Below are 115,343 nucleotides of genomic sequence, written 5' to 3' on the forward strand. Positions count from 1 at the left end.
CGGGTGCTGGCAAGGCCGTCAATGTCACAAACGTGGCGCTGAGTGGTGGCGATGCGGGTAACTATGTGCTGGGCAGCAATGCCGGCAATACGACGGCCGACATCACGGCACGCACCCTGAACGTGAGTTTTGGCGGTATCAACAAGACATATGACGGCACGACGGGCGCGCAAGTGGACTTTGGCGACGACCGCATCCAAGGCGACGCCCTGAGCGTGAGCGGCAGCGCCGCCTTTGGCAACAAGAATGCGGGTGCTGGCAAGGCCGTCAATGTCACGAACGTGGCGCTGAGTGGTGGCGACGCGGGCAACTATGTGCTTAACGGAAATGCAGGCAGTACCACGGCCGACATCACGGCACGCACCCTGAACGTGAGTTTTAGCGGTATCAACAAGACATATGACGGCACGACGGGCGCGCAAGTGAACTTTGGCGACGACCGCATCCAGGGCGATGCCCTGAGCGTGAGCGGCAATGCGGCGTTTGGCAACAAGAATGCGGGTGCTGGCAAGGCCGTCAATGTCACAAACGTGGCGTTGAGTGGTGGCGACGCGGGCAACTATGTGCTTAACGGAAATGCAGGCAGTACCACGGCCGATATCACGGCACGCACCTTGAACGTGAGTTTTAGCGGTATCAACAAGACATATGACGGCACGACGGGCGCGCAAGTGAACTTTGGCGACGACCGCATCCAGGGCGACGCCCTGAGCGTGAGCGGTAGCGCCGCCTTTGGCAACAAGAACGCCGGTGCCGGCAAGGCCGTCACGGTGACGAGCGTGGGCGTGAACGGTGCGGATGCTGGCAACTACGTGTTGAGCAGCAATGCAGGCAGCGCCACGGCCGATATCGGCGCGCGCGCGCTGAACCTGTCTGGCGTGGCCGGCAACAAGGTCTACGATGGCACGACGGGCGTGCAGCTGAGCCTGCTGGGCGATGATCGCCTCGCGGGCGACAGCTTGACGGCCTCGGTCATGGCCAGCTTTGCGGACAAAAACGTGGGCACGGCCAAGGCTGTGCAGCTGAGCGGCGCGATGCTGACGGGCGCCGATGCGGGCAATTACTTCATCGTCTTGCCGACAGGCTTGCTGGCCAGCATTACGCCCGCCAGCCTGACGCTGGCAGGCCTGAGCGCCGCCGGCAAAGTGTATGACGGCACCACTGGCGCGGCCGTCAGCGCGTCGGCAAATGGCGTGCTGGGCCAGGATGTGGTCAGCGTGGTAGGCGGCAGCGGCAGCTTTGCCGACAAGAATGCGGGTACGGGCAAGCTGGTGACGGCCAGCGGTTTCCGCCTGGCGGGCGCCGATGCGGGCAATTACACGCTGGAGACGACGGGCGGCACGGTACAGGCAACGATTGCGCAAAAACAATTGTCCACCTGGATCGGCAGTGGCAATGGCTTGTGGAGCGATGCCGCCAACTGGGACGGCGGCGTGGTGCCGGAAGGCGCAAACGTGCTGGCAGTGGATTTTTCGCACAGCAAGGGTATCGTCACCTACAGTGCGGCGGCCGGCAACACCGTCCTGAAAAACTTGAATTCGGCGACGGGCTTGCTGCTGACGGGCGGCAGCCTGACCCTCGGTGAAAGCGCGCTCGACGGCTCCGTGCTGGGCGGCCTGGCCGGCCTGGAAATCAACGGTGGCAGCTTGCTGCTGAACGGCAGCCTGTCGGCGGACCGCTATGCGCAAGGTGGCGGCGTGCTGAGCGGCAACGGCAACTTGCTTGTCGCCAACAGCTTCAGCCAGGCGGCCGGCGCCATCCGGCTGGCGGGCCAGCTGGCCATCACGCAAGCGGCTGGCGATTTGCGCTTCGCCAGCCTGGCGGCGAACGATGTGCGGCTGAGCGCACTGAATGGCGCCATCGGCCAGGACGGCGCGTTGCTCGCCAGCAGCCTGACGGTGCAGGCGAAAAATGGCATCGTGCTGGGCAACGCGGGCAACCAGGTGGGCAGTTTTACCGCCAGCAATAGCGCAGGGGGCGGCATTGTGCTGAACAATACTTCGGCGCCGGGCACCTTGAGCCTGGGAACGCTGACCACTGGCGCGGGCAATATCGCCATCGACAACACGGGTGGCGTCACGGCTGGCAATATCAATGCGAATGGTGGCAACGTCAGCGTGACGGCGCACAGCCCCGTCACCGTCAACGGCAAGATCGCGGGCAATGACATTGCCCTCAATGCCAGCACGGACGTGCTGCTGGGCGATGGCGCGCAGCTGACAGCTACGCGCGACATCAGCCTGGTGGCTGGCGGCGATATCCGTGTCGACGGCAATGCCAAAGTCCTCGGCGGCGGCAATTTCAGCGCCAGCGGGGGTGGCAATGTGCGCTTTGCGGACACGGCCAGCTTTACCTTGCCGGCGGCGGCCAGCATGAGCGTGCTGGCGAAAACGGGCAGCATCACGGGTGGAGCGGGCGTGCGCATCAACCGTCAGCGCGCCAACGTCAGCTTGCTGGCGCCGAACGGTGCGGTGGCCATGCCGGACCTCATCTTCCTGCCCGCCACGACCATCGACAAGCCAGTGATCGACTTCGCCACGAGCTCTATCATCAATGACGTCTTGCGCGTCATCAAGCAGGCCGACCGTGCCAACGCCCCGCTCGCTTCCATGTCGCCAGCCAAGAATGATGACAAGGTGAAGGACGATAAGGATGTTGCCGGTGCCACAGGTAAATCAACAGGATACAAAGACAATGACACTGCTAAAAAAACGTTCTGCAACTAAGGCCTTGTTGTGGCTGGCCCTGATGTGCCTGGGCGCGCATGCCTGGGCCGGACAGGTGGCGGGCACGGTGATGCAGTTGAGTGGTCCGCTGATGGCCAAGAAGGCGGATGGCAAGGTGAAAATCCTGGCCATCAAGTCCGAGGTCGAGCAGGGCGATACCTTGCTGACGGAAAAAGAGACCTATGCCTTGATCAGGCTGATCGACAATAGCGAAATCACCTTGAAACCGAATACCAGTTTCGTGATCGAGCAATTCAGCTACACGGCCGAGCAGCCCGATGGCGACCACGCCATCTTTAGCCTCATCAAGGGTGGTTTGCGTTCCGTCACGGGCTTGCTGGGCAAGCGCAACAAGGAGCGCTTCGAGATGAAGACGCCGGCTGCCACCATCGGCATTCGCGGCACGACGTTTGTTGCCGCCTATGTTGCTCCGTCGGCAGGGCAAGGGCGGGCTCCCGGCCTATATGTACAGGTGCTCGATGGCCTGATTCAGGTGACCAATCCTGCCGGGTCGCAAAATTTTGCCGCCGGTCAGTTCGGCTTCACGCCCAACGTCAAGCAGCCGCCCGTGTTGCTGCCCGCCAATCCCGGCATGCAGTTCACGCCGCCACCGGCTTTCGTGTCGACGTCGTCCGGCGCGGGTGCTGCCGCTGGCCCCGGCAAGCCTGCCGCCATCGATTGCGTGGTGCGCTAAGCTGTTTCCAGCAAGTCCGGCACACCTGACAAATAGGGCTTGACCTTCCCATCATGGGATAGCAGATCCTGATCCTATTCGTTAATCTTTCGTACAGGATCTGCCATGAACCAGAGTGCACTTGCTCCCGCCGCTTCCCCTCCCGCCGCCGCGCATGCGCAGGCGCTGGCCATCGAAGGCATGAGCTGCGCCTCGTGCGTGGGCCGGGTGGAAAAGGCGCTGGCCGCCGTGCCCGGCGTAACCCAGGCCAGCGTCAACCTGGCCACCGAAGTGGCCAAGGTCACGTCCAGCACGCCGATTTCCCTGGCCACCCTGCAGGCGGCCGTGGAAAAGGCTGGCTATACGGTAGCACAGCGCGAGATCGACCTGAACATCGCCGGCATGACCTGCGCCTCGTGTGTGGGCAGGGTGGAAAAAGCCTTGCTGAAGGTAGCGGGCGTGCTGGCCGCCAGCGTCAACCTGGCCACGGAAAGCGCGCGCATCAAGGTGACGGGCGGTCTGGAGGCGGGCACCCTGATCGCCGCCATCGACAAGGCCGGCTATGTCGCCACGGTACCCGCCGCCAGCCAGGCCAGCGCGCCTGCTGCGGTGCCCAACCGCGACGGCATGAAAGTGGCATTCGCGGCCGTGCTGGCCTTCCCCCTGATGCTGCCCATGCTGCTCGAGTGGGCCGGCATCCACCTGATGCTGCCCGGCTGGCTGCAGTTCGTCCTGGCCACGCCCGTGCAGTTTTACTTTGGCGCGCGTTTCTACAAGGCGGGCTGGAAGGCGGCGCGCGCCGGCAGCGGCAATATGGACTTGCTGGTGGCCTTGGGCACGAGCGCCGCATATGGCTTGTCCGTCTACCAGTGGCTCGATCAGTTGTCGACCCCGGGCGCGATGCTGCCGCACCTGTATTTCGAGGCCTCGGCCGTCGTCATTACCTTGGTGTTGCTGGGCAAATGGCTGGAAAGCCGCGCCAAGCGCCAGACGGCCTCGGCCATCCGCGCGCTGCAAGTCTTGCGTCCGGAATCGGCCCGCGTGCGACGCGACGGCGTCGAGATCGACTTGCCCGTAGAACAGGTGAAAGTGGGCGACCTGGTGGTCATCCGCCCTGGTGAACGGGTGGCCGTCGATGGCGTGGTGGTGGAAGGCGCCAGCCAGATCAACGAGTCCCTGATCACGGGCGAAAGCTTGCCCGTGGATAAGCATGTGGGCGACAAGGTCACGGGCGGCGCCATCAATGCCGATGGTTTATTACTGGTGCGCACGCAGGCCGTGGGCGGCGAGACGACCTTGTCGCGCATCATCCGCCTGGTGGAAGACGCGCAGGCGGCCAAGGCGCCCATCCAGCATCTGGTCGACAAGGTCAGCGCCATCTTCGTGCCCGTGGTGCTGGTGCTGGCGCTGCTGACGATGCTGGGCTGGTGGTTTGCCACCGGTGAGCTGGAAAATGCCATCATCAATGCCGTGGCCGTGCTGGTCATCGCTTGCCCATGCGCGCTGGGCCTGGCCACGCCGACGGCCATCATGGCCGGCACGGGCGTGGCCGCCCGCTACGGCATTCTGATCAAGGATGCGGAAGCGCTGGAAGTGGCGCACGCCGTCAATACCGTCGTGTTTGACAAGACGGGCACCTTGACCATCGGCAAACCGGCCCTGGCGGCCCTGCACGCGCACGGCATCGAGGACGCACGGCTGCTGCAACTGGCGGCCAGCATCCAGCGCGGCAGCGAGCACAGCCTGGCTACGGCCGTGCTGGATGCGGCCAGTGCGCGCCACATCGAACCCTTGCCAGCCACGGGCCTGTCGGCCTTGCCAGGCCGCGGCCTGGCGGCCCACGTCGATGGTCTGGAACTGAAATTGGGCAGCACGCGGCTGATGCAGGAGTTGCACGTGGACCTGGCACCGCTGGCCAGCCAGGCATTGTCGCTGGAAAACACGGGCAATACGATCTCGTGGCTGGCCTCGGGATCGGAACTGCTGGGCTTGTTCGCCTTCAGCGACCAGGTCAAGCCGAATGCGCAGGCGGCCATTGCCCATCTGCATAGCCTGGGCATCCGCACGGTGATGCTGACCGGGGACAACCAGGGTAGCGCCGATGCCGTCGGCAAGCTGCTGGGCATCGACACGGTGGCGGCGAAAATGCTGCCGGCCGATAAAACCGCTAAAATCACCGCACTGAAAGGCGCGGGCGCCAAGGTGGCCATGGTGGGCGACGGCATCAACGATGCGCCTGCGCTGGCCGCCGCCGACGTGGGTATCGCCATGTCGACGGGCACGGACGTGGCCATGCACGCGGCCGGCATTACCCTGATGCGCGGCGATCCTGCCCTGGTGGCGGACGCCATCGATATCTCGCGCCGCACCTACAGCAAGATACGGCAGAATCTGTTCTGGGCTTTTATCTACAATATGATCGGCATTCCGCTGGCCGCCTTCGGCTTGCTCAACCCTATGGTGGCGGGCGCGGCGATGGCCTTCAGTTCCGTCAGCGTGATCAGCAATGCCCTGTTGCTGCGCCGCTGGAAAGCGCGCAGCTCGCATACCAAGGAGTCATAGGATGAATATCGGCCAGGCAGCCAGTGAAACGGGCGTATCGGCAAAAATGATACGCTACTACGAAAGCATTGCCTTACTAAAACCCAGCGCGCGCAGCGACGCCGGTTACCGCATCTACACGCCGAACGACTTGCACGCCTTGCGTTTTATCAAGCGCGGGCGGGGGCTGGGTTTTTCGCTGGAGCAGATCCGCGAACTGCTGTCGCTGTGGCAAAACGACCAGCGTGCCAGCGCGGACGTGAAAGGCATCGCCCTGGCGCACGTCGCCGATCTGAACACACGCATCGCCGAACTGACGGAAATGCGCGATACCCTGGCCCACCTGGCGCAATCGTGCCACGGCGACGACAAGCCCGATTGCCCCATCTTGCAAAGCCTGGGGCTGGCCGGCGAAACGGAAGTGAAGGCTTGCTGCCATTGATGTAAATCAACGGAGGTGTGTATGGCGTATGACCTGTATTACTGGCCCACGATACAGGGTCGTGGCGAATTCATCCGCCTGGCCCTGGAAGAGGAGGGCGCCGACTACCGCGATATCGCCCGTTTGCCCGAGCGCAAGGGGCAGGGCATGCCGGCCATGCTGGCCTGTCTCGATGGCGACAGCACGCCACAGGCCGCCTACGCGCCGCCCGTGTTGCGCGATGGCGAGGTGCTGATCGGCCAGACCACGAATATCCTGCTGTACCTGGGCCGGCGCCTGGGCCTGGCGCCGCGCGCGGAAAGTGGCCGCCTGTGGCTGAACCAGCTGCAGCTGACGATGGCCGACTGGCTGACGGAAGTGCACGACACGCATCATCCGCTGTCGATGAATCAATATTACGAAGAGCAACAGCAGGCGGCCATGCTGCGCAGCGCGGACTTCCGCGCAACACGTTTGCCCAAATTCCTCGATTATTTCACCCAGGTCTTGCTGAGCAATCGCAGCCGTGGCCAGTACCTGGTAGGCGCAAAGCTCACTTATGGCGACCTGTCGCTGTTCCAGATGCTGGCTGGCCTGCGCTATGCGTTTCCGCAAGCCATGGCGCGCCTGGCACCCCGGTATCCCGCCCTGTTTGCGCTGCACGACGCCGTGGCGGCGCGGCCGCATATTGCCCGCTACCTGCAATCGAAACGCAGAATCGCGTTCAATGAGGAAGGTATCTTTCGCCACTACCCCGAACTGGACGGGTAAACAGAAACAGCCGGCGCGAGGGCCGGCTGTCTTGTTGATGCCGCTGCTGTTACTGCGCGCTGGTGACGGGGTAACCGGCCTCCACGATAGCCGCGCTGATGGCGCCCAGTTCGGCGGGCGATTCCACCGTGACGCGCTTGCTGGCCAGGTCGATCTGCACCTGTGCTTGCGGATCGATGCCTTGCACCGCTTTCGTGACCGAGCCGACGCAATGGCCGCAGCTCATGTTTTCAACTTGTAACTGATACATGGCAAGCACTCCTTGAATGATTAAGTGCACCCACTGTAAGCCTTCCCCCGATGGTAAGGTCAAGGGAAAAGCTGGCGTGCCGATCAATTCAGCAGAAAATCGACGGCTTGCATGGGCGGCGGCACATTCTCATCCTGCACGGATTCGCGCAAGCTGATTTCGATGGCGCGGCACATGGCCGACAGGGGCAGGTCGTTGGCATCTTCGCCGAACGGTTCCTCGATCTCGTCGCCCAGAGCATCGAGGCCAAAGAAGGTATAGGCGACGATGGCGACGACGAAGGGCGTCATGAAGCCCAGCGAGTCGACTAGGCCGAAGGGCAGCAGAAAACAGTACAGATAAGCCGTGCGGTGCAGCAGCAGCGAATACGAGAAGGGAATCGGCGTGCTGCGGATGCGTTCGCACGAGGCGCCCGCCGCTACCATGGCCGAGACAGTGTTATCGATCTGTGCGGTGAGGATGCTGTCGATACGGCCTTGCTGCACGCAGTCGGCCAGGTCGTGGCCCATCTGCAGCATCAGGTAGTCGGACGGGTTCGCGGCCTTGCATGCCGCTTCCCATTCGGCCGGGCGCAACAGCGGCTGCAAGTCGGCCGGTCCGCGTGTGTCGCGCAGCTGGTGGCGCAGGGCGTGGCAAAAGGCGATGGCGCGGTAAATCATGCGCACGCGCACATCGTCCAGGCCCAGCCTGGCGTGGGCTGGCGTATCGCTGCTTATCATGGTCTGGCACTGGCGCGAGAAATTACGGCTGCGCAACACCAGTTCGCCCCACAGCTTGCGCGCTTCCCAGTAACGGTCATAGGCGGCCGTGTTGCGAAAGCCAAGGAAGATGGCCAGCGGCAAGCCAATCAGGGTAAACGGGATGGTGGTGAGGATGACCTTGTGGTCGAACAGGGTGCCGTGGCACCAGGTGACGAGGGTGGCGATCAGGGTGTTGACGATGAGGGTGGTGCGGATGCGCGGCAGGACGGAGCCGCGCACCACCAGGAACAGCCGTAGCGCCGATGGACGCTCGCGCACGATCATGCTGTGCTCCCGGTTTGGGGCTGGTGATCGGTAAGGGGGGAAAGACAGAATGGCAAATGCCGGGAACAAAAAGCCCGCTGTGTGTGCGGGCTGAGCAGGGTGTGCATGGGAAACAATGTAGGGGAGACGGCTTGAGTATAGGCCGCAGACCCGTTTCCAGCCAATTCACAGTGGCGATAGGTGTTATTCATTTCATGAATGAATATTTCATTTGTAAGTATTTTTGTGAATTTCAGCGCTTCGTATCCTGTCGCGGCAGGATCTTCTTGCGGTGTTCTTCCTGCTGTCGTTTCAGTGCGGCACTGAGTCGAGCATACGATAGGTATCCCAAAAATCATAGCGGCAAGCTGGCGTGCATTGCGACGCGTGACAAAGGGAGAGATTTGCCGCAGGGGCGTCTGTTAGGCTCGCTGAGCTAAATGGAAATATTTCCTATGGTAATTCCATTATCCCGATAGCCGCCGCCAGGGGCATGGTCAGCTCGTGTATCCTTCCTATGAAAGTGATGTGCATGTTTAAAGTTTCCAGCATCTGCCTCGCCACCCTGATCCTGTTGCAAGCACCGTCCACCTGGGCCGACCAGCCCGCTCCACTGAGCCAGCAGCAGCAAGCGCTGGCCGCGCAGATCGATGCCAGCATCGCTCCCTATTACAAGGCCACGGAACCGGGCGCCGTCGTCATCGTCGTCAAGGATGGCCAGCCCCTGTTGCGCAAGGCGTACGGCCTTGCCAGTGTGCAGGATGGCCAGCCGCTGACGCCCGACATGTCGCTGCGCCTGGGCTCCATTTCCAAGCAATTCACGGCCGTCGCCATCCTGCTGCTGGCCGACCAGGGCAAGCTGGCCATCACCGATGACATCACGAAGTTCCTGCCCGACTATCCGACCCACGGCAAGAAAATCACGATCGAGCAGCTGCTCGCGCACACGTCCGGCATCCACGACTACACGGTCAAGCCTGAATTCGTGCCTAACAGCACGAAAGACCTGAACGTGGCGCAGATGATCGATTTCTTCAAGAACGATCCGCTCGATTTTGAACCGGGTACGCAATGGCGCTACAGCAGCTCCGGCTACTTTCTGCTGGGCGCCATCATCGAAAAAGCTGGGGGCCAGCCGTATGCCGCTTTCATGGAACAGCAGATCTTTGTGCCGCTGGGCATGAACGACACCGCATATGAAGGCCACGAGCGCCGGCCGGCCAAGCGCGCGGCCGGGCATATCCGTTCGGGCGAGGCCTATGTGCCGAACTTGCCCCTGAGCATGACGCAGCCGTATGCGGCCGGCGCGCTCGTCTCCACCGTGGACGACCTGGCGCGCTGGGATGCGGCCATTTCGGACGGCAAGCTGCTCAAGGCCGCCACCTGGCAGCAAGCGTTCACGCCGGTAAAACTGAACGATGGCAAGGCCACCCGCTACGGCTATGGCTGGATGCTGGGCACCTGGCAAAACACGCCCGTCATCCACCATGGCGGCGGCATCAATGGCTTTGCCACGTATGCGATGCGTTTGCCGAAGGAAAAAGTCTACGTGGCCGTGCTGGAAAACTCGGACACGGGCCTGGTCGATCCCGATGTGGTCGCCCGCAAGGCGGCCGCCATCGCGTGGGCCGGCCGTATCCCGAGATCAAGGTCATCACGCTCAAGCCCGCCATTCTCGATGCGTATGCTGGCGTGTACGCCATCAATGACAGGGCCGGCTATACGATCCGCAACTTCGAGGGCACCCTGCTGCTGCAGCGTACGGGGCGCCCGGCGCAGCGCCTGCTGGCCTACTCGCCGAATGGTTTTTTGATTGAGAATACCCTCACTACTGCCGAGTTCGAGCGAGGCCCCAAGGGTGAAGCGCAGTTGATCCTCAACGATGGCGGCGAGTCGAAGTCCGTGCATGAACGGGCCAGCGCCGTCAAGCCGGCCCGCGCCGTGGTCGCCTTGACGCACGCGCAATTCGATGGCTACGTGGGCCGTTACGCGCTGGCGCCCGAGGTGTACCTGGAAGTGACGCGCGAAGGCGATAAATTCTTCGCCCAGGTGACGGGTTTCCGCAAGCTGGCCATGCTGCCGATGAGCGATACGGCTTTCTTCTCGAATGAAGTCGATGCGGAAGTGCGTTTCAGCAAGGATGCCAGCGGCAAGACCGAGCAGCTGGTATTGCGCCAGGAAGGGCAGGACATGCCAGCGAAGCGGGTGAACTAAGCGTATTTTTCTGTCCAGCCTGCCGGCCAGTGCATGCTGACGGCAGGCATTGGTTTGGCGGTGGCAGTTATGCAGCCATTGCTTTCCAGCCATACCCGCCGAACGCCACGACCCACGCCAGCAAGATCGCCAGCCCCGGCAGCAATAGCCACTTCGCTACCGTCTCTTCCCACGCCACATAGGGCTTGCCGCCGCGCGCGATGGCCAGCAGCGCCTGTCCCCCGTTCAAGCCGGCAAACGGCAGCACGTTGAAGGCGCACAGTTTTAAGGTGATCAACGCGAATACCAGTGTAAGGCCGTGCGTGCGGGCAAACGTTTCGCCTTCACCCAGCAATTCCTGCGCCGCCGACAGCGGCGCCAGCGCGCCGTGGAAGATTTGCCCAAAGGCAGCGACAAAGTGCTCGCAGCCCGGCGCGCCCAGTATCACGAACGCCAGGGCCAGCAGCACAGCCACACCGCTCAGGGGCAGCAGCACCTGTTTCCACAGCGGCTGGAAGTTGTAGGCGTCGCGGCAGAGATCGTCGTCATACAGCGTTTCCTCGCGCGTATCTTTCAGGACCACATTGCCGGCCAGCGGCAGCAGCTTGACGTGGACTTTCCCCCAGGTCAGCAAGGTGGGGCCTACGCCGTAGCTGATGCTGCGCACGGTGATGCCAAAGGCAAGGGCGCACACGGCCATGACGGAAATGTGGATGAGCATGAAAAGGATAAGGCAGAGCAGCAACTGAAAGGCGGGATGCATAGTGCAAAGTGTCCAGGAGGAAAGAGAGCGGTATTAGAACATGTCGGAGCGAATAGTCGCGCACATGAAAAAGCCCCGTCTGCATCGCTGCAGACGGGGCTTTCTGTTGTGGAAGCGGCTTGCGCCGCCCGATACAACTTACAGTACTTCGCTGGCGTGATCGGCCAGGCGCGAACGCTCGCCGCGGGCCAGGGTGACGTGGCCGCTGTGGGTCCAGCCCTTGAAGCGGTCGACCACGTAGGTCAGGCCGCTCGAGCCTTCCGTCAGGTACGGCGTGTCGATCTGGGCGATGTTGCCCAGGCACAGGATCTTCGTGCCGGGACCGGCGCGCGTGACCAGGGTCTTGACTTGCTTCGGCGTCAAGTTTTGCGCTTCATCGATGATGAGGAACTTGTTTACAAACGTGCGGCCGCGCATGAAGTTGAGCGACTTGATCTTGATGCGCGAGCGGATCAGGTCTTGCGTTGCCGCACGACCCCATTCGCCGCCATCGGAGTCGGACTTGTTCAGCACTTCCAGGTTGTCGTCGAAGGCACCCATCCATGGCGACATTTTTTCTTCTTCCGTGCCTGGCAGGAAACCGATGTCTTCGCCGACGGGCACCGTCACGCGGGTGACGATGATTTCATTGTAGAGCTTGGTTTCCAGCACTTGCGCCAGGCCGGCGGCCAGGGCCAGCAGGGTCTTGCCGGTACCGGCCTGGCCCAGCAGGGTGACGAAGTCGCATTCCGGATTCATCAGCAAGTTCAGGGCAAAGTTCTGCTCGCGGTTGCGCGCCGTCACGCCCCACACATTGTTCTTGGTGTGGCTGAAGTCGCGCAAGGTTTGCAGCACGGCCGTCTTGCCGTTGATTTGTTTCACTTGGCCATAGAACGGCGTTTCGCCGTTTTTCGGTTCCAGATAGATGAACTGGTTGACCAGCAGCGATGGAATGAAGGGGCCCGTCACGCGGTAGAAGGTGGAGCTGTAGCCGTTCTTGCTTTCCTGCCACGATTCCATGTCCTTGCCATGCTTGTTCCAGAAGTCGTCCGGCAGCTGCACGATGCCCGAGTACAGCAAGTCCGTGTCTTCCAGCACATGGTCATTGAAGTAATCTTCGGCTGGCAAGCCCAGGGCGCGCGCCTTGATGCGCATGTTGATGTCCTTCGACACCAGCACGACGGGGCGGCCTTCCTGTTCCGATTCCAGCGAACGCACGACGGCCAGGATCTGGTTGTCGGCCTTGCCCACTGGCAAACCAGCCGGCAAGTCGGCGCTTTGCAAACGCGTCTGGAAGAACAAGCGGCCCTTGGCATCCTTGTTGCCCAGCTTGGACAGCAAGATACCGTGTTCGATGGCGTCGTCATCCGTATTGCTGATCAGGGCATCGAGGGTACGCGAGACCTGGCGTGCATTGCGCGCCACTTCCGTCATGCCCTTTTTATGGTTGTCCAGCTCTTCCAGCGTCATCATCGGCAGGTACACATCGTGTTCCTCGAAGCGGAACAGCGACGATGGATCGTGCATCAGCACGTTGGTGTCGAGCACGAACAGCTTGCTGATGCCGCGCTGGTCGGCGGCACGACTGGCGGACGATTTGAGCTGCACTTCGACCGCCTTGTGCTTGGCGGGATGCGGCTGCTCGACCTGTTTGACGGATTTGATCGGCGTGACTTTGCCTTTCGTCGCCGGCGCGGCTTTGGCCGGAGCCGCAGGCGCGGCAACGGCTGGCGCAGGCGCCGGCTTGGCGACCATCAGGGCCGCCACTTGCTTGATCTTCGTGGCCGCATTGCGGACCGGCTTGGCAACTTCGGCGATCGCCGCTTCAATAATGGGTGCAGCCACTTTCTTGGCTGCCGGGGTTTTGGTGGCCGGGCGCGCTGCGCCTGCGCTTGGGTAATCTTGGGTGGCCAGGATGGTGGCTGGCTTGCTCGGTAATTTTGGCAGTGGCATCAGGATCTCAATCAAAAAATTTCTGGAATGAATCGCCCATGGGCAGCCAGCTTCTGGCGGCACTTCTCATGGGGTGGATGCGGGGGAACAACAATGCTACAGGACGAGAAACTGCCGGAAGGCCGGCAGCATGGCCGGTCATGGACGCCATCGGCGGGTTGCAGGCCCGCCTGGCGGAGTGGGTGGAGGCGCTTCGTTGACTCAAAATGGCGATAGGTACCGTGAACTGAACTGCGGTTGAACTAAAGCTCGCTGGAAGCCGACAACGCGCATTGGATCAAAACCGATGATCACTTCAGACGCGCCACGAATTCCAGCACTTCTTCCACGTGAGTTGCGACCTTCACGCCTCTCCATTCTTTCACCAATCGGCCCTGGGCGTCAATCACAAACGTGCTGCGTTCGACGCCACGGACCGTCTTGCCATACATCTGTTTCATCTTCATGACGTTAAACAGCAGGCATACGGCTTCGTCCGGGTCGGAAATGAGCTCGAATGGCAGTTCCAGCTTGGCTTTGAAGCTTTCGTGCGAGCGCAGGGAATCGCGGCTGATGCCGTAGATTTCCACGCCGGCGGCGGTAAATTGCGGATACGCGTCACGGAAGGCGATGTTTTCAGTGGTGCAGCCGGGGGTGTTGTCCTTTGGATAGAAAAACAGCACCGTGGCCTTGGCCGGACGGCCCAGCAACTGAAAGGTCTTGCCGCTGGTCATGGCGGCGCTAAAGTCGGGTATGCTAACGAGGGATTGGCTATCAGCCACAGGTTCTCTCCTGAACGGTGATCATCAGCGCTGTTTTTTTAATCTGGCAACGCATCCAGATGCAACGATACAGCATTCAGGCCGCTTTGCCCTGCACAATCAGGCGTCCCGAACGCCCGGGCAACTCATCCCAGGTGATGGGGCAAACGGGCAAATCGGACTCTTTTATCTTTTCATAATAATCGCCCATCGCTGCAAACTGGTAGCCCTGGGCTTTCCAGCCAGCCAGCAGTTGTTCGAAAATGGGGGCGAGTTTCTGTCCTTCAAGTTCCGCATGCAAGGTATACACGTGATCGCGCGGATTGTCCGCCGTCAGCGACAATATATGTGCGGCAACATTGCCGGTCGTGATCAGTTTGCCGTCGATTTCGCAGCCCAGCAACTCATCCAGGGTGGGCAGTGTGGTGGGCAATTGCACGCATTGCAGGATGGTGTTGCCATTGCGCACGCGGTGCGGGCCATTCGTCGGATGCAGCATGGCGCCGCGCGCGTCGAGCATGACGCGTCCATCGGACGCAAAGCGGTAGCCGGCCATGTCGTGTTCGATAAAGGCGCTGACATTCATTTGCCATCCGGCCGCGCCATGCGTGTGCGGCGCTACGCCAAACACCTGTTCATAGCGGTTGGCCGCCTTGCGCATCATGTTGATGGTCCAGGCAGCGTTGCGCTTGGCCACGTTGTCTTGCCACAGGGTGTGATCCCAGGTGTGGATGCCGCACTCGAAACCGGCATCGCGTACGGCGCGCAATTGCGCCGCGCATTGCTTGCCGATATCGGGTCCAGGCAGCAAGGTACCGTACATCAATGTTTTCAAGCCGTAGTGCTCGACCACCGAAGTGCGTGATACCTTGCTGAAAAAGCCCGGCCGCAAGGCGCGCCGCAGGGCCCAGCCCGTGTGGTCGGGGCCCAGCGAGAACAGAAAGGTTGCCTTGGCCTGGTGCGCACTCAGCATGCGCACCAGATTGCCCATACCTACACGGGTGCCGCGATAGGTATCGACGTCGATCTTCAGGGTCAGGAACGGCTTGCTCAACATTAATCCATCAAGGCTTTGGCTTGGGCTACCTGGCTGCGGTAAGCATCGAAAATATTGCGCAGGGAATCGGCCATGGTGGTGCTTGGCGCCCAGCCCAGTTCTTCGCAGGTATTCGTGATTTTCGGCACGCGGTTTTGCACGTCCTGGTAGCCGGCACCGTAGTAGGCGCCCGAAGTGGTTTCCACGATTTTCACGTGTTTCGCGCCTTCGGCGTATTCCGGGTACTCGGCAGCCAGGGTCAGCATCATGCCGGCCAGGTCGCGGATCGAATAATTGTTGACGGGATTGCCAATGTTGTAGATCTTGCCGCTGGCGATGCCATTCTTGTTGGCGATGATGCGCATCAGCGCATCGATGCCGTCATCGATGTAGGTGAATGCGCGTTTTTGCGCGCCGCCATCGACCAGCGAGATGTTCTCGCCGCGCACGATGTGGCCGAAGAATTGCGTCACCACGCGCGAGGAACCTTCTTTCGGCGTGTGGATCGAATCGAGGCCGGCGCCGATCCAGTTGAAGGGACGGAACAGGGTGAAGTTCAAGCCTTCCATGCCGTAGCCCCAGATCACGCGGTCCATCAGCTGCTTGGCGTTCGAATAGATCCAGCGCGGCTTGTTGATGGGGCCGCAGATCAGTTCCGAGTTTTCCGGATCGAATTCATCGTCATGGCACATGCCATACACTTCCGAGGTCGACGGGAAGACCAGGTGCTTGCCGTACTTGGCGGCCGAACGCACGATAGGCAGATTCGCTTCGAAGTCCAGTTCGAAGACGCGCAGCGGCTGCTTGACATAGGTCGACGGCGTGGCGATGGCCACCAGCGGCAGGATCACGTCGCATTTCTTGACGTGGTACTCGACCCATTCCTTGTTGATCGTGATGTCGCCTTCGAAGAAGTGCATGCGCGACTTGTAGTTGTCATCTTCCAGCAATTCCGTGATGCGATCCGTGTTCATGTCCATGCCGTAGACATGCCAGTCGGTGGTTTCCAGGATGCGCTTGGACAGGTGGTGGCCGATGAAGCCGTTGACGCCTAAGATGAGGACTTTTTTCATGTGAGATTCTCTTGAGTGATATCAGTGTGTGCTGACGCGGGCGGTCAGACTTGCTTGCAATTGCTGAGCCGAAATCGGCTCCCCGGCAGCCCTCAGGGCGGAAATGGTCAGCATGCGACCGTCTCCGCAGACGCCAAAGATGCAATTATCCACTACCGCCAAGCCCGATGGCAAACTTCCTGCGGAACGCTTGCTCAAACGGGCTTTTTCGATGATGTAAATGACATTATTTACTTCGGTGAAGGCGCCCGGATAGGGCGGCGCGACGGCCCGATGCAGGTTGTATACTTGTTGCGCAGATAACTTCCAGTCGATGCGGCCGTCTTCCGGCTTGCGCCCGCCAAAATAGCCGCCCTGGCGCAAATCGTTGAACTGGCGTGGCGCCGTACCGTCCAGCAAGGCTGGCAGCACGCCCCACAGCGTTTGTTCCGCCGCCACGGTGACCTTGCCGAACACCTCGAAGGCCGTGTCGTCGGGCAGGATGGGCACGCCCGTTTGCGCCACGATGGCGCCGGCGTCGGGTTTGACCGTCATTTCATGCAGGGTGGCGCCCGTCTCCGTGGCGCCATGCAGCACGGCCCAGTTGACGGGTGCGCGGCCACGGAACTGCGGCAGCAGCGAGCCGTGCATATTGTAGGCGGGCGCGACTTCCAAGATGCTAGCGGGCAACATGTGGCGGTAGTAAAAGCTGAACAGCATGTCCGGTTTTGCCGCCTGCACCTGCGCCAGCAGTTCCGGTGCGCGCGCGTCGCCGGGCGTGATGCAGGGGATGCCTTCTTCCCGGCACAGGCTGGCGACCGATTCGAACCACAGGTTTTCCGTGGGGCTGTCCTCATGCGTGACGACCAGGGCGATATCGACGCCGCCGGCCAGCAGCACCTTGATGCAGCGCACGCCCACATTGTGGTAGCCGAAGACGACGGCGCGCGGGGCGCCCATCAGCGGCCCACCTTGCGCTTTTCCAGGCGCACATACGATGGCGCCTCGGCTTCCGCCTGGGTCATGCCGTCCTGCAAGATGGTTTGCACCACATAGCGGGGACGGGCACGCACTTGCTGGAAGATGCGTCCCACGTATTCGCCCACCAGTCCGATGCCGAACAGGATCACGCCCATGAAGAAGAAGGCGATGGCAAACAGGGTAAATACGCCTTCGGCCTCCGCGCCCAGCAGGAAGCGGCGCACCAGCAGGAAGATTACCAGCAATGCCGAGCCCAGCGACATCGCCATGCCCAGCATGGAAAAGATTTGCAGGGGAATCAGCGAAAAGCCCGTGACCAGGTCGAAATTGAGGCGGATCAGGCTGTACAGCGAGTATTTCGATTCGCCGGCAGCCCGTTCTTCATGCTCGACGGTAATTTCCGTGGGCTTGCGGGCAAAGGTGTAGGCCAGGGCGGGTACGAAGGTGTTGACTTCGGCGCACTGGTTGACCAGGTCGATCACATTGCGGCCATACGCGCGCAGCATGTTACCCTGGTCGCTGATCTTGATATTCGTGATCTTTTCACGCAGGCGGTTCATCATTTTCGACGCCAGCGTGCGCCAGACGGAATCTTGCCGCTTGCGCCGGATCGAGCCCACGTAATCGTAGCCTTCGCGCATCTTTGCCACCAGGTTGCCGATTTCTTCAGGCGGGTTCTGCAGGTCGGCGTCGAGCGTGATCATGATCTGCCCGCGCGAGGCTTCAAAACCGGCCAGGATGGCCATGTGCTGGCCATAATTGCCATTGAACAAGATCACGCGCGTGACGTCGGGACGCTGGCGGAACTGTTCCGCCAGGATGGCCACCGAATTGTCACGGCTGCCATCGTTGACGAAAATGATTTCGTAGCTCGTTTGCAAGGCATCGAGGGCCGGATACAGGCGGGCGAACAGGCTGGCCAGGCCATCCTGCTCGTTGTAGATTGGAATGATAATGGACAGTTCAGGTTTCATCGGCGCGCTGCTCACTTGATGAGAATGGATTTGACGGTGGCGACGGCCCGCTCCACGTCCTGTGTCGTCATGGCGTAGAACATCGGCAAGGTCACGGTCAGGCGGCCGATCTTTTCCGAAACGGGGAACATGCCCTCGGTAAAGCCGCGTTCGCGGTACATGGTAAACAAGTGGATGGGTGCGTAATGATAGCCCGTCCCCACGTTTTGCTGCGCCATGGCCTGCATGAACGCGGCGCGCGTGCCGGGGCCGTTGTCGGGCAGGATGATCTGGAACAAATGCCAGTTGCTGTTCTCAAAATCCGGCACGGGCAGCTGGGCGCCGCTCGCCGCTTCGAAGTCGCTGCCGAATTGCGCGAAGTAGTGGCGTGCCAGCGCGCGGCGGTGGGCCGTGATGGCCTCAATATTGGCGAACTGGCCCAGGCCGATGGCGGCCATGATGTCGCTCATATTGTATTTGCCACCCAGCACATCGACGTCGATGCCGTCGACGCCGCTGCGCGTGACGCCTTGCAGCCGGTATTTCTCGGCCAGGCGCGCTTCTTCCAGGTTGTTGAGGACGAGGCAGCCGCCTTCGCCCGTGGTGATATTCTTGTTGGCCTGGAAGCTGAACGAGACGAAGTCGCCAAACGCGCCGATGCGCTTGCCCTTCCAGGTGGAGCCGAACGCCTGCGCCGCGTCTTCCACGACTCTTAAATTGTACTTTTCAGCAATCGCGTACAGGCGGTCCATGTCGACAGGCAGGCCCGACAGGTAGACGGGGATGATGGCTTTCGTGCGGGGCGTGATGGCCGCTTCCAGCTTGTCGAGGTCGATATTGCGTGTGACGGGGTCGATGTCGGCAAATACGGGCGTGGCGCCCACTTCGATGATGACGTTGGCCGTCGCTACCCACGACACGGGCGTGGTGATGACTTCGTCGCCAGGGCCAATGCCGGCGATGCGCAGCGCAATTTCCATGGTGCAAGTACCCGAATTGAAGGTACGCACGGGGCGCCCGCCGAAATATTCGGACAGCTGGGCTTCGAAGGCTTGCACTTTCGGGCCGCTGGTGATCCAGCCCGAGCGCAGCACCTCGCCGACGGCGGCGATGGTTGCTTCATCGATGGTGGGTTTGGAGAAAGGCAAAAAGGGCAGAGTAGAGGTCATGGGGCGCAGTTCTTGGATCTGTATTTTTCAGGGTATCGGTGTCGCCGAGGCTGCCAATGCGGTCAACGTCCGCAGGCAGGCATGGCTATTTTATATCGGCAGTATGGCGCCGCAGCCCCTTCAGCGGTGAAAAATCCTGCTGATGGGGGGCGGGGCAAGCTGGCCGGGGGCGATCCGTGCCGCCTCGCGCCCCTTTAAATATTTATTTGTTGGCAATGACCATGCGGCGCGCATCCTTGGCAATGACACGCATGGGTACGCCACGTTGTTGCAAGTCCTTGTAGCGGTCCAGGCTGATAATGGCCATGTCGCGCACGCCAGCGTTGGCATCGTTCGTCCACTGTGCGATGAAAGGCTCGATGGTCGGGATGGACAGTTCAGGCTGCTGTTTCAGGCCAAACGTAAACTCATCCCAGTAATCGACGAGGATCACGGGCCGCTGCAGATAATATGTCAGCGACTGTTCATAAATGCCGACCGAATAGAGCTTGGTATCGGCCGTCAGTTCGGCCTGGATCTGCGGCAGCATGTCGGTGCCTGCGCGGTTCTGGCCATACAGTTCGGAGCCGGCCAGGATGCAGTGCGTGGCCAGGAAGCCGGCGCCGGCGATCGTCAGCACGGTCATGTCGCGGCGCAGCTGGCGCGCATGCAGCAAGGCCAGGGCGCCGCCGGCCAGGACGAAGAAGCCGGCCGCCATCAGCCATGGCTGGTAGCCCTTGAGTGCGGTCAGGGCGAGCGGGTCGCGTGCGCTGGCCTTGCCGAACGCGATCGGTCCGCCGATCAGGATGGCCGCGCCCAGCACGCACAGCAGGCCGGCGGCCAGCATGCGCTGGCGGCGCGACGCCGATTCCAGGTACAACCCCACCAGCAATGCCAGCGCCGGGAAGATGGGCACGATATAGCCAGGCAGCTTTGACGTCGAATAGCTGAAGAAGAAGAAAATGAAGATGGCCCAGACCAGCAGCATCAAGCGGGGCTGGAAGGCGCCCTCCTGGCGCTTGAAGGCGGCGACCAGGCTTTGCGGCAGCACGCCTATCCATGGCAGGATGCCGGGAATGAGCAGGACCAGGAAGTAGTACCAGGCGCCTTCGCGCTTGTGACCCTTCATCAGGAAACGCTGGAAATGCTCGTGGATGAAGAAGAAATGCGGCTGCTCCGGATTGCGCAGGGCGACCAGTACGAACCAGGGCGTGGCGATGGCAAAGAACACCAGCAAGCCCTTGACCAGGTGCAAGCGCGTCCAGATGCGCCAGTCGCGCGCGCACAGCGAATACAGCACCAGCACGGCGCCCGGCAAGACGATGCCGATCAAGCCCTTGGCCAGCACGGCCAGCGCCATGCTTGCCCAGCATGCCAGCATCCAGTTGCGGCGCTCACGCGCCGTGGCGTCGTCGCGCTGGGCAATCAGAAGGCTGGTCAGGGTCAGGGTCATCATGCCCGACAGGCCCATGTCCAGCGAATTGATCTGGCCGGAAGCGAGCCAGAACAGGCTCGACGCCAGCACCAGGCCCGCATACAAACCCACGCGCGGACCAAACACTTTCTTGCCTGCATACGCCGTCATGCACACGCCGATGATGCCGCACAGGCCAGTCCACAGGCGTGCCTGCCATTCGCCCAGGCCGAAGGCGGCGAAGGTCAGCGCATTCATCCACGTTTGCAGCGGCGGTTTTTCAAAGTATTTGATGCCGTTCAGGCGCGTGGTGACCCAGTCGCCCGTGACGAACATTTCGCGCGCCATCTCGGCATAGCGGCCCTCGTCGGGCGGGACCAGGGTGCGTACGCCCAGTGCATACAGGGTAACGACGATGAAGATGCCCAGCAGGGACCACATCAGCAGCCGGGAGGAGTGCAGTTCGTTGACATTGATTTTCATGCGGCGCTGCCTGCGCCAGGAGCCAGGATCAGGGCCAGGGTGACTTTGCGGCCTTCGCCCATCAGGATGTTATAGGTGCGGCAGGCTGCCTGGCTATCCATGCATTCGACGCCGATGCGGCGCATGGTCAGCGCGGCCGTCAGCTTCGGGTGTACGAAGCGCTGGCGCTCGCCCGTGCCGAGGATGACCACGTCGGGCGCATCGGCCATAATTTGCGCGAAATGCGCTTCGCTCAGCTGTTCGAAACTGGCCACTTCCCACGCCCGTGGCGGCATTTCCGGCATGACGATCAGGCTGTAGTTGTACGGCTGGGCATTGATCTCGACGCCGTTTTCGTCATAGCCGGTGACAGTCTGGTATTGTTGGGTGCTGCTGGCATGGAGTTTCATGGCGATATCGGGGGGCTGGTCGTGTCGGTTGATCGGTGCGCGCGCGGCCAAACTGCGTGCCGCCGCCAAGGGCGTAAGCATGCCATAAATGACAGAAAAGAGCGACTGAAAAGCAATATCATTTCCAAATTGCAATGTTCTGCGCCACAGTGGCGGTGCATGCTTGCGCCATGGTAATGGTGCAAGATTAAGGGAAGATGAAGATGGCGGCTGCCGGATTGTCGTCCGGATGGTCTGGCGTGGCAGAATCGGCGTCAAATGCTGGGGTTCGCCATGTTTAATTTGATAAAATGGCCTGTTTTCGGCGAGAATGGTTGTTTTCGCCTTGCAGTCCTTCGCATTGGAGTTTCACGGGTTCACAGTTCTGGCGCGGCTTTCATGCTGCAAGCGTAGGCCGGCCGCGCCGCATCACGACAGGGATTTATTTTGCGACCGATTCAGAAATCGAATAAATTGGCGGACGTCTGCTATGACATCCGCGGCCCGGTCCTGGAAAAATCCAGGCAAATGGAAGAAGAAGGCCACAAGATCACCAAGCTCAATATCGGCAATCTGGCCGTATTCGGCTTCGATCCGCCCGATGAAATCGTGCGCGATATGATGCTCAATCTGCAGAATGCTGCCGGCTACACGGATTCGAAAGGCATGTTCGCGCCGCGCAAGGCCGTTATGCACTACACGCAAGGCAAGAATATCGCCGGCGTGACCATCGATGATATTTACCTGGGCAATGGCGCTTCCGAACTGATCGTCATGTCGATGAACGCCCTGCTCAACAGCGGCGACGAAGTGCTGGTGCCGGCGCCCGACTATCCGCTGTGGACGGCCGCCGTCAGCCTGTCGGGCGGCAATCCCGTGCATTATGTGTGCGATGAGCAGAACGAATGGTATCCCGATATCGAGGACATGCGCCGCAAGATCACGCCGCAAACGAAAGCCATCGTCGTCATCAACCCGAACAATCCCACGGGCGCGCTGTACCCGGTTTCCGTGCTGCAGCAGATCGTCGAACTGGCGCGCCAGCATCAGCTGATCATTTTCGCCGACGAGATTTACGACAAGGTGCTGTACGACGAAGCTGAGCACGTGTCCATCGCCTCGCTGGCCGACGACGTGCTGTTTATCACCATGAACGGCTTGTCGAAGAATTATCGCTCCTGCGGCTACCGCTCCGGCTGGATGGTGGTCTCGGGCGAAAAGCGCCACGCAAAAGATTACATCGAGGGCCTCAACATGCTGGCGTCGATGCGGCTATGCGCCAACGCGCCTGGGCAATTTGCCATCCAGACGGCGCTAGGCGGCTACCAGAGCATACAAGACCTGGTGGGGCCAGGCGGGCGCCTGTTGAAACAGCGCGACCTGGCGCACAAGCTGCTGACCGATATCCCGGGCGTCACCTGTGTCAAGCCGAAGGCCGCGCTGTACATGTTCCCGCGCCTGGACCCGGAGATCTATCCGATCGCCGACGACCAGCAGTTTGCCTATGAATTACTGGCCGAAGCCAAGGTCCTGATTGTGCAGGGTACGGGCTTCAACTGGATCGCGCCCGACCATTTTCGTGTCGTTTTCCTGCCCAATTCCGATGACCTGACCGATGCCATGGGTCGCATTGCGCGTTTCCTCGAAGGCTACCGCAAGCGTCACGGCCGGGGCTGAACCAGTCAGCAGCAATCTCGATCAACCATACCGATCAACCTGGCGCCGCCCAAGGGGGCGCCACTTATGAGCAGTCAAGTACAACTATGAAATCCATCAAGATCGGCCTGCTGGGCCTGGGCAATGTCGGTTACGGCACGTTCAGCGTCCTGAAACGCAACCAGGAAGAAATCAAGCGCCGCGCGGGCCGCGGCATTGACGTCGTCGCCGTCGCCGTGCGCGACGTGGCGCGCGCCGAAGCGCTGGTCGCCGGCGCCTGCAAGGTCGTCAATGACCCCTACCTGATCGTCAACGATCCCGAAATCGACATCGTCGTCGAACTGATCGGCGGCTACGACCTGTCAAAAACCCTGGTAATGCAGGCCATTGCCAACGGCAAGCACGTGGTGACGGCCAACAAGGCCCTGCTGGCCGTGCACGGCAACGAAATCTTCGCCGCCGCCCAGGACAAGGGCGTGATGGTGGCTTTCGAAGCGGCTGTCGCAGGCGGCATCCCCATCATCAAGGCGCTGCGCGAAGGCTTGACGGCGAACCGCATCGAATGGATCGCCGGCATCATCAACGGCACCACCAATTTCATCCTGTCTGAAATGCGCGACAAGGGCCTCGATTTCGCCACCGTGCTGAAACAGGCGCAGGAACTGGGCTACGCGGAAGCCGATCCCACCTTCGACATCGAAGGCGTCGATGCCGCGCACAAGGCCACCATCATGTCGGCCATCGCTTTCGGCATCCCGGTGCAGTTCGACAAGGCCTACGTGGAAGGCATCAGCAACCTCAATGCCGTCGACATCCGGTATGCCGAGCAACTGGGCTACCGCATCAAGCTGCTGGGCATTACCAAGCGCGCCACCGTGAATGGCGTGGAAGGCATCGAGCTGCGCGTGCATCCGACCCTGATCCCGGCCAAGCGCCTGATCGCCAATGTGGAAGGCGCCATGAATGCGGTGCTGGTGCACGGCGACGCCGTCGGCGCCAGCCTGTACTCGGGCCGTGGCGCGGGCGCCGAACCGACCGCCTCGTCGGTGATCGCCGACCTGGTCGACATCACGCGCCTGGCCACGGCCGACCCGGAACACCGCGTGCCGCACCTGGCGTTCCAGCCGAATGCGATGACTGATATCGCGATTTTGCCGATGTCGGAAATCACCACCAGCTACTACCTGCGCATGCACGTGGCCGACCGGCCGGGCGTGCTGGCCGACCTGACGCGCATCCTGGCCGAACGCGGCATCTCGATCGACGCCATGCTGCAAAAGGAGCCGGCCGAAGGCGAGACGCATACGGACATCATCATGCTGACGCACCAGACGCAGGAAAAGAACGTCACGGCCGCCATCGAAAAGATGGAAGCGTTGAGCAGCGTGGTGGGCACGGTCACCAAGATCCGCCTGGAAAACCTGAGCTGATTTTCACAAGGCTGCATGCAAAACGGCGCCCGCGGGCGCCGTTTTTTCATGGGCAGACTGTCTTACAGCTGCGGCACGTCGGACGCGCCGACGGGACCGACATCCATGCCGTCATAGCTGGCCAGCTGGTTTTCCTGGGCAAACACCATCAGTTCGCCGTTGCGCGCATGCAGGCTGTCGACGCCATGCACTTCCGCTTTTTCCACGTGCAGCACCCACACGGGAGCGGCGGCCGGGTCGTCCAGTTCCGGCTGGTACAGTTCCACGGGGCGGTAGCCCTGCAGCGCCAGCATGGTGGCGGCCTGCTCCAGCGGCTCGGACGTGGGGTTGGTGAAGTAATAGCCCCACAGCAGCGGCTGGGACAGATCCCACGGCGCGTTTTCTGCGATATTGGCAAACAGTTCGGTCACATCTTCTTTGGTCATCATGGCAGTGGGCCTTCATTAAAATCTCAGGGCGCGATCTTAGCATCGACTGGCGCCGGGCGCGAAATACACGCCGATCTTCAATCCATGTCCATTCGCCGCTGTCGCCAGCTCCAGGCGCGCGCCGTGCAGGGCGGCGATGTCACGCACGATGGCCAGGCCCAGTCCCGCGCCGCCAGGGTTGCTCTCGAGCGCCGCACCAACCCGGTAGAACGGCGTAAATACCCGTTCGCGTTCCGCGGGCGGGATGCCGGCACCGCTGTCCTCCACCTCCAGCACCGCGCCGTGCCCCGCTTGTGCAGCGCGCACGCGCAGGGTCACGCTGCCGCCCTGCGGTGTGTAGCGCAGGGCATTGTCGACCAGATTGGCCAGCAGTTCGTGCAGCAGCAAGGCCTGGCCATGCACGGGCGCGTCGTCGGGCGCTTCCAGCGACAGGTCGATATGCTTGCCGACGGCAGCCATGGCCATTTCCAGCCCTACCTGCTGCGCCACGTCGCGCAGCGAGACTGTATCCATGGCCAGGCTGTCACCGCCATGCTCGATGCGCGCCAGGGTCAGCAGGCGGTTGGCCAGCAGCACGGTCGAATCGGTGGTGGCGGCGATCGAGCGCACGATGTCGCGTAGGGCGGCCATGTCGGACGGCGTGCCGGCCTGGCGGTCGCATTCGCGCATGGCCAGTTCGGCCTGGGTTTTCAGCACCGTCAACGGCGTGCGCAGCTGGTGCGAGGCGTCGGCGATGAAACGGCGCTGGCTGGCGATCAGTTGCTGCAGGCGCGACATGGAGCCGTTCATGGCGCTCACCAGCGGGCGCATTTCCTTGTGCACCAGCTTGGGGTCGACGTCGGACAGGTCCGACAGGGTGCGCGTCTCGACTTCCGTTTTCAAGCGCATCAGCGGCCGCAGCACCAGGCGCACGGCAAACCACACGAGGGCGCCCATCACCAGTATCATCGCCGCCTGCCAGCTCAGGGTATCGAACAGGATCTGGTTCGACAGGCCGCGCCGCGCATCGAGCGTTTCAGCCACCTGTATCAGGGCGATGCCGCGCATCGAGTCGTCATACACGGGTTGCAGCAGGGCGGCGATGCGGATCGGTTTGCCGTGGTAGTCGGCGTGGTAGAAGCGCACCAGGGCTGGATAATTCTGCGAGCGGGGCACGTTTTTCGGCACGGGCGGCAAGTCGCCATAGCCCGAGACCAGTTCGCCGTTGATGCCCGTGACCTTGTAGTAGATGCGGCCCAGGGTGTCGGTTTCGAAGCTGTCGAGCGCCACGTAGGGCACTTCGGCCACCACTTTGCCGCCGACGATGGAGACGCGCTCGGCCAGCGCCCGCGTCGACGCCAGCAAGGAGCGGTCGTAGGCCATGTCGGCCGCGTCGAGCGCGTTGCGGTAAACAAAAAAAGCGTCGAGCAGCACCAGCATCACCAGCGGGATGAGCAGCCAGCGCAGCAGCTGGCTGCGCAGGCTGCCCAGCGGCCGGCCTTGCGCCCAGCGCCGGCGCAGGCGCTCGAACAGGGGCAGTCGTTGGTGTTGCGTGGCGATGCTCATTTTTGCCCGGCCGGCGCCATCGCGCTGCGCGGCTGCAGCAGGTAGCCGATGCCGCGCAGGGTGGTGATGACGGCACCGTCGGGCGCGCCGCTTTCCACGCCGCTTTCCAGCTTCTTGCGCACGCGGTGGATATACAGTTCGATGGCGTCCAGGTTGACGTCGTCGGCCAGCGCGAAGACTTCATCAAACAACTTTTCCTTCGATACGGCGCGCCCTGAGCGCGTGATCAGCGCTTCAAGCACCGCGTGTTCGCGTGGCGTCAGGGGAAAAGGGGCGCCGGCATAGCTGAACATGCGCGTGACGGTGTCAAAACTGAGTGCGCCGCAGGTGTGCACGAGCGCTTCGTTGCCCTGACTGCGGCGCAGCAGGGCTTTCACGCGCGCTTCCAGTTCGGCCAGTTCGAACGGCTTGGCCATGTAGTCGTCGGCGCCCAGGTTCAGGCCCTGCACTTTTTCATCCAGGCCGCCGCGCGCCGTGAGTATCATGACGGGAGTCTTGCCGCGCGTGCCGCCGCGCGCGCGCAGGCGGCGCAGCACGTCCAGGCCGTCCATTTTCGGCAGTGTCAGGTCGAGCAGCACCAGTGAGTATTCCTGCGTGTGCAGCAGGGCGTCGGCATCGGCGCCGTTGTGGGCGGTCTCCACCGTCAGGTGCGCGTCGCGCAGGGCCTTTGCCAGCCAGTGCGACAGTTCCAGATGGTCTTCCACTAATAATATGCGCATGGTCTCCGCCATTCGTTGAAATGATGCAGTGTAAGCCTGGCGGCAGGGGCGGCGATGAATATGTTGATGTTCATTGTGGCTGGCCGGCGACACCTGTCATGCTGAAAGCGAATTGAAAGGATGGCGCTCATATAGTGTGATCCTGATTCATGAAATGGATCAGGCATATCACCAATAACTATATCTAAGGGAGACACTTTACATGAAGAAAACTGCATTCTCGCTGGCCGCCATGGCGATGCTCGCCGCCGCCGCTGGCGCTGCCCAGGCACAGTCGAACGTCACTGTCTACGGCTTGCTCGACGTCGGCGTCGACAATACCAGCAATGCATCTGCATCGAAAGGTTCGGTCAGCCATGTCAGTTCCGGCGGCATGAACACTTCGCGCTGGGGCATCCGCGGCAACGAAGATCTGGGCGGTGGCCTGAAAGCCGTTTTCAACCTGGAAGGCGGCATCCTGATGGATACAGGCGCTTCCGATGGCGCGCTGTTCAAGCGCCAGGCTTACGTGGGCCTGGAAGGCAGCTATGGCCGACTGGTGCTGGGCCGCTCGTTCACCACCGTGTATGACTTCGTGCTGCCGTTCGATCCGATGGGCTATGCGCCTTACTATTCGTGGGCCACCTCGGCCAACGCCAGCGGCCCTAGCAAGTACGGCATGACGACCGCGTTCGACAACCTGGTCAAGTACTCGGGTACGGCCGGCGACTTCAAGTTCGGTGCCTCTTACGGCTTCGGCGAGCAAGCGACAGGTGCCCAGGATAGCGCCAAATTCTCTTCCGGTGTGACCTACACGGCCGGTCCCGTGAGCCTGTTGGCCACCTATGAGCGTGTCAACGGCAATTCAATTGTCGGCGGCGCGCGCGACAAGACCACCTCCTATCACCTGGGCGCGATGTACAACGAAGGCCCATGGAAGGTGCAGGCCGTGGCGCGCGACTACAAGCTCGATCCCGCCGCCGCCGGCAAACCTGACGTGCGCGGCACCCTGTACTGGGGCGGCGTCAGCTACCTGACCACGCCGCAAGTCACGCTGACGGGAGTCATCTACTACCAGGACGTGAAGAACGTGGCAGCCAACACGGATGCCGATCCGATCATGTACGTGGCGCGCGTGCGCTATGCCCTGTCCAAGCGCACCGACTTGTACGTGGCTGGCGCCTACGCCAAGGCCAAGCATAACCAACTGGTCAGCCTGTCGCGCGACGATGCCGGTTTCGACAACACGCAGCGTGGCGTGATCGCCGGCATCCAGCATCGCTTCTAAGCCATGACCATGCTGCGCTCCCTTCTGTTGCTGCCATGCCTGCTGCCCGTTTTTGCCGGGGCACAGGTGGCTACGCCAGCGCCGGTCGAGTGCGTGGTGCCGTCCAAACCGGGCGGCGCCATGGATTTGACGTGCAAGCTGGCGAAAAAAGGCCTGACGCAGGAGGGCGCAGCGGGTGTGGCCGCGCCGATGCGCATCAGTTATCTGCCCGGCGGCATCGGCGCCGTGGCCTGGCATTCGATGGCATCACAACGCCGCCGCGCGGAGCCGAACACCCTGGTGGCGTTTTCGGGCGGTTCGCTGCTCAACCTGGCGCAGGGCAAGTTTGGCAATGCGAAGGCGGGTGACGTGCGCTGGGTGGCGGCGCTGGGCGCCGACTACGGCATGATCGCCGTGCGCAGCGATTCGCCCTACAAGACCCTGGCCGACCTGATCGCCGCACTACGCCAGCATCCGGACAAGGTGCTGATCGGCGTCTCCGGCACCATCGGCAGCCAGGACTGGCTGAAGATGGCGCTGCTGGCACGCCATGCCGGCATCGACCCGAAAGTGCTGCGCTTCGTCGCGCTCGAAGGCGGCGGCGAAGTGTTTACGGCGATGCAGGCCGATTACGTTCAGGTGGTTTCGGGCGACACGTCGGAGGCCACCCTGAACGCCAGCGCCAACCATGCGCGCGTGCTGGCGGTGCTGTCGGAAAAACGCCTGCCCGGTGTGCTGGCCGGCGTACCGACGGCGCGCGAGCAGGGCTTCGACGTGGTCTGGCCGATCATCCGTGGCGTGTGGATGGGACCCCAGGTGCCCGAGGCGGACTACCAGCGCTGGGTGGTCACCTTTGACCGCGTCATGGCCACGCCGCAGTTCGCCGAGTGGCGCGCGCAAGCTGGCTTGTACCCATTCGCCCTGACAGGGCCGAAGCTGACCGCGTATGTCAAGAAGGCGGTCGATGAGTATGCCAGGCAGGCGAATGAGCTTGGCCTGATGCGCTGAACGACATCCTATTAAAAAAACCTATTCATAGACGGAGACAACCCCATGCAAACCAAGACCCTGCTTCAAGCCGCCCTTGCCACCGTGTTTGCCAGTCTGGCTGGCGTCGCTTTCGCGCAAGTGCCGGCCGGCTATCCGGCCGACTACCAGAAGATCATCGACGCGGCCAAGAAGGAAGGCAAGGTGGTGATCTACAGCGCCACCGACAGCAAGGCCGCCGCCCCGCTGATCAAGGATTTCAGCGCCCTGTATCCGGGCATCTCGGTCGAATACAACGACATGAATTCCACCGAAGTGTATAACCGCTTCATTTCCGAAGTGGCCGCTGGCGGCAACACGGCCGACGTGATGTGGTCGTCGGCGATGGACTTGCAGATGCGTCTGGCCTCCGATGGCTATGCGCTCAAGTACAAATCCGTCGAAGCGGCGAAGATTCCCGGCTGGGCCATGTGGGATGACCAGGCTTACGGCACCACGTTCGAGCCGGCCGCCATCGTCTACAACAAGCGCCTGCTCGATGCTAAGGAAGTGCCGAAGAATCACGATGACTTCGTCAAGCTGATCGCCACGCCGAAATTCAAGGATAAGGTCACCACCTACGACATCGAAAAATCGGGCGTGGGCTTCATGTTCATGGCGCAGGATGCCAAGGAATACCCGCAATTCCTGGCGCTGCAAAACGCGTTTGGTACGGCCAAGGTGCGCGTGCAGTCGTCGACGGGTACCATGATGGAGCGCATTTCGTCGGGTGAAAACCTGATCGGCTACAACGTGCTGGGTTCTTATGCCCTGGTGCGCGCCAAGACCGATCCGTCGATCGGCGTGGTGCTGCCCAAGGATTACACCTTGATCCTGTCGCGCGTGCAGTTCATCAACAAGAATGCGAAGAACGTCAACGCCAGCAAGCTGTGGCTCGATTACATTTTGTCGCACCGCGGCCAGACCATCATCGCCAACGGCGCCAAGCTGTTCGCGATTCGCGCCGACGTCACGGGCGAAACCACGTCGGCTGAACTGATCAAGCAAATCGGTGCGTCCAACGTCAAGCCGATTCCCGTGCACCCGATCATCCTGCAATTTTTGGGACCTGCCAAGCGCATGGCCTTCCTGAAACAATGGAAAGAGACAGCCGGCAAGAAGTAGGAATAGCCAACGCCGTCTTGGCCGCCCGCGAGTCTGGCTTGCGGGCGCACGCAGCACCCTTCATTCATTGGATTCATCATGCAAACTGCCATCTTGCCGCTGCCTGCACGGTCGCGCTCTCCCTTGTCGCGCCTGAACTGGTCGCGCGGCGTGGTCGTGACGATCACGCTGATCGCCATTTTCCTGCCGCTGTTCCTGATTTTTTATCAGAGCTTTTTGAACGCGCCGTTTTTCATGCCTGTGCGCGAATTCGGCTTTGACTCCTACCGTTTCATCTTCGATGATCCCGATTTCTCCATGGCCTTCAAGAATGGCCTGATGCTGGCATTCGGCCTGACCGTCATTGCCGTGCCGCTGGGCGGCATGCTGGCCTTTCTGATGGTGCGCACCGATTTGCCGGGACGCGGCTGGGTGGCGCCCATGTTGCTGGTGCCGATCTTTGTCTCGCCGATGGTGATGGGCTTTGGCTACGTCGTCTCGATGGGGCCCGTGGGCTTTTACTCGATCTGGGCCAAGGAGCTGCTCGGCTTCGTGCCCTGGAATATTTATTCCTTCACCAGCATCGTCATCATCGCCGGCCTGACGCACGTGCCGCACGTCTATCTGTATGCCTCGTCGGCACTGAAAAGCCTGGGCTCGGACGTGGAGGAAGCGGCCCGCGTGGCGGGCGCCTCGCCGATCCAGGTGATGCTCAATGTGTCGCTGCCGATGATCATGCCGGCGCTGGCGTATGCGGGCGTGCTGGTATTCTTCCTCGGCTTCGAAGTATTCGGCCTGGTGCTGGTGCTCGGTGATCCGGAAGGCCATCTGGTGCTGCCGACCTATCTGTACAAGCTGACGAACAAGCTGGGCACGCCGTCGTATCACCTGATGGCCGCCGTCGCCGTTTGCCTGGTGATGGTGACCATGCCGCTGGTGATGATACAGCGCTGGCTGCTCAAGTCGGCCAACAAGTATGTGTCGATCAAGGGCAAGGGCGCACGCAGCAAGGCCATGCCGCTGGGCCGCTGGAAGTGGCTGGCCTTTGCTTTGCTGGCGGGCTGGCTGATCTTCACCATCATCCTGCCGTTGACGGGCATCGTGCTGCGCTCCTTCGTGCAGTACTGGGGCGAAGGCGTGCACCTGGCCGACGTACTGACCCTGCAGCATTTCCGCGACATTTTCGACCAGCCTTCGCTGGTGCGCGGCATCGTCAACACCATCCTGATCGGCGTCGTCGGCGGCGCGCTGGCCGTCGGCTGCTACAGCTTCATCGCGCTGGCCATGCACCGCAAGCAGGATGGCATCACGCGCCTGCTCGACTACAGCGTGCTGGTGCCACGCGCCGTGCCGGGTCTGCTGGCCGGCCTGTCGTTCCTGTGGGTGTTCCTGTTCGTGCCGGCCTGGCTCGACGGCATGCTCAAGGGCATGGACAACGGCGTGGCGCTGTGGCTGAGCGGCCATGTGATCCCCGTGCTGCGCGAAGTGCGCTCGACCATTTTCGCCCTGTGGCTGGCGTATTCGGTGGTGTGGATGGCCTACGGCATGCGCCTGATTTCCACCGCGCTGCTGCAGGTGGGCCCGGAACTGGAAGAGGCGGCGCGCGCCGTCGGCGCCAGCCGTGGCCAGGTGACGCGCGACGTGACCCTGCCGCTGATCAAATACGGCTTGCTGGGCGCCTGGTTGATGGTCTTCCTGATCTTCGAGCGCGAATATTCGACGGGCGTGTACCTGCTCTCGCCGGGCACGGAAGTGATCGGCGCCATGCTGGTATCGCTGTGGGCCGGCGGCTCGACTGACCTGGTGGCGGCGCTGTCCTTCATCAACATCACCCTGGTGGCCATCGGCCTGGGCATCGCCTTGCGCTTTGGCGTGAAGTTACATAACTAAGAATAGACTGAGACCACATCATGAATGAACTGACCGTCAATGAGCTGTACCTGGACTATGGCACCGGCGCTGCCGCCAACCAGATCCTGAAGGGTGTCTCGATGCACCTGCAAAAAGGCGAAGTGGTCGCCTTGCTGGGGCCTTCGGGCAGCGGCAAGACCACCTTGCTGCGCGCTGTCGCCGGGCTGGAAAGCCCGAAGGCGGGCACCATCCAGATCGGCGAGCGCAATGTCTACGATGGCGCAAAACACTTCGAGATGCCGGCCGAGCATCGCAACCTGGGACTGGTGTTCCAGTCGTACGCGCTGTGGCCGCACAAGACCGTGTTCGACAACGTCGCTTACGGCCTCAAATTGCGCAAGATGGGCAGTACGGAGATTGCCGCGCGCATCAAGGAAGTACTGACGCAGCTGGGCCTGGGTCACCTGGGCGAACGCTATCCGCATCAGCTGTCCGGCGGCCAGCAGCAGCGCGTGGCGATCGCCCGCGCGCTGGTGTACAACCCGCCCGTGATCCTGCTCGACGAACCGCTGTCGAACCTGGACGCCAAGCTGCGCGAGGAAGCGCGCGCCTTCCTGCGCGAACTGATCGTGCGCCTGGGCCTGTCGGCCCTGATGGTGACGCATGACCAGGGCGAGGCGATGGCCATTTCCGACCGCATCTTGCTGCTCAATAACGGCAAGATCGAGCAGCAGGGCACGCCGCAAAGCATGTATGAAACGCCGGACACCCTGTTTACGGCCGAATTCATGGGCAGTAACAACCGCCTGCCCGGCAAAGTGGTGCAGCGCGATGGCAACCAGGTGCGCCTGCTGGTCGATGGCGCCGCCATGCAGGGCGTGGCGCGCGGCGCCAACGTGGGCACGGACGTGACCACCATGATCCGCGTCGAGGAAGTGAAGATCAGCGCCACACAGGTCGACAACGCCATCGAGCTGCCGCTGCTGACCTGCATGTACCTGGGTGACCGCTGGGAGTGCCTGTTCGAGCGCGCTGGCGCCGAGAACATCAGCCTGCGCGCGTATTCGCGCCACAAGCTCGAAGCGGGCAAGTACTGGCTGCATATGCCAGCCGACAAACTCTGGGTGTTTTAACAGTGCCGTGGTGGCCACGCTGGCGCGCAGTCTGTGCCGCGCTGGCCGCCGGTTTGGCGGGCGCCGCCATCTGCCTGTGGCTGCACACGCCGCTGCCGTGGATGATCGGCCCCCTGTTCGCCACAGCCGGGCTGCGCCTGGCGGGGCGCGAACTGGCTTGCCCCGTGCGCGTGCGCGAAGCGGGCCAGTGGGCCATCGGCACTGCGCTGGGTCTGTATTTCACGGCGCCCGTGCTGGCCGTGCTCACTGTCTATACGCCGTGGATCGCGGGCGCCGTGCTGTTCGCGCTGGCGCTGGGAGCATCTGGCGCCCTGCTGCTGCAACGCCTCTCTGGCGTCGACCATGCCACCGCCTTCTTTGCCATGGCGGTGGGCGGCGCGTCCGAGATGGCGGTGCAGAGCGAGCGCCATGGCGCCGATGTGGGCAAGGTCGCCGCCGCGCACAGCCTGCGCATGATGCTGGTAGTGGCGAGCATCCCGTTCAGCGTGCGCTACTGGGGCAGCCATGGCCTGGAAGCGGGACATGAAAGCTTCGTGCCCGGCGCCGCGCTGGTCGATATCGGCGGACTGGCGCTGCTGGTCTGCATCACGGTGCTGGCGGCCCTCGCATTCAAACGGGGCCGCTTGCCCAACGCCTGGGTCATCGGCCCGCTGCTGGCGGCGCTGCTGCTGACGGCCTGCGGCATCCATTTGTCGCGCCTGCCGGAATGGATGATACGCGCGGGCCAGCTGTTCATCGGCATCGCGCTGGGCACGCGCTTCAGCCCTGCCTTTCTGCATGCGGCGCCCCGCTACATGGCCGGCGTTGCCCTCTGCACCACGCTCATGCTATTGCTGGCGGCCGCCTTCGGGCTGGGCTTGTCCCACTGTATGGGCATTCACCCCGGTACGGCCATCCTCGCCACCTCGCCCGGCGGTATCGCGGAAATGTCGCTGACGGCCAAGACCTTGCATCTGGGCGTGCCCATCGTCACGGCCTTTCACGTGGCGCGCATGGTGGTGCTGGTATTGCTGATTGGTCCGCTATTTCGCCTGTTGCAGCGTCCTTAATTGCCACGCACGACGATTTCCTGCGCCTTCGGTTCGCGCTGGCGCACGAAGCGCACGATGGAGTCGACGGTGACGACGTCGATCTGGCGCGTCATGCGGCGCTCGAACGGGTGATCGTCGAAAGCGATATTGGCACGGAACATGCGCGCGCCCAGGCGCGTGGCGGCGGGGATGCTGAGTGTTTGCGGCGCGTAGCTGGCGCTACGCAGCCAGCCTTGCGCTTCGGCGCGCGTTTCGATCTTGCCAGGCTCGTTGCTGGCCGCGGCCAGGGTTTCCAGCACCCACTGGTTCGAGTTCTGGTACTTGGTGGAAAACGGGTAGGCCAGCATATTGTAGTGCGGCTCATGCAGACGCTTGGGCGTGTTGCTGGTCAGCAGGCGCACCAGTTGCTGCTGCGTATCCTGGCCAGGAATCAGGATCAGGGTTTCATACATGAACACGTCGTCCATGAAGAAATTGCCCAAGCCTTCGTTGTACAGCGACGATTCCGCCGTGCCGCATTCATTGAGTTCATGCACCACCAGCCAGCGCCCTTTCGGGTGGTCGCGCCAGGCCAGCGCCATGTGCGAATAGCGCAAATTGTACTTCGACAGGTCCTGGCCGGCGCGCGCCACCAGCGCCACTTGCGCGCCCGAGGCATCGAGTGCCTGCAAGGTCTTTTGCGCCAGGTCCATCGATTTGACGAGCGTGGTGGCATCCGTTTGCTTTTCCTCGCACGAGCGCCCCGCATGGGCGGCACCGGCCAGGGCCAGGCTGATGATAATGGCAGTCAGGCGTTTCATGGGTTCAGGCTTTCGAATGGTGGAGGATGGCATTGCCAGCCGCGTTCGGCACATAGGCGATGGCCTTGCCCGACAGGACCAGCATGTGGCCGGTCGAGACGGCGACGACGTTGACCACCGTGCCGGCTGCTAGCGACAGGCCTTGCATGGCTTTCTGGCTCAGCTGGACGGAGGCCGTGGCGGCGGAGGACGCGCCTTTGGCTGTGCTTTTGAGCACGAGGATGCTGCCGTCGGCCACGTCTTCCACCTTGTCGATGACGATTTCACCGGCGGCGGCCAGCACCGACATGGAACCGACCAGCACGATGGCCGAGGCCATGCTGGCGTTGTCGGACGCGTTGGTGGTGTCGGAGTTGGCGGCCTGGGCCGTCAGGCTGGCGGCGCACAGCAGGGTCATGGCGAGTACGTGTTTCATGGAGTTCCTGTTCTTCTTGATGGTGGCATTACACTTTGGAGTGGTGCAGCAGCGCCTTGCCCAGTTCGTTCGGGATGAAGGCGATGGCCTTGCCGGACATGACCAGCATGTGACCGGTGGACAGTGCCACCACATTGACCACGGTGCCGGCCGCCAGCGACAGCCCCTTGGCCGCTTGCGCGCTCATCTGGATGGACGCGCCGCCCGCCTCGGAAGCGCCTTTCAGCACGATGACGATGCCTTCGCCCACCGTTTCCACGCTGGCGACGACCACCTGGCCGGAAGCGACCAGCATCGACATGGAGCCGGCGACGACCACGGCGGAACCCTGGCTGAGGTTTTGCGAGCCTTTCGACAGGTTCTCCGAGGCAGCGGCGTGGACCAAGCCGGGAGCGCCCGCGGAGAGCGTCAACAGCGACAGGGACAGGCAGAGGGGCAGCAAGCGTTTCATGTGTTTCTCCTTCAAGTGTGCCAAGTGGCAACGCCATCATTGTAGACTGTGGGCAATTGGTCAATGAAAACGCTACTCGTAGCGGGCAGGCATACCGCAGGTAGCGTATTACGCTACTTTTTTGCCGCCGGAACCGATGCTATTTTTATAAAGGAAGTGCATGCCGCAAACCCACGCCTTGATCGAAGCCTTGAAGCGCCTGTTGAAAGCGCGCGCCGTCACGTATGCCGAGCTGGCCCAGCGCATCGGCGTGTCCGAAGCCAGCGTCAAGCGGATGTTTTCGCAGAAGCAATTTACCCTGCAGCGGCTGGACCAGATACTGGTGGCCGTGGGCAGCGATTTCCAGCAACTGGCGATGGCCGTGCAGGCGGCGCATGCCGCACCGACCCTGATCACGGGGCTGACGTATGCGCAGGAAAAGGAAATCATCGAAGACACCCGGCTGTTCGTGGTGGCCGTGTCCGCCCTGAACTTGCTGCCGCTGGAACAGATCGTCGCCATCTACGACATCAGCGAGGCGCAAGCCGTGAAATACCTGCTGCGCCTCGACAAGATCGGTTTTCTGGAACTGTTGCCGAATAACCGGGTCAAACTGCTGGTGGCGCGCACATTTGCGTGGATACCGAACGGTCCCATCCATACGTATTTCAAAAAGGAAGCCTATGGTGACTATTTGAATTCGCAGTTCGATGGCGAGACCGAATTGTTGCGCCTGGTGAACGTGATGTTGTCGAAGAAATCCACGGCAGCCTTACTGGAACGCTTGAAGCAAGTGGCGGTGGAGTTTTCGCAGCAGCACCAGGAAGACGCGCGTCTGCCTGGTGTCGAGCGCCTGGCCATCAGCTTCATGCTGGCGGCGCGGCCGTGGATGCCGCAGACGTTCAAGGCGTTGCTGCGGCAATAAGCCAACAAGCCAAGGCATGGTGGCAAGCCAGGAAGGCCCGCAGCGAGATCCGTTGCTGGTCGTTAGTCGCGCTGCTTGCCGTTGCCTGTTTGCTTCTGGTCCGTTTGCTCCTGTTTCATCTGCGCCAGCAAGCGCCAGGCAAAAAAGCCCAGCACGGCCACGCCCAGCAGCAGTGCTGCCCACAGCGCGGCCAGGCGCCATGGTGCGCCATCGCTGGCGATGATGGGCGCGGGGGCCGCGCCCCCGTTGGCCTGGAGCGGGCCGGTGCTGGCCGTCTTGAGCGCCAGCAATTCGTCGGCCTTGAAACCGGGCGCCACCTGCGACAGCGGCTGCACCACGGACGCCGCATCGCTCCTGCCGAATGCCAGCCGATAGGGCGGTTTGCCGCTGGCCAGCAAGACGACGGTGGCCGGTGTCCAGCCCAGGCGCAAGGTGGGTGCATTGCCGGCGGAGAGCGCTTGCTCTGGCGACGTCTGCATCACCCATTGTGCCGTCTGCGTCACGGGCATGGCCAGCTCGCCCGAGATCCTTTCCTTGCCATCGAGGTCGATGCGGTAAAACGTGGTGCTCAGCAAAGGATCAAAATACGCGTCTTGCGCGGGACGCGCCTGCTGGCGCAGGTGCAGCCGGTGCCGGGGAACATAGCTGTTCTGGCGATACACGCCCAGGGTCACGGGCAGAACCACATTGCTTTGCGTAAATTGCAGGGCGATGCTGTCGGCGGGAATGGCGATGGGCGTGGCATAGCGCCATTCATGGTCTTGCTTGCCGGGCAAGCCTTGCAGCACGACGGAGGCGCGCGGCGGGGCAACTTCCGTTTCGCTGACGGCTTGCGCCGTGATCGCAGAAAATGCCAGCGCTTCGCCCGCTTGCCAGCTCAGGCGCGCATAGCGGAAGGCGCGTGGCGCGAAGGCGATGCTGTCGTTGGCCAGGGTTTGCGTGTCGCTGTTGCTGAGCCAATTCAAGGTGGTGGTGCCGATGGCATCCCATTGTTTCAAGTCATCGCTCATTTCCAGCAGCACTTGTGCACTGTAATTGTCCGTGCTGGCTGGTGGCGTGAAGCGCAGGGCTGCGATGCGCCTGCCTTCCGTCTGCTTGCCCAGGTCAAGGATCAGCGCCTGCAGCGCGGCCGTGGTCGCTGCCGTGCCGGCGCGCGTGCTGACCGACAGCAGCCGGCCATCGTCCCCCGTGCGGATATCGATGCCTTGCAAGCCAATGCCTGGTGTGCCTGTCACGGGGAAAATGCGCGCAGGAATGTTTGTTCGCTGCGTGGCCGATTGCACGAGCTGCGCGACTATGGCATAGGCCAGGCGCTTGCCGTCGCCATCGAACAGCCGCACGTCGGCCAGGCTGGCCGAGCTGGCGTGCAGGTAGACCTCCCGGGGCAGGGAGAGCTGGACAATGCCTGCGCCGGCTGGCACCTGCACTGGCATGCTCCAGCCATAGTCCTGCGGCCGCTCCGGTGGCGCCGGGGTAGCGGCCAGCGCGCCGCCTGCGATCAGGGACGTGCAGAGGAGGAATGAGGCTTTCATGCGGCTCCTTGTTGCGGTTCGGCTGGCGCGGGCGCAGCAGCCTTGGGGAAGGGCGCCAGGTAGCCGATCAAGACCATCAGCAAGCCGACACCGACAAAGGAGATGATGCGTTCGATGCCGCCCACGTTCGACAAGTCGATCAGGAACAGTTTCAGCACGACCAGTCCCAGCAGCACTGCCCCCATACTCCATTGCTGGCGCCGCTGCTGGCGGGCCGCGTGGCGCATCAGCAGCAGGGCCGTGATGCTCCACACCAGCGACAGCATCGCTTGCACGAACTGCGAGGCCAGCATGTCGTCGAAGCGGTAGGGTACGCCCAGGTAATTCGATACCGTGCGCAGTAGCATCAGGTTGAACCAGACATACACGCAGGAGGCGGCCACAGCCGGCAAGCGCGCGTGCCACAGGGCGGGCAACGGTACTTGTTTCGCCGGCAGCAAACGGTAGCTGGCAATGGCCAGCAGGATGGCAAAGCCCGTGCTCAGGTCCAGCGGATTGAGCAGTGGTAAATAGGGCAGGGGCGCCATGGCGCCATCGTCGATAATATTCCAGGCAGCGATCAAGAGCAGCGACCATAGCGCACCCAGCGGTATCAGGGTGCGCTGGTACCACGCGGCAATCGGCGCCACCGGCCAGGCCTCTGAGCGGCAGCGGCGGATCAGCCAGGCCAGCGCCAGCATTATGCTCCAGGCCGGCAAGTAGCGGGCCCAGGCGGGGCTGACGCTGCCTTCATGGCCCGCCAGCCAGGCGTTGACATGCATGGCGCCCACGGGCCACAGCATCAGCCATGGCGCGGCCGTGCGCAGCGTATGCAAGAAACGCAGCGCCCGCACGTCGAGTTGCCAGCCCGCTTGTGGCCAGGCCAGCAGCAGGTATTCGCCGGCCGCCAGCGCGCTGGCCAGGGCCAGCCAGCTCAAGCCCGTCGGCAGGTAATCGTGCAGGTACAAGGCCAGCAGCAGGTTGGCGCTCCACACAAGCAGACCCAGCCAGGCAGCCACGCTGAACCAGCGTAACTGCGGCCATTCCAGGCGCCGCGCCAAGAGGGCGAACACGGGCGTCGTGACGGACACGGCAATCAGGTACAGCGCCAGCCAGTGCTCGCCCGCATGCGGTTGCATGCTCAGGTCGCCGTCGATCAGGCGCAGCAGCCAGCTGGTGAAGGGCACGAGGATGGCGGCAAACCACAGCAAGCCGCTCCAGACCAGCAGGGGCCGTGCGACCAGGGCCAGCAGCTCGTCGCCGCCGCGCGCGCGCAGCGCAAGGAAGCGGGCGCTGGCAAAGGCGGCGGCGCCCAGCAGCAGGGCGCTGAGGAAGGAACCGTCGAACAGGCTGGCCGGGTGCTGGTCCCAGACCCAGCTGGCGCGGCTGAGCAGCACCAGCCCTGCGAGGACTTGCACGGCCAGCAGCAGGGCGCGCGGCGCATGCCATTGTTCGCGCCGCGCCAGCGCCGCCAGCAGGGCGGCCACGCCCAGGGCGCTGACCGTCAGCAGGTTGAGTTGCGTGGCGGCATCTGTGCGCAGCAGGATTTCGCTCCAGAGGCCGCCCAGCAGCCAGGCCGTGGCGGCCGTCAGGAACAGCACGGACAGGCTGCTCATGAATTCCGGATACAAGTGGCTGCCGTGGCGGCGGAAATTGAAGGCCATCACCAGCGCGGCAGCGGCCAGCAGCACGCAGCCGAGCCAGATGTTGGCCTGCAGGGCTGCTGCCGTATTGAGTTCCTGCATGGCGATGAGGAAGGCAAGCCAGGCGGCCCCCTGCACCAGCAAGCCGAAGGCCCAGGCCAGGGTCTGGCGCTGGCGCAAGCCGACCCAGACGATGCCCGCGCCTTCCAGCGCCCAGGCGGCGGACGTCCAGCGGCCGTCGAGGGCGAACGGGATGGCCAGCGTGCCGAAGACGATGCCCAGCGCCAGGAAGGCTTCGGCCAGCAGGCGGAAGCCGTTCCTGCGCCACAGGGCCACGGCCAGTCCCGTGTAGCACAGGCCGGCAACCAGTGCGGAAAACGCCAGGCCGAAGTGAAAGTGCCGGACCAGGCCGTATTGCAAACCCATGGCTGCCAGCGGTGTGCCGAAGACGAGCGTGCCATCCACGTAATGCTTGAGGCGCGGCGCCTGGCGCGCGCAGTAAGCAATCGCGATGCCGATGTAGAACAGCACGAACAGGATCAAAAACAGCTGCGTCGACAGGTAGTTTTCTGGCGTGTAGCGCAGCAGGCCCCAGGTGGTGGCGACGACGAAGGTGAAGCCAAAGCTCAGCACATTCAGGATGCGCCAGGCACGCTTCAGGGCGATGGCGAAGACGCCCGCGTTGAGCAGCGCGTAATAGCTGAACAGGCCGATATGGTTGCCGCTGCCCGTCGACACGAGCAGGGGCACGGCAAAGCCGCCAACGATGCCGAAAACGGCCAGCCAGACGGCGTTTTGCAGCACGGCCAGCAGGCACGTAAACGCCGTCAGCACGAACAGCACGGCAAACGCCAGGCCCGCCGGGATCAGTTCATACAGGCGGAAGGCGCCAAACGTCACCAGCATCAATATCGCCAGCGCCGTGCCCTGCAGCGGCAAGCTGATGCCGGGGCGGCTGGTGCGGATGCGCCAGGCCCAGGCCAGCAGGGCAATATCGGCCAGCACGATGCCGGCCAGGCGCAGTTCGATGGGCACCGTGACCTGCGCCGACACATATTTGAGCAGGAAGCTGACGCCGAGGAACAGGATCAGCAAGCCCAGCTTGGCGACCAGGTTGCCGGTAAATAGCCAGTTCTTCGCCTTGGCAACGAGGCCGTCCGGGTGCGCGATCCAGGATGGGGTGTTGGGGGCGGCAGGTGCGGGCCTGGCTGGGGGAGGTGGCGCCGATGGCACGGGTGCGGATGTGGGGGCTGGAGCAGCTGGCGCGACTTTTGCCAGTTCGACCGGCTCGATCACGGCCGCTTGCGGCACCGCTGCAGGCGCGGAAATAGGCGCAGGCACAGGCACAGGCACCGGCACCGGCACCGGCACCGGCACCGGCACCGGCACCGGCACAGGCACAGGCACAGGAGTCTCCACTGCAGGCGCGGTAGCCAGCGTTTCGTCCTGGCCTTCCAGCGTTTGCAGGCGCTGGTGGATGCGATCGACTTCCTTGCGCAGGCGCCCTGTCAGCAACTCCAGATCGGCCACTTTTCTGCGGTACTGCAGCACCAGCACGAAGCCGGTAATCAGCAAGCCAAGGATGAACAGCGTGATCAATCCAAACATGGGGCAGTTTTCCTGGAAGAGCGGGGCGAAGGCGCCCACGGTATGCGCACATTACCTTATTATCAAGAAACAGGCGATTTTTGTCGTGCCAGGGCAAGTGTCGAGCCTTGTTCTGCTGCAAGACAAGCAGGGGGCTGCGGCGGGCTTTTCATATTGATGCCGAGCAAGATGACGACATTCAGATTGTCGTGCGCGAGATAGTGCTGTATTTTAGCAATTCCTTAATAGCCAGTCCCCCATGCCATGAGTCAAAGCAGCCAGTTTTCCTTATTGTCGCAGCGCCGTTTCGGGCCCTTCTTCTGGACCCAGTTCTTTGGCGCCTTCAACGACAATCTGTTCAAGACGGCCTTGATGGTGATCCTCGCCTACGATGCGCTGAGCTGGACCACGCTAGCCCCGTCCACCATCACCAACCTGATCCCCGGCCTGTTCATCCTGCCCTACGTCGTGTTTTCGGCCACGGCGGGCCAGCTGGCCGACAAATTCGAAAAGGCGGGCCTGGCCCGTTTCGTCAAATGGATGGAACTGGCCATCATGGCCGTGGCCGCCACCGGCTGGATGACGCATACTCTGTGGTTGCTGGTGGCCGCCGTGGTGGGCATGGGCGTGCATTCGACCCTGTTTGGCCCCGTCAAGTATGCGTATCTGCCGCAGCAGCTGAAACCCGAGGAATTGGTCGGCGGCAATGGCCTGATCGAGATGGGCACCTTTGTTGGCATTTTATTGGGCGAAATCCTGGGCGCCGTCTTGATCGTGCACAAGCCGCTAGGCGTGGAACTGGTGGCCGGCGCGACGATTGCCGTGGCCATTTTTGGCCTGATCGCCAGCTACCGTGTGCCGCGCACGCCCGCGCCCGAGCCGGAGTTGAAGGTGAGCCTGAACTTTGTCGCCGAATCGTTCCGCAACCTGAATTTCTCGCGCAAGAACCGTCCCGTCTTCCTGGCCATGCTGGGCAATTCCTGGTTCTGGTTTTACGGCGCCCTGATCCTGGCCCAGTTCCCCGTGTATTCGAAGGACTTCCTGCATGGCGACCACAGCGTGTTCGTGCTGCTGCTGACGGTGTTTTCCGTCGGCATCGGCACCGGTTCGCTGCTGTGCGAGCGCCTGTCCGGCCACAAGATCGAGATCGGCCTGGTGCCGTTCGGCTCCATCGGCTTGTCGCTGTTCGGCATCGACCTGTATTTCGCCAGCAATGCCTATGCGAATACGCAAGTGGTCGACGCGCTGGCGTTTGTCAGCCAGGCGGGCGTGCCGCGCATCTTGCTCGACATCGTCATGATCGGCGTGTTCGGCGGCTTCTTCATCGTGCCCCTGTTCGCCCTGATCCAGACGCGCTGCGACCCGAAACACATTTCGCGCACGATCGCCGGCATGAATATTTTGAATGCGCTGTTCATGGTGGCGGCGGCCGGCGTGGCCATCGTGCTGCTGGGCCAAGGCTTTACCATACCCCAGCTGTTCCTCGTCACGGCCATTTTGAATGCGCTGGTGGCGGCCTACATCTTCTCGCTGGTGCCGGAATTTCTCATGCGCTTCCTGGCGTGGATACTCATCCAGACCGTGCATCGCGTGAAGGTGGTCGATGGCGAGCGCATCCCCACGGAAGGCGCGGCGGTGCTGGTGTGCAACCACGTCAGCTATGTGGACGCCATCGTCATCATGGCGGCCAGCCCCCGTCCTATCCGTTTCGTCATGGATCACCGCATCTTCAAGATGCCGCTGATGGGCTGGATTTTCCGCACGGCCAAGGCGATTCCCATCGCGCCGGCCAAGGAAGATCCTTTCCTGATGGAAAAGGCTTTCATCGATATCGCGCAAGCGCTGCATGAAGGCGAGCTGGTGTGCATCTTCCCTGAAGGCAAGCTGACGCGCACGGGCCAGCTCGGCGAATTCAAGGGCGGCATCGCCAAAATCGTCGAGCGCAGCAAGGTGCCCGTGATTCCGCTGGCCCTGCGCGGCTTGTGGGGCCATCTGTTGAGCCACCGCAATGGCCATTTGTTCGAGCGTGCCTTCAAGGCGGGCTTGCGCTCGCGTTTGTCGCTGGCCGTGGGGATGCCCGTGGCGCCCGAGGCCGCCACGCCGGAATTGCTGCAGCAAAAGGTGCAGGAATTGCGCGGCAAGTGGAAATAAACGTCATTACGCTCGCGTAGCTGCCCCCGCCCGCTGCGCCAGGTGTGTGCGGAGCAGGGCGGCGATGGCGGCGAAATCCACCGGTTTCGTCAGGTGATGCGCAAAACCGGCTTGCTCCGCGCGTGAGCGCGCCTCGCCCTGGCCCCAGCCCGTCAGGGCGATCATCAGCACCTCACGTCCCTGCGCACGCTGGCGTATCTGGCGTGCCGCTTCATAGCCATCCATGTCCGGCATGCCCAAGTCCATCACGACCAGTTGTGGCCATGCCATATCAACGGCCGCCAGCGCCTGTTTGCCGCCATATGCGACGCTGGCGGCATAGCCCTCAAGCTGGAACAGGCTTTGCAAGGAATCGGCTGCGTCGCGGTTGTCGTCCACTACCAGCACTTGCACCGGCTGGTGCGCGCTGGCGGGCGACTCGCTCCCGGCGGCGGCCGGCGTGGCGGCCGGGAGGTCGCTGGCGCTGGCCGGCAGCGTGACGATGAAGCGGCTGCCACGGCCGGGGCCGTCGCTGTAGGCGTCGATGCTGCCACCGTGCATTTCGGCAAATTGGCGCGCGAGGCTGAGGCCGATGCCCAGCCCGCTGGTCATCTGGCCCGCCACCGTGCGTCCCTGTTCGAACATGGAAAAGATGCGCGCGATGGCGTCCGGCTCGATGCCGATGCCATTGTCTTCGACCGCCACCTGCAGCTGGTCCTGCGCCTGGCGTGCAGTAATGTGGATGTGGCCGCCGTCAGGCGTGAACTTCACGGCATTCGAGACGATATTGGCAAAGATCTGCACCACCCTGGCATAGTCGGCGTGCAGCGTGATGGCATGCGGCGGCATATCGAGGGCGATGCTGATGTGCCGGTTGCTGGCCGCAGGCTGGCACAACTCGGTCACATGGTCGAGCACTTGTTGTAAGTCAAACTCCTTTCGCTGCAGCAACACCTTGCCGCTGGTGATGCGCGCCACGTCGAGCAAGTCATCCACCAGCCGCGTCAGGTGGGTCACCTGGCGCTCGATCACGTCGCTCACCTTGCCGACCTGCTCGGATGCCGGGAACAGGTGTTTGAGCAGGGCCACGGACGACTTGATGGGCGCCAGCGGATTGCGCAGTTCATGCCCGAGGCTGGCAATGAATTCGTCCTTGCGCCGCTGCGTCTCGCGCACCAGGTACTGGCGCTGGCGCGCGCGCAGCATGGCGTGCACCGACGTGATCAGGGTCAATATGTGCACGGGGCGTTCCAGCAGGGTCAGATTGCCCAGGGTGGCAATGGCTTGCCGCAAAGACAGGGAATCGAGCCCCGCGTGCGTCAGCAGGATGATGGGGAAGTCAGACCAGTCCGGCTGCTGCCGGGCGTAAGCGTCGAGCACGGAGTAGACGCCTGCTTGCAGCGCTTCGTCCACCGTCAGCACGCCGCCAGCGCCCAGCGCCAGCTGCTCGGCCAGATCGCCGGGAGAGCGGCAGGCGTGGCAGGCGATGGCGCTGCTTGCGAGTACCGTGCCGGCCAAGGCGGCATCCTGGCCGGCAGGCGCGTAGATCAGGATGCGCTGCTCCATGGTAATTGCTAGGGCAAGCCCGACAGAATGCCGTGAAAACCGGCCAGGGCCGGGCCGATGCGGATGCCCTGCGGGCTGATTTCGAAGCGGCGGCTGCTGCGTTCGTGCGCGCTGCCGCGTTTCTTGAAGATGGAAATGGCTTGCCGCACCTCGCCTTCCGTTTCGTAATAGCGCAGCATGATGACGCTGTCGGCCAGATAGCTGGCGTCGGCCGAGGTGGTCATGCAAGTGCCCGGCATGTGTTGCTGCACGCCGACGAGCAGGGTGACCACGCCGCGCTGGCCCAGGTAATTGAGCAGTTCATGCAGGTGGGTGCTCTGGAAGCGCTCATCGGGCACCGCATGCATGTAGCCGTTCAGGCTATCGATGACGATCACGCGGGCGCCCCGTTCCGCCGCGTCGACCACGGCCTGGGCGAATTCGCCCGGTGTCAGCTCGGCAGGATCGATCTGCTGTGCGTTCAGCAGGCCTGTGTCGAGCGCCGCCTGCAGGCGCATGCCCACGTTGTCGGCCCGGTTCAGCAGCTTGCTGCGTGCTTCCTCGAACAGGAACATGGCGCACGGTTCGCCGCGCTTTGTTGCCGCGTGCACGAATTGCGCCGCCAGGGTGGACTTGCCGCTGCCGGCGGGGCCGGAAATGAGGGTGCTCGTGCCCACTTCCAGGCCGCCGCCTGTCATGGTGTCGAGTTCGGGCACGCCGCTCGACAGGCGCCGATGGTCGCCATCGCGCCGCGTATCGGCTGCCACCAGGCGCGGATAGACGACCAGGCCGTCACGGGCGATCTTGTAGTCGTGCGTGCCGCTGCGAAACGGCACGCCCCGGTATTTCACCACCCGCACGCGGCGCCGGTCATTGCCATACGCCTGGTTTTGCAGCTCCAGCGAGATCACGCAATGGGCCACGCTACGCACTTGCAAGCCGTCGTCGAGCGGGGAACGGTCATCGATCAGGAGGGTGGTGCAATGCCGGCTGGCCAGGTATTGCTTCAACGCCACTACCTGGCGCCGGTAGCGCAGGGGGTTTTCCGCCAGCAATTGCAGTTCGGACAGCGAATCGAGCACCAGGCGGGCCGGACGGTGTTTGTCGATAGCGGCCAGGATGCGCTGGTTGGTCGAGGCCAGCTCGATTTCGGACGGATGGAAGATGGTGTACTGGCGCTCCGGGTCGAGCATGTCATCGCTGGGTGCTACTTCTTCGATGGCGATGCCGGCCAGGTCCCAGCCATGCGACAGCGCGGCGCCGCTCGATCTCGGATTCGGCCAGGGCGATATACAACACGGGCGCGCCGCTGCGCGCGCCTTCAGCCAGAAATTGCAGCGCCAGGGTGGTCTTGCCTGTGCCGGGCACGCCTTCGACCAGGTACAGGCGCTCGGCCAGCAAGCCGCCCGTCAATACGGTGTCGAGGCCGGGAACACCCGTCGACAGCAGTGGCGGCGCGTCCAGGCCGCTCGCGTCCTCGTGTTGCGCCATTCCTTGCGCCTGTGCTGTCATCATCGCGCCCCCGCTGTGCCACGCTGTGGCCAGTATATTAGCGCGTCTGTCGTGGCATGTCTTTTCGATACCATTGGTAAATATTCATGGCGCCGGGCTTGGCCGTGCCGGGAAGTGTTGCACACATGATCGCCGCTTCAGCAAAAAACGGATTACCCTGCTACAGTATTCATTCAATCCAAGCTTCCCGCTTTGCCATATTGCGCCGCCCACCAGGTCTTTGTTTGACTTTGCTGGTGTGCCGACGCTGTTGCTGTCCTCGATTTATTGCTGTACTGATAATTTAATTCGCTTGATAGTTACTATGTTTCAATTGTAACGATGCTTGACGATTTTAGAATGATCGTTCATTCTTTGATCTGCGTTAATAAATTTAGTCATTTCTAACGACACTAGCCAGCTTCTTTTTCAGAAAGTCCAAGATGCAACCAACCTTTTCCTTGACGTCGCCGCGTACGAGCGGCGCTATTGCCGTTCTGTGCGCCACTGTAATCATGGCCGGCTGCAGTAAAAAACAGGAAGCACCTCACGCGCAGCAAGCGCCACAGGTGGTCGTGTTTACTGTTAATCCGGCCGCGTTGCCGATGAGCGCCGAATTGCCCGGCCGCACGAATGCCTATCAGGTCGCCGATGTGCGCCCGCAAGTCGGTGGCTTGATCCAGAAGCGCCTGTTTGTCGAGGGTAGCGATGTGAAAGCGGGTACGGCCCTGTACCAGATCGATTCGGCCACCTACCAGGCTGCCTATAACTCAGCCAAGGCCGCGCTGTCGAAAGCCAAGGCCAACCTGCTGACGGCCGGCCCGAAAGCCTCCCGCTACAAGGAACTGGTTGCCATCGAAGGCGTGAGCCGCCAGGAATACGATGATGCCGTCGCTGCGTTCGAGCAAGCCAAGGCAGATGTCGAGTCCGCTACCGCGGCACTGGAATCGGCCAACATCAACCTGAAATACAGCACCGTGACGGCACCGATCAGCGGCCGCACCAGCCGCTCGAGCGTGACGGCCGGTGCGCTGGTCACGGCGGGCCAGGCCGAAGCGCTGACGACCGTGCAGCAACTCGACCCGATGTATGTCGACGTGACCCAATCGAGCACCGACCTGCTGCGCCTGAAACGCCAGATGGCTGACGGTTCGCTGAAGAAAGTGGGCGAAGGCCAGGCCAAGGTGGACCTGCTCTTGCCGGACGGCAGCAAATACAGCGAATCGGGCAAGCTGCAGTTCGCCGGCGTGACGGTCGATCCGACCACCGGCAACGTGATCTTGCGCGCGCTGTTCCCGAACCCGAAAGGCGAATTGTTGCCAGGCATGTACGTGCGTGCGCAGCTGGAAACGGGCGTGGATGAAAAAGCCATTACCGTGCCGCAAGTGGGCGTGACGCGCAACCAGAAGGGCCAGGCAACTGCCTTGATCCTGAACAAGGAAAACAAGGTCGAGCAACGCGTGCTGACCACCAGCGGCACGATCGGCAACGACTGGCTGGTGACGTCCGGCCTGGCCGCAGGCGACCGCGTGATCGTGGAAGGCTTGCAAAAAGTCAAGCCAGGTGCCCCGGCCGTTGCCGTGCCGGCCAAGGCTGCTGCTGCGCCTGCCGCTGCCGCTTCTGCCGCCGCATCGGCTGCCAGCGCCCACTAATTCAGGAGAATATTAATGGCCCGTTTTTTCATTGATCGCCCGATTTTTGCCTGGGTGATCGCGATCGTCATCATGCTTGCCGGCGTGATTTCGATCCTCAGCCTGCCGATCGCGCAGTACCCGAGCATCGCTCCGCCGTCGATTTCGATCAGCGGCTCCTACCCTGGCGCTTCCGCCAAGACCGTGGAAGATGCGGTGACCCAGGTCATCGAACAAAAGATGAAGGGTATCGACGGCTTGCGCTACATGGCGTCGTCGAGCGATGCGACTGGCGGCATCAGCATCACGCTGACGTTTACCAGCGGCACCAACCCAGACATTGCCCAGGTGCAAGTACAGAACAAGCTGCAGCTGGCAACGCCACTGTTGCCGACGGCTGTCACGCAGCAAGGCCTGGTCGTGTCGAAAGCCACGAAAAACTTCCTGATGGTGTTCGGCTTCATTTCCGAAAACGGCAAGATGGACCAGACCGACTTGAGCGACTATGTAGCCGCCAACGTCGTCGATCCGCTCAGCCGTGTTGCCGGCGTGGGCGATGTGACCCTGTTCGGTTCGCAGTACGCCATGCGTATCTGGCTCGATCCGGCCAAGCTGCAAAGTTTTAACCTGACCCCGGCGGACGTGATCACGGCCGTGCAGGCGCAGAATGCGGAAGTGTCGGCCGGTGAACTGGGCGGCACGCCGTCCGTCAAGGGCCAGCAGCTGAACGCCACCGTGTCGGCGCAGAGCCGCCTGCAAACGGCGGAGCAGTTCGGCGCCATCTTGCTGAAAACATCGACCAACGGTGCCATGGTGTACCTGAAGGACGTGGCCAGCATGGAACTGGGCCGCGAGAACTACAACACCGTGGCCCGCTACAACGGCCATGCGGCTACCGGCGTGGCGATCAAGCTGGCAACGGGTGCCAACGCGCTCGATACGGCCAATGCGGCGAAAGCCATGCTGGGCAACCTGAGCAAGCAATTTCCTGAAGGCATGAGCTACCAGGTAGCGTTCGACACCACTCCGTTCGTGAAACTGTCGATCGAAGAAGTTGTCAAGACCCTGGTGGAAGCGGTCATCCTGGTATTTTTGGTGATGTATCTGTTCCTGCAAAACTTCCGCGCCACCCTGATCCCGACCATGGCCGTACCGGTCGTGCTGCTCGGTACCTTCGGCATCCTGAATGCGTTTGGCTATTCGATCAACACCTTGACCATGTTCGCCATGGTGCTGGCCATTGGTCTGCTGGTCGATGATGCCATTGTGGTGGTGGAAAACGTCGAGCGCGTGATGAGCGAAGAGGGCTTGTCGCCGCTGGAAGCGACGCGCAAGTCCATGACGCAGATCACGGGCGCGCTGGTCGGTATCGCCATGGTGCTGTCGGCCGTGTTCGTGCCGATGGCCTTCTTTGGCGGTTCGACGGGCGTGATTTACCGCCAGTTCTCGATCACCATCGTCTCGTCGATGGTGCTCTCCGTGGTCGTCGCGCTGGTCTTTACGCCAGCCTTGTGCGCCACCTTGCTCAAACCGGTCGAGAAGGGCCATCACGCCACCAACAAGGGTTTCTTTGGCTGGTTCAACCGCAGCTTCGACAGCAGCAGCAACAAATACCAGGGCCTGGTTGGCAGCATGATCCGCCACCGCGGGCGTTCGATGTTGTTGTACGTCATCCTGCTGGCTGGCCTGGTATTCGTCTTCATGCGCCTGCCGACGTCGTTCCTGCCGGAAGAAGACCAGGGCATCCTGTTTACGCAGATTCAATTGCCGACGGGCGCCACGCAAGAGCGCACCCTGAAAGTGATCGAACAGGTCGAAGACCACTTCATGAACAGCGAGAAAGACAACGTCGCCTCCGTGTTTGCTGTCGCCGGTTTCAGCTTCGGTGGTAACGGCCAGAACACGGGTATCGCCTTCGTGCGCCTGAAGGACTGGGCGCTGCGCAAGGACGTGGCGCAGAAAGCGCCGGCCGTGGCCGGTCGCGCCATGGGCAAGTTGTTGCAGATCAAGGATGCGATGGTGTTTACGTTCGCCCCGCCTGCCGTGCTGGAACTGGGTAACGCCACCGGTTTCGACATGCAGCTGCAGGATATCGGCGGTGTCGGCCATGACGCCCTGATGGCGGCGCGTAACCAGTTGCTGGGCATGGCCTCGCAAAACCCGACCATGGTGGGCGTGCGCCCGAACGGCCAGGAAGATACGCCGCAGTATAAGATCGACATCGACCAGCAGAAAGCGACAGCGCTGGGCTTGCAGATCTCGGAAATCAACCGCGTGCTGAGCGTGGGTTGGGGGAGTTCATATGTGAACGACTTCCTCGACCGTGGTCGCGTGAAGAAAGTGTTCATGCAAGGCAGTGCCGAATCGCGCATGCTGCCGGAAGACTTGAACAAGTGGTTCGTGCGCAATACCGCTGGCCAGATGGTGCCGTTCTCGGCCTTTGCCACCGGCAAGTGGATTTACGCATCGCCACGCCTGGAACGCTACAACGGCTTGCCGTCGGTAGAGATCCTGGGTACGCCGGCACCGGGCCAGAGCACGGGCGCCGCCATGAATGCGATGGAAGCGATGGTGGCGCAGTTGCCGCCTGGCATAGGCTTCAGCTGGACCGGCGTGTCGCTGGAAGAGCGTGAATCCGGTTCGCAGACGCCGCAGCTGTACGCGCTGTCCTTGCTGATTGTGTTCCTGTGCCTGGCCGCGCTGTATGAAAGCTGGTCGATCCCGTTCTCCGTGCTGCTGGTGGTACCGCTGGGCGTGATCGGTGCCGTGCTCGGTACGTGGATGTTCGGCCTGTCGAATGACGTGTACTTCCAGGTGGGCTTGCTCACGGTGGTGGGCCTGTCGGCGAAGAATGCGATTCTGATCGTGGAATTTGCCAAGGAAATGCAGGAATCGGGTATGTCGCTGCTGGATGCGACCTTGCATGCGGTGCGTCTGCGTCTGCGTCCGATTCTGATGACCTCGATTGCCTTCGGCCTCGGTGTGTTGCCACTGGCCATCTCCAGCGGCGCCGGTTCCGGCAGCCAGAATGCCATCGGTATCGGCGTGCTGGGCGGCATGTTGACGGCCACGTTCCTCGGTATCTTCTTCGTGCCGGTGTTCTTCGTGCTGGTGCGCGGCTTCTTCTCGAAGCCGGACGCGCCAGCCACGCCGGCGACGCCTGGCTCGCCAGCCATCACGCTTTCTAAGGATGCGCATTAATATGAAAAAAACGCTACTCTCCATGGCGGCACTGGCCTTGCTGGCCGGTTGCAGCCTGGCTCCCACGTATGAGCGTCCGGCAGCGCCGGCGCCCACGGCGTGGCCGACGGGCCCTTCCTACAAGGCCGACACGGCCGCCGCCGACGCCAAGCCGGTGGCGGACGTCGCCTGGCGCGAGTTCTTTGCCGATGCGCGTTTGCGCCAGGTACTGGAACTGGCGCTGGCCAACAACCGCGACCTGCGCGTCTCGATCCTCAACATCGAGAAGGCGCGCGCCACGTATGGCATCGAACGCGCCGCGCTGATCCCGACCCTGTCGGCTTCCGGCGGCCAGACGGCCAGCCGCGTGCCGAAGAATGCCAGCGCCAACGGCGAAGCCTCCATCAATCGCCAGTACACGGCGAACCTGGGCGTCTCGGCGTACGAGCTGGACTTCTTCGGCCGCGTGCGCAGCCTGTCCGACAGCGCGCTGGAACAATACCTGGGCACGGAAGAAGCACGCCGTGCGCAGCAGATCAGCCTGGTGGGCGAAGTGGCCAGCACCTATCTGAACCTGGTGGCCGACCAGCAGCGCTTGCGCGTGGCGCAAGATACGCTGAAGAGCCAGCAGTCGTCGTATGACCTGGCCGTGCGCCGCTTCAGTGCCGGTGCTACGTCCGGCCTGGACAAGTACGATGCCCAGACCAGTGTCGAGTCGGCCCGTTCCGACGTGGCCGTGTTCACGAGCCAGGTTGCGCTGGATCAAAACGCGCTGGTCTTGCTGGTAGGCGGCCCCGTGCCGGCCGACCTGCTGCCGCCAGCCGAGTTCGGCGCCGTGACGGCGCTGAAGGACATTCCGGCTGGCGTGCCGTCGGACGTGCTGCAACGCCGTCCTGACGTGCTGGCGGCCGAGCGCACCTTGCGCGCCGCGAACGCCAACATCGGCGCGGCGCGCGCGGCTTTCTTCCCGCGCATTTCGCTGACGGCCACGGCCGGTTCGCTCAGCGACAACCTGTCGGGCCTGTTCAAGGCGGGCAGTGGCACGTGGAGCTTCATCCCGCAGATCAGCTTGCCGATCTTCGATGGTGGCGTGAACCGCGCCAACCTCGATATCGCCAAGGTACAGCGTGAAATCTCCGTGGCGCAATACGAAAAGGCGATCCAGGTCGCCTTCCGTGAAGTGTCCGATGCGCTGGCCCAGCGCGGCACCATCGACGAGCGCCTGCAATCGCAGGTCTCGCTGGTCGAGGCGTCGACGAAGAGCTACACCATCCACGACGCGCGCTACAAGCAGGGCGCCGAGTCCTACCTGAACGCCCTGGTGGCCCAGCGCGCGCTGTACACGGCGCAGCAAAGCCTGATCACGGCGCGCCTGGCCAAATCGACCAATCTGGTGACCTTGTACAAGGTGCTGGGCGGCGGTTGGCAGCCTGAGCAGACAGCCGTTGCGGCGGCTGGCGGCGTCCAATAATCACGGGGACGCCGACGCCGGCCTTGTCCTTGTCCGCAAGGGCAGGGCCGGCGCGCTACAGGAAAAGTCATGAACCAAGTTGAAAAGAAGCATCCGGATCCCGAGCGCGCCAACACGCGGCGCAAGCAGGTGCTCGATGCAGCCGAAAGCTGTTTCAGCCGCCGCGGCTTCCACGGCGCCAGCATGGCCGAGATATCCAAGGCGGCCGGCATGAGCGCGGGTCACATCTATAATTATTTTGACAGCAAGGATGCGATCATCGCCGCCTTCGTCATGCAGAATACGGAGCGGGTGTCGAACCTGATGCAGGACCTGGCGCAGCGCGAAGACCCGCTGCAGGCGGTGATCGACAATGCAGGCGAACATGTGCTGGAAAGCCTGGACCCGAAAACCTGGGTGATGCCGCTGGAAATCTTTGCCGAGGCTTCGCGCAATCCCGCCATCGCGGAAATGCTGCACTGCGCGGACCAGCGCTCGCGCCAGCTGTTCTTGTCGATTATCAAGGAGGCGCGGATCAGGCGCGGCTTGCCGGCTGATGAAGAGATGCTGGAAGGCCGGCTGAACGCCATGATCGCCATGTACCAGGGCTTGCCTGTGCGGGTAGTGCACAATCCCGACGTCAAGGTGGAACCCTTGATCGCTGGTTTCCGCATCGTCCTGACGGCATTGTTGCTGGGCGAGTAGAACGCTTTGTCCTCAGGCTGAAAAAACTTTGCGCAGTTCGATATGAATCATGCGCAAAGCATGGCAAAAACCTAAAAGCCTCTGCTATAATTCTCACCTCGTCGGGGCGTAGCGCAGCCTGGTAGCGTACATGCATGGGGTGCATGGGGTCGGAAGTTCGAATCTTCCCGTCCCGACCATTAGATTCAAGGAGTTGCAGCGCAAGCTGTATAGAAACCCAGTACTGTATATTATACGTTTGTATAATATCGGTGCTGGGTTTTTCCGTTTACATAACGTATGATTTTCGTTGCAGCATGCCGATGTCCTCTATCGGCCAGAAGCGGACATCACGAACTACTCCTCAATCAACTTTTATCTAACTGCCAATGCTTAAGCTGCTTAGCAAACTTTTGGGTCGGGACTTGGCCGCCCCACCTGAGCCACCTGTTGAAGAAGACGAGAACCTCTCGGACGCACAGATTCTGAAAGAATATTTTTCTGCATCTACACAGGCTAAACAAGCCCTAAGACGTTTCCTTACTCTCATAACTGCGCAGTTGGGAACAGAGGAGAGTCAGCGCTTAACCAAGCTTGTAATTTCAAATTTAGGGCGCGGCGGTACAACAAGTGAAGCAATCGAGAGCGGCATACTCGACGACGAGGGGCAGCGGCGGGGCAAGTGGGTTTTGCTGCAAGTCGACTGGAAGGCCACTGAGGAAGTGGAATGGCAGGCGAACGAACTGCTTACCGTTGCCGGAATTAACGAAACCTGGCACCTGCAAGACGGAACACATACGACGGTTCCGAGAGCGCTGCTAGAGTTTTCCTCCTGGGTCAAACCCAGAGGAGGCCGTTTGCTTCATCTCGACTTAGGAAACGATGCGTATTACGCACTGCTTATGTCGGAGGAAAAATCGGCAGAGATTGTTCAAATTGCGAAGGAAGCTGGTCTGAAAGTTAAGGAATCAGAAGAGTTTGAAGTCGAGCATCGGCCCGACTGACGCAAGAGAATCTGTTGGGCGAATGTGGAGCGGCGCGTCATGTGATTGCTAGGACGCCGTGCTAAGGTCCGCTCCGGGGCGGAACCTGCCAACGACGGCAACCGGCCAAAAACGGACCTTGACTGAGTAGGTGTAACCTTGGCATGCGACTATCCGGGTAGTTCAGGCCGAGATGACTAAGCCGCGTAAACAGCGACGCAATTTTAAGCAGATCCATGAGGACCTGGAGGAGCTGGGCTGCGCAGGGTCATACGACCAAGTGGCAGCGTTTGCCAGACACTGGAAGTCGTGTCAAACAGAGTGGGTCAATTTTGCTAGCAAACGACCACTGTAAATCATCCCGAAGTAACGTCAAGCCTCTTGTCCCGAAATTAATTGACGCTCATCGCTGGTAGGCCCAATGCCTTGCGCAACTCGCTCCGGGCCGCGTCCATTTCCTTTTGATATTGCGGATTGTTGGCCATCACTGCGTGCACCGAATAGGCCAGCAGCTTGCTGGCCTCCACGTCGCTCGGATAACTGATGGCCGCTCCGCGTAGGCGGGCTCAGTGGTTTCTGATCGCAGATAGCAGTCGTACTGCATTGCGTTAGATATTCAGTCGCCTGGCGATTTCTCGTATCGGGATCTGGTCACGAAGGTGCCAGCGTCGAATGATACCAAGTAGTGCCACGTTGATCACTCTGATCTCCTGCCGATAAGACTGGTGGAATTGTGCTACTGACGTGGGTCAGATTCCGCTGCAAACTCGTGGGGAAAGTTGGTCAATTTGCAGTGCCATTTAACAGGTCAAGGCCAAGAAAGATGACGGTGAGTACGCATTTTTCGTGCTCAGCTGCGCGCGAGAGGTTTAAATTACGCACGTATGTGCTCGACACGTGGGGATATTTTTTTGCACCTTTTCGGCAAACTGGACCACAGACAATGAAGAGTTAGCAGGGGCCTAGCATGCTTCTCATTCGGCGGTACGCGGTGCACGAAAAATTACTTTTCTTCTTGGTCAGGCAACTTCAACCTGCCTGTGTGGAAATCATATTCGTAGACTTCCCCATATCGTCCCCATTCGACGGCTATCTCCAGCACTCGTTTGGCTTCATCCGCCTTCAAGAACTCTTCAAGCAACTCGATGAAAGGCTCTTCAGGCAACGTTCCAGTCGGCTCTTGCTCCAGTTGTTGGCGGATTCGTGCCGCCAACGGTACTTGGGTCAAGAGCTGTTGCCCGAAAATATCCTGTCTGACCGTTTTTTCGGCTTCTGCATAGCGCAGACCTAGCGGGGTCAGCGAGATGTCACCCTTGTCAATGTGGGCTAAAGCAAGTAATCCTAATGCTTCGTAAGTCGGAAACAACTCTTCGTCAGACAGTTCCGCCTCCTCCGACAATTGGGGTAAGTCGGCCTTTCCATTAAACGGCGCATAGGCTAACAAGTCCAGAATGCCTTCAATACGACTGACGTCTGTTTCCGGCAACCGGTAATCGACATGCGTCACGGGAACTGCGCCGGAGCGAACCTCTTGTATCGCGCGCATAGTCATCAAGCCATATACATCATCGATCAGGCCCCTAACTTCTATTGAGTCCACAGCGCGAGGCCGTGGCAGCTCAATTTTGACTTCATTGCGAATTCGTCCAGGTTCGCTCGAAAGAATGACGATTCGGTCGGCCATCATGACCGCTTCCTCGATGTTGTGCGACACAATTAGAATGCCTCTAGTCGGAATCCTGTTGCTGTCCCAAAGCTCCAGAATGTCGTTTCTTAGCGTCTCTCCTGTTAACACGTCTAGGGCGGAAAATGCTTCGTCCATCAGCAATACATCTGGATTGGTCACGAGCGCGCGAGCAATACCAACTCGCTGCCTCATGCCGCCCGACAGCTCGCGTGGCAACGCGCCGCCAAAACCAGCCAGGCCCATCAGCTCCAGCATAGCATCGGCGCGCATTTCTCTCTCGGCTGGCGGTATCCCTTGCGCTTCCAGTCCCAGTTCAACGTTCTGCTGAACGGTAAGCCATGGAAATAATGCAAAGGACTGAAATACCATCGCGACGCCTAGCGCCGGACCGCAAATATCTTTACCTCGATACATGGCTTTACCTGCATCCGAAGCAATTAGCCCCGCCATAATACGCAGCAAGGTCGATTTACCTGAGCCAGATTTCCCAAGCAGCGCAACAATTTCGCCTTTGGCCAGTGAAAAATCGACATTGTCGAGGATAAGGCGTGGCGCACCATCGGCACTACGAAAAGACTTAGCAACGCCGTTGAGTTCCATCAATAAATTTTCGCTCATAGTTTTTCCTTAAAGACTACGGTCTTCGGCCCGCAAATACAATTTGCGCCAGAAAAAGCGGTTCAACAACATCACGAAGACGCACATTACTCCTATGCCTAGTGCTATGCGGTGGAAATCGCCAGCGTCAGTCATTTGCTTGATGTAACTGCCCAGCCCATCCGCGACCAAAGTAGTCTTGCCCCAAGTGACATACTCAGCAACGATGCTGGCGTTCCACGAACCGCCACTGGCGGTAATGGCGCCGGTGATATAGGCTGGGAATACGGCCGGAAGATATACCCGCTTCCATTTGAGCCACCCCTTCAAACCAAGATTATCAGCCGCAAGACGCAACTCGTTCGGAATGGTCGATGCACCGGCCACGACGTTAAATAGGATGTACCACTGGGTGCCGAACACCATCAGGGGACTGAGCCAGATGTTCGGATTGAGCTTTAGCGTCACCAACATGTACACCACTACCGGGAACATCAGATTGACAGGAAATGCCGCCAAAAATTGTGCGACCGCCTGCACTCGTTGCGAATACTGGGGACGCAATCCTATCCAGACCGCAGTCGGTACCCACACGACAGATGCCAGACCAATGAGCAGCATCACACGGCCGAGCGTAATCAAACCCAATACGACGACATGCGCCGCCTCCGCCCACCCAACATCACTGTGCACAAACATCACAAGGCGATAAACGGCCAGCAGGGAAACGGCAGGCACCAGTACGTCCCAGGCACGCGCCGCGTACTTACCGAGCGGGTGCGCACGCGTCTCGTCTGTGTCGCGCTCATGGCGCAGGCTAAACCAGCCCAGCGCGCCGCTCAGCTTCAGCCAGAAACGGTCGGTCAGCGCTCTTATCCAGCGGCTACGCCTGCCCCAGTCCAGCAGCCAAGAACCCTGCGCGGTATCGCCCTGCGATTCTTCGAAACGAAATTTGTCCGCCCAGGCCAGCAGCGGACGGAAAAACAGCTGGTCATACAACACAATTCCGGCCAGCATGGCGCAGATGGCCCAGGCAATGGCGCGGCCGTTCTCCGCCTCAATAGCGACAGCGATATAGGCGCCAATGCCGGGCAGCTTAATATCTTGCCCGGCCACTGAAATCGCTTCGGCAGCGACAAGAAAAAACCAGCCTCCCGACATCGACATCATCATGTTCCACAGTAAACCGGGCATTGCGAACGGCAGTTCAAGCCGCCAGAAGCGTTGCCAGCCCGACTGGCAGAATACCCGCGACGCTTCATTGAGCTCAGGTGGCACAGTGCGCATCGACTGGAACAGGCTGAACGCCATGTTCCACGCTTGCGAGGTAAAAATCGCGAAGATGGCCGCACACTCGACACCCAACAAATTTCCGGGAAACAAAGCGATGAATGGGGCAATCGCAATGGCCTGGAAGCCAAGAATAGGCACTGACTGCAGTATATCGAGCAGGGGAATCATCACCTTTTCGGCCGCACGGTACTTCGATGCTATCGCGGCGAAGACGAAACTGAACAGTAACGAACACGCCAGAGCTGTAAACATGCGCAACATCGTTCGCAACAAGTAATACGGCAGGTTGACCGGGTCAAGTGAAATTGGCGTCACTTGGCCAACCGTGAACGGCCGCGTCATCTGCATAGCGCCAAACGCTGCCGCCGCCAGTACGGCGAGCACCAGGGGCAACAAAATCCAGTCCCAACGGTTGGGAGCACCAGCAAGCAGAGCGCGTTCACCGCGGCGCGGGTTAAACAACTCGAACATCATGCGCTCCCGATTAGTATTGCGCGTGCAGACGGATGGAGCCGACAGTCACCGGACCACGGTCTCGGTTATAGGCGGGATTAGCAATCCGTTGATAGTCCAGGGTGACCCAAGCGGCTTTCGCGACTTTTGCGCTGTAGTACGCTTCCACTATTGATTCCGGTCGGTAGTTTAACTGACCGTCTCCAATGAAGGCGCCATGCCCACCGGCTGCCAAATAGTCCCTGTGCGCACTTGATAGCCCATTGCGAACCAGCGCGATGCCGACGGAATCATCACTACGACTCCAGAGGTCACCTTTCAGAACTACCCCGGTGGAAATCGAGCGTTCTATTTCAGTAAATGCGTAAGTTTCCGACGCCCCGTCGTTCCAACTTCCACGGGTGAAGACACCGATATCGGATGTCAAATTCTGTTCGGCACTGATGCCAAAGCCGATTTTCGTACGTTCGGAGCGCACGCGCGACACATCTGGTATCCCGCCATGACTACGTGCCTCGGTTAACGCGTCTCGAAAGCTCCCCATCTTGGCCTTGTTACGAAAAGCCAACACACGGAGCTTGCCGGCCTGTTCGCCTACTGTGTGAGCATGTTCCAACTCGATTTGGTCGCCATAGTGTTCAAAAACATGCTTATCGAGCGGCAATCCGTTTGATACGGCCGGTTGCATAAACCTTCCGGCGCGCAGCACCCAATCATCATAAAAATACTCGACAGAAGCTCCCCATGTATAGCCACGCGCATCCGCCGCAAAGTCATAGGCACCGTGGGCGAGGAGCGCCCAATTCATAAACTGGGTACGCGCATCGTGCGCAAACTCATTGGCGTCGAATATATCAGTGACTGCCAGGTTACCGACGGTGACAACGACGCGCCGTTTTTCCACCATGCCAGCCAGCTGATTAACATCCGTCTCCACGACTTCCTTTTCGCCGCCCAGTCCCCACGTTTGGCGTAGGAAAAGCCGAGCCCGGTAGAGCGTGGGATTGGGACCTCCGGTCTTCTGCTGCTCCCCGTTGGTCATGCCACCCAGACCGGTCAGTCCGGACAGGGGCACGCCCTGGACCAACTCAGGGTTAACATAGAGTTCGCCACCAACCCAAGGACGCCAGCCAAACGCCGCAGTGGAGCTGAATGAATACGATTTTTCTGTAAAAGGACTCAGACTGTTTGTTCCGTTATATGCGGCCGAGAACGACGGTTTTTTCTGCCAGATGTAGGTAGCTTGAAAGTGCGCGTTCCACGCTTCTTCGATAGTATCCTCGGCACGTACGGAAACGGTCCAGCCTAGGAGCAGTACTGCAATGAGAGCGCATCCAACCTTGTTTTCGTTTTTTGACATTGGCACCTCAACTTGAACTGAACGACTGACGGCAACGTGCACTTACGCAGTCCCAACAGGTGCGCAGCGCAAAAAGCGCTGCTGAAAAATATGAAAAATCCTCCAATTATGGAATATTTTTATGACAGGGCAGTTACCATCACTCGGGATGATACTGCGGGCGCCTATTAATACGGCTAAAAATACGGCTAAACACAGGTTGCAAGCAGACACATAGCATGCATTACAACACATTCGCAGCGCAGTGAAAAACGGTGAAATCAGCAAGGCCCTGGCGACCGCACTCCACTGGAAAGACACAGCCATTCTCCAGGAAGAGCGCGGGATAACAAGATACAAAGGCGGCTATCTAGGCCCCCCTTACGCTATACAAACATCAGGAAACCGTCAGCAAAACACGCTACGCCTGCAATACCTACCGGGATGGAAGCCCACCAAATACGCCGAGCTTTCATCAGCCCCGCTATGGAGTTAAGCAGAATCGATACCTGAAGGAAAATTACTGCAATTCCAAAAGGCTTGCCGTGTTGCTTGGCGGTATCGCGTTGCTGTTCAAGTTCGTGTGCACGCGTTTGGATGCCCTGTTTCTCGCTCGCGTAGCGACCAATGGCAGCACGGTACTCAGCCTCTTTTTCCACATAGGCGGCACTCGCAGGATTTCCCTTTGGCAGAGCCATGGCCTGCAATTTCATTTGCTCGGCTTGTAATTCATATAGATGCTGCTTGGTACTTTTCGCCTGGTAGAACGACCACTGGTCCGATGCCAGAGCCTGGCTTATCACACTTTGGGTGGAGTACCCGCCACCTTTAAAGGTAGACAAGGTCGCGCACACCGCAAGGATTACCGTCGCAAGCGCCATCGTATTGAGCCAGGGTGCCTTGATTTCTTCCGCCATCGCTTACCTCTTCATGGAAAAAGCCAACATTGTAAGCGGCTGCGTCAACATGGACCAGACGTGCTGCAAATCCCGCGAACCTGGGTCTCAGCGTTTAGTTCCCATCCGTTCGCTGCGCACATGACCTTAACTTCACGTTGTTTTTGTTACGTACCCTCACCCCAGAAACATCGTCCGTACATCCCGTTAGCGGCTTCATCCGTTAATGGTCTATCAGCGCGACATCAGCGCCATACCGGAGAACGAAAATGGAAACCACCGCCGCATCGAATCGCATCCATCCACTGATAGCTGCCGCCCGATTGCTGGGCTTCTGCCAAACTCTCATGGTGCAGCCGTAAGCAGTCCGATAGCAGAAAGGACGAGCAGCGGTAGGGCCCTACTGGCACAGCAATCCGCACCGGCCCCACCTAGAGTGTGCAACGCTGCCGCACCGTCATCGACCGTGTTCAAGTACCAGTCTGTCGCGAACCAGCCCAGGTATGGGTTGAGGAGCAACCTGTGTACGTACGGCGCGCGGAGGACTACTACGTTCGGCCTGGCGAACGCGAACATCGGGAGCACTGGGACCACGACGGTTGGCATGAGCGGCGCCATGACCGAGATGAGCACCGCCACCACCATGAAGACGATGACTAATTCAAATGGTCCGGCTACGCTCTGCGAGCCGGCGCCCACTTCACCCTGGCCAAGACCGGCCGGCCGCGCTGTCTGCACGGCATTGCCGAGGCCGACGAAATGTATTTTCTGGAATCGGCAAAGGGTGCCCGGCGCTTGATACGTCCGACACGCAGCCGGGGCGGCAGCGCCGGCAAGCGCGGCATTTCAGACGAGCAGGTATGCATCCTGATGGCGCGCGACACACTGAGCAAACCCTCGATTTCATCTGGTGTTGATTGATCTTGTGACACTCTGGATAACCGCGCTCGCGCTCGCATCAGTGACTTGACGCACCTGCTAGCCCCCGTTTTCGCCATTCCATCCCCCGATTTCCGTCCCCTGTCGCTGTAATCAACCTGGCAATACCGCTTTGGCCTATGATTCGCTGGCACATGCACGTGTGATGTTTTCCCTTCATTCATCAACCATGAGGTGTCCATGATTCGCTATGTCCTGCCTGTCCTGTTGTTCGCCAGCGTGCTGCCGGCGCACGCGCAAGCCCCTGTCAAGGAAACGCCGCTGATCGAGCGGGCCAAGCTGTTTGGCAATCCCAGCAAGTCCGGTGGCAAGCTCAGTCCCGATGGACGGTGGCTGTCGTGGATCGCGCCGCGCGATGGCGTGCTCAATGTGTGGGTGGCGCCGGCCAGCGACCCGGCCCAGGCGCGGCCATTGACGGAAGAAAAGGTGCGGCCCATCCGCAGCAGTTTCTGGTCGCCCGATTCGACAACCCTGCTGTTCATCCAGGACAAGGGTGGCGACGAGAATTTCCTGCTGTACGGCGTGAATGTGGCAAGCGGCAAGCAGGTCAGTTACACACCGTTCGAGAAGACCCGCGTGCGGGTCATCCAGATCAGCAGCAAGGTCAAGGACCGCATCCTCGTCGGCATCAATAACCGCGATGCGCGCTGGCATGATGTGTACAGCCTGGACCTGGCCAGCGGCAAGCTGACCCTGGTGCAGCAGAATGATGGCTATGGCGGCTATGTCGCCGATGAACTGCTCAATTTGCGTATCGCCAGCAAGGCGCGCGCCGATGGCGGCATGACGTATTTCCGTCTGACCGATGGCAAGGTCGAAAGCACGCCGCTGGCTGATGTCGGCCTGGAAGACTCGCAGACCACGGCGCCGCTGGCGTTTACGGTCGATGGCAAGACCTTGTACTGGACCGATTCACGCGGCCGCAATACCTCGGCGCTGCTGGCGCAGGACGTGGCCAGCGGCAAGAGCACGCTGCTGGCGCAAGACCCGCGTGCCGATATCGCCGACGCGCTGTATGACACGCGCACGGGGCGGGTGCAAGCCTATTCGGTCGACTACCTGCAGCAGGAGTATCTGCCGCTGGCGGACGATTTGAAGGCCGACCTGGCCTTCCTGAAGAAAAACACCCAGGGCCAGTTCACGGTGACGTCGCGCACCGATGCCGACGACAAGTGGCTGGTGAGCGTCGATGCCGTCACGGCGCCGTTATCGAGCTGGCTGTACGAGCGCAAGAGCAAAAAGCTCACGCGGCTGTACGTGACGCGTCCGGAACTGGAAGGCGCGCCGCTGGTGCCCATGTATCCGCAGCAAATCAAGGCGCGCGATGGCCTGACTCTGGTGTCTTACCTCACCTTGCCGCAGGCATCGAAGGCGAACGCCGGCGGCGTGCCATCGCAGGCGGTGCCGATGGTGCTGCTGGTGCACGGCGGCCCGTGGGCGCGCGATACGTATGGCTACAACGGCTACCACCAGTGGCTGGCCAATCGTGGCTATGCCGTGCTGTCGGTGAATTACCGGGGATCGACGGGCTTCGGCAAGCAATTCATCTCGGCCGGCGACCTGCAGTGGGGCCGCAAGATGCATGACGACTTGCTCGACGCCGTGCAATGGGCCGTGAAGAGCGGCGTGACCAGCGCCGACAAGGTGGCCATCATGGGCGGCTCGTACGGCGGCTACGCCACCCTGGCCGGCATGGCGTTCACGCCCACCACGTTCGCCTGCGGCGTCGACATCGTCGGCCCGTCGAACCTGTTCACCCTGCTGCAAACCATTCCACCGTACTGGGAAGCGGGCAAGCAGCAGTTCTACAAGCGCATGGGCGATCCGACCACGGAAGAAGGCAGGGCGCTGCTGAAGGAGCGTTCGCCGCTGAACTTTGCGCAGAATATCCAGCGGCCCCTGCTGATTGGCCAGGGGGCGAACGACCCGCGCGTGAACGTGGCTGAGTCGGACCAGATCGTGGCGGCCATGGCGGCCAAGAATATCCCCGTCACGTATGTGCTGTTCCCCGACGAAGGCCATGGCTTTGCGCGGCCCGTGAACAACATCGCCTTCAATGCGGTGACGGAAAACTTTTTGGGGCAATGCCTGGCTGGCCGCGCGGAACCGATCGGCGCCACTGTGAAGGCGTCCACCGCGCAGGTCAAGCACGGCGCCGAGTTTGCGCCGGGCTTGCTGGAGGCGATGCGCTAGGCGGCGAAAGCGGCATGTTAGTTGCAGTGCAGGCGGCAGGGCTTGATGACCCGGCCGCCGTATTTCTGCCAAGCGCAGATTGGAGAGTTTCATGTCAAAAGTCGTGCCAAAGCGGCAATGCTTGCACTAAAATAAATCATTGCTTCAATCACAGCGCTCATGGAATGGAATACTTGCAATGATGAATGTATTGACTCTCGAACACTTCGCCTCGCGCGTCAACGATACCTTTGTCTCGGTCAGCGACGGGAATGCCGCTTTCATCTTGAAGGAGGTGTGTCCCTTGCCGTCCGCCACGCTGGAAGGCATGCTACGCGCGCCGTTCAGCTTGTTGTTCCATAATAGTTCGCCCATCCTTTTCAGCCAAAAAATCTTTCAGCTGCAGCATGATGCGTTTGGCGAGGTAGGCATCTTCCTGGTGCCGGTGGCGCGTGATGGCCAAGGTTTCCTGTATCAGGCAGTGTTCAACTAAAAAAGGGGCAGGCCAGGCAATACCGCGATGGCATTGCCTGTCCCTAGCGTACTGTAATTAGCCAAATGCAGGAAATACACCCTGCAAGGCGATACAGAAGTTCAATGCCAGCAGCGGCTGGCGATTTTCGTGTGCCTGGTTACCTCCCGCAGGAGAGATCGCCGCGGCAGCAAATGTGGTGCTAGGGGCTGCTGTCGGCAAGAAAGTATTCACACTACCGACGGTAATCAAACCGTCATTAGTCAATGGAGCATTGTGTTGCAAGCTCGCATCCGGTTGACGCTTAACAGTGAGCTGATGGGTGTGGCTGGGAATTTGCGTTACATCGAGTTGCACGTTTTCGCTGCCGAACGTATCGCCTATGGTGCGCACCGTCAAGGCTGGCCCCTGACCCTGGCCGCAGGGCGCGCGTCCCGTGAAGTTGGGCAGCTGGAAAGTTGTTACGCCATCCCCTCCATATTGCGTGCCGATCAATGAAAACAGGGCGGTATATTGACGTATCTGCAGGGTGGCGCCATTACAGCTGGCCCAGCCGGCCGGGGCATAGTTGAAGCCAAAGACTTGTATCTCGCCGAGGAATGGTGAGGTCACGATAGATTCTCCTGGTCAGTTTGGTTGGCAATGCGCGCCGGTGGTGGCGCTGTGCTTGCACGGAAGCTGTTATTGCTGGGACGGATAAATACCGAACGCAGCGATGCAAAAAGATGCGGTCAGCGTTGGCATCGTATTGTCGTGCGCCTGGTTGCCGCCGGTATTGGTAACTGCGGCCTGCGATAGTGAGTAAGAGGTGAGGCCAGCCAGGCTGCTGGTATACATCTTGTCGTTATTGGCCGGGGCGGCCAGCAGCAGACCGCTTGCCGGTGTAGAGGCGGTGGCCACTGCACTCGTCACATTAAATCCATGCGTATGCTGCGGCAACTGGGTCGCCAGCAGGGTCACTTGCTCGGTGCCGCCATTCTGGCCCAGTACCCGTGGCGTCAATTGCGGCCCAGTGCCCTGGTGCACGGGAACCTGGCCGCGCAGGTCAGGCAGGCCGAAGGTGTTGACGCCATCGCCACCGTAGGTGGTCCCCAGCAAGGTGTACAAGGTTTCATTGTTGGCAATCGATACCAGGCTCCCATCACATGCCAGCCAGTCATTCGGAATACGGGAAAAGGCAAACAGGCGGATCTCGCCTATATAAGGTGTGCTCATAGCTATCTCCGGGAGTGTTGGCTGGTTAGTTACGGCTAGGGTAGATACCGTTCAAGGCGATGGAGAAATTGATGACGCGGAATGGCTGCATATTCGGATGCGGCAAGTTACCACCCGTCAAGCCCAAGGTCTGGCTGGCCAGCGTCACCTTGGGGCCCGATGCACTGCCATAAATGGCTGCTGCACCGCTGTCGGCAAATAGCGCGTTGTTGGGATTCTTCAGAGTAGCTGCCGTGCCCAGGGCTGAGGCTGTATGTATATGCGCGGGCATTTGAGTCGCTGTCAAGGTGACAGCTTCAACACCGGCACGACTACCAATAGGATAGGTAGTAGGCTGCCATGTTGCGTCGACCGATGGCCCCGTATGGACGGGGACCGTTCCTTGTAGATTAGGCAATCCAAAGGTCGTTGAGCCATTGCCGCCGTAGGTGGTGCCCAGCAGTGCAAACAGGGCTTGATTTTGCTGAATAGGCAGGATTTGCCCGTTACAGAGCGCAAAACCGCGCGGGGCAAAGCCAAATCCGCTCATCATTATTTGTCCAACATAAACATCAGCCATTCTTGTTCTCCAGGTGTTAAGTGGGGGTGCCGGTGGGACTGCTTACATTTCTAATTTCGCATCGTTGTTGTTTTTTAGGTAATCTCCTTTTTTTAGTTGCTTTATTAGCCATGCAAGGTAGCATACGTTGACGTACGGCAAGCGTCAATATTTGTTGCCGCCGTAGAATGTATTTTTTTAGTATCGTTTTTTATCTGGATTCCTACTCAATTTCGTCATAAAAATCTCTGTGCGGGGAAATAATGTTATTTTTCGTCAACGGTATATCTCATCGGTTGATTTGCTTTTTTTCTCGTTTTTCCCCTGCATTTCATCGACAGCAAATAATTGGCGCCGGGGTAGGCGGTGCCGGTTTGATGTCCAGATTAGAGTCCAGTTCGATAAAACTGTTAGCTTGGCTATGCTTGCTGACGCTGGCCTTGGGTGTCAGCCCGGCGCAGGCGGCAGGGCCCAGCACGGAGTGCCCTCCCAACCAGAGCTTCACGGTGGCTGCAGGAGGAAACCACACGATAGATCTGTCCGGATGCACGCCGTTCGGCTTTACGGGCATGCCCGTGCCGCCTTCGCATGGCAGCATCCCTAACGTCGCTGGCAATGGGACTGGCATCGTTGTCTATACCAATAATAGTGACGGGGCTACTTCCGATACCTTTACTCTGAGTGACGACCTTGCTGGCGATATCGTTTTTGTCGTGACGATCTTGCCGCCAACGAGTCCCATCACGGTGACGCCGGCCAGCTTGCCCGCTCCCGTGATTGGCGTGAGCTATAACCAAACCATAAGCTCCTCCGGTGGCGTGGCCCCCTATACCTATACGCTGTCTTCCGTATTGCCGGCAGGTATGAGTTTGTCGTCTGCGGGCCTTATTTCAGGTACGCCGACGGCGACTGGTGTGTTCGTGTTTGGCGCGCAGATCACGGATTCGACCACGCCGACAGCGCTTACCACCACCAAGAACTATTCATTCACGGTGGCCGCACCTGTGCTGGCGATTACACCAGCAAGTCCAGCCGCAGGAGCCGTGTCACAGGCTTATAGCCAGCAATTCAGTACTAGTGGTGGCACCTCTGCTTACACCTATGTAGTGGAGTCGGGCAGTTTGCCGACGGGCTTGAACTTGTCTGCCAGCGGCCTGTTGTCGGGGACGCCTACTGGCACAGGTACTTTCAATTTTGTCTTGAAATCCACGGATAGCACGGGTGGCGGTGGCCCTTATGCCAAAACAATCAGCATCAGCCTGACGATCAATGCTTTGCCTGTTCCCACGGTGAGCAGTATCTCGCCCACCACGGGCCCCACTACGGGCGGCACCAGCGTGATCATCACCGGCACCAACTTGACAGGTGCCACAGCAGTGCGCTTTGGCGCCACCAATGCCACCGGCTTTACTGTCAATAGCTCCACGCAAATTACAGCAACTGCGCCTGCCGGTACGGGGACGGTGGATGTACGGGTGACCACTAGTGGCGGCACCAGCGCCACCAGCGCCGCAGACCAGTTCACCTATGTAGCTGCGCCGACGGTAACCAGCATTTCACCTACGTCTGGCCCTGCCACTGGTGGTACCACTGTGATCATCTCGGGTACCAATTTTAGTGGTGCCACGGCAGTGACCTTTGGCGCCACGGCGGCCACTGGCTTTAGCGTCCTCAGTGCCACGCAGATTACGGCCACCGCGCCTGCCGGTAGCGGCACGGTGGATGTGCGAATCACCACGGGGGGCGGCACCAGCGCCACCAGCGCCGCCGACCAGTACACGTATATAGCAGCACCAACGGTGAGCAGTATTTCACCTACCTCCGGTCCTGCTACGGGTAGCAGCAGCGTGATCATCACCGGTACTAATCTGTCAGGGGCAACAGCAGTGAGGTTTGGCGGTGGCAATGCCAGCGGCTTTACCGTCAATAGCGCCACGCAAATTACGGCGACCGCACCGGCAGGTACTGGTACGGTGGATGTGACCGTCATTACCAGCGGTGGCACCAGCGCCACCAGCGCGGCAGACCAGTTCACGTATCTGGCGGCGCCCACAGTGAGCAGTATTTCGCCTGCCTCCGGCCCCACTGCAGGTGGCAGCAGCGTGACCATCAACGGTACGAACTTTGGTGGTGTGACGGCAGTGAGCTTTGGCGGTACGGCAGCTAGCAGCTTTACGTTTAACAGCGCCACACAGATTACGGCCACTGCGCCTGCCGGTACGGGGACGGTCGATGTGCGGGTGACCACGGGCGGCGGTACCAGCGCCGCTGGCGCCGCAGACCAGTTCACGTATCTGGCGACGCCAACGGTGAGCAGTATTTCGCCTACGTCTGGCCCCGCAGCAGGTGGCACCAGTGTCACCATCACAGGTACGAACTTTGGAGGCGTGACGGCAGTGACCTTTGGCGGTACGGCGGCCAGCAGCTTTACATTCAACAGCCCTACGCAGATTACGGCAACGGCGCCTTTCGGTACGGGCACGGTGGATGTGCGAGTCACCACGGGGGGCGGCACCAGCGCCACCAGCGCCGCCGACCAGTACACGTATATAGCAGCACCAACGGTGAGCAGTATTTCGCCCAGCACAGGCTTAACCTCGGGTGGCACCAGCGTGATCATCACCGGTGCCAATCTGTCAGGGGCAACAGCAGTGAGGTTTGGCGGTAGCAATGCCAGCGGCTTTACCGTCAATAGCGCCACGCAAATTACGGCGACTGCGCCTGCGGGTGTGGCTGGTACAGTGGATGTGACCGTCATTACCGGCGGTGGCACCAGCGCCATCAGCCTGGCTGACAAGTTCACGTACGTAGCGGCACCGACGATCAGCGTTGCACCGTCCGTTTTGCCGGCGATATCAACCGGCACTGCTTACAGCCAGACGATCACCGCCACAGGTGGCGCCACCTCGTATAGTTTTGCCGTCAGTGGCAGCTTGCCTGCGGGCTTGAGCTTTAATAGCTCAACTGGCGTGTTGTCTGGCACTCCGACGACGACAGGTGCGTACAACTTCACCATCACTGCCACTGACAGCAGTGGCAGTCCCGGCCCTTATACTGGCTCACGCGCCTTTAGTGGCACCGTGACCCTGGGTGCGCCGGTAGCCGGCGCCGTCAGCGCCACGGTGCCGTATGGCAGCACGAACAATCCGATCACCCTGAACTTGAGCGGCGGTGCAGCGGTATCAGTGGCGGTTGCCTCCGGTGCCTTGCATGGCACAGCGACCGCCGTTGGTACCACCATCAGCTATACCCCAACGGCCGCTTATAGCGGCAGCGATAGTTTTACTTATACAGTGATGAACGGTACTGCCACTTCGGCGGCAGCCACCGTGACCATTACTGTCAGTCCACCGACGATCAGCGTTGCACCGTCCGTTTTGCCGGCGATATCAACCGGCACTGCTTACAGCCAGACGATCAGCGCCTCAGGCGGTGTCGCGCCGTATAGTTTTTCCGTCAGTGGCAGCTTGCCTGCTGGCTTGACCCTCGCGGCCAACGGCGTGTTGTCTGGCACTCCGACGACGACAGGTGCGTACAACTTCACCATCACTGCCACTGACAGCAGTGGCAGTCCCGGCCCTTATACTAGCTCACGCGCCTTTGGTGGCACCGTGACCCTGGGTGCGCCGGTAGCCGGCGCCGTCAGCGCCACGGTGCCGTATGGCAGCACGAACAATCCGATCACCCTGAACTTGAGCGGTGGTGCAGCGGTAGCAGTATCGGTTGCCTCCGGCGCCTTGCATGGCACAGCGACCGCCGTTGGTACCACCATCAGCTATACCCCAACGGCCGCTTACAGCGGCAGCGACAGTTTTACTTATACAGTGATGAACGGTACTGCCACTTCGGCGGCAGCCACCGTGACCATTACTGTCAGTCCACCGACGATCAGCGTTGTACCGTCCGTTTTGCCTGCTATCACAGCCAGCAACGCTTACAGCCAGACGATCAGCGCCTCAGGCGGTGTCGCGCCGTATAGTTTTTCCGTTATTGGCAGTTTGCCTTCTGGCTTGACCCTCGCGGCCAACGGCGTGTTGTCGGGCACGCCTACGGCGACAGGCGCGTACAGTTTTACCGTCACTGCAACCGACAATAGTGCCAGCCCTGGTCCTTATACAGCTTCACGCGCTTATAGCGGTACCGTGGCTGCGCCGACGATTGCGATAACGCCAGGGGCGCTGGCAGCGGTAAATGTCGGCATAGCCTACAGTCGGCAATTGACAGCCAGCGGCGGTGTCGCTCCGTATGCCTACACGGTGTCGGCCGGCAGCCTGCCTGCCGGCCTCACCTTGAACGGCAGCGGTTTGCTGAGTGGTACGCCAACTGCTAGTGGTAGCTTTAGCTTCACCGTGCAAGCGGCCGATGCGCATGCATTTACCAGCACGCAAAGCTATACCCTGGTCGTTTCCTCGGCCACGGTCGGCCTGACGCCGGCCACTCTGGCCAATCCAACGGCGGAAGCGGCCTACTCAGCAACGCTGACGGCAGCAGGCGGCACGGCGCCTTACACATTCAGTGTCACCAGCGGCAGCCTGCCTGTCGGCTTGAGCCTGAACACGGCTACCGGCGTGCTGTCAGGCACGACAAATGTGGCCGGCAGCTTTACCTTCAGCCTGCGCGCCAGCGACAGCAGCACGGGCGTGGGGGCGCCGTTCAGCGTCACTAACAGCTATACCGTGAGCGTGGGTACACCGACGATTGCGATCACGCCGGCGACCCTAGCAGCCGTTACTGCTGCCACTGCCTATAGCCGGCAATTGACAGCCAGCGGAGGTGTCGCTCCGTATGCCTACACGGTGTCGGGCGGCAGCCTGCCTGCCGGGCTCACCTTGAACGGTAGCGGTTTGCTGAGTGGTACGCCAACTGCGAGTGGTAGCTTTAGCTTCACCGTGCAAGCGGCCGATGCGCATGCATTTACCGGCACGCAAAGCTATACCCTGGTCGTTTCCTCGGCCACGGTCGGCCTGACGCCTGCCACTCTGGCCAATCCAACGGCGGAAGCGCCATACAGTGCCGGCGTCACGGCGGCAGGCGGCACGGCGCCCTACACATTCAGTGTCAGCAGCGGCAGCCTGCCGGCCGGCTTGAGCCTGAATGCCGCAACAGGGGTATTGTCCGGCACGACGAATGTGGCGGGCAGCTTCACCTTCAGCCTGCGCGCCAGCGACAGCAGTACTGGCGTGGGCGCGCCGTTCAGCGCGACCAACAGCTATACCGTGAGCGTGGCTTCGCCGACGATCACGGTGACGCCGGCAACGCTGCCGGCGGCGATAGTGGCCACTGCGTACAGCCAGCAATTGACGGCCAGTGGCGGTGTCGCTCCGTATGCCTACACGGTGTCGAGCGGCAGCCTGCCTGCCGGCCTCACCCTGAGCAGCAGTGGTTTGCTGAGCGGCACGCCGACGGCGGGCGGCAGTTTCACCTTGACCGTGCAAGCGGCCGATGCGCACCTGTTTACCGGCACGCAAAGCTATACCCTGGTCGTTTCCTCGGCCACGGTCAGCCTGACGCCGGGCACGCTAGCCAATCCAACGGCGGAAGCGGCCTACTCAGCAACGCTGACGGCAGCAGGCGGCACGGCGCCCTACACATTCAGTGTCAGCAGCGGCAGCCTGCCTACCGGCTTGAGCCTGAATGCCGCAACAGGGGTATTGTCCGGTACGACGAATGTAGCGGGCAGCTTTACCTTCAGCCTGCGCGCCAGCGACAGCAGCACGGGGACGGGCGCGCCGTTCAGCGCGACCAATAGCTACACCGTGACGATTGCGGCACCGGCCTTGAGTCTGGCGCCTGGCAGCCTGGCGGCGATCCGCGCCGGCGATGCCTACAGCCAGCAGTTCACGGCAGCCGGCGGCATCGCGCCCTACGCGTATTCGGTCAGCAGCGGCGCCTTGCCTGCCGGCCTGGTGCTCAATGCCGCGACTGGCATCATCAGCGGCACGCCGACGGTGTTCGGCAGCTTCAGTTTCACCGTGCAAGCGGCGGATGCGCACCTGTTCACGGTGCAGCAAGCGTTGACCCTGCAGGTGAACCAGGCGCCGCCGCCGGTGCCCAATGAAACGGCGACCACCTCGGCCAATCAGGACGTGAGTCTGACCATCGCTTCCACAGATGGCAGCCCGATCACGGATGTGACCATCGTGACGCCGCCGAAGCATGGGCGCGTTACGGTGGTGTCGAGTGGCGCAGCGGGGGGCGGCAATCGCGCTTTCAAGGTGACGTATGTGCCGAATGCCGACTACTTTGGTCCTGACGCCTTCAGCTACACGGCGACGGGACCGGGCGGCACGTCTGCGCCGGCCACGGTCAGCCTGACGGTGGCGCCGCAGCCGGTGCCGGTGCCTGTCGCCAAGACGGCGACGGTACTGGCCGGCACGCCGGTGACCCTGCATGTGACGGAAGGCGCCACCGGCGGCCCGTTCACGGCAGTGGCCATCACCACGCAGCCAGCCAGCGGCACGGCAGCGGTCAGCGGTATGGATATCATCTACACGCCAGGCATTAACACTAGCGGCGACATCAGCATCGGCTACACCCTGTCGAACGTGTTCGGCACGTCGGCGCCGGTGAAGTCGACGATCAGCGTCAATCCGATGCCGCAGGTGGCCAGCCAGAGCGCCACGGTGGTGGCCGGCCTGACGGTGACGGTCGACCTGACGGCGGGCGCCACGGGCGGTCCGTTCACGGCGGCCAATGTGCTCAGCGTCACGCCGGCGGAGGCGGGCAAGGCGGTGGTGCGCGACGTGGGTACGGCCGGCAAGCCGTCGTATCAATTGAGTTTTGCGGCGTCGGGCAAGTTTGCCGGCGCGGCTGTCGTCAGCTACACCCTGAGCAATGCCTATGCCACCTCGAAACCGGGCGTGGTCAACGTCACCGTGACGGCGCGCCGCGATCCGTCGGTCGATCCTGAAGTAATCGGCCTGCAGGCGGCGCAAGCCGATGCGGCGCGGCGTTTCGCCAGCGCGCAGCTGTCGAACTTCACGCAGCGTCTGGAAAGCCTGCATGGCGACGGCTGGGGACGTTCCAGCTTTGGCCTGAGCCTGACGCCGCCGAACGACAGCGGCAATCCGACGGCGGCGCTGGCGCGCTGGCAGGAGCAGGAAGCGGACCGCGTGTTTGGCACGGCCGTGAAACCGTTCATGCGCAAGGCAGCCTTGCGCCAGCCTGACACTGGTTTCAGTAGCGACCGCGTGGATGTCAGCCAGGCCACGAATGGCTTGCCGGACATGCCGCAGAGGCCGGACACGCAGAAGCAGGCCTTGTCGCTGTGGCTCGGTGGTGCGGTCGATTTCGGCCAGCACTATGTGAATGGCCGCGATACGGGCTTCCGTTTCCGCACCAATGGCGTGAGCGTGGGTGGCGATTACCGCCTCAGCGACCTGGCGACCCTGGGCGTGGGTGCCGGTTTCAGCCATGACAGCAGCGATGTGGGGCAGAATGGCAGCCGCAGCACGGCCGACAGCGCCGTGGCGGCCGTGTATGGCAGCCTGCGTCCAAGCAAAGGCGTGTTCCTCGACGGCGTGCTTGGTTACGGCACCTTGCAATACGACGCGTCGCGCTACCTGAGCGATGGCAGCGGTTTCGCCACGGGTGACCGCGATGGCAAGCAAGTGTTCGGTGCAGTCGTCGGCGGCATCGAAATGCGCCATGAGACCTGGATGTGGTCGCCATACGGCCGCGTGGAACTGATGTCGGCCAAGCTCGATCCATACACGGAGAAGGCGACGGGCATCAATGCCTTGAGCTACTTCAAGCAAACCGTGCGTTCGCGCATCGGCGCGCTGGGCGTGCGGGCCGAGGGCTTGTACGTGGGCGGCCTGGGCACGTGGTTCCCGCGTGCGCGGCTTGAGTACCGGCACCAGTTCCAGGGCGCCGATGATGCGCGCCTGGCGTATGCCGACCTGGCGGCCGATGGTCCCGTGTACGTGATCCGCACCTTGCCGCAGCAGACGGGCAACTGGACGGCGGGCTTGGGCGTGAAGCTGCTGCTGTCGAACGGCATGACCATCACGCTGGACTACAACAGCAATCTGAATATCGACAGCGGGCGTACCCAGTCGGTGATGTTCGGTATCGCCATGCCGCTCAAGTAATCAGATCAGCATCAGGCCAGACCTGATCGCCGGCCCGGGAGACACTTCCGGGCCGGCGATTTTTTTTGGGGCTATGTCAGCGTCAGGCGTGGTGACGCTTCCATCGCCGCCACCACCTGCAGCAAGGTATCGCCAAAGCCGCCCCGTGCCCTGGCATGGCGGCGGGCGCTGGTGGTGACGCGCGGCGCAGCGCTCCAGGCGATGTGCGCGCCGCACGCCTGCAGGGCCGCGACCATGGCCACGTCTTCGCTGCAGGCCAATGGCGCAAAGCCGCCGGCGCGCAGGTAGGTGCTGGCGCGCACGCCGAAGTTGGCGCCATGGATGTGGCGGTGGCCGTCGGCATCCGTGTAGGTGCGGGAGTAGTGTTCACGCAGCGCCTCGGCGCTGGATCCGTGCGGCGTCCAGTCGTCCACCGCCACCGTGCCGCAGACGGCATCGGCGTTCAAACCCAGCTGGGTGCTCAGCCAGGAAGGCGAAACGCGCGTGTCCGCATCCGTAAAGGCCAGCCAGCGGGCGCCCCGTTGCAACAGCAGCTGCGCGCCGGCGGCGCGCGCGGCGCCCACGTTTTGCGCATTGACGGCGATCCAGTCCAGGCGCCAGCGCAGGTCCCCCTGCATGGCATGCGCCAGCACGATGCGTTGCGACTGGTCGCTGCAGGCATCGAGCACGATGACGATGCATACGGCTTCGCCATGCAGCAAGGGACAGGTGGCGGCAAGGCGCAAGGCTTCCAGGCAGGCGTCCAGGCACGCTTCCTCATTATGCACGGGCACCACCACGCCGATCATGCGAAGCCCTCGCGCTGCGCCACCGAGCGCGCATCGTCCGACCAGATCCCAAGCAGGAAGTCGGTTTCTTCGTGCCGCAGCACGCGGTGCAGGCCGGGCGCGTCCTGGAAGGCCGCATGCACGCGTACGGTCGAAACGATGCGCTGCGCAAACGGTGCGCGCCAGTGGCACAGGACGATGCTGCCGCCCGGCGCCAGGCTGGCGATGCTGTGTTCGACCACCCGCGCCAGCTCTTCCGGCGACAGGTAATAGGCGATCTCGCTGAGCACGATCAGGTCGAACTTGTCGGCGCCGGGCAGGATGCGCGGCCAGTCCTGCGGCAGCCGGTGGTGTGCGAGCGTGACATGCGCATCCTGTCCTGCGTCCAGCAGACGCTGGCGCGCCAGCAGCAATGCTTCAGCCGAGAGATCGGCCGCCAGCACGCGGTCGCAGCGCTGCGCCAGTTCGACCGTCAGCTCGCCATTGCCGCAGCCCGGTTCATAGGCGTGGCGGTAGTGCTGCTGCGGCAGGCTGGCCAGGAGCAGGGCGCGCTTGCGCTCCTCGTACCAGCGCTGGCGCACCCGCCACGGGTCGGCATCCTGGCGATACAGCTGCTCGAAATAGCTGCCGCGCTGGTCGTCCCGCGTGGAAGAGGCGTTCATAGAAAATACACCTCCCAGGCGTGCAGCAGGCGTTGCAGGGCGTCGCCGGCGACGATGGCGGGGCGGCCCGTCGACGGGTCGTCTTGCATCTGGCTGGCGAAGCAGCGCAGGGCTGCGCGCTTGCGCTGCAAGACGGGGGCTGGCAATGGCAGGCGGTGCGCGCGGTGCCACGGTACGCGCATGTCGCCAGGCACTGCCCAGTGCCAGCCCCAGACGGGCATTTCCACCAGGGTAGCGCCGCTGGCCGCGCATGCCGAAGCGCAGGCCCTGCCGCATGCTTCATGGTCCGGGTGGCCGTCCAGGCGCCAGGTGGTGAAGACCGTGTCGCCGGGCAGCAGCTGCGCTGCCAGGGTAGTGCTCAGCTGCGGCGTCATGCCGGCCACGCCGCCATCGGGCAAGTGCAGGCGCAGCCACGCGGGCGGCGCCAATCCCAGTGCCTGCAGCGCTTGCGCGGATTCTTGCGGGCGCACCTGGCGCAGGCGTTCCTGCGGCCAGAGGGGCGAGTCCGGGTGGCTGGCATCGCCATCGGTGACGGCGATGAGCAGCAATTGGCTGCCCTGCGCTGGCAGCAGTTGCAGCAAGCCGCCGCAGGCGAGGATTTCATCGTCGGGATGGGGCGCGACGATGACGGCGCGCGTCCCTGGCGGCACCAGTGCGTGGGCGCTGATGGCGGGCAGGTCGTTCAGTCCCGGCCAGGATAGCCACGCCTGGTCCGGTGTGCCGCTGCCTTCGATGCGTCGCGCATGCGTATCGGGATGGGCGAGCATGTCAAAGCGCCCACGGATGTTCTTCGGCGCCGGCGACGATGCCGCCCAGCACGGCCTGATCGCGCTCGGCATGGCTTTGGCGCAGGAATACGGGCAGGTCGGCCGCCAGGCGCGCGAAGCGGGCATCGCGGCACAGGGGGCCGGCGCCCAGCGCACGCGTGGCCAGGTGCAGGACCAGGGTGGCGGCATCTTCCACCGTCAGGCGCAGGCGCAGCGCCAGGGCCATCGCATCGCTTTGCGGATGCCGGTCGATATCGGCGGCGCCTTCGCGCAGCAGCGCGCCAGCGGCGCGCAGCGCACAGTCGATTTGTCCCAGTTGCGCCAGGCGGACGGGATCGGGGGCGGCGTGCTGGGCGCGCGCATGCAGGTGGCTGGCGACGGCGCAAGCCGCGCCATACCAGGCGGCCGCGATGCCGGCGCCGCCATGCCAGAAGCCGGGGCGCTGCAGATACGCGCCCGGCGCGCCCACGGGAAAGGCCCGCGCGCCGGAAAAGGTCACGTCGACGCTGGCGCAGGCGAGCATGCCGACGGCTTGCCAGCCTTCGTCCGTGACGTGCACTCCGGGCTGCGACAGGGCCACGGAGGCCAGGCATGCCTGGCCGTGCTCATTCCAGCAGCTGATCAAGGCATGGCTGAGTCCACTCGCCCCGGAGCACCAGGCCTTGCGGCCATCGAGCACATAGCGGCCATCGGCCGCCTGTTGCAACTGCACGCGCGCGCCCGGCATTTCCGCGCACCATACGCCCCAGCTGCTGCCGGCCGGCACGCCGGGACCGTCGACTTCCGCCAGGATGGCCAGCGCATCGGTATGGCCTTCGTACAGCTTGAGCAGGGAGAGGTCGATGGCGGCGATGGCGGCCAGCATTTGCCAGCGTTGCAGGGTGGCGCCGTGGCCGGGCAGGGGTAATTGGTCCAGCCCCGCGTCGCGCAGACGCCGCAAGCCTTCGATCGGGTGGAAAGCGTTGTCCTGTGGCTGCAGCAGGGCGGCCAGTGCAGCGTTGGACGGCAGGGGAAAGGCGTTGGGCGACATGGCAAGCTCCTGTTTTTCAACAGAATAGCTTTGTATTTTCGCAATGTATGTTCGATTCTGCACATACACTCGCTAACGGCCTCGAGTCTATGCGGCAGCGGGCGCGATGGCGCCGCTGCGGCAAGCTGCAGGGCCGGGCGGCCCCACAGCAGATCACGCGCTTATTTTTTCACGTAGTGCATGTCCAGCACATACACGCCCTTGTCCAGCATCACCGTGTACAGTTCGTTGCCGCGCAAGGACAGGCCGCCGGGGACGCTTAATGCCGGATGCATGCCTTTGTCCTCCATGCAGGAATCGCCATTGTCCACGTCGACGCACCAGTTGTTCTTGCCATCCATCAGTACATATTTCACGGTGGCGCCGGTCCTCAGGAACGTATAGGCCGGGACTGACGAGGTGATCTTGTCGACGCGCAAGCTCGTTGCCGCGGCGTTTTCCGACAGCTTGATCAGCATGTCGGCTGTGCTGTCCAGCTTGCCGGTGATCTTCGCGCTCATGCTGTCTGCCGCGACCACGGGGCCGGAGCAATCGGCCTTGAAGTAGGTCTCGCCGGTCGGCGTCAGTTCCAGCGACCCGCTGCCGTCGGTCTTGAGCGCGATGACGAGCGATTGGCGGTCGTGATTGTCGCAGGCAGACTGCCAGGTGCCGACATACGCGGCCAGCGGCGAGGCGCTGCCGAAATCGCCGGCAAGTTGCTGTGCCGTGCCGCTGCCGCCACCACCGCAGGCGGTCAAGAGTGTTGCTGCCGAGCCGGCCAAGACTGCCAATAATTTTTTCATTCAGAGTCCTTTTTATCCGGCAGCGGTGCGTGCCGTCAACGCGGCCTGATTATAGGATTATTAATAGGCGGAAATTCTCACCGAATCTATCGCTGACTTGATTTGGATCATGTTGCGGTGACGCGCTGAAATGGACTGAAGGACTGAAGGGAAAATGCGGGGTGACTGGTGCGCATTACGCCGACCACGCGGCGCAATCGCTATTTTATTGTTTTACATAGTGCATATCGAGCACATAAGCGCCGTCTTTTTCCATCACCGTAAATAATTCGTTGCCGCGCAGATAAAAGCCGCCCTTGCCACTTTCCGCCTTTTTCAAGTCGTTCTTGGAGATGTCCGTGTAGTTGCCACTGCCATCATTGATGCGCCAATGCGGTCCTGCAGCCAGCATCACCGTGGTAACGGCCGGGCCAGCAAACTGGACGGTGTGGGCTGGCAGCGATGATACGACCTTGTCGATGCGGATGTCCGAAGCGGGGCTGTCTGCCGTCAGCTTGAGCTGAATATTGCCTGCGCCATCGGGCACCGCAGTAATCTTCTCGCTCGTGGTTTCCGTGAATTGCACGGGGCCGCTGCAATCGGGAGTGCCGAAGGTTTCGCCGTAGGTCGACATTTCCAAAGCGCCGCTGCCATCGCTTTTGAGAGCGACGACGAGGCGCTGGCGGAAATGGCTGTTACAAGCGGGTTGCCAGTTACCAATATAAGCGGCCAATGCCGGAGGCGGCGGGGGCGTGACCACCACTGGCGGCACAACTGCATCACCGCTGCCGCTATTAGCAGTGCTATTAGCACCGTTATTACCACCGCTGCCACCACCGCAGCCGGTCAATGCCACCGTGCTCGATACTATTAATAAAGCCAATACTTTTTTCATGCGTAATCCCTATAAATCACCAACCGGCTGGAGGCCGTGTCGTATGCGCGGCGATATTATAAAGTACATGCCTATTTTATTTTTTTGAAATATGTAATTAGCATGCAATGCATGCATTGAACATGGCCACTGGATAATTTCTGGCAGGAGCGCTTGATCATTTCCTGGTGTTGATGTGGCGGGAGATAAATGAAGATAATTTCAAGTGCCGCCATTCAATGGCAGCGAGGAGAAACAGACAGGTGCCTCGCCTAAGGAAACACTGATTAATTCATCGGACCTCATTCCTTGCGGCGGCCTGACCTGAGACAATAACGACGTCACCACTGTCCGCCATCGACCATGCAAAAGAGCTTTTCCGACCTTGAATACGCCACCAAGAAGAAGCTGACACGGCGCGACCGCTTCCTGGCCGAGATCGACAGCGTGACGCCGTGGGGCAAGCTGCACAAACTGATCGAACCGTTCTATCCGAAGGTCGAAGGCGCCGGTCGGCCACCGATTGGGCTGGCGCGCATGCTGCGCATGTATGTGGCCCAGCAATGCTTTGGCTTGTCTGACGAAGGCATCGAAGACGCGATCTACGACAGCCAATCCATTCGTGCCTTTGTCGGCATCGATCTGGGCCGCGAATCGGCGCCGGATGCAACAACCTTGCTGAAGTTCCGCCACTTGCTTGAAGCCAAGGGGCTGACGCGCCAGATCTTCGACACGATCAACGGGCACTTGGCCGAGAAGGGTCTGATGATGCGCGAAGGCACCATCGTCGACGCCACGCTGATCGCCGCGCCACCGTCGACCAAGAACAAGGACGGCAAACGTGATCCGGAAATGCACCAGTCGAAGAAAGGCAATGACTGGCACTTCGGCATGAAGGCCCACGTCGGCGTCGATGCTGCTTCGGGCCTGGTGCATACGGTCATCGGCACGGCCGGCAATGTTGCCGACGTGACGCAGGCGCACGCGCTGCTGCACGGCGACGAAACCGCAGCGCTCGGCGACGCCGGCTAGCAGGGCGTTGAAAAGCGGTCCGAGAACATCGGTAAATCGGTGACGTGGCACGTGGCCATGAAACGTTCCAAACGCAAGGCGCTGCCCAATAATAGACTGGGGCGCTTGACGGAAAAGATCGAGCATCTGAAGGCCAGCGTCCGGGCGAAAGTTGAGCATCCGTTTCATGTCATCAAGAACCTGTTCCGTCATCGTAAGACGCGCTATTGCGGCTTGGCCAAGAACACTGCACAGCTTTTTACCTTGTTCGCCTTTGCCAATCTGCTGCTGGCCGGCAGGCGCTTTACGATCACTGAATCCCGTAGTCCGTCTTGATGACAAAAGGACGTGAGCATCGCGTCGAATCGAACGAAAAACGGTCTTGAGCGACTCGCCGATCAACCATTTGGTGCGCCAAGATCGTTACGAAAGCGAATTGATCAGCACTTCCCTAATACAGTGCGAGGCAGGTATTGATATGGACGTTTATAAAATTCGTGCCGGCGCCTGAGAATGGCGCCGGCCGCCGCCAGAGATGGCCGGTTTAAAACTCTTCCAAGTCATCGCCTGCCGCCGCCTTGGCCTGCGCGCGCTGTGCCGCTTGCGGCTTGGCGACGCTCAGGCGCCTGGCTGGCTCGGGTGTTTTGGGCGTCACGGCGCGCGGCGTTGCCACGCTTGCTGCTGCTGCCGTCTGGCGCACCTGCTCGCCCAGCTTGAACACGCTGACCACCTGGGCCAGATGGCTGGCCTGGTCTTGCAGGCTTTCGGCGGCCGCCGCCGCTTCTTCGACCAGGGCCGCGTTTTGTTGCGTCACGCCATCCATTTGCGCCAGCGCCTGGTTGACCTGGGCGATGCCGTCGCTTTGCTCGGTGGTGGCGACGCTGATGTCGGCCATGATGGCGGTGACCTTGCGCACGCTGTCGACTACCTGCTCCATGGTCGCGCCCGCTTCATCGACGAGTTTGCTGCCGGCGGCCACCTTGCCGACGGAATCGTCGATCAGCAGCTTGATTTCCTTGGCCGCCGCCGCCGAGCGCTGCGCCAGGTTGCGCACTTCTGTGGCGACGACGGCGAAACCGCGTCCCTGTTCGCCCGCGCGTGCCGCTTCCACGGCCGCGTTCAGGGCCAGGATGTTCGTCTGGAAGGCGATGCCGTCAATCACGCTGATGATGTCGACTATCTTGTTCGACGAGTCATTGATCGAGGTCATGGTCGCTATTACCTTGCCCACCACTTCGCCGCTCTTTTGCGCCACGCTGGACGCGGAGGCCGCCAATTGATTCGCCTGGCGCGCATGGTCGGCGTTTTCCTTGACCGTACCCGTCAGCTCTTCCACCGAAGCGGCGGTCTCTTCCAGCGAGCTGGCTTGCTGTTCCGTGCGGGCCGACAGGTCGTTATTGCCTTGCGCAATTTCCGCGCTGGCGCGGGCCACATTGTCGGCGCTGGCCTGCACTTGCAGCAGCACGGCGTGGATCTTTTCCACGAAGTCGTTGAAACCCTTGCCGATGACGGCGAGCTCGTCGGTACCCTTGACTTCCAGCTTGACGCGCAGGTCGGCGTCGCCGCTGGACAGGTCCGTCATGGTGCGGCCCAGGGTGCGCAGGGGGCGCGTCAGCTGGTTGACGACGAGGATCAGGATGCCGGCCGTGGCCGCCGCGCACAGCAGGGCGACGATCAGGGTGTAGATCATCAGCTCGCGCGCCGAGGCGATGGCCACGCTTTTCGGGAAGTTCAGTTCCACGCTCCAGGGTGCGATATCGGGGTGGATCTGCAGCGGCTGCAGCAAATGGATGTAGCCCTGGCCATCCTCGTATTCATACGGCTGGCCCTGGCGTACCTTTTCCAGGCCGGCCGCAGGCACGTCGTCGGCCTTCTTGCCCAGCCGCTCAGGAGCAGGGTGGCTGGCGTACAGGCCGCCGTTCGAGATCAGGGCCAGCTTGCCGCCCTCGATCACCTTCAGGTCGGCCAGGATTTTCGCCAGGCGCGTCAGCATGAAGTCGGCGCTGGCCGTGCCCTTGAAGCTGCCATCGATCATGATGGGGGCGACCAGCGATGCCATCAGTACATCCTTGCCGTCGACGGGATAGATGTACGGTTCCGTAAAGAAGGTTTTTCCCGTGCGCTTGGGTACGTCATACCAGTCGTTGGCGCCCGGTTTCGGGTCGAAGACGATGGGTTCGACTTGCAGCTTGCCGCCGGCGCCCCGCGTCCAGTAGGGCATGAAGCGGCCGCTGGCGTCGTAGTTCGGTTTCTGGTTGGCAAAGTCCGCATCCTTGCCGTCGAGCGCGTTCGGTTCCCACGTCACGGCCGCGCCCAGCAGGTCTTCCGAACTGGTCAGGGTGGCCTTGGTCAGTTCATTGATCTGCTCGCGCTGCAGGGGCAGGCTGGCGCTTTTGGTGCCGCGCATGGCGCCGGCCAGGCTGCTGACGCTGGCCAGGTTGCTGGCGATGCGTGCCTGCAAGGCGCCAGCCACTTCGCGTGCCGACGTGCGCGCCAGTGCCAAAGCGGCCGCCTCGGCGCTGGCGCTGCTCTTGTAGCCGATCACGGCTGCCGTGACGCCCAGGCTGAGGACGGCGAGCGCGGTGGCGGCGACGCAGATTTTGCTGTTCAGTGAGAGTTGCATGATGCTGTTCCTTGATAGGGAGGATATCGGTGTCATGGGCGGCGCGCGTGGCGCGCCTAGAATGTCTTGCTGATGGCCACGACCAGCGTGGTCGCGGCGGGGTTCGAGGTGTCGAGCTGGCCGGCAGCATTCGGGATGCCCAAGGTGTAATGGTCATAGGCGTCGCTGGCGCCCCAGGCGCGCGTGAGGGCGGCGCTGGCGTTCCAGCCGCCGTCGAAAGCCCTGGTGACGCCGGCCTTGGCGTCGCGCCAGTTCCAGATGGCATTGCCGGCGCCCGCCACCCGGCCATTGCCGGCGTGCAGGTTCAAGGTCCAGGCATTGCCCAGGTCGACATTCGCGCCCACGTCCAGGTAGCCCGTGCCGCGCGCATTCGTGATGCCAAAGAAGTCCTGCGTGACGGTATGGTTGTACTTGGCGTACAGCATCTTGTAGCTCAGGCCCAGCGACAGTTCGCCATAGTCGTACTTGACGCCCGTGGCGCGGTAGATGGCTCCTGGATACTTGTAGTAATACGCCAGCACGCTATAGCCCAGCTCGCCCACCGTGCCGCTGTAGCCGCCGTACAGGTCCCATTCGATGGTCGCATCCTGGATATAGCGGTCGCTGACGGTGGACGCCCACGTTCCCAGCGACCAGCCGCTCGGGTGCGCGTAGTCGGCGCCTGCTTGCAGCGCGGGTTTGCCCCAGGTCTGGCGAAAGCCGCGCGAAATGTATTGCGAGCTGAGGCTGGCATTGGCGCTGAAGGCGGCGGCGGTGCTGTCCGCGGTCTGCGCCTGCACGGGCAGGGCGGCCAGCAGAAAGACACAGCCCAGCAAGGATGTTCCAGGAAAATGGTGGTGCGATGGCATGGCAGTCGGCTCCGTATTTGCCGGCAGCGGCCGTCCAGGCACGTTGCCCTGATGGTTGCAATAAAAATGCGGAATGGACTTTGCGCAAGCGAGGCGACGCCGTGTGCATGTTCGCAGGACAGGCACACATTCTCACCAAACGTAACTGAAAGGATAGGGGCTAGGGCTATCGGGAGTCAATAAAGTTGCGCCACGGAAATCGTAAGTTGTTGTTTCCTGGCACTTTTTCATGCGCCTGTCACACCCGGCGCGCCACGGCTGGCTGCCTGTTGCAAGCTGGCCAGCAAGCGGGGCAGGGCCGCATGCAAGGCAGGCAGGTCGCCATTCAGTAGCTCGGCTTGCGCTTCCACCAGGCCCGATGGCTGGCCCCAGACGACCTTGGCGCTCAGCCGGGCGCCGGCGTCGAGTCCCGTGACGCTGACCAGCAGGGCGATCTCTTCCGGGGCATCCTCGGGTACTTCCCCGAGCAGGCAGGAAATGCCGAAATGATAATCCTCGAAAGCACTGGCCGTGCCGCTGGAAAAGGCGAACACGGAGGCGAGCACCTGCGGCGCAGCGGCCGCGAGTGGCGGCAGGGCGGCGCGGAACAGGGGCAGCAAGTCGTTTTCCAGCTGGAGCACCAGCGGATGAGTGTGGCTCAGGGCGGTCATGGCAGGACAAATCGGGTGGCGGCGCGCGATATTAGCAGTTTTTGCCGCCATTGTGCTCATGCACTGGTCCTACCAGTGGCATCAATCGTCATCGCTGGTGACGCGCGTGCGCACGAAATCGATGTGGCCTTGCATGGCCGTGCGCGCTTCCTCGGGCTGGCTGGCGCAGATGGCCTCGCACAGGGTTCGGTGCTGCGACAGCAGTTGCAAGGAGGTGGCGTCGTCCTGCTGGCGCAAGCCCGTGCCATTGATGGTGATATGTTCGCGCAGCATGCCGATGATGCTGGTGTGCAGGTGCAGGAACATGGTGTTGTGCGACGCTTGCGCGATGACTTCATGCAGCCGCGCATCGGCCTGCGCCTCGCCGTGCTTGTCGTCGCTGGCGCGCGCCTGTTCCAGTTCGGCCAGCAGCGCCATGATCTGCGCGCGCTCGCCACTGCTGGCCCGTTGCGCGGCAAAATAGGCCGTCGCCCCTTCCAGTACGCGGCGAAATTCCAGGATGTCGTCGCGCAGGGCGGGATGGTCGGCCACCAGTTGGCTCCACGGCGAAGCCATGCCTGTGCGCAATTGATCCGTTACGAACACGCCGGCGCCGCGCCGGCTGCGCACCAGTCCCCGCGCCGCCAGCCGCTGCACCGCTTCGCGCACGGTATTGCGCGAGACCCCATATTGCAGCGCCAGCAGGCGCTCGGCCGGTAGCTGCGCTCCCGCCGGCAGGCTGCCGTCCAACAGGGCGGTCTCCAGCCTGCGCATCACCATCTCGACCCTGCCCCGCGTTTGCATGCCTGTCGCCATTGCTGTCTCTCGGTGTTGTTTTAAAGTGGTCCGAGCAATTTGAAGTGGCTCACGGAAGCTGGAATTATGCGTGAACCGGTCATTCTTAACAACACACAGCGGCGCCGCAGCAACATACAGAGCGCCGGGGAGACACACTCATGCAGCCAGACCCGCGCCAGCCACGCCACTATCCGCCCGCACCGCTCCAGGTGTATCTGTTCGCCACCTGCCTGGTCGACCTGTTCGTGCCGCAGGCGGGGCTCGACGCGGTGCGCCTGCTGGAGCGGGAGGGCTTGCTGGTGCATTATCCGCGCGGCCAGAGCTGCTGCGGCCAGCCCGCCTACAGCAGCGGCAACCCGGAACAGGCGCGTGCCGTGGCGCGCGCCCAGCTGGACCTGTTTGCGCAACCGTGGCCCGTGATCGTGCCGTCCGGCTCGTGCGCCGGCATGATGCGGCACCACTGGCCGCAGCTGTTCCAGGATGACCCCGTGGCCGGTCCCAAGGCGCTGGAGCTGGCCGAACGCGTGTATGAATTGAGCGAATTTCTCGTCTGCGTGCTGAAACTCGACCTAGCCAGCCTGGCCCTGGCCGATCCCGGGCAGGCCGATGAAAACGTGGTGCTGCATACCTCGTGCGGCGCCCGTCGCGAAATGGGCACCCGGGTCCATGGCGTGGCGCTGGTGGACGCCTTGCCCGGCGTGACGCGCATCGAACACCAGCGCGAATCGGAATGCTGCGGCTTTGGCGGCACGTTTTCATTGAAACATCCGGACATTTCCGGCGCCATGGTCAGCGACAAGATCGCCTCGGCCTGCGCCACGGGCTGCGACCGGCTCGTTTCGGCCGACTGCGGCTGCCTGCTCAATATCGGCCACGCCGCGCAGCACCAAGGCGCGCCGCTGCCCGTAGAGCACCTGGCCAGCTTTTTGTGGCGCCGCACGGGAGGTGCGGCATGAGTACGGCATTGACTGCCCGCGAACGCATGCTGGGACGCCTGCGTGCCGCCGCGCCTTCCGCGCCCGAAGCGGTGGAGGCCATCGACGCAGCCATCGACAGCCACTACCAGGCGCGCCGCGTCGCATCGCCGCAGTCGCCGCGCCAGCAGATAACCGCCATGCAGGCAGCCTTGCGCGCCGCGCATGCGGATGTCGATTGCGTGAGTGGCGATGCCTGGCCCGCCCAGCTGGCGCAGCGCCTGGCCGCGCACGGCGTGCGCCGTTTGCTGATGGATAGCGCCAGCGTGGAAGGGCAGGCCTTGCGCGCCGCCTTGCCGGCTGGAGTGGACGCGCTGGCGTTCGATCGTCCGCTGGCGCAGTGGAAAAGCGAATTGTTCGACACGGTGGACGCGGGTTTTACCGTCGCCCGTTCCGGCATCGTTGCCACGGGCACCCTGGTCATCGCGCCCGATGCGGCCACGCCGCGCACGGTGTCGCTGGCGCCGCCGTTGCACATTTGCCTCGTGTATGCGAGCACCTTGCACGCGGACCTGCATGCGGCGGCGCGCGCAGAGCGCTGGGCGGACGGCATGCCATCGAACCTGGTGCTGGTGTCGGGTCCCTCGAAAACGTCGGACATCCAGCAAACCCTGGCGTATGGCGCACACGGCCCGCGTTGGCTGTGGGTGCTGATCATCGATGATTTGTCAGCCCTTGAAGGAGGCCAGCCATGAACGCCAAGCCCATGCAATTCGTCAAGCCGGCCGATTTCCACGCGCGTGCCCGCGCCGCGCTGGACGACCCGAAGCTGCGCCAGAGCTTTCGCGGCGCCATGGATTTCTTGCAGGACAAGCGCAGCGCCCAGTTCCCCGACGGCGACGAGCTCGAACGCCTGCGCGACATCGGCGAAGCCGTGCGCCAGCACGCGCTGGCGCACCTGCCCGATTTGCTGGTGCAGCTGGAAGACAAGCTGACGGCGGCGGGCGTGCAGGTGCACTGGGCCGAAGATGGCGAGCAAGCCAACGCTATCATCCACGCCATCGCCGAAAGGAACCGGGCGACGCGCTTCATCAAGGGCAAGTCGATGGCCAGCGAGGAAATCGAGCTCAATCACTACCTGGAAGCGCGCGGCATGACGTGCCTGGAGTCGGACATGGGCGAATACATCGTGCAGCTGGCCGGCGAAAAGCCCTCGCACATCGTCATGCCGGCGATCCACAAGACGAAGGCGGACATCGCCGGCCTGTTCGCCGAGCACATTCCCGATGCGCCCTACACGGAAGACGTCGATAGCCTGATCCAGACAGGCCGGCGCGCCTTGCGCCAGGCCTTCGTCGAGGCGGACATCGGCCTGTCGGGGGTGAACTTCGCGGCCGCCGACACGGGTACCCTGTGGCTGGTGGAAAACGAGGGCAATGGCCGGCTGACGACGTCCGTGCCGGAGATCCATATCGCCATCATGGGGATGGAAAAGGTGGTGGCAAAACTCGAACATATTGTCCCGCTGGCGAGCCTCTTGACGCGCTCGGCGACGGGGCAAGCCATCACCACGTATTTCAACCTGATTTCGGGGCCGCGCCGCGCGGGTGAACAGGATGGGCCGCGCGAAGTGCACCTGGTGCTGCTCGATAACGGCCGCAGCCAGGCCTACGCGGACGAACAGCTGCGCGCTACCCTGCAATGCATCCGCTGCGGCGCCTGCATGAACCATTGCCCCGTCTATACGCGCATCGGCGGCCACGCCTATGGCACCACGTATCCGGGACCGATCGGCAAGATCATCTCGCCCCACTTGCTGGGACTGGAGGCGACGGCTGACCTGGCCACCGCGTCCAGCCTGTGCGGCGCCTGCGGCGAGGTGTGCCCCGTGCGCATCCCGATTCCGCAACTGCTGGTGCGCCTGCGCACGGAAGCGAACCGCAATCCGGCAGAGCAGGTGGCGCATCCGTTGCGCGGACAGGGCGCCAAGTTCAGCCGCGGCGAAAGCCTGATCTGGCGCTTCTGGAGCGGCGCCTTTGCGCGCCCGGCCAGCTACCGTTTGTTCCGCTGGGCCGCCACGCGCCTGCGGCTGCTGACGCCGCGCGCGCAACTGGGCTGGACGCAGCACCGCAAGCCCTTGACGCCGGCGCCGCGCAGCCTGGCCGACCTGCTCAATGCGCGGGGGCAGGAGGAATAGTCAGGCCCGGCAGCACCAAAGCACCGCAAAAAACTCGCTACACACAATTACATCAAAAGCCGTTTTTTCACTTAACCCGCATCCACCGGAGGAGACCCGACATGCAAACCTGGACCCAACTTTATACACCGCTCGGCAGCTTGTGGCTGTCGTCGCTGGCGGCAGCCGTGCCCATTATTTTCTTCTTCATCGCCCTGGCCGCGCTGCGCATCAAGGGCCACGTGGCGGCCGCCGTTACGCTGGCGCTGGCGCTGGCCGTGGCGATTTTCGCTTACGGCATGCCCGTGCCGCAGGCGCTGGCGGCGGCCGGCTATGGCTTTGCTTACGGCTTGTGGCCGATCGCCTGGATCATCGTCACGGCCGTCTTCCTGTATAAAATTGTCGTCAAGACGGGCCAGATCGAGATCATCCGCGCCTCCGTGCTGTCGGTCACGGACGACCAGCGCCTGCAGGTGCTGCTGATCGGCTTTGCCTTCGGCGCCTTCCTGGAAGGGGCGGCCGGTTTCGGCGCGCCCGTGGCGATCACCTCGGCCCTGCTGGTGGGACTGGGTTTCAACCCGCTGTACGCGGCGGGCCTGTGCCTGATCGCCAATACGGCGCCCGTGGCCTTTGGCGCCATGGGCATTCCCATCATCGTGGCGGGGCAGGTGACGGGCATCGACCCGTTCCTGATCGGCGCCATGGCGGGCCGCCAGTTGCCCTTGCTATCGCTGCTGGTGCCGTTCTGGCTGGTGTTCATGATGGATGGCTTGCGCGGCGTGCGCGAAGTATGGCCGGCCGCGCTGGTGACGGGTTTGAGCTTTGCCGTGACCCAGTACTTCACGTCCAACCATATCGGCCCAGAGCTGCCGGACATCACCTCGGCCCTCGTCAGCCTGGTGTCGCTGACCTTGTTCCTGAAAGTGTGGCAGCCGAAGAATGCGAAAGTGGCCCATGCCGTCGGCGGCGGCACGGCCGCGCTGTCCGGTTTTGGCGGTGGCGCCGGCAAGGCGGACGTGCGCGGCAGCGGCAATCGCGCCGCCTCGCCCTACACGACGGCGCAGACCATGCGCGCCTGGGCGCCGTTCGGCCTGCTGACGGCCATCGTTACCGTGTGGAGCCTGCCCGGCTTCAAGGCCCTGTTTGCCGCCGGCGGCGCGTTGTCAAACCTGGTCATCAAGATCCACGTGCCCTACCTGGACCAGCTGGTGATCAAGACCATGCCCATCGTGACCGTGCCGAAGGCGTATGACGCCGTGTTCAAGCTGGACCTGCTGTCGGCCGTGGGCACGGCGATCTTGCTGACGGCCGTGCTGTCGATGTGGATGCTGCGCATGAAGCCGCGCGATGGCCTCAATGCCTTCGTGGAAACCGTGGTGGAATTGCGCCGTCCCGTGCTGTCGATCGGCCTGGTGCTGGCGTTTGCCTTCGTTGCCAATTACTCGGGCATGTCGTCCACCCTGGCCCTGCTGCTGGCCGGCAGTGGCGCCGCCTTCCCGTTCTTTTCGCCATTCCTGGGCTGGCTGGGCGTCTTCCTGACGGGGTCCGATACCTCCTCGAACGCCTTGTTCTGCTCCTTGCAAAACACCACGGCGCACCAGATCGGCGTGTCCGACACCTTGCTGGTGGCGGCCAATACGACGGGCGGCGTGACGGCGAAGATGATTTCGCCCCAATCGATCGCCGTCGCCTGCGCCGCAACGGGCCTGGTGGGCAAGGAATCGGACCTGTTCCGCTTTACCTTGAAGCACAGTCTGTTGTTTGCCGTGATCATCGGCATCATCACCATGCTGCAGGCGTACGTGTTCACCGGCATGATCCCGCACTGAGCGGTCCGTAGAAGTACGTAGTAAAACTAGATGAACTGATAGCAAAACGTGCAGAGGGTCATGAAAATGACCTGATGCACTGCAGCATATCCAGGATGGCCCGGCGCAATGCCGGGTCCGCGGCGATGCCGTCCGTATCGAGACCCGACCCCAGCAGAGGCAGGCTGATGCAGGCCTCCTCGATCAGGCGCGCCGACATGGTGCGCACCGTTTCGCGCAAGGCCGCCTGCGCGTGCGTGGCGCGCGGCGAGGCGTTCAGCAGCACCAGCGGCTTGTCGATGAACGATTCATTTCCCACCATCCAGTCCAGCGCGTTCTTCATGGGTCCGCTCACGCCGTGCGCGTACTCGGGGCTGGCCAGCATCAGCACGTCGGCCGCCAGGATGGCGTCGCGCAGGCCCGTCACGGCCGGCAGGCTGTCGGCGTCGAGGTCGGGATTGAACAGGGGTAACTCACCCAGTCCCTGGTAGATGCGGATGTCGAATGGCGTTGAGGCAAGCCCGGCAATGGCGTGCAGCAGGGCGGTGTTCAGGGAGGCGGCGCGCAGGCTGCCGGCGATGGCGAGGATGGTGATGGGCGTTTGCATCCCGCCTGTATAGCCCATCCTGTGCTCAAGCGCAAGGCGAGCAGGATGGTGCTATGGATATTGCAACAGCCGGTGATGGGCTGGGTGTGGCGGTACTCTTAACGGCTCAGGCCGCTCATCCAGCTTGGCTGCGGGTTGGCACGGGCCAGTTCACGCATGCGGTATTCCAGATCGTAACGGTCGGTCGATTCGGCCAGGTAGGCTTCTTCGTAAGCGCGTTCGCGGCGGTCGCTGCTGTGGTTCAGCCAGGCGCCCAGACGTTTGGCGGCGTTGACCAGAGTGGCGACGATATTGCTGTTTTGCGTGGTGTGATAGCTAAATGCGGTAGACATGGCAGACTCCTAGTGTGGCGTGCCGCGTTGTGCTGCACTGCAATATAATTATAGCGATTCCAAGTTATAAGGCTACTTTTGATTTCAAATGTCAGCTATTCATTTTTCTGATAATAGGCGGGAAAGCTGCGCAATACGGGGCTTTAAGGCATAATGCCGGCGCAGTATCGTAGTTTTACTACAAGACTGTTTTGTCCTGGATGTTGTTTTCAGACGCAGCCCGCAGGCGTGCCGCGCCCACAAGACATCGTTCTGACGAGAAACGGTCGGCCGTGCGCCTGCCGCGCGCAAGATGCGCCATGCCTGCCCCTTATCGCTGATGGCAGTCATGGCCCACGCTGATATCTGCGTGGCGCTTGCGCGCCCTGGTGCTGCCCGGGTGGAAACGCTTCCATGCCTGGCAAGCTCAACTTGGAATTGAAAAATGGAGAAGGTATGGAATACGTAAAGCAAGGCCAGGGCGTACAGTCCTCCGCACAGGCCGGCACGCAAAACAATACAGGCGCCCTGATCATTGTCACGGTGCTGTTTTTCATGTGGGGACTGCTGACATCGCTCAATGATGTGCTGATTCCCCATCTGCGCTCGATCTACACGCTGACCTATGTACAGGCGATGCTGGTGCAGTTCTGCTTCTTTGGCGCCTACGCCATCGTCTCGCTGCCGGCGGGCATGCTGATCAAGAAAATCGGCTACCAGCGCGGCGTCGTCGCGGGCTTGCTGATCGCGGCCGCCGGCTGCGCCATGTTTTACCCGGCGTCCACCGGCAGCTATGCGCTGTTCCTCTTGTCCTTCTTCATCCTGGCGGCCGGCATCACCGTGCTGCAGGTGGCGGCCAATCCCTACGTGACGGAACTGGGCGACCCGCAGACGGCGTCGAGCCGTTTGACCCTGACGCAGGCGTTCAATGCGCTGGGCACCACCGTGGCGCCGGCCCTGGGCGGCATGCTGATTTTGTCGGGCACCGTGCTGACGGTGCAGCAGTTCGATTTGCTGCCTGCCGCCGAGCAATTGGTATACCGCGCCAAGGAAGCGGCCTCCGTGCAAGGGCCTTACCTGGTGCTGGCCGCCACCTTGGTCATACTGGCCGTGCTGTTCGCGCTGGCAAAATTGCCGAAGATTTCGCATGCCGACGATGCCGCCGCCCTGGCGCAGGATGGCCACAAGGTCTCGATCTGGTCGCACCGCCACCTGGTGCTGGGCGCGCTGGCCATCTTCCTGTACGTGGGCGGCGAAGTCAGCATCGGCAGCTTCCTAATCAACTTCCTGGGCGAGAGCCATATTGCTGGCCTGAGCCACGCCGACGCCGCCTATTTCGTCAGCTATTACTGGGGTGGCGCCATGCTGGGCCGCTTCGTCGGCTTTGCCGTGATGCGCTATGTCAGCCCGGGCAAGACGCTGGCCTTCAACGCCGCCGTCGTCATCGCGCTGATCCTCGTCGCCGTGTTCTCCAGTGGTCATACGGCCATGTGGGCGTTGATCGCCGTCGGCCTGTTCAATTCCATCATGTTCCCGACCATCTTCAGCATGGCCCTGAACAAGCTGGGTGCGCAAACGGGACAAGGTTCGGGCATCCTGTGCATGGCCATTGTAGGCGGCGCCATCGTGCCGTTCATCCAGGGCTTCCTGGCCGACCACATCAACCTGCAGCTGTCCTTCCTCGTGCCGGCCGTGTGCTACACCTTCATCTTGTACTTCGGCTGGAAATACGCCAGCATGTACAAGGACGACGCAGCCAAATAAGCCGCGCTGTCGTGATCGATGAAAAGGGTGGCCTCGGCCACCCTTTTTTTGTCAGTGCGCGAACTGCGTGCCCAGCACGTCCTGGCATACCTCGAGCCAGGCGCGCGCCGCGTGCGACAGATAACGCCCGCTCCAGACGTGCGCCACCTGCCATGCCACCTCCGGTTCGACGAGGCGCACCGCCTCCAACGGTTCGCCAGCCAGGCGGTGGATGAATGGCTCGGGCAGCAGGGCCACGCCCAGGCCCGCCGAGGCCATCGCCACCAGCCAGTCCCACTGGCCGCTCTGCGCCGCGATCGTCGGCGTGAAGCCCGCTTGCGCGAAATGCTGTCGCAGGCTGCGGGTGAGGGCAAAATCATCTTTTAACAGCACCAGCGGCAGGTCGGCCAGCGCCTTGAAGGGCAGTGTCGTGCGCTGCTTCTGGAACGTGCCCGGTTCGGCCAGGGCCCAGATCGGGTAGCTGGCCACGGCCACGGCCACGAGATCGAGTTCCGGGTCGGCCGGCAACACCGTCATGCCGATTTCCAGTTCGCCGGCCGCCACCTTGCGCTCGATCTGCTGGCCTGTGTCTTCCTGCAGGGTCAGGCTGATGTTCGGGTGGCGCGCGCGAAAGGCCTTCAATACAGGCGTGAACAGCACATTGATCATGGGCGGGATGCCGACCGTCAGGCTGCCGCGCTGCAAGGCCTGGGTGTCGCGCACTTCGAGGGTCAGCTGGCGCATATTGGCCAGCATTTCCTGGCCGTGCTGGTAGACGATGCGGCCCGTGTCCGTCAGGCTCAGCTTGCGCCCGTCGCGCACCAGCAGCTGGGCGCCCACTTCCTCTTCCAACTGGCGCACCATCTTGCTGATGGTCGACTGGGTCAGGTGCAGCGATTCTGCCGCCTGCGTAAAGCTCGACAGGCGCACGGTTTCGACAAAATAGCGCAGGGAACGGATATCCAAGATGGGGCTCGCCTCGGCGAAGCATGAAAATATCGACTGGGTTTGGCGAAATTAATTCATGCCATGCATGTAGCCGGGATTTTATACTGAATCCACTTATGGGGTTGGTGTATGACAGCCATCCAGTTTGAGAATATTAAGAATATCAGGAGCATCACGATGTACGAGGACCGTATCCGCCACCCAGGCTTGCTCAGCAAAATCATGAGCGCCGATGAGGCAGCCAAATTGTTCCACAACGGCATGCGTGTCGGCATGAGCGGGTTCACCCGTGCTGGCGACGCCAAGGCCCTGCCGCGCGCGCTGGCCAAGCGCGCCCTGCAAGACCCGTTGAGCCTGACCCTGATCACGGGCGCCTCGCTGGGCAATGGCAGCGACGGCCTGATGGCCGAGGCGGGCGTGCTGGCGCGTCGCATGCCGTTCCAGGTCGACCCGGTCTTGCGCGGCAAGATCAACAAGGGCGAAGTCATGTTCATCGACCAGCATCTGTCGGAAACGGCCGAGCAGCTACGCTCGGGCAACCTGGCCGCCGTCGATATCGCCGTCATCGAAGCGACGGCCATCACGGCGGCCGGCGCCATCATCCCGACCATGTCGGTGGGCAATTCCGCCGCCTTCGCCCAGCAGGCAACGCAGGTCATCATCGAAATCAACCTGTCCACGCCGCTGGCGCTGGAAGGCTTGCACGACATTTATATTCCGCAAGCCCTGCCGGGCCGCGAGCCGATTCCCCTCACGCGCGTCGACCAGCGCCTGGGCAGCACGGCCATTGCCATCGACCCGGCCCGCATCGCCGCCATCGTCATCACGGATAGCCCGGACAGCCCGTCGAACGCCTTGCCGCCCGACGCGGAAACGCAGGCGATTGCCGGCCACGTGATCGCCTTCCTGCAAGGCGAAGTGGCGGCCGGGCGCATGGGGCCGGAATTGCTGCCCCTGCAGGCGGGCATCGGCACCATTGCCAACGCCGTGCTGCATGGACTGATCGGTTCGCCCTTCCAGAACATGACGATGTATTCGGAAGTGCTGCAGGATAGCGCCATCGAGCTGCTCGATTCGGGCCAGCTGGCGTTTGCCTCGGCCTCGTCGATCACCCTGTCGGCTGCCGTGCATCAAAAGCTGATGGACAATATCGACCATTACCGCTCGAAGATCGTATTGCGCCCGCAAGAGATCAGCAACCATCCGGAAATCGTGCGCCGCCTGGGCATCATCGCCCTGAACACGGCGCTGGAATTCGATATCTATGGCAACGTCAATTCCACGCACGTGTGCGGCACGCACATGATGAACGGCATCGGCGGCTCGGGCGACTTTGCGCGCAACGGGCAAGTGTCGATGTTCGTGTCGAAATCGGCGGCCAAGGGCGGACGCATTTCCAGCGTCGTGCCGATGGTCTCGCATGTGGACCATACGGAGCATGACGTCGACGTGCTGGTGACGGAGTGGGGCTATGCGGACTTGCGGGGCCTGGCGCCGCGTGAACGGGCGCCGTTGATCATCGAGCGTTGCACGCACCCCGATTACCGCGATCAATTGCGCGCGTATTTTGACGCGGCATGCCAGCGCGGCGGCCACACGCCGCATATCCTGGAACAGGCGCTGTCGTGGCATACGCGCTACCAGGAAACGCAGAGCATGCTCGAAGCGCCGTAAGCTTCGTCAACATCAAGACAGGGCAGGGCGGCTTATCACCGCGCCTGCCCGTTTTTTCGCGTGGCGCAGCTTGCGCCGGAACAAGGGTCAGACCGCTGGGGCAAAGCGCAGGCGGATGCCCGCCGTGACGACGGCCAGCAAGTCGTCGATATGCGCATTCATTTCCGGGTGCGGCGTCCATGGGTCGCCCGCATCCATGACGATGCGCAGGGAGACGAGGCCGTGCAGCGCTTGCCAGAAGATTTGCGTCATCGCATGTAGCGCCGGCTCGTCCTGGCGCACCTTGCCCGCCTGCGCCAGCTCGCCGAACAGGTGCAGCGCATAGGCGTAAGGATCCTGCTCGATATTGCCGTGTTGCACTTCGACGGCGTCGATTTCCGCATGCGGGCGCAATTCCATGAAGATCAGCGAATACTCGTCCGGATGCTGGAAACCGTACTCGATGTAGGCGCGGCCGACCAGGTTGATGCGTTCCCACGGATCGTCGCTGTTGGCGCAGGCGGTACGCATGGCGCGCACCAGTTCCAGCAAGTCCTTGTCCATGGCTTGGGCGATCAGGGTGGCCTTGTCGCGGAACAAGGCGTACACGACCGTGGTGGAAAAACCGGCCGCTTCGGCCACCTTGCGGATGGAGACGGCGCGCGCCCCCCCTTTCTTGATGAGATCTTTGACGACGTCGATGATGTGTTCGCGCCGCGCCTGGGCCTCGCGTAACTTTCTTTCTTGAATGTTGGTCAACTTCTTGTCCACGACTCTTTCCTGGCGACACTATGAAAGCAAGAATTATAGGGTGGCGATGGGCTGCCAATGTGTCTGGCATTGTTACAATTCAGTTTTTTGTCCGGCCGATGCGACAGTGCACCGATTTTTCGCCTTTTTGCCCGGCGCTTTTCCATCGATGCCCCGGATTGGTGCATAAATAGCCCGCCCAGGCTTTGCGAATGGGGCCAAAGGGCGGAAAATAGCTGGATAGCTTACACTGCGTTTTTAGCGCGACGGCGGTAGCCCACGAGGCGACGCCGGAACACTTACATTGGACGGTATCATTATATGACCATTAAAATCAGCCAGAACTTCGACTCGGGTGCCATCGACGTGGTAAACGCTACCAGCGCCGGCGCCATCGACCTGAACTTGCGCAAGGATAGCCACGCCGATATTCACCAGTGGTTCCATTTCCGCCTGCAGGGCGCGCGTGACCAGGCATGCACGCTGCGTATCCTGAACGCGGGCCAGGCCACCTATCCGGCCGGCTATGAAGACTACCAGGCCGTGGCCAGCTACGACAGCGAAAACTGGTTCCGCGTGCCGACCTCGTTCGATGGCCAGGTCATGACGATTTCGCATACGCCGGAACTCGACAGCGTGTACTACGCCTATTTTGAACCGTATTCGTGGGAGCGCCATCTGCGCCTGCTGGGCGAAGTGGCCGAGCATCCGCTGGCGCGCGTCTCCGACCTGGGCAGCACGGTCGACGGCCGCGACATGAATATGGTCACCATCGGCAACCCGCAGGCGGAAAAGAAAATCTGGGTCATCGCGCGCCAGCATCCGGGCGAATCGATGGCCGAATGGTTCGTCGAAGGCTTGATCGACGCGCTGCTGGACGATGCCAACCCGATCGCGCGCAAGTTGCTGCAGCGCGCCGTGTTCCACATCGTGCCGAACATGAATCCGGACGGTTCCATCCGCGGCAACCTGCGCACGAATGCGGCCGGCGCCAACCTGAATCGTGAATGGATGACGCCATCGCTGGAATCGAGCCCGGAAGTGCTGTGTGTGAAAAACAAGATCCACGAAACGGGCGTCGACATGTTTTTCGACATCCACGGCGATGAAGCGCTGCCGTACAACTTTGTGGCCGGCAATGAAATGCTGGAAAACTTCACCCCGGCGCAAGCGGCGCACCAGAAGGCATTCATCGAGCGCTATAAGCAGGCCAGCCCTGACTTCCAGGACAAGTTCGGCTACGCGGCCAGCAAGTACAAGTCGGACATGCTGACCCTGGCATCGAAATACATCGGCCACCACTTCGGCTGCCTGGCGCTGACCCTGGAAATGCCGTTCAAGGAAAACGCCGACTTGCCGGACCCAATCGTGGGCTGGAATGGCGCGCGCAGCGCGGCACTGGGCGCGGCCATGCTGCAGCCTATCCTGCTGTCGCTGGATTGAACGGCGTTGATCATGGGCGTCGAGATCGAGCGTAAATTCCTGCTGCAAGGCGACGCCTGGCGCGGCCTGGGGCAGGCGGTGCTGCTGCGCCAGGGCTATCTGTCGTCAGCGCGCGAGCGCGTGGTGCGCGTGCGCATCGAGGGGCAACAGGCGATGCTGACCATCAAGGGCGCGAACGTGGGCGCGACGCGCGGCGAGTGGGAGTATCCGATTCCGCTGGCGGATGCCGCCGAACTGCTCGACGGCCTGTGCGAACAGCCGCTGATCGAAAAATACCGCCACCGCATCGAGCACGCGGGCATGGTGTGGGAAGTCGACGAGTTCCTGGGCACGAATGCGGGTTTGATCGTGGCCGAGATCGAACTGGCTTCGGAAGACCAGCCCTTCGAGAAACCCGAATGGATCGGCGCGGAAGTGTCGGGCGATGCGCGCTACTACAACGCGAATTTGATCCGCCACCCGTTTTCACAGTGGTGATGGCGCGATAAGCGCGGCTTGAAATGCAAAAAGGCGGAACCGAGGTTCCGCCTTTTTGTTTTTAAACGTCTTTTAATCAAGGTATCGACACCTCTTCAAACCGTAGCGAGCAAGCCCGATATCGGGTTGAGTAACGCAGCTGTACTAACGGTACAGCGAGTAACGCCGACCCGAGAGCGGGCTGCGCAGTAGGTTTGAAGAGTGTGTCATCAGATCAATGGAAGTGCTCGGTACCTTGCGGCGTATCTTCCGGCATTTCCGCATGCGCCAGCTCACCGACCGGATCGGCAAACAAAGGCGCACCGCAATCGTCGCAGTATTCACCGACAAAACGTTCCGCGTGGCGCTTGATCTGCGTCACACCGGCCGCGTTCAGGTGCTCGATGATTTCATCGACGGGCGTCTTTTGCTTGTCCAGCGCGGCGATGCCGACCTGGATCAGGCCTTCGATCGGCGTGCCATCCTCGTCTTCCTGGCCATACAGGGGCCAGACGATGCCGTAGATGACGTCCGGCGTCTGGCGCAGGGTGAAGGCGATACGGTATTCGTCGACCTGGCTATCGGCCGCTTCTTCGCCGAAGCCGGCGATGACGGCGCGCAGTTCCGACGGTTCGATGGCCAGCGTGTGCGTCAGGTAGTGCACGGCGGCGCGCACGGAGACGGGGCGTATCAGCTTGTCCGCTTCGCGGCAGGCCACGTAGTACGCTTCCGGCAGCAACAACTCCAGGCCGCAGCCGGGCAGCAGGCGGGCGATGGTCGGCGTCGCCTGTGTGCGCCATTGTTCCAGGGCGGCGCTGCGCTCGGCGATGAAGTCGAGCTGGCTAGCCGGCGTCTGCCAGCGGAACAGCGGTGCACCAGCCGGCGCCACCACGGCCACCAGCAGGTAGCGCGTGTCGGCCAGGAAGGGCGCCGTTTCCGCTTCTTTGCTTGAGGGCTTGACGGCCGTGCCTTTCAGGGCGGCCAGTGCCAGCTTCTGCGTCTTGGCATAGGTCTCGACGTGGCTGCGCGGCAGCTGGTCGATCGAATACAGGGTCGGCGCCATGGACATCTTCGTGCCATCGGCCAGCAGGTGGGCGGCAAAATGCGCGGACAATACGCCGTGCGCATCGCCGGCCATGGGGCCGGAAGCGATGGAGAAGCGCGTCCACGCGAGGATGGGCACGGCCACCAGCAGGGCGTCGTAGCGCACGTCTTCATGCGTGATGACGGTCGATTCGCTGACGGCTTCAACGCAGTCCATCAGCACGTCGTAGGCGTTCAAGTCTTCCTTGAACAGGCTGCCCAGGGTGTTGTCGATGGTGTCCTGGTGGCCGGTTTTGAGTAATTTCTGGAGCTGCGTATCCAGGCTGTGTTCCCAGGACCGCTCTTCGAGACGGCTGGCTGCCTGTACGATCGCCTGGGCAAAGGTGACCAGGCGCTGGCTGTCGGCAGTCAGTTTATGGGATGAATCTTTGGAAGGACGACGCATAGCGGGATAAGAGTCTCGGAAAGTGAAAAAAATGGATCAGTCAAACAATGATAAACCCTTATAACGGTATTGTAGAGGATTCGGCCGCACGCAATACGTAAGCTATCCTCAGATCATGCCAATAGTCGAAATTTCAAGGAAAAACGGGGCGCAGGGACGAAAAAAAGCGCCGGTCGAAACCGGCGCTCTTGTCTTGCCTCACAGCTGGGCTGATTACTCGGCCAGCAGTTGACGCAATACGAATGGCAGGATGCCGCCATGCTTGTAGTAATCGACTTCGATCGGCGTATCGATGCGCAGCAGCACTTTCACGTCGACGCTGGTGCCATCGGCGCGGTGGATCACCAGGGTAGCCAGTTGCTGTGGCTTGATTTCGCCTTCGAGGCCTTTCAGGTCGAAGGTTTCATTGCCGGTGATGCCCAGGGTCTGCACGCTGTCGTCGCCGATGAATTGCAGCGGCAGCACGCCCATGCCCACCAGGTTCGAGCGGTGGATGCGCTCGAACGAACGGGTGATCACGGCTTTCACGCCCAGCAGCTGGGTGCCCTTGGCTGCCCAGTCGCGCGACGAGCCCGTGCCGTACTCTTCGCCGCCGAAGACCATGGTTGGCGTACCTTCAGCAACATATTTCATCGCTGCGTCGTAGATCGACATCTGTTCGCCGGAAGGCTGGTGAACCGTGATGCCGCCTTCGACTGCCGAACCGTCCGCCTTGGCAGGGATCATGCGGTTTTTGATGCGCACGTTGGCAAACGTGCCGCGCATCATGATCTCATGGTTGCCGCGACGCGAGCCGTAGGAGTTGAAGTCCGCTTTCAGGACGCCGTTTTCCTTCAGCCATTTGCCTGCAGGGCCATTTTCCTGGATCGAGCCGGCTGGCGAGATATGGTCGGTGGTGATGGAATCGCCGAACACGCCCAGTGCGCGCGCGCCTTCGATGCCGGTAGCGACTGCTGCTGGCGTCATCGAGAAGTTGTCGAAGAACGGTGGTTCCGCGATGTAGGTCGATTTTGGCCAGTTGTAGACTTGACCGGACACGGTGGTGACTTTCTCCCACAGCTTGCCTGGCGCGCCCTTGACGTCCGCGTAGTTGTCCTTGAACACCTTGGCGTTCATGGCGAACTTCATCATGGCCGACACTTCAGCCGAGGTCGGCCAGATGTCGCCCAGGTAGACGTCCTTGCCGCCCTTGCCCTTGCCGACAGGCTCGGTCATTAGGTCGCGCGTCATGTTGCCGGCGATGGCGTAGGCGACGACCAGCGGTGGCGAAGCCAGGAAGTTCGAGCGGATGTTCGGGTGAATACGCGCTTCGAAGTTGCGGTTGCCCGACAGCACGGCCGACGCGACGATGTCGTGCGTGGCAATCGCTGCGTTCAGCTCAGGCGTCAGGTCGCCGGCATTGCCGATACAGGTGGTGCAGCCGTAGGCGGTCACGCCAAAGCCCAGTTTTTCCAGGTACGGCAGCAGGCCGGCAGCGGTCAGGTACTCGGTCACGACGCGCGAGCCGGGAGCCAGCGAGGTCTTGATGTGCGGCGCGACTTTCAGGCCGGCTTCCACGGCTTTCTTGGCCAGCAGGCCGGCAGCCAGCATCACGCTCGGGTTCGAGGTGTTGGTGCACGAGGTGATCGCGGCGATCAGCACGTCGCCGTTCGACACTTTCACGCCATTCGTCGTTTCGTACACGGCAGCCAGGTCGGCCGGATTCTTGTTGAAGCCGTTTTCCGTGGTTGGCTTGGCGAACAGTTCGGCGAAGTTCGCCTTGACGTTGCCGATTTCGATACGGTCTTGCGGGCGTTTCGGGCCGGCCAGCGACGGAGCGACCGTCGCCAGGTTCAGTTCCACCACGCGGGTGTAGTCGATGTCGCCCGCTTTTGGAATGCCGTACAGGTTTTGCGCCTTGAAGTAGCCTTCGAACGCGGCGATTTCAGCCTTGCTGCGGCCGGTGCCCTTGAAGTAATCGATGGTCGCGTCGTCGACCGGGAAGAAGCCCATGGTCGCGCCGTATTCCGGTGCCATGTTGGCGATCGTCGCGCGGTCCGTCAGGGTCAGCGATTCGGTGCCTACACCGAAGAATTCGACGAACTTGCCGACGACTTTCTCTTTGCGCAGCAACTCGGTGATGGTCAGCACCAGATCGGTGGCGGTGCAGCCTTCGCGCAGCGCGCCCGACAGGTTCACGCCGATGACGTCAGGCGTCAGGAAGTAGACCGGCTGGCCCAGCATGCCCGCTTCCGCCTCGATGCCGCCCACGCCCCAGCCGACCACGCCGATGCCGTTGATCATGGTGGTGTGCGAGTCGGTGCCGACCAGGGTGTCAGGGTAGTACACGTCGCCGGCTTTCTTGCCTGCGTGGTGCACGCCGCGTGCCAGGTATTCCAGGTTGACCTGGTGGACGATGCCGAAGCCTGGTGGCACGACGCCGAATGTGTCGAATGCCTGCATGCCCCATTTCATGAACTGGTAACGCTCGTTGTTACGCGAGAATTCCAGTTTCATGTTCAGGTCCAGCGCTTTCTTTTCGCGGTAGTGATCGATGGTCACCGAGTGGTCGACCACCAGGTCGACCGGCACCAGCGGTTCGATTTTCTTGGCGTCGATACCCATCTTGGCGGCCACGTTGCGCATCGCTGCCAGATCGGCCAGCAGCGGAACGCCGGTGAAGTCTTGCAGCACGACGCGCGCCACTACGAACGGGATCTCGTCGGTGCGCTCGGCGGTCGGGCCCCAGCTCGCCAATTGCTTGACGTGTTCTTCGGTGACTTTTTTGCCGTCGCAGTTGCGCAGTACCGATTCGAGCACGATGCGAATCGACACTGGCAGGCGGGAGACATTGATGCCCAGGCTTTTTTCCAATGCAGGCAGGGAGTACAGCTTGCCCTTCTTGCTATCCGAAATATTAAAGTCCTTGAGCGTGTTCAGAGTGTTGCGGGACATGACCTCTCCTTGTTGGGTATCGTCTATTTATTGATGATTCAAATTACAAAACATGACTGAGCCCCCGAAGAGGCCCTTGCTACGCACATCAGCCGCCGGTGACGGGCAAGACGCCCAGCGATGGCGGGGCTTCCACCACTGCCGCCGGTTTGGCTTGCTCCTCATCCTTGCATTCATTGGCCAGCTGGCGCCCCTGCTTGGAATCGAGCAGCATGCCTTTGGCCGGGATGCCGATCCAGACCAGGCCGTACAAGCGGTTCTCGAAGCGGTTGGCGCCGGTGGTGGTGCCAACGCGGCTCAGGCGGTGCAGGCGCTTCTTCCAGCGCAGGGCGATGTGTTTGTCGTCAGTAGCATTGGTGTAGATGGTAATTTTATTACCAAGTTCACAATTAAAATCGGTGGAGGCCGAGCCTGTCGTGTTCGGTTCATCGGCCTCTTCCTTGTCGGCGACCGACATGGCGAGCGGATGCGCTTCCTTGGCGGCCGCCTTGGCCTTGGTGGTCTTGGCCTTTGGCTTTGCCTTGACTGCCTTGGGATTTGCCTCTGCCGTGGCGGCGAAACTGGCTGGCGCCAGCGTGAGGGTCATGGCGCCCAGCGCGACGCTGCAGGCAATTGCTAATTTGGAGATGGACATCGTGTAATTCCTGTCAGTTTTCAGTGGTGCTGGTAGGCAGCGCGTTGAGTAATGCAGCGGCCGCTTCGGGCAAGCCCAGGCCTGCCAGTTTGGCGCGTTGCAAAACGGTCCAATAATATCGGTAGCTGGCGCGGTCATGCAAGCGGCCATTTTGCGCAATCGGTCCCCAGTTGGCGCGCAGCGCTTCATTCAGGATGTTGCTGGCCTCATTGACTTCGGACAGGCGCGGCGTGAAGGCCTTGATGATGGGCTTGATCTGGTCCGGGTGGATGCTCCACATGCGCGTGTAGCCGAACTCGGCCGTCGCGCGCTGGGCGTCATTCGCCACCACGGCCGAATCGCGCACGTCCGTCGTCACATTGTGCGACGGTACCTTGCCGTGCGCGTGGCAGGCGGCCGCCACTTCGAGCTTGGCGCGCACCACCAGCGGGTGCGTGAACTGGCCCGGCGTGCGCATGGCAGCGGCGGGAATGGCGCCATAATGGGCCGAGACGAAATCCATGATGCCGAAGGACAGGCATTCGACCTGGGGCAGGGCGGCGATCGCGTAGGCGTCGCGCAGCGCGCCGTGCGTTTCGATCAGGATATGCACGGGCAGGTTGTCGCGGCCGGCGCGGCGCGCGTGCAGGTTGATCAGGTCGATGGCCAGCATGGCATCCTGCACGCCGCCCACCTTGGGCACGGCGATGTAGGCCAGGCGGGACGCGGCGCTGCAGATGATTTCCACGTCGCGCGCGAAAAACGGGCTGTCGACGTCGTGCACGCGTACGCCGATGCGGTTGAACTGGTTTTCGTCGCTGGCCAGCAGGCCGGCGATCATGTGGGCGTGGGTTTCTTCGTTGCCGGCGCTGGCGCCGTCTTCGCAGTCGAACGTGATGTCGAACAGGGGGCCAAGCTCTTGTTGCAAAGCAATCGATTTACGCATCAGCTTTTCGGAGCCGGCGTAGTGGTCGCAAGCGGCGAGCAACAGCGGCTGGCGTTTGCCTTGGAATAAAACCTCGGAAGGGTGCATGCTTAAGGCATTTCTGCAGGTAAAAACTACTTGATAAAACAGCCGCGCCGCGAATCTCGCGGGGCGGCCTTCTTGGCGGGCGGCGCTCAGGCCGCGCCGCCAATACTGGATTTATGCCAGCAGGTGTTTCACGCCTTCGCGCTCTTCGGTCAGTTCTTTCAGGGTCAGGTTGATGCGCTCTTGCGAGAATGCATCGATTTCCAGACCTTGAACGATGGTGTACTCACCGTTGTCGGTGGTGACCGGGAAGCCGAAGACGGTGCCTTCAGGGATGCCATACGAGCCATCCGAAGGAACGCCCATGGTGGTCCACTTGCCGGCGGTGCCCAGCATCCAGTCATGGATGTGGTCGATGGCGGCGTTCGCTGCCGACGCTGCCGACGACAGGCCGCGCGCTTCGATGATGGCCGCGCCGCGCTTGCCGACGGTTGGCAGGAAGGTGTTGGCATTCCATTCCTGGTCGTTGATCAGGTCCTTGACGGCCTTGCCGTTTACGGTGGCGAAACGGTAGTCGGCGTACATGGTTGGCGAGTGGTTGCCCCAGACGGTCAGCTTCTCGATATCCTTGACGGGGGTGCCGGTCTTGGCAGCGACTTGCGACAGCGCGCGGTTGTGGTCCAGACGCAGCATGGCGGTGAAGTTTTTCGCCGGCAGCGATGGCGCCGATTTCATGGCGATGTAAGCGTTGGTGTTGGCAGGGTTGCCGACCACCAGTACTTTGACATTGCGCGAAGCGACGGCGTCGAGCGCCTTGCCTTGTACCGTGAAGATCTGGGCGTTCGCTTCCAGCAGATCCTTGCGTTCCATGCCCGGGCCGCGTGGACGCGCGCCAACCAGTACGGCGACGTCGACATCCTTGAATGCGGTCAGCGGATCGGAGTGAGCGGTCATTTCCGTCAGCAGCGGGAAGGCGCAATCGTCGATTTCCATCATCACGCCCTTGAGCGCCTTCTGGGCTTTTTCGTCCGAGATTTCAAGCAGTTGCAAGATGACAGGCTGGTCTTTGCCGAGCATGTCGCCATTGGCGATGCGGAACAACAGGGCGTAGCCGATCTGGCCGGCGGCGCCGGTCACTGCAACACGCATTGGGGTTTTAGCCATGATGAATCTCCAAAGTGGGAAAGAAAACGGGCTTGAAGCTGGGCTTACGCTTATCCGGAAAAACTATAATGATACCAAAACCGGCCGGCGCCACCGAATTGCTGGTGTACGCTGCCGTCACGCTCGTGCTGCATGAGGCCAGAGTGGCTGGCCGACAACATAAAACGCTGGCTCACAAGTTTTATCGAGGGCAGTTTAGGCCTCCGATCTGTATCTGTCAATCATATCTTATGTCTTATATAAGACAGATAACTACGAGTGTTTTACTGGACGCGGGCAGTGATTTGTGTTGAAATGTCGGACTATGAATTCCGCCTCGTCCAATCTGACCAACAATGCCACTGCTGCAAGCGGGGCGGTCAGTCCGACCGCGAGCTCCCCGGCCACGCCCGTTGCCGCAGCGGCCAGCACGCCAGTCGCCGTGGCGGCCGGCACGAATACCACTGCGACGGCGATGCCCGTCGCCAGCGCTTCCCCCACCTTCAGTCCCCTGTACCAGCAGATCAAGGCGCTCATTACGCAGAGCCTGCAATCGGGCGAGTGGAAGCCTGGTGAGCTCATTCCCAGCGAAGTCGAGCTGGCAGGGCGCTTCAAGGTCAGCCAGGGCACGGTGCGCAAGGCGATCGATGAACTGGCCGCCGAGAATCTCGTCATGCGCCGCCAGGGCAAGGGTACTTTTGTTTCCACTCACCATGAGGCGCGCGCGCATTTCCGCTTCCTGCGCCTGGTGCCGGACGAAGGCGTGCCGCATTATCCAGAAAGCAAGTTCATCGAAGTCAAGCGCGTGCGCGCGCCCGCCGACGTGGCGCGCCTGATGGATCTGAAGTCCGGCGACGCCGTCATCTTCATCAAGCGCGTGCAGTATTTCGATGGCGTGCCGACCATCGTCGAGGAGCTGTGGTTGCCCGGCCTGATCTTCAAGGGGCTGACGGCCGAGCGCCTGGTGGAATACAAGGGTCCCATGTATGGTCTGTTTGAAACGGAATTTGGCACGCGCATGATACGCGCGTCCGAGCAGATCCGCGCCGTGTGCGCCGATGCGGGCGCCGCGCAATTGTTAAATATCGACCTCGGCACGCCCTTGCTCAGTTCCGAGCGCGTGTCGTTTACCTACGGCGACAAGCCGGTCGAACTGCGCCGGGGCTTGTACCTGACCAGTCGTCATCATTATCAGAATGAACTCAGCTGAAGTAGCGGGGCGCCTCCAGGTGCCCGGAAAAGCGGCAAGGCTGAAGTGCATCGCTTGCAAGATGCCTGCCGCGAGGCGGGCAGCGGAGACAACAGAAAGCGCAGCTAAAGCATGGCCCGCTCCAGCGGGCCGTGCTTTGCCGGCGATTCTGTAATTAAATTACGTGAACTACGGAAAGTAGCGCGGTATTTTGTAGTAAAAAACCATTTTGGTTATATGTAACAATAGATATTGGTATGGGTTGCGAAAATCGGCGAAAATCGCGGCTTCAATATTTAGTTGAAATTCAAAGGGGAGGTTTTTGTTATGTCTGAAGCCGTAAGAGAAGTACCAAAAAAAGAACGGCCGCAATTCCGTAACATTCATGTTACCGAATTGTCGAACTACCGCATGGCTGTCGGCGCCATCGTCTCGATCCTGCATCGCATCAGCGGTTTCATCATTTTCGCCCTGCTGCCATGCATCCTGTACATGCTGGAACTGAGCCTGCGCTCCGAGATGTCCTATGCCTATTTCCAGGGCATCGCCTCGCACTGGTTCGTCAAGCTGATCACCCTGGGTCTGGTCTGGGCCTTCCTGCACCACTTCTGCGCCGGCATCCGTCACCTGTTCATGGATGTGCACGTTGCCATCGAAAAAGATTCGGCCCGCAAGACCGCTACCTCCGTGCTGGTCGTGAGCGTGTTGTTGACGGCCTTGGTCGCTTTGAAACTGTTTGGAGTATTTTAAACATGGCAGACAATAATATCGGACCGAAACGCCTCGTCGTCGGTGCCCATTACGGCTTGCGCGATTGGCTGGCGCAACGCGTCACCGCCATCGTCATGGTGGCCTATGTGGCCATCCTGCTGATTTCTTTCTTGACTGGCAGCAACTTCAGCTATGAAGGCTGGGCTGGTCTGTTCGCACAGCAGTGGTTTAAATTGTTCAGCCTGGTGACCTTCCTGGCGCTGTTCTACCACGCATGGGTCGGCGTACGCGACATCTGGATGGACTACGTGAAAAGCGCTGGCCTCCGTCTGACCCTGCAAATTGCCACCATGCTGTGGTTGATCGCTTGTGCCGGCTGGACGGTACAGATACTCTGGAGTGTGTAATCGTGGCAGCATATAAATCTGCAATCCCTACCCGCCGCTTTGATGCGGTAATCGTTGGCGCCGGCGGTTCCGGCATGCGCGCGTCGTTGCAACTGGCTGAAGCCGGCCTGAACGTCGCTGTCCTGTCGAAAGTTTTCCCGACCCGCTCGCACACCGTTGCGGCGCAGGGCGGTATCGGCGCGTCGCTCGGCAACATGGCTGAAGACAACTGGTTCTGGCACATGTTCGACACCGTCAAGGGTGGCGACTATCTGGGCGACCAGGATGCCATCGAATTCATGTGCCGCGAAGCACCGAAAGTCGTGTACGAACTGGAACACTTCGGCATGCCATTCGACCGCAACCCTGACGGCACCATTTATCAGCGTCCATTCGGCGGCCACACGGCCCACTTCGGCGAAAAGCCGGTGCAGCGCGCCTGCGCGGCAGCTGACCGTACCGGTCACGCCCTGTTGCACACGCTGTACCAGCGCAACGTGCGTGCGCGTACCCACTTCTTCGTCGAATGGATGGCAATCGACCTGATCCGTGACGCCGAAGGCGACGTGATCGGTGTTGTTGCGCTGGAAATGGAAACCGGCGAATGCATGATCCTGGAAGCAAAGACGACGGTCATGGCAACGGGCGGCGCAGGCCGCATCTTCGCCGCCTCGACCAACGCCTTCATCAACACGGGCGACGGCATGGGCATGGCGGCACGCGCCGGCCTGCCGCTGCAAGACATGGAATTCTGGCAGTTCCACCCGACCGGCGTGGCCGGCGCGGGCGTCTTGATCACCGAAGGCGTGCGCGGCGAAGGCGGCATCCTGATCAATAGCGAAGGCGAACGCTTCATGGAGCGCTATGCGCCGACCCTGAAGGATCTGGCGCCGCGCGACTTCGTCTCGCGTTCGATGGACCAGGAAATCAAGGAAGGCCGCGGCTGCGGTCCTAACAAGGACCACGTGATGCTGGACTTGCGCCATATCGGCGCCGACACCATCGCCAAGCGCCTGCCGTCGATCCTGGAAATCGGCCACAAGTTCGCCAACGTCGACGCCACCAAGGAACCGATTCCTGTCGTGCCGACGATTCACTACCAGATGGGTGGCATCCCGACGAACATCCACGGCCAGGTCGTCACCCCGACCGGTCCGGATAATTCGGCGAAAGTCGTCAACGGCCTGTACGCGATCGGCGAATGCGCCTGCGTGTCGGTGCACGGCGCCAACCGCTTGGGCACGAACTCGCTGCTGGACCTGGTGGTCTTCGGCCGCGCGGCCGGCAACCACATCGTCAACAGCGGCCTGAAAGCCAAGGAAAACAAGCCTTTGCCAGCCGACGCTGCCGAATTTGCCATGGGCCGCCTGGCGCGCCTGGAAAACTCGACCGGCACGGAAACCGTGCAGGGCGTGGCGAACGACATCCGCGCCACAATGCAGAAGTACTGCGGCGTGTTCCGTACCGACGAGATGCTGAACAAAGGCGTCGAAGAAATCATGAAGCTCGACGAGCGCCGCAAGCAAGTCTCCTTCAAGGATAAATCGATGGTCTTCAACACGGCCCGCGTGGAAGCGCTGGAACTGGACAACCTGATCGAGACGGCGAAAGCGACCATCGTTTCGGCAGCCGCCCGCAAGGAATCGCGCGGCGCCCACGCCCAGGACGACTATCCGCAACGTGACGACGACAACTGGATGAAGCACACTCTGTGGTATTCGGAAGGCAACCGACTGGCATACAAGCCAGTCGTGACCAAGCCGCTGACGGTTGATACCTTCAAACCGAAACCACGTACTTTCTAAGGCTATACCATGGCACGCACTCTTAAATTCAAAATCTACCGCTACGATCCTGACCAGGATGCCAAGCCGTACATGCAAGACCTGACGGTCGAACTGAAAGACACCGACAAGATGCTGCTCGACGCACTGCAGCGCATCAAGGCGGACGTCGATGACTCGCTGGCCCTGCGCCGCTCGTGCCGCGAAGGCGTGTGCGGTTCGGACGCGATGAACATCAACGGCAAGAACGGTCTGGCATGCACCACCAACCTGAACGAACTGTCGGAGCCTATCGTGCTGCGTCCGTTGCCAGGTTTGCCGGTCATCCGCGACCTGATCGTCGACATGACGCAATTTTTCAAGCAGTACGATTCGATCAAGCCTTTCCTGATCAACGATTCGATCCCGCCTGAAAAAGAACGCCTGCAGTCGCCGGAACAGCGCGAAGAGCTCGATGGCCTGTACGAGTGCATCCTGTGCGCATGCTGCTCCACGTCGTGCCCGTCGTTCTGGTGGAATCCGGACAAATTCGTCGGCCCGGCCGGTCTGCTGCAAGCCTACCGCTTCATCGCCGATTCGCGCGACGAAGCTACCGGCGCGCGTCTGGACAACCTGGAAGACCCGTACCGCCTGTTCCGCTGCCATTCGATCATGAACTGCGTCGACGTCTGCCCGAAAGGCTTGAACCCGAACAAGGCGATCGGCAAGATCAAGGAATTGATGGTCCGCCGCGCGATCTGATTCGTCTGATCGCGTCCGCCGGGCGCCGTTTGCGGGAAGAGGGTATCCTCTCTTGCCTGCAGGCGGCGCCTGCAAAGCAGCAGCGTGCCGCAAGGCACGCGTAAAGTGGTAAACCAAATGACAGAATCAATTTTGTCCTCGCATCAGGCCGACCCGGCCAACCGCGCCCGCCTGCGCTGGCGTTCACGCCGTGGCCTGCTGGAAAACGACATTATCCTGACCCGTTTTCTCGATGCGTATGAAACCGAATTGACCGATGAAGAAGTTGACGCGCTGACGCGTTTGCTGGATTTATCGGACAATGCGTTAATGGATCTGGTACTGGCCCGTAAAGAGCCGGAAGGCGAAGTCGATCTGCCGCATGTGCGCGCACTGCTGCAACGACTGCGCATTGCCTAGACGCCTGGGCGATATATTGCAAACGGTGCGAGTGGCGCGCTGTAGCACTGCCGAATTGCGGTGCGAATTGCAGCCAGAATTTTTGATTTTAATTTCGACTCACTCCCGAGAAGGAAGAGCCCATGAATATCTCTGACACAAAAGCTACCCTGTCGTTCTCCGATGGCAGCCCATCGCTTGAATTTCCAATCTACAAAGGCACGGTTGGCCCGGACGTCATCGACATCCGCAAACTGTACGCCGGTAGCGGCAAGTTCACCTACGACCCAGGCTTTATGTCGACCGCCGCCTGCAACTCGTCGATCACCTACATTGACGGCGACAAGGGTGAGCTGCTGTACCGTGGTTACCCGATTGAACAGTTGGCCGTCAACGCCGACTTCATGGAATCGTGCTACCTGCTGCTGAACGGCGAACTGCCGAACGCGGCGCAGAAAGCCAAGTTCGTCGACACCGTCACCAAGCACACGATGGTGCACGAACAGATGCAATTCTTCTTCCGTGGCTTCCGCCGCGACGCGCATCCGATGTCGGTCCTGGTGGGCACCGTCGGTGCGCTGGCATCGTTCTACCATGATTCGCTGGACATCAACGACCCGCGTCACCGCGAAGTGTCGGCCATCCGCCTGATCGCCAAGATGCCAACCCTGGTCGCCATGACCTACAAGTACTCGGTCGGCCAGCCGTTCGTGTACCCACGCAACGACCTGTCGTACAGCGCCAACTTCATGCACATGATGTTCGCCAATCCGTGCGAAGAGTACAAGGTCAACGACGTGCTGGTGCGCGCCCTGGACCGCATCCTGATCCTGCACGCAGACCACGAGCAAAACGCATCGACCTCGACCGTCCGTCTGGCCGGTTCGTCGGGCGCCAACCCGTTTGCCTGTATCGCTGCCGGTATCGCCTGCCTGTGGGGCCCTGCCCACGGCGGCGCCAACGAAGCGGCACTCAACATGCTCAAGGAAATCGGCACCGTCGAGAACATCCCTGCCTTCATCGAGCAAGTCAAGGACAAGAACTCCGGCGTCAAGCTGATGGGCTTTGGCCACCGCGTGTACAAGAACTTCGATCCACGCGCCAAGCTGATGCGTGAAACCTGCTACGAAGTGCTGCAAGAACTGGGTCTGCAAGACGACCCGCTGTTCAAGCTGGCGATGGAACTGGAAAAGATTGCACTGAACGACGACTACTTCGTTTCGCGCAAACTGTACCCGAACGTCGACTTCTACTCGGGCATCGTGCAATCGGCGCTGGGCATCCCTGTGTCGCTGTTTACCGGTATCTTCGCCATGGCCCGCACCATCGGCTGGATCGCCCAGTGGAACGAAATGATCGCCGATCCGGAACAGAAAATCGGCCGTCCACGTCAGCTGTTCGTCGGTTCGACCACGCGCGAAGTACTGCCACTGGACAAGCGCGCCTAAGTTACGGCGCCGTGTTCCTGCCGGGCCTTGCGGTCCGGCGCAAAAAAGCGAGCCTGATGGCTCGCTTTTTTTATGCAGGTCTGCAGCGCCGATTACAAGCACGGCGGCCAGACTGTTATGCTCCGGCACTGGTAAAACAGGAAGCACAACGCGATGAACGAAGAAACATGCGCCCCCAGCGGCGTGGCCCTGGGCGATACGGCATTTGGCTACACCTTGTCGCTGATCGGTGGCAAATACAAGATGCTGATCCTGTACGCGCTCGCGGAAAACAGGGTGCTGCGGCATAACGAACTCAAGCGTCATCTCGGTGGCATCGCCTTCAAGACCCTCAGCGTCGTCTTGAAGGAGCTGGAAGCCGATGCGCTGATTATCCGCAAGGAATATCCGCAAGTGCCGCCCAAGGTCGAATATTTCCTTTCAAGCAAGGGGGCATCGCTGATCCCCGTGCTGCATACCCTGTGCGAGTGGGGCGAGCAGCACCAGCCAAGTTGATAAGGATGGGTATGACAAGGCGGCTTTCTGTGATTGAGTAGCTTACTTTTCATATGGTATGAGTAGTCAATGTGCGTACTTGTTAAAAATACTCACTATGGCTATGCTGGTTCTGCCTCTGGAGGTGCGATCATGCGCCTCGGGGCAGGGTATCGGCTTGCCTGTTTTTCGGCGAATGCGGGCCCGGTGCGTCCATCCCATTCTCAGGAAAGAAGTATCATGAAAACCCTCGTAATCGTCTTCCATCCCTCGATCTCCACTTCGGTGGCCAACAAGCGCTGGCTGCAGGAACTGGCGCAGTATCCTGACCGTTACACCATTCATGATGTGTACCAGGTTTATCCGGAAGGAAAAATCGATGTGGCGCGCGAACAGGCGCTGGTGGAGGCGCACGCCAATGTGGTCTTGCAGTTCCCCGTGTACTGGTTTAACTGTCCGCCCTTGATGAAGCAGTGGCTCGATGAGGTGCAAGCGCATGGCTGGGCCTATGGCACGGGCGGTGATGCGTTCAGGGGCCGCAAGGTGGCGCTGGCCGTCACGGCCGGCATCCGGCAGGAGGACTTCACGCCGCAAGGCAAGTGGAACGTCACCTTGGCGCAGCTGCTGGCGCCGTTTGATGTCACGCTGGCCTATGTAGGCGCCGACAACCGCTGCTTCTTTGCCTTCTATGGTGCGGAAGACGGGCCGAAGGAAGCGGGTTATGCCGAGCGGCTGGCGCGCAGCGCGCAAGCGTATGAGCGCTTCCTGCTTGCCTTGTAAGGCGGGCTGTGTCAGTTGAATGCCGCTTCCAGCTGGCGCAGCGCAATGTGCTGGCCCTCCAGTTGCAGGCTCTCGCCCTCATAGGCCTGGGGCATGACGATGCAGCGCGGTGCATTGTGCTTGAGGATGCCGCCCCAGTGGGCGACCCTGGCACCGGCCTGGCGGCGGATCGCCTCGACCGTGGCGCCGCTGGCCAGGATGCGGGCTTGCGGAAAGGCTTGCTGCAGCACGCCCAGGCCGAAATAGGCTTGCGGTTCGGCTGCGCTGATATAGATGGTGGTCAGGCGCTTGCCGCTGGTGGCGATGGTGTGCGCTAACTGCGCCGCATCGTCGCGCAGGAACTGGGCGTTGATCAGGATGGCGTCCGCCACCCCGCTCAACAGTAATGAGGTGGATGGGGCGCAGCCCAGAACATCCAGGCGGAAGGCGTCAAGGGTGCCGGAGAGGCGGGCGGCGCGTGCCAGCATATTGTTCTTTCTGCATTGGATACTCTCGTCGTATATTATCCTTTCGACCAGGCGCGAGAAATAGGGTAGATTGCAACACTTAGTTGCACGGATCGGACGAATCAATGAAAGCGCACAAATGGACCGCATAAGCGCCGCACAGGTATTTGTCGCCATCGCCGAGCGCGGCAGCATGGTGGCCGCCAGCGAGGCGCTCGATATGTCGCGCGCCATGGTGACGCGTTACCTGGCCGAAATGGAGCATTGGGCGGGGGCGCGCCTGCTGCATCGCACCACGCGCCGCCTGAGCCTGACGGATGCGGGCGAGGCCACGCTGGCGCGCTGCCGCCAGATGCTGGAAGTGGCCGGCGCCATGGCCGTCGCCTCGCCCGGGGGAATCGACACGCCGCACGGCTTGCTGCGCATTACCTGCTCGCAATCGCTGGCGCAGACGGCGCTCGCTGGCGCAGTGACCGCTTACCTGCGGCGCTACCCGCGCGCCGCCGTCGACCTGCAGATGGAGAACCGCGCCGTCAACCTGGTGGAGCAGCGCATCGACCTGGCGATCCGCATCACGAACGCGCTCGAACCGAACCTGATCGCGCGCCAGCTGGCCAGTTGCGCGTCGGTGGTGTGCGCCGCACCATCGTACCTGGCGGCGCATGGCACGCCGCGCCGGGCGGAAGACCTGGCCCTGCATAACTGCCTGACCTATACGTATTTCGGCAAGAGCCTGTGGCAGTTCACGCACGATGGGGAAGCGCTCACTGTCCCCGTCAGCGGCCGCCTGTCGGCGAACGAATCGCTGGTCCTGCTGGTGGCCACGGTGGCTGGGGCGGGCATCGCCATGCAGCCGCGCTATTCGGCCGCGCCGCTGATCGCCAGCGGGCAGCTGGTGGAACTCCTGCCCGCGTATCAGCCGCAGGACATGGGCATCTACGGCATCTATACGTCGCGCCAGCACATGTCGCCCCTGCTGCGCACCATGCTCGACTTCCTGGTCGAGTGGTTTGCCGGCGATGCCGATTGGCTGGCGGCCATCGCGGCGGCGCCGTTGCCGGGCAGACCAGTTGGGCGCAAGCGGCCCGCCAGCATGGGCAGGGAAATGCCGTAAGCGCAACAGTAACAGGCTGGCAAGCCCGGGAAAATCAACGACACAGCTTACATTTGCTTGCCAAATAAAATTCAACTAGCCGTTGTTGCGTTACAATACCGCGTGCTATTCTAAATGACGGTATGCAGAATGCTGGTGCAATAAAAAAGCCCTTCCCCACAACTTGATGTGCAATCCGCTAACCGGTCAGGCCGTGTCGCGGAAGGTTAGATTAACCCGCTAATTCCTCGCGAAACGCGAAGAAAGGTGAGCAATATATGCAGCAATTAACGACCAACTCCTACCTGTTTGGTGGGAATGCTCCGTACGTGGAAGACCTGTACGAAGCGTATCTGAACAACCCAGGCTCGGTCCCCGATAACTGGCGCTCCTACTTCGACGCGATGCAGCACGTGCCTGCCGTCGATGGCAGCAACAAGCCTGACGTGGCGCATGCCTCCGTCGTCG

Annotated in this window: 95 protein-coding genes, 1 tRNA gene and 3 pseudogenes (1 of these 99 cut by a window edge); 48 read left to right on the forward strand and 51 right to left on the reverse strand. The window is 61.6% G+C overall.

Features of this window, described 5'->3' with window-relative positions; genetic code table 11:
* The 5 genes from ACQ4W0_RS26165 to ACQ4W0_RS26185 all read left to right on the forward strand — a co-directional run.
* Positions 1-2,726 (forward strand): beta strand repeat-containing protein (locus ACQ4W0_RS26165; protein WP_436579404.1); only part of this gene is annotated, 2,726 nt, incomplete at its 5' end.
* Positions 2,695-3,420 (forward strand): FecR family protein, encoded by a 726-nt coding sequence (locus ACQ4W0_RS26170; RefSeq protein WP_436579405.1) that lies wholly within the window; start codon positions 2,695-2,697, stop codon positions 3,418-3,420. The genes ACQ4W0_RS26165 and ACQ4W0_RS26170, both read left to right, overlap by 32 nt.
* A gap of 105 nt (positions 3,421-3,525) precedes the next feature.
* Entirely contained in the window at positions 3,526-5,961 is a 2,436-nt protein-coding gene (locus ACQ4W0_RS26175) for a heavy metal translocating P-type ATPase (RefSeq protein WP_436579406.1), read from the forward strand.
* Between the two features lies 1 nt (position 5,962).
* On the forward strand, positions 5,963-6,382 hold the full coding sequence (gene cueR / locus ACQ4W0_RS26180; RefSeq protein ID WP_436579407.1) for a Cu(I)-responsive transcriptional regulator: 420 nt from the start codon (positions 5,963-5,965) through the stop codon (positions 6,380-6,382).
* Positions 6,383-6,403: 21 nt separating this feature from the next.
* Positions 6,404-7,132 carry a glutathione S-transferase family protein gene (locus ACQ4W0_RS26185; RefSeq protein WP_436579408.1) on the forward strand — a complete coding sequence of 243 codons (729 nt, stop codon included), beginning with the start codon at positions 6,404-6,406 and terminating at the stop codon, positions 7,130-7,132.
* A 49-nt stretch (positions 7,133-7,181) separates the two neighbouring features.
* Here ACQ4W0_RS26185 and ACQ4W0_RS26190 read toward each other — a convergent pair whose 3' ends face one another.
* Positions 7,182-7,382, reverse strand: a complete 201-nt coding sequence (locus tag ACQ4W0_RS26190; RefSeq protein WP_426070799.1) for a heavy-metal-associated domain-containing protein — start codon at positions 7,380-7,382, stop codon at positions 7,182-7,184.
* Between the two features lie 83 nt (positions 7,383-7,465).
* A complete protein-coding gene (locus tag ACQ4W0_RS26195) occupies positions 7,466-8,407 on the reverse strand; it encodes a bestrophin family protein (protein WP_436579409.1) in 942 nt (313 codons plus the stop codon).
* A gap of 511 nt (positions 8,408-8,918) precedes the next feature.
* Here ACQ4W0_RS26195 and ACQ4W0_RS26200 point away from each other — a divergent pair.
* Together ACQ4W0_RS26200 and ACQ4W0_RS26205 are read left to right on the forward strand one after the other, a co-directional pair.
* Positions 8,919-10,199 carry a serine hydrolase domain-containing protein gene (locus ACQ4W0_RS26200; RefSeq protein ID WP_436579410.1) on the forward strand — a complete coding sequence of 427 codons (1,281 nt, stop codon included), beginning with the start codon at positions 8,919-8,921 and terminating at the stop codon, positions 10,197-10,199.
* Positions 10,196-10,600 carry a DUF3471 domain-containing protein gene (locus tag ACQ4W0_RS26205; RefSeq protein WP_436579411.1) on the forward strand — a complete coding sequence of 135 codons (405 nt, stop codon included), beginning with the start codon at positions 10,196-10,198 and terminating at the stop codon, positions 10,598-10,600. The genes ACQ4W0_RS26200 and ACQ4W0_RS26205 overlap by 4 nt, the downstream gene beginning before the upstream one ends.
* Positions 10,601-10,667: 67 nt before the next feature.
* On the opposite strand, the gene ACQ4W0_RS26210 is transcribed toward ACQ4W0_RS26205, so the two are convergent.
* From ACQ4W0_RS26210 to ACQ4W0_RS26255, 10 genes are all read right to left on the reverse strand, one after another.
* Positions 10,668-11,342 carry a site-2 protease family protein gene (locus ACQ4W0_RS26210; RefSeq protein ID WP_436579412.1) on the reverse strand — a complete coding sequence of 225 codons (675 nt, stop codon included), beginning with the start codon at positions 11,340-11,342 and terminating at the stop codon, positions 10,668-10,670.
* A 138-nt stretch (positions 11,343-11,480) separates the two neighbouring features.
* Positions 11,481-13,274: a PhoH family protein gene (locus tag ACQ4W0_RS26215; protein WP_436579413.1), complete on the reverse strand. Its 1,794-nt coding sequence runs from the start codon at positions 13,272-13,274 to the stop codon at positions 11,481-11,483.
* Between the two features lie 290 nt (positions 13,275-13,564).
* The gene (locus ACQ4W0_RS26220) at positions 13,565-14,035 is read right to left on the reverse strand and encodes a peroxiredoxin (RefSeq protein ID WP_436579414.1); all 471 of its coding nucleotides are present in this window, start codon (positions 14,033-14,035) and stop codon (positions 13,565-13,567) included.
* Between the two features lie 76 nt (positions 14,036-14,111).
* Positions 14,112-15,071 carry a polysaccharide deacetylase family protein gene (locus ACQ4W0_RS26225; protein ID WP_436579415.1) on the reverse strand — a complete coding sequence of 320 codons (960 nt, stop codon included), beginning with the start codon at positions 15,069-15,071 and terminating at the stop codon, positions 14,112-14,114.
* Entirely contained in the window at positions 15,071-16,123 is a 1,053-nt protein-coding gene (locus ACQ4W0_RS26230) for a bifunctional UDP-4-keto-pentose/UDP-xylose synthase (protein WP_436579416.1), read from the reverse strand. Before ACQ4W0_RS26230 ends, ACQ4W0_RS26225 begins: the two co-directional genes overlap by 1 nt.
* 21 nt (positions 16,124-16,144) lie before the next feature.
* A complete protein-coding gene (locus tag ACQ4W0_RS26235; RefSeq protein ID WP_436579417.1) occupies positions 16,145-17,062 on the reverse strand; it encodes a formyltransferase in 918 nt (305 codons plus the stop codon).
* Entirely contained in the window at positions 17,062-18,057 is a 996-nt protein-coding gene (locus tag ACQ4W0_RS26240; RefSeq protein WP_436579418.1) for a glycosyltransferase, read from the reverse strand. Before ACQ4W0_RS26240 ends, ACQ4W0_RS26235 begins: the two co-directional genes overlap by 1 nt.
* An 11-nt stretch (positions 18,058-18,068) precedes the next feature.
* A complete protein-coding gene (locus tag ACQ4W0_RS26245; RefSeq protein ID WP_436579419.1) occupies positions 18,069-19,205 on the reverse strand; it encodes a DegT/DnrJ/EryC1/StrS family aminotransferase in 1,137 nt (378 codons plus the stop codon).
* A 202-nt stretch (positions 19,206-19,407) separates the two neighbouring features.
* Positions 19,408-21,081 carry a glycosyltransferase family 39 protein gene (locus ACQ4W0_RS26250; RefSeq protein ID WP_436579420.1) on the reverse strand — a complete coding sequence of 558 codons (1,674 nt, stop codon included), beginning with the start codon at positions 21,079-21,081 and terminating at the stop codon, positions 19,408-19,410.
* Complete coding sequence (locus ACQ4W0_RS26255; protein WP_436579421.1) at positions 21,078-21,470, reverse strand: Mth938-like domain-containing protein; 393 nt, start codon at positions 21,468-21,470, stop codon at positions 21,078-21,080. Before ACQ4W0_RS26255 ends, ACQ4W0_RS26250 begins: the two co-directional genes overlap by 4 nt.
* A gap of 426 nt (positions 21,471-21,896) precedes the next feature.
* Here ACQ4W0_RS26255 and ACQ4W0_RS26260 point away from each other — a divergent pair, with 426 nt between their 5' ends.
* Both ACQ4W0_RS26260 and ACQ4W0_RS26265 read left to right on the forward strand, forming a co-directional pair.
* Complete coding sequence (locus ACQ4W0_RS26260) at positions 21,897-23,126, forward strand: pyridoxal phosphate-dependent aminotransferase (protein WP_436579422.1); 1,230 nt, start codon at positions 21,897-21,899, stop codon at positions 23,124-23,126.
* Between the two features lie 86 nt (positions 23,127-23,212).
* The gene (locus ACQ4W0_RS26265) at positions 23,213-24,535 is read left to right on the forward strand and encodes a homoserine dehydrogenase (RefSeq protein WP_436579423.1); all 1,323 of its coding nucleotides are present in this window, start codon (positions 23,213-23,215) and stop codon (positions 24,533-24,535) included.
* Positions 24,536-24,597: 62 nt separating this feature from the next.
* Here the strand turns inward: ACQ4W0_RS26265 and ACQ4W0_RS26270 are convergent, their stop codons facing one another.
* Genes ACQ4W0_RS26270 through ACQ4W0_RS26280 form a run of 3 tightly spaced genes read right to left on the reverse strand, consistent with a single transcriptional unit; the run spans position 24,598 to position 27,227 of the window.
* A complete protein-coding gene (locus ACQ4W0_RS26270; protein WP_436579424.1) occupies positions 24,598-24,963 on the reverse strand; it encodes a ribonuclease E inhibitor RraB in 366 nt (121 codons plus the stop codon).
* 36 nt (positions 24,964-24,999) lie between these two features.
* Complete coding sequence (locus ACQ4W0_RS26275) at positions 25,000-26,508, reverse strand: sensor histidine kinase (RefSeq protein ID WP_436579425.1); 1,509 nt, start codon at positions 26,506-26,508, stop codon at positions 25,000-25,002.
* Entirely contained in the window at positions 26,505-27,227 is a 723-nt protein-coding gene (locus ACQ4W0_RS26280) for a response regulator (RefSeq protein WP_436579426.1), read from the reverse strand. The genes ACQ4W0_RS26275 and ACQ4W0_RS26280 overlap by 4 nt, the downstream gene beginning before the upstream one ends.
* A gap of 202 nt (positions 27,228-27,429) precedes the next feature.
* On the opposite strand from ACQ4W0_RS26280, the gene ACQ4W0_RS26285 reads away from it, so the two are divergent.
* The 6 genes from ACQ4W0_RS26285 (at position 27,430) to ACQ4W0_RS26310 (ending at position 34,636) form a co-directional block, all read left to right on the forward strand.
* A complete protein-coding gene (locus ACQ4W0_RS26285) occupies positions 27,430-28,494 on the forward strand; it encodes a porin (protein ID WP_436579427.1) in 1,065 nt (354 codons plus the stop codon).
* A 9-nt stretch (positions 28,495-28,503) separates the two neighbouring features.
* Complete coding sequence (locus ACQ4W0_RS26290; protein ID WP_436579428.1) at positions 28,504-29,481, forward strand: Bug family tripartite tricarboxylate transporter substrate binding protein; 978 nt, start codon at positions 28,504-28,506, stop codon at positions 29,479-29,481.
* Between the two features lie 45 nt (positions 29,482-29,526).
* Positions 29,527-30,624: an ABC transporter substrate-binding protein gene (locus tag ACQ4W0_RS26295; protein ID WP_436579429.1), complete on the forward strand. Its 1,098-nt coding sequence runs from the start codon at positions 29,527-29,529 to the stop codon at positions 30,622-30,624.
* 78 nt (positions 30,625-30,702) lie between these two features.
* Positions 30,703-32,493, forward strand: a complete 1,791-nt coding sequence (locus ACQ4W0_RS26300; RefSeq protein ID WP_436511064.1) for an ABC transporter permease — start codon at positions 30,703-30,705, stop codon at positions 32,491-32,493.
* Between the two features lie 20 nt (positions 32,494-32,513).
* Complete coding sequence (locus tag ACQ4W0_RS26305) at positions 32,514-33,587, forward strand: ABC transporter ATP-binding protein (protein WP_436579430.1); 1,074 nt, start codon at positions 32,514-32,516, stop codon at positions 33,585-33,587.
* Positions 33,588-33,589: 2 nt separating this feature from the next.
* Positions 33,590-34,636: an AbrB family transcriptional regulator gene (locus ACQ4W0_RS26310; protein WP_436579431.1), complete on the forward strand. Its 1,047-nt coding sequence runs from the start codon at positions 33,590-33,592 to the stop codon at positions 34,634-34,636.
* Here ACQ4W0_RS26310 and ACQ4W0_RS26315 read toward each other — a convergent pair.
* From ACQ4W0_RS26315 to ACQ4W0_RS26325, 3 genes are read right to left on the reverse strand one after another with little or no spacing between them, the layout of a single operon-like run.
* A complete protein-coding gene (locus ACQ4W0_RS26315; RefSeq protein ID WP_436579432.1) occupies positions 34,633-35,418 on the reverse strand; it encodes a DUF2145 domain-containing protein in 786 nt (261 codons plus the stop codon). The two genes, ACQ4W0_RS26310 and ACQ4W0_RS26315, sit on opposite strands and share 4 nt — an antisense overlap.
* A gap of 4 nt (positions 35,419-35,422) precedes the next feature.
* Positions 35,423-35,833, reverse strand: coding sequence for a hypothetical protein (locus tag ACQ4W0_RS26320; RefSeq protein WP_436579433.1), 411 nt, complete (start codon positions 35,831-35,833; stop codon positions 35,423-35,425).
* 28 nt (positions 35,834-35,861) lie between these two features.
* On the reverse strand, positions 35,862-36,284 hold the full coding sequence (locus ACQ4W0_RS26325; RefSeq protein WP_436579434.1) for a hypothetical protein: 423 nt from the start codon (positions 36,282-36,284) through the stop codon (positions 35,862-35,864).
* Positions 36,285-36,444: 160 nt separating this feature from the next.
* Between ACQ4W0_RS26325 and ACQ4W0_RS26330 the strand changes: the two genes are divergently transcribed.
* Positions 36,445-37,188: a helix-turn-helix domain-containing protein gene (locus tag ACQ4W0_RS26330; protein WP_436579435.1), complete on the forward strand. Its 744-nt coding sequence runs from the start codon at positions 36,445-36,447 to the stop codon at positions 37,186-37,188.
* A gap of 62 nt (positions 37,189-37,250) precedes the next feature.
* Here the strand turns inward: ACQ4W0_RS26330 and ACQ4W0_RS26335 are convergent, their stop codons facing one another.
* Positions 37,251-38,720, reverse strand: coding sequence for a DUF3999 family protein (locus ACQ4W0_RS26335; protein ID WP_436579436.1), 1,470 nt, complete (start codon positions 38,718-38,720; stop codon positions 37,251-37,253).
* Positions 38,717-41,950, reverse strand: a complete 3,234-nt coding sequence (locus ACQ4W0_RS26340; protein WP_436579437.1) for a DUF2339 domain-containing protein — start codon at positions 41,948-41,950, stop codon at positions 38,717-38,719. The genes ACQ4W0_RS26335 and ACQ4W0_RS26340 overlap by 4 nt, the downstream gene beginning before the upstream one ends.
* Here ACQ4W0_RS26340 and ACQ4W0_RS26345 point away from each other — a divergent pair.
* On the forward strand, positions 41,934-42,107 hold the full coding sequence (locus ACQ4W0_RS26345; protein WP_436579438.1) for a hypothetical protein: 174 nt from the start codon (positions 41,934-41,936) through the stop codon (positions 42,105-42,107). The genes ACQ4W0_RS26340 and ACQ4W0_RS26345 overlap by 17 nt on opposite strands.
* Before the next feature lie 86 nt (positions 42,108-42,193).
* Positions 42,194-44,080, forward strand: a complete 1,887-nt coding sequence (locus ACQ4W0_RS26350) for an MFS transporter (protein ID WP_436579439.1) — start codon at positions 42,194-42,196, stop codon at positions 44,078-44,080.
* Between the two features lie 6 nt (positions 44,081-44,086).
* Here the strand turns inward: ACQ4W0_RS26350 and ACQ4W0_RS26355 are convergent, their stop codons facing one another.
* The 3 genes and pseudogenes from ACQ4W0_RS26355 to ACQ4W0_RS26365 all read right to left on the reverse strand — a co-directional run.
* Positions 44,087-45,625 carry a hybrid sensor histidine kinase/response regulator gene (locus tag ACQ4W0_RS26355; RefSeq protein WP_436579440.1) on the reverse strand — a complete coding sequence of 513 codons (1,539 nt, stop codon included), beginning with the start codon at positions 45,623-45,625 and terminating at the stop codon, positions 44,087-44,089.
* A gap of 8 nt (positions 45,626-45,633) precedes the next feature.
* Positions 45,634-46,302, reverse strand: coding sequence for an ATPase domain-containing protein (locus ACQ4W0_RS26360; protein ID WP_436579509.1), 669 nt, complete (start codon positions 46,300-46,302; stop codon positions 45,634-45,636).
* Positions 46,303-46,434: 132 nt separating this feature from the next.
* Positions 46,435-47,119 (reverse strand): annotated as a pseudogene (locus tag ACQ4W0_RS26365) (ATPase domain-containing protein); the annotation flags it as partial.
* Between the two features lie 419 nt (positions 47,120-47,538).
* Between ACQ4W0_RS26365 and ACQ4W0_RS26370 the strand changes: the two are divergent.
* The 6 genes from ACQ4W0_RS26370 to ACQ4W0_RS26395 all read left to right on the forward strand — a co-directional run bounded on the left by ACQ4W0_RS26370 (position 47,539) and on the right by ACQ4W0_RS26395 (position 55,044).
* A complete protein-coding gene (locus ACQ4W0_RS26370) occupies positions 47,539-48,747 on the forward strand; it encodes an efflux RND transporter periplasmic adaptor subunit (RefSeq protein ID WP_436579441.1) in 1,209 nt (402 codons plus the stop codon).
* Positions 48,748-48,762: 15 nt separating this feature from the next.
* On the forward strand, positions 48,763-51,927 hold the full coding sequence (locus tag ACQ4W0_RS26375) for an efflux RND transporter permease subunit (RefSeq protein WP_436579442.1): 3,165 nt from the start codon (positions 48,763-48,765) through the stop codon (positions 51,925-51,927).
* 1 nt (position 51,928) lies between these two features.
* Positions 51,929-53,377 (forward strand): AdeC/AdeK/OprM family multidrug efflux complex outer membrane factor, encoded by a 1,449-nt coding sequence (gene adeC, locus ACQ4W0_RS26380; RefSeq protein ID WP_436579443.1) that lies wholly within the window; start codon positions 51,929-51,931, stop codon positions 53,375-53,377.
* Positions 53,378-53,446: 69 nt separating this feature from the next.
* Entirely contained in the window at positions 53,447-54,061 is a 615-nt protein-coding gene (locus ACQ4W0_RS26385; protein WP_436579444.1) for a TetR/AcrR family transcriptional regulator, read from the forward strand.
* A gap of 102 nt (positions 54,062-54,163) precedes the next feature.
* Positions 54,164-54,240, forward strand: a tRNA-Pro gene (locus tag ACQ4W0_RS26390).
* A gap of 225 nt (positions 54,241-54,465) precedes the next feature.
* Entirely contained in the window at positions 54,466-55,044 is a 579-nt protein-coding gene (locus ACQ4W0_RS26395) for a DUF6630 family protein (protein ID WP_436579445.1), read from the forward strand.
* A gap of 371 nt (positions 55,045-55,415) precedes the next feature.
* On the opposite strand, the gene ACQ4W0_RS26400 is transcribed toward ACQ4W0_RS26395, so the two are convergent.
* From ACQ4W0_RS26400 to ACQ4W0_RS26420, 5 genes are all read right to left on the reverse strand, one after another.
* Positions 55,416-55,550 carry a hypothetical protein gene (locus tag ACQ4W0_RS26400; RefSeq protein WP_436579446.1) on the reverse strand — a complete coding sequence of 45 codons (135 nt, stop codon included), beginning with the start codon at positions 55,548-55,550 and terminating at the stop codon, positions 55,416-55,418.
* 476 nt (positions 55,551-56,026) lie between these two features.
* The gene (locus ACQ4W0_RS26405) at positions 56,027-57,328 is read right to left on the reverse strand and encodes an ABC transporter ATP-binding protein (RefSeq protein WP_436579447.1); all 1,302 of its coding nucleotides are present in this window, start codon (positions 57,326-57,328) and stop codon (positions 56,027-56,029) included.
* Between the two features lie 9 nt (positions 57,329-57,337).
* On the reverse strand, positions 57,338-59,071 hold the full coding sequence (locus ACQ4W0_RS26410) for an ABC transporter permease (protein WP_436579510.1): 1,734 nt from the start codon (positions 59,069-59,071) through the stop codon (positions 57,338-57,340).
* Positions 59,072-59,084: 13 nt separating this feature from the next.
* Complete coding sequence (locus tag ACQ4W0_RS26415) at positions 59,085-60,413, reverse strand: carbohydrate porin (RefSeq protein WP_436579448.1); 1,329 nt, start codon at positions 60,411-60,413, stop codon at positions 59,085-59,087.
* Positions 60,414-60,778: 365 nt separating this feature from the next.
* A complete protein-coding gene (locus ACQ4W0_RS26420; protein ID WP_436579449.1) occupies positions 60,779-61,309 on the reverse strand; it encodes a DUF4337 domain-containing protein in 531 nt (176 codons plus the stop codon).
* A gap of 684 nt (positions 61,310-61,993) precedes the next feature.
* Here ACQ4W0_RS26420 and ACQ4W0_RS26425 point away from each other — a divergent pair.
* The 3 genes and pseudogenes from ACQ4W0_RS26425 to ACQ4W0_RS26435 form a co-directional block, all read left to right on the forward strand.
* Positions 61,994-62,196: pseudogene (locus ACQ4W0_RS26425) on the forward strand (IS1595-like element ISJsp4 family transposase); the annotation flags it as partial.
* 211 nt (positions 62,197-62,407) lie between these two features.
* A complete protein-coding gene (locus ACQ4W0_RS26430; protein WP_436579450.1) occupies positions 62,408-64,420 on the forward strand; it encodes a S9 family peptidase in 2,013 nt (670 codons plus the stop codon).
* A gap of 178 nt (positions 64,421-64,598) precedes the next feature.
* Positions 64,599-64,892, forward strand: a complete 294-nt coding sequence (locus tag ACQ4W0_RS26435; RefSeq protein WP_436579451.1) for a DUF6916 family protein — start codon at positions 64,599-64,601, stop codon at positions 64,890-64,892.
* Positions 64,893-64,949: 57 nt separating this feature from the next.
* Here the strand turns inward: ACQ4W0_RS26435 and ACQ4W0_RS26440 are convergent, their stop codons facing one another.
* The 3 genes from ACQ4W0_RS26440 to ACQ4W0_RS26450 all read right to left on the reverse strand — a co-directional run bounded on the left by ACQ4W0_RS26440 (position 64,950) and on the right by ACQ4W0_RS26450 (position 66,645).
* Complete coding sequence (locus ACQ4W0_RS26440) at positions 64,950-65,483, reverse strand: phage tail protein (protein WP_436579452.1); 534 nt, start codon at positions 65,481-65,483, stop codon at positions 64,950-64,952.
* A gap of 69 nt (positions 65,484-65,552) precedes the next feature.
* On the reverse strand, positions 65,553-66,086 hold the full coding sequence (locus tag ACQ4W0_RS26445; RefSeq protein WP_436579453.1) for a phage tail protein: 534 nt from the start codon (positions 66,084-66,086) through the stop codon (positions 65,553-65,555).
* 25 nt (positions 66,087-66,111) lie between these two features.
* A complete protein-coding gene (locus ACQ4W0_RS26450) occupies positions 66,112-66,645 on the reverse strand; it encodes a phage tail protein (protein ID WP_436579454.1) in 534 nt (177 codons plus the stop codon).
* A gap of 404 nt (positions 66,646-67,049) precedes the next feature.
* Here ACQ4W0_RS26450 and ACQ4W0_RS26455 point away from each other — a divergent pair, with 404 nt between their 5' ends.
* Positions 67,050-74,717 (forward strand): putative Ig domain-containing protein, encoded by a 7,668-nt coding sequence (locus ACQ4W0_RS26455; RefSeq protein ID WP_436579455.1) that lies wholly within the window; start codon positions 67,050-67,052, stop codon positions 74,715-74,717.
* A 71-nt stretch (positions 74,718-74,788) separates the two neighbouring features.
* Here ACQ4W0_RS26455 and ACQ4W0_RS26460 read toward each other — a convergent pair whose 3' ends face one another.
* The 6 genes from ACQ4W0_RS26460 to ACQ4W0_RS26485 form a co-directional block, all read right to left on the reverse strand.
* Complete coding sequence (locus ACQ4W0_RS26460; protein ID WP_436579456.1) at positions 74,789-75,505, reverse strand: glycosyltransferase family 2 protein; 717 nt, start codon at positions 75,503-75,505, stop codon at positions 74,789-74,791.
* Positions 75,502-76,146 carry a class I SAM-dependent methyltransferase gene (locus ACQ4W0_RS26465; protein ID WP_436579457.1) on the reverse strand — a complete coding sequence of 215 codons (645 nt, stop codon included), beginning with the start codon at positions 76,144-76,146 and terminating at the stop codon, positions 75,502-75,504. Before ACQ4W0_RS26465 ends, ACQ4W0_RS26460 begins: the two co-directional genes overlap by 4 nt.
* Positions 76,143-76,913 (reverse strand): PIG-L deacetylase family protein, encoded by a 771-nt coding sequence (locus ACQ4W0_RS26470; protein ID WP_436579458.1) that lies wholly within the window; start codon positions 76,911-76,913, stop codon positions 76,143-76,145. The genes ACQ4W0_RS26465 and ACQ4W0_RS26470 overlap by 4 nt, the downstream gene beginning before the upstream one ends.
* A 1-nt stretch (position 76,914) precedes the next feature.
* Positions 76,915-77,943, reverse strand: a complete 1,029-nt coding sequence (locus ACQ4W0_RS26475; RefSeq protein WP_436579459.1) for an acyl-CoA dehydrogenase family protein — start codon at positions 77,941-77,943, stop codon at positions 76,915-76,917.
* 161 nt (positions 77,944-78,104) lie between these two features.
* Positions 78,105-78,725, reverse strand: a complete 621-nt coding sequence (locus tag ACQ4W0_RS26480; RefSeq protein WP_436579460.1) for a hypothetical protein — start codon at positions 78,723-78,725, stop codon at positions 78,105-78,107.
* 205 nt (positions 78,726-78,930) lie between these two features.
* On the reverse strand, positions 78,931-79,599 hold the full coding sequence (locus tag ACQ4W0_RS26485; RefSeq protein WP_436579461.1) for a hypothetical protein: 669 nt from the start codon (positions 79,597-79,599) through the stop codon (positions 78,931-78,933).
* Between the two features lie 342 nt (positions 79,600-79,941).
* Here ACQ4W0_RS26485 and ACQ4W0_RS26490 point away from each other — a divergent pair.
* Positions 79,942-80,925, forward strand: a pseudogene (locus ACQ4W0_RS26490) (IS5 family transposase).
* Positions 80,926-81,133: 208 nt separating this feature from the next.
* Here the strand turns inward: ACQ4W0_RS26490 and ACQ4W0_RS26495 are convergent.
* The 4 genes from ACQ4W0_RS26495 to ACQ4W0_RS26510 form a co-directional block, all read right to left on the reverse strand.
* Positions 81,134-83,212 carry a methyl-accepting chemotaxis protein gene (locus ACQ4W0_RS26495; protein ID WP_436579462.1) on the reverse strand — a complete coding sequence of 693 codons (2,079 nt, stop codon included), beginning with the start codon at positions 83,210-83,212 and terminating at the stop codon, positions 81,134-81,136.
* A 56-nt stretch (positions 83,213-83,268) separates the two neighbouring features.
* On the reverse strand, positions 83,269-84,060 hold the full coding sequence (locus ACQ4W0_RS26500) for a TorF family putative porin (RefSeq protein ID WP_436579463.1): 792 nt from the start codon (positions 84,058-84,060) through the stop codon (positions 83,269-83,271).
* Between the two features lie 227 nt (positions 84,061-84,287).
* Positions 84,288-84,770: a hypothetical protein gene (locus ACQ4W0_RS26505; RefSeq protein WP_436579464.1), complete on the reverse strand. Its 483-nt coding sequence runs from the start codon at positions 84,768-84,770 to the stop codon at positions 84,288-84,290.
* Between the two features lie 21 nt (positions 84,771-84,791).
* The gene (locus ACQ4W0_RS26510; protein ID WP_436579465.1) at positions 84,792-85,505 is read right to left on the reverse strand and encodes a FadR/GntR family transcriptional regulator; all 714 of its coding nucleotides are present in this window, start codon (positions 85,503-85,505) and stop codon (positions 84,792-84,794) included.
* Between the two features lie 140 nt (positions 85,506-85,645).
* Between ACQ4W0_RS26510 and ACQ4W0_RS26515 the strand changes: the two genes are divergently transcribed.
* The 4 genes from ACQ4W0_RS26515 to ACQ4W0_RS26530 all read left to right on the forward strand — a co-directional run bounded on the left by ACQ4W0_RS26515 (position 85,646) and on the right by ACQ4W0_RS26530 (position 90,406).
* Positions 85,646-86,443 carry a (Fe-S)-binding protein gene (locus tag ACQ4W0_RS26515; protein WP_436579466.1) on the forward strand — a complete coding sequence of 266 codons (798 nt, stop codon included), beginning with the start codon at positions 85,646-85,648 and terminating at the stop codon, positions 86,441-86,443.
* On the forward strand, positions 86,440-87,156 hold the full coding sequence (locus ACQ4W0_RS26520) for a LutC/YkgG family protein (protein ID WP_436579467.1): 717 nt from the start codon (positions 86,440-86,442) through the stop codon (positions 87,154-87,156). The genes ACQ4W0_RS26515 and ACQ4W0_RS26520 overlap by 4 nt, the downstream gene beginning before the upstream one ends.
* Entirely contained in the window at positions 87,153-88,598 is a 1,446-nt protein-coding gene (locus ACQ4W0_RS26525; protein WP_436579468.1) for a LutB/LldF family L-lactate oxidation iron-sulfur protein, read from the forward strand. The genes ACQ4W0_RS26520 and ACQ4W0_RS26525 overlap by 4 nt, the downstream gene beginning before the upstream one ends.
* Positions 88,599-88,699: 101 nt before the next feature.
* On the forward strand, positions 88,700-90,406 hold the full coding sequence (locus tag ACQ4W0_RS26530; protein ID WP_436579469.1) for a lactate permease LctP family transporter: 1,707 nt from the start codon (positions 88,700-88,702) through the stop codon (positions 90,404-90,406).
* A 58-nt stretch (positions 90,407-90,464) separates the two neighbouring features.
* Here the strand turns inward: ACQ4W0_RS26530 and ACQ4W0_RS26535 are convergent, their stop codons facing one another.
* On the reverse strand, positions 90,465-90,992 hold the full coding sequence (locus tag ACQ4W0_RS26535) for an NADPH-dependent FMN reductase (RefSeq protein ID WP_436579470.1): 528 nt from the start codon (positions 90,990-90,992) through the stop codon (positions 90,465-90,467).
* Positions 90,993-91,090: 98 nt separating this feature from the next.
* Positions 91,091-91,324 carry a DUF3563 family protein gene (locus tag ACQ4W0_RS26540; RefSeq protein ID WP_436579471.1) on the reverse strand — a complete coding sequence of 78 codons (234 nt, stop codon included), beginning with the start codon at positions 91,322-91,324 and terminating at the stop codon, positions 91,091-91,093.
* A 435-nt stretch (positions 91,325-91,759) separates the two neighbouring features.
* Here ACQ4W0_RS26540 and fucP point away from each other — a divergent pair, with 435 nt between their 5' ends.
* Positions 91,760-93,067, forward strand: coding sequence for an L-fucose:H+ symporter permease (fucP, locus tag ACQ4W0_RS26545; protein WP_436579472.1), 1,308 nt, complete (start codon positions 91,760-91,762; stop codon positions 93,065-93,067).
* A gap of 51 nt (positions 93,068-93,118) precedes the next feature.
* Here fucP and ACQ4W0_RS26550 read toward each other — a convergent pair whose 3' ends face one another.
* The gene (locus tag ACQ4W0_RS26550; RefSeq protein ID WP_436579473.1) at positions 93,119-94,012 is read right to left on the reverse strand and encodes a LysR substrate-binding domain-containing protein; all 894 of its coding nucleotides are present in this window, start codon (positions 94,010-94,012) and stop codon (positions 93,119-93,121) included.
* A 159-nt stretch (positions 94,013-94,171) separates the two neighbouring features.
* Here ACQ4W0_RS26550 and scpC point away from each other — a divergent pair, with 159 nt between their 5' ends.
* On the forward strand, positions 94,172-95,668 hold the full coding sequence (scpC, locus tag ACQ4W0_RS26555; protein ID WP_436579474.1) for a succinyl-CoA:acetate CoA-transferase ScpC: 1,497 nt from the start codon (positions 94,172-94,174) through the stop codon (positions 95,666-95,668).
* Between the two features lie 87 nt (positions 95,669-95,755).
* Here scpC and ACQ4W0_RS26560 read toward each other — a convergent pair whose 3' ends face one another.
* Complete coding sequence (locus ACQ4W0_RS26560) at positions 95,756-96,418, reverse strand: TetR/AcrR family transcriptional regulator (protein ID WP_436579475.1); 663 nt, start codon at positions 96,416-96,418, stop codon at positions 95,756-95,758.
* Between the two features lie 300 nt (positions 96,419-96,718).
* On the opposite strand from ACQ4W0_RS26560, the gene ACQ4W0_RS26565 reads away from it, so the two are divergent.
* Positions 96,719-97,840: a M14 family metallopeptidase gene (locus ACQ4W0_RS26565; protein ID WP_436579476.1), complete on the forward strand. Its 1,122-nt coding sequence runs from the start codon at positions 96,719-96,721 to the stop codon at positions 97,838-97,840.
* Positions 97,841-97,852: 12 nt separating this feature from the next.
* The gene (locus ACQ4W0_RS26570; RefSeq protein ID WP_436579477.1) at positions 97,853-98,317 is read left to right on the forward strand and encodes a CYTH domain-containing protein; all 465 of its coding nucleotides are present in this window, start codon (positions 97,853-97,855) and stop codon (positions 98,315-98,317) included.
* Positions 98,318-98,531: 214 nt separating this feature from the next.
* Here ACQ4W0_RS26570 and ACQ4W0_RS26575 read toward each other — a convergent pair whose 3' ends face one another.
* The 5 genes from ACQ4W0_RS26575 to ACQ4W0_RS26595 all read right to left on the reverse strand — a co-directional run bounded on the left by ACQ4W0_RS26575 (position 98,532) and on the right by ACQ4W0_RS26595 (position 105,466).
* The gene (locus ACQ4W0_RS26575; protein ID WP_436579478.1) at positions 98,532-99,785 is read right to left on the reverse strand and encodes a DUF2863 family protein; all 1,254 of its coding nucleotides are present in this window, start codon (positions 99,783-99,785) and stop codon (positions 98,532-98,534) included.
* A 213-nt stretch (positions 99,786-99,998) separates the two neighbouring features.
* Positions 99,999-102,719, reverse strand: coding sequence for an aconitate hydratase AcnA (gene acnA / locus ACQ4W0_RS26580; protein WP_436579479.1), 2,721 nt, complete (start codon positions 102,717-102,719; stop codon positions 99,999-100,001).
* 88 nt (positions 102,720-102,807) lie between these two features.
* On the reverse strand, positions 102,808-103,353 hold the full coding sequence (locus ACQ4W0_RS26585) for a hypothetical protein (protein ID WP_436579480.1): 546 nt from the start codon (positions 103,351-103,353) through the stop codon (positions 102,808-102,810).
* A gap of 13 nt (positions 103,354-103,366) precedes the next feature.
* Entirely contained in the window at positions 103,367-104,365 is a 999-nt protein-coding gene (locus tag ACQ4W0_RS26590) for an HpcH/HpaI aldolase/citrate lyase family protein (RefSeq protein WP_436579481.1), read from the reverse strand.
* 111 nt (positions 104,366-104,476) lie between these two features.
* Complete coding sequence (locus ACQ4W0_RS26595; protein ID WP_436579482.1) at positions 104,477-105,466, reverse strand: malate dehydrogenase; 990 nt, start codon at positions 105,464-105,466, stop codon at positions 104,477-104,479.
* Positions 105,467-105,770: 304 nt separating this feature from the next.
* Between ACQ4W0_RS26595 and ACQ4W0_RS26600 the strand changes: the two genes are divergently transcribed.
* The 9 genes from ACQ4W0_RS26600 (at position 105,771) to ACQ4W0_RS26640 (ending at position 113,336) form a co-directional block, all read left to right on the forward strand.
* Positions 105,771-106,655 (forward strand): UTRA domain-containing protein, encoded by an 885-nt coding sequence (locus ACQ4W0_RS26600; protein WP_436579483.1) that lies wholly within the window; start codon positions 105,771-105,773, stop codon positions 106,653-106,655.
* Positions 106,656-106,961: 306 nt separating this feature from the next.
* The gene (gene sdhC / locus ACQ4W0_RS26605; protein WP_436579484.1) at positions 106,962-107,384 is read left to right on the forward strand and encodes a succinate dehydrogenase, cytochrome b556 subunit; all 423 of its coding nucleotides are present in this window, start codon (positions 106,962-106,964) and stop codon (positions 107,382-107,384) included.
* A 2-nt stretch (positions 107,385-107,386) separates the two neighbouring features.
* Positions 107,387-107,752 (forward strand): succinate dehydrogenase, hydrophobic membrane anchor protein, encoded by a 366-nt coding sequence (gene sdhD, locus ACQ4W0_RS26610; RefSeq protein ID WP_102121570.1) that lies wholly within the window; start codon positions 107,387-107,389, stop codon positions 107,750-107,752.
* 2 nt (positions 107,753-107,754) lie between these two features.
* Complete coding sequence (gene sdhA / locus ACQ4W0_RS26615) at positions 107,755-109,536, forward strand: succinate dehydrogenase flavoprotein subunit (RefSeq protein ID WP_436579485.1); 1,782 nt, start codon at positions 107,755-107,757, stop codon at positions 109,534-109,536.
* A gap of 9 nt (positions 109,537-109,545) precedes the next feature.
* A complete protein-coding gene (locus tag ACQ4W0_RS26620; RefSeq protein ID WP_034752075.1) occupies positions 109,546-110,256 on the forward strand; it encodes a succinate dehydrogenase iron-sulfur subunit in 711 nt (236 codons plus the stop codon).
* A 117-nt stretch (positions 110,257-110,373) separates the two neighbouring features.
* Positions 110,374-110,655 (forward strand): FAD assembly factor SdhE, encoded by a 282-nt coding sequence (locus ACQ4W0_RS26625; RefSeq protein ID WP_034752073.1) that lies wholly within the window; start codon positions 110,374-110,376, stop codon positions 110,653-110,655.
* Positions 110,656-110,777: 122 nt separating this feature from the next.
* Positions 110,778-112,082 (forward strand): citrate synthase, encoded by a 1,305-nt coding sequence (gene gltA / locus ACQ4W0_RS26630; RefSeq protein WP_101482189.1) that lies wholly within the window; start codon positions 110,778-110,780, stop codon positions 112,080-112,082.
* Between the two features lie 153 nt (positions 112,083-112,235).
* On the forward strand, positions 112,236-112,577 hold the full coding sequence (locus ACQ4W0_RS26635; protein ID WP_436579486.1) for a winged helix-turn-helix transcriptional regulator: 342 nt from the start codon (positions 112,236-112,238) through the stop codon (positions 112,575-112,577).
* Positions 112,578-112,796: 219 nt separating this feature from the next.
* Positions 112,797-113,336, forward strand: a complete 540-nt coding sequence (locus tag ACQ4W0_RS26640) for an NAD(P)H-dependent oxidoreductase (protein ID WP_436579487.1) — start codon at positions 112,797-112,799, stop codon at positions 113,334-113,336.
* A gap of 11 nt (positions 113,337-113,347) precedes the next feature.
* On the opposite strand, the gene ACQ4W0_RS26645 is transcribed toward ACQ4W0_RS26640, so the two are convergent.
* Complete coding sequence (locus ACQ4W0_RS26645) at positions 113,348-113,803, reverse strand: MBL fold metallo-hydrolase (protein WP_436579488.1); 456 nt, start codon at positions 113,801-113,803, stop codon at positions 113,348-113,350.
* Positions 113,804-113,921: 118 nt separating this feature from the next.
* Here ACQ4W0_RS26645 and ACQ4W0_RS26650 point away from each other — a divergent pair, with 118 nt between their 5' ends.
* Both ACQ4W0_RS26650 and ACQ4W0_RS26655 read left to right on the forward strand, forming a co-directional pair.
* Positions 113,922-114,896, forward strand: a complete 975-nt coding sequence (locus tag ACQ4W0_RS26650; protein WP_436579489.1) for a LysR family transcriptional regulator — start codon at positions 113,922-113,924, stop codon at positions 114,894-114,896.
* A 257-nt stretch (positions 114,897-115,153) separates the two neighbouring features.
* A protein-coding gene (locus ACQ4W0_RS26655) for a 2-oxoglutarate dehydrogenase E1 component (protein ID WP_436579490.1) crosses the window boundary here: on the forward strand, positions 115,154-115,343 show its beginning. It continues 2,663 nt past the right edge of the window; 190 of the gene's 2,853 nt are visible here — the first part of the coding sequence; it begins with the start codon at positions 115,154-115,156; the stop codon falls past the right edge of the window.

The sequence above is a fragment of the Janthinobacterium breve genome (assembly GCF_051380895.1).
In the GTDB taxonomy this organism is placed as follows: domain Bacteria; phylum Pseudomonadota; class Gammaproteobacteria; order Burkholderiales; family Burkholderiaceae_D; genus Janthinobacterium.

What these genes read in the sequence shown, in the direction of transcription:
- ACQ4W0_RS26170 (WP_436579405.1), top strand. Translation starts at nt 2,695, where the DNA reads ATGACACTGCTAAAAAAACGTTCTGCAACTAAGGCCTTGTTGTGGCTG.
- ACQ4W0_RS26175 (WP_436579406.1), top strand. Translation starts at nt 3,526, where the DNA reads ATGAACCAGAGTGCACTTGCTCCCGCCGCTTCCCCTCCCGCCGCCGCG.
- cueR (WP_436579407.1), top strand. Translation starts at nt 5,963, where the DNA reads ATGAATATCGGCCAGGCAGCCAGTGAAACGGGCGTATCGGCAAAAATG.
- ACQ4W0_RS26185 (WP_436579408.1), top strand. Translation starts at nt 6,404, where the DNA reads ATGGCGTATGACCTGTATTACTGGCCCACGATACAGGGTCGTGGCGAA.
- ACQ4W0_RS26190 (WP_426070799.1), bottom strand. Translation starts at nt 7,382, where the DNA reads ATGTATCAGTTACAAGTTGAAAACATGAGCTGCGGCCATTGCGTCGGC.
- ACQ4W0_RS26195 (WP_436579409.1), bottom strand. Translation starts at nt 8,407, where the DNA reads ATGATCGTGCGCGAGCGTCCATCGGCGCTACGGCTGTTCCTGGTGGTG.
- ACQ4W0_RS26200 (WP_436579410.1), top strand. Translation starts at nt 8,919, where the DNA reads ATGTTTAAAGTTTCCAGCATCTGCCTCGCCACCCTGATCCTGTTGCAA.
- ACQ4W0_RS26210 (WP_436579412.1), bottom strand. Translation starts at nt 11,342, where the DNA reads ATGCATCCCGCCTTTCAGTTGCTGCTCTGCCTTATCCTTTTCATGCTC.
- ACQ4W0_RS26215 (WP_436579413.1), bottom strand. Translation starts at nt 13,274, where the DNA reads ATGCCACTGCCAAAATTACCGAGCAAGCCAGCCACCATCCTGGCCACC.
- ACQ4W0_RS26225 (WP_436579415.1), bottom strand. Translation starts at nt 15,071, where the DNA reads ATGTTGAGCAAGCCGTTCCTGACCCTGAAGATCGACGTCGATACCTAT.
- ACQ4W0_RS26230 (WP_436579416.1), bottom strand. Translation starts at nt 16,123, where the DNA reads ATGAAAAAAGTCCTCATCTTAGGCGTCAACGGCTTCATCGGCCACCAC.
- ACQ4W0_RS26235 (WP_436579417.1), bottom strand. Translation starts at nt 17,062, where the DNA reads ATGGGCGCCCCGCGCGCCGTCGTCTTCGGCTACCACAATGTGGGCGTG.
- ACQ4W0_RS26240 (WP_436579418.1), bottom strand. Translation starts at nt 18,057, where the DNA reads ATGAAACCTGAACTGTCCATTATCATTCCAATCTACAACGAGCAGGAT.
- ACQ4W0_RS26245 (WP_436579419.1), bottom strand. Translation starts at nt 19,205, where the DNA reads ATGACCTCTACTCTGCCCTTTTTGCCTTTCTCCAAACCCACCATCGAT.
- ACQ4W0_RS26250 (WP_436579420.1), bottom strand. Translation starts at nt 21,081, where the DNA reads ATGAAAATCAATGTCAACGAACTGCACTCCTCCCGGCTGCTGATGTGG.
- ACQ4W0_RS26255 (WP_436579421.1), bottom strand. Translation starts at nt 21,470, where the DNA reads ATGAAACTCCATGCCAGCAGCACCCAACAATACCAGACTGTCACCGGC.
- ACQ4W0_RS26265 (WP_436579423.1), top strand. Translation starts at nt 23,213, where the DNA reads ATGAAATCCATCAAGATCGGCCTGCTGGGCCTGGGCAATGTCGGTTAC.
- ACQ4W0_RS26270 (WP_436579424.1), bottom strand. Translation starts at nt 24,963, where the DNA reads ATGATGACCAAAGAAGATGTGACCGAACTGTTTGCCAATATCGCAGAA.
- ACQ4W0_RS26275 (WP_436579425.1), bottom strand. Translation starts at nt 26,508, where the DNA reads ATGAGCATCGCCACGCAACACCAACGACTGCCCCTGTTCGAGCGCCTG.
- ACQ4W0_RS26280 (WP_436579426.1), bottom strand. Translation starts at nt 27,227, where the DNA reads ATGCGCATATTATTAGTGGAAGACCATCTGGAACTGTCGCACTGGCTG.
- ACQ4W0_RS26285 (WP_436579427.1), top strand. Translation starts at nt 27,430, where the DNA reads ATGAAGAAAACTGCATTCTCGCTGGCCGCCATGGCGATGCTCGCCGCC.
- ACQ4W0_RS26290 (WP_436579428.1), top strand. Translation starts at nt 28,504, where the DNA reads ATGCTGCGCTCCCTTCTGTTGCTGCCATGCCTGCTGCCCGTTTTTGCC.
- ACQ4W0_RS26295 (WP_436579429.1), top strand. Translation starts at nt 29,527, where the DNA reads ATGCAAACCAAGACCCTGCTTCAAGCCGCCCTTGCCACCGTGTTTGCC.
- ACQ4W0_RS26300 (WP_436511064.1), top strand. Translation starts at nt 30,703, where the DNA reads ATGCAAACTGCCATCTTGCCGCTGCCTGCACGGTCGCGCTCTCCCTTG.
- ACQ4W0_RS26305 (WP_436579430.1), top strand. Translation starts at nt 32,514, where the DNA reads ATGAATGAACTGACCGTCAATGAGCTGTACCTGGACTATGGCACCGGC.
- ACQ4W0_RS26315 (WP_436579432.1), bottom strand. Translation starts at nt 35,418, where the DNA reads ATGAAACGCCTGACTGCCATTATCATCAGCCTGGCCCTGGCCGGTGCC.
- ACQ4W0_RS26320 (WP_436579433.1), bottom strand. Translation starts at nt 35,833, where the DNA reads ATGAAACACGTACTCGCCATGACCCTGCTGTGCGCCGCCAGCCTGACG.
- ACQ4W0_RS26325 (WP_436579434.1), bottom strand. Translation starts at nt 36,284, where the DNA reads ATGAAACGCTTGCTGCCCCTCTGCCTGTCCCTGTCGCTGTTGACGCTC.
- ACQ4W0_RS26330 (WP_436579435.1), top strand. Translation starts at nt 36,445, where the DNA reads ATGCCGCAAACCCACGCCTTGATCGAAGCCTTGAAGCGCCTGTTGAAA.
- ACQ4W0_RS26335 (WP_436579436.1), bottom strand. Translation starts at nt 38,720, where the DNA reads ATGAAAGCCTCATTCCTCCTCTGCACGTCCCTGATCGCAGGCGGCGCG.
- ACQ4W0_RS26340 (WP_436579437.1), bottom strand. Translation starts at nt 41,950, where the DNA reads ATGTTTGGATTGATCACGCTGTTCATCCTTGGCTTGCTGATTACCGGC.
- ACQ4W0_RS26350 (WP_436579439.1), top strand. Translation starts at nt 42,194, where the DNA reads ATGAGTCAAAGCAGCCAGTTTTCCTTATTGTCGCAGCGCCGTTTCGGG.
- ACQ4W0_RS26355 (WP_436579440.1), bottom strand. Translation starts at nt 45,625, where the DNA reads ATGGAGCAGCGCATCCTGATCTACGCGCCTGCCGGCCAGGATGCCGCC.
- ACQ4W0_RS26360 (WP_436579509.1), bottom strand. Translation starts at nt 46,302, where the DNA reads ATGACAGGCGGCGGCCTGGAAGTGGGCACGAGCACCCTCATTTCCGGC.
- ACQ4W0_RS26370 (WP_436579441.1), top strand. Translation starts at nt 47,539, where the DNA reads ATGCAACCAACCTTTTCCTTGACGTCGCCGCGTACGAGCGGCGCTATT.
- ACQ4W0_RS26375 (WP_436579442.1), top strand. Translation starts at nt 48,763, where the DNA reads ATGGCCCGTTTTTTCATTGATCGCCCGATTTTTGCCTGGGTGATCGCG.
- adeC (WP_436579443.1), top strand. Translation starts at nt 51,929, where the DNA reads ATGAAAAAAACGCTACTCTCCATGGCGGCACTGGCCTTGCTGGCCGGT.
- ACQ4W0_RS26385 (WP_436579444.1), top strand. Translation starts at nt 53,447, where the DNA reads ATGAACCAAGTTGAAAAGAAGCATCCGGATCCCGAGCGCGCCAACACG.
- ACQ4W0_RS26405 (WP_436579447.1), bottom strand. Translation starts at nt 57,328, where the DNA reads ATGAGCGAAAATTTATTGATGGAACTCAACGGCGTTGCTAAGTCTTTT.
- ACQ4W0_RS26410 (WP_436579510.1), bottom strand. Translation starts at nt 59,071, where the DNA reads ATGTTCGAGTTGTTTAACCCGCGCCGCGGTGAACGCGCTCTGCTTGCT.
- ACQ4W0_RS26415 (WP_436579448.1), bottom strand. Translation starts at nt 60,413, where the DNA reads ATGTCAAAAAACGAAAACAAGGTTGGATGCGCTCTCATTGCAGTACTG.
- ACQ4W0_RS26420 (WP_436579449.1), bottom strand. Translation starts at nt 61,309, where the DNA reads ATGGCGGAAGAAATCAAGGCACCCTGGCTCAATACGATGGCGCTTGCG.
- ACQ4W0_RS26430 (WP_436579450.1), top strand. Translation starts at nt 62,408, where the DNA reads ATGATTCGCTATGTCCTGCCTGTCCTGTTGTTCGCCAGCGTGCTGCCG.
- ACQ4W0_RS26435 (WP_436579451.1), top strand. Translation starts at nt 64,599, where the DNA reads ATGATGAATGTATTGACTCTCGAACACTTCGCCTCGCGCGTCAACGAT.
- ACQ4W0_RS26445 (WP_436579453.1), bottom strand. Translation starts at nt 66,086, where the DNA reads ATGAGCACACCTTATATAGGCGAGATCCGCCTGTTTGCCTTTTCCCGT.
- ACQ4W0_RS26450 (WP_436579454.1), bottom strand. Translation starts at nt 66,645, where the DNA reads ATGGCTGATGTTTATGTTGGACAAATAATGATGAGCGGATTTGGCTTT.
- ACQ4W0_RS26460 (WP_436579456.1), bottom strand. Translation starts at nt 75,505, where the DNA reads ATGATCGGCGTGGTGGTGCCCGTGCATAATGAGGAAGCGTGCCTGGAC.
- ACQ4W0_RS26465 (WP_436579457.1), bottom strand. Translation starts at nt 76,146, where the DNA reads ATGAACGCCTCTTCCACGCGGGACGACCAGCGCGGCAGCTATTTCGAG.
- ACQ4W0_RS26470 (WP_436579458.1), bottom strand. Translation starts at nt 76,913, where the DNA reads ATGCTCGCCCATCCCGATACGCATGCGCGACGCATCGAAGGCAGCGGC.
- ACQ4W0_RS26475 (WP_436579459.1), bottom strand. Translation starts at nt 77,943, where the DNA reads ATGTCGCCCAACGCCTTTCCCCTGCCGTCCAACGCTGCACTGGCCGCC.
- ACQ4W0_RS26480 (WP_436579460.1), bottom strand. Translation starts at nt 78,725, where the DNA reads ATGAAAAAATTATTGGCAGTCTTGGCCGGCTCGGCAGCAACACTCTTG.
- ACQ4W0_RS26485 (WP_436579461.1), bottom strand. Translation starts at nt 79,599, where the DNA reads ATGAAAAAAGTATTGGCTTTATTAATAGTATCGAGCACGGTGGCATTG.
- ACQ4W0_RS26495 (WP_436579462.1), bottom strand. Translation starts at nt 83,212, where the DNA reads ATGCAACTCTCACTGAACAGCAAAATCTGCGTCGCCGCCACCGCGCTC.
- ACQ4W0_RS26500 (WP_436579463.1), bottom strand. Translation starts at nt 84,060, where the DNA reads ATGCCATCGCACCACCATTTTCCTGGAACATCCTTGCTGGGCTGTGTC.
- ACQ4W0_RS26505 (WP_436579464.1), bottom strand. Translation starts at nt 84,770, where the DNA reads ATGAGCACAATGGCGGCAAAAACTGCTAATATCGCGCGCCGCCACCCG.
- ACQ4W0_RS26510 (WP_436579465.1), bottom strand. Translation starts at nt 85,505, where the DNA reads ATGGCGACAGGCATGCAAACGCGGGGCAGGGTCGAGATGGTGATGCGC.
- ACQ4W0_RS26515 (WP_436579466.1), top strand. Translation starts at nt 85,646, where the DNA reads ATGCAGCCAGACCCGCGCCAGCCACGCCACTATCCGCCCGCACCGCTC.
- ACQ4W0_RS26520 (WP_436579467.1), top strand. Translation starts at nt 86,440, where the DNA reads ATGAGTACGGCATTGACTGCCCGCGAACGCATGCTGGGACGCCTGCGT.
- ACQ4W0_RS26525 (WP_436579468.1), top strand. Translation starts at nt 87,153, where the DNA reads ATGAACGCCAAGCCCATGCAATTCGTCAAGCCGGCCGATTTCCACGCG.
- ACQ4W0_RS26530 (WP_436579469.1), top strand. Translation starts at nt 88,700, where the DNA reads ATGCAAACCTGGACCCAACTTTATACACCGCTCGGCAGCTTGTGGCTG.
- ACQ4W0_RS26535 (WP_436579470.1), bottom strand. Translation starts at nt 90,992, where the DNA reads ATGCAAACGCCCATCACCATCCTCGCCATCGCCGGCAGCCTGCGCGCC.
- ACQ4W0_RS26540 (WP_436579471.1), bottom strand. Translation starts at nt 91,324, where the DNA reads ATGTCTACCGCATTTAGCTATCACACCACGCAAAACAGCAATATCGTC.
- fucP (WP_436579472.1), top strand. Translation starts at nt 91,760, where the DNA reads ATGGAATACGTAAAGCAAGGCCAGGGCGTACAGTCCTCCGCACAGGCC.
- scpC (WP_436579474.1), top strand. Translation starts at nt 94,172, where the DNA reads ATGTACGAGGACCGTATCCGCCACCCAGGCTTGCTCAGCAAAATCATG.
- ACQ4W0_RS26565 (WP_436579476.1), top strand. Translation starts at nt 96,719, where the DNA reads ATGACCATTAAAATCAGCCAGAACTTCGACTCGGGTGCCATCGACGTG.
- ACQ4W0_RS26570 (WP_436579477.1), top strand. Translation starts at nt 97,853, where the DNA reads ATGGGCGTCGAGATCGAGCGTAAATTCCTGCTGCAAGGCGACGCCTGG.
- ACQ4W0_RS26575 (WP_436579478.1), bottom strand. Translation starts at nt 99,785, where the DNA reads ATGCGTCGTCCTTCCAAAGATTCATCCCATAAACTGACTGCCGACAGC.
- acnA (WP_436579479.1), bottom strand. Translation starts at nt 102,719, where the DNA reads ATGTCCCGCAACACTCTGAACACGCTCAAGGACTTTAATATTTCGGAT.
- ACQ4W0_RS26585 (WP_436579480.1), bottom strand. Translation starts at nt 103,353, where the DNA reads ATGTCCATCTCCAAATTAGCAATTGCCTGCAGCGTCGCGCTGGGCGCC.
- ACQ4W0_RS26590 (WP_436579481.1), bottom strand. Translation starts at nt 104,365, where the DNA reads ATGCACCCTTCCGAGGTTTTATTCCAAGGCAAACGCCAGCCGCTGTTG.
- ACQ4W0_RS26595 (WP_436579482.1), bottom strand. Translation starts at nt 105,466, where the DNA reads ATGGCTAAAACCCCAATGCGTGTTGCAGTGACCGGCGCCGCCGGCCAG.
- ACQ4W0_RS26600 (WP_436579483.1), top strand. Translation starts at nt 105,771, where the DNA reads ATGAATTCCGCCTCGTCCAATCTGACCAACAATGCCACTGCTGCAAGC.
- sdhC (WP_436579484.1), top strand. Translation starts at nt 106,962, where the DNA reads ATGTCTGAAGCCGTAAGAGAAGTACCAAAAAAAGAACGGCCGCAATTC.
- sdhD (WP_102121570.1), top strand. Translation starts at nt 107,387, where the DNA reads ATGGCAGACAATAATATCGGACCGAAACGCCTCGTCGTCGGTGCCCAT.
- ACQ4W0_RS26620 (WP_034752075.1), top strand. Translation starts at nt 109,546, where the DNA reads ATGGCACGCACTCTTAAATTCAAAATCTACCGCTACGATCCTGACCAG.
- ACQ4W0_RS26625 (WP_034752073.1), top strand. Translation starts at nt 110,374, where the DNA reads ATGACAGAATCAATTTTGTCCTCGCATCAGGCCGACCCGGCCAACCGC.
- gltA (WP_101482189.1), top strand. Translation starts at nt 110,778, where the DNA reads ATGAATATCTCTGACACAAAAGCTACCCTGTCGTTCTCCGATGGCAGC.
- ACQ4W0_RS26635 (WP_436579486.1), top strand. Translation starts at nt 112,236, where the DNA reads ATGAACGAAGAAACATGCGCCCCCAGCGGCGTGGCCCTGGGCGATACG.
- ACQ4W0_RS26640 (WP_436579487.1), top strand. Translation starts at nt 112,797, where the DNA reads ATGAAAACCCTCGTAATCGTCTTCCATCCCTCGATCTCCACTTCGGTG.
- ACQ4W0_RS26645 (WP_436579488.1), bottom strand. Translation starts at nt 113,803, where the DNA reads ATGCTGGCACGCGCCGCCCGCCTCTCCGGCACCCTTGACGCCTTCCGC.
- ACQ4W0_RS26650 (WP_436579489.1), top strand. Translation starts at nt 113,922, where the DNA reads ATGGACCGCATAAGCGCCGCACAGGTATTTGTCGCCATCGCCGAGCGC.